Source organism: Pseudomonas sp. NFACC43, from assembly GCF_900119645.1.
Taxonomy (GTDB): Bacteria; Pseudomonadota; Gammaproteobacteria; order Pseudomonadales; family Pseudomonadaceae; genus Aquipseudomonas.
On sequence record NZ_FPKK01000008.1, the window covers coordinates 229,692 to 322,960 of the forward strand.

The 93,269-nt window shown below is 62.5% G+C and carries 82 protein-coding genes (1 of these 82 only partly in view); 29 read left to right on the forward strand and 53 right to left on the reverse strand.

Annotation, left to right across the window (positions count from 1 at the left end):
• Positions 1-796: the 5' portion of a LysR substrate-binding domain-containing protein gene (locus BT179_RS16070; protein ID WP_072391908.1), read on the reverse strand. Its footprint begins 137 nt before the window's first position; only the first 796 of its 933 coding nucleotides appear in the window; the start codon lies at positions 794-796; the stop codon falls past the left edge of the window.
• 453 nt (positions 797-1,249) lie between these two features.
• On the opposite strand from BT179_RS16070, the gene BT179_RS16075 reads away from it, so the two are divergent.
• Positions 1,250-2,170, forward strand: a complete 921-nt coding sequence (locus BT179_RS16075) for an MBL fold metallo-hydrolase (protein ID WP_072391905.1) — start codon at positions 1,250-1,252, stop codon at positions 2,168-2,170.
• 54 nt (positions 2,171-2,224) lie between these two features.
• Here BT179_RS16075 and BT179_RS16080 read toward each other — a convergent pair whose 3' ends face one another.
• A complete protein-coding gene (locus BT179_RS16080) occupies positions 2,225-3,013 on the reverse strand; it encodes an EAL domain-containing protein (RefSeq protein ID WP_092180856.1) in 789 nt (262 codons plus the stop codon).
• A gap of 173 nt (positions 3,014-3,186) precedes the next feature.
• On the opposite strand from BT179_RS16080, the gene BT179_RS16085 reads away from it, so the two are divergent.
• Positions 3,187-3,648 carry a YqaA family protein gene (locus tag BT179_RS16085; RefSeq protein ID WP_177305123.1) on the forward strand — a complete coding sequence of 154 codons (462 nt, stop codon included), beginning with the start codon at positions 3,187-3,189 and terminating at the stop codon, positions 3,646-3,648.
• 330 nt (positions 3,649-3,978) lie between these two features.
• On the forward strand, positions 3,979-8,166 hold the full coding sequence (locus tag BT179_RS16090; protein ID WP_371264400.1) for a DUF5801 repeats-in-toxin domain-containing protein: 4,188 nt from the start codon (positions 3,979-3,981) through the stop codon (positions 8,164-8,166).
• A 61-nt stretch (positions 8,167-8,227) separates the two neighbouring features.
• Here the strand turns inward: BT179_RS16090 and BT179_RS16095 are convergent, their stop codons facing one another.
• From BT179_RS16095 to BT179_RS16135, 9 genes are all read right to left on the reverse strand, one after another.
• A complete protein-coding gene (locus tag BT179_RS16095; RefSeq protein WP_072391894.1) occupies positions 8,228-8,947 on the reverse strand; it encodes a response regulator transcription factor in 720 nt (239 codons plus the stop codon).
• A 432-nt stretch (positions 8,948-9,379) separates the two neighbouring features.
• Positions 9,380-10,765: a TolC family protein gene (locus BT179_RS16100; RefSeq protein WP_072391891.1), complete on the reverse strand. Its 1,386-nt coding sequence runs from the start codon at positions 10,763-10,765 to the stop codon at positions 9,380-9,382.
• Between the two features lie 3 nt (positions 10,766-10,768).
• Positions 10,769-12,094, reverse strand: coding sequence for an HlyD family type I secretion periplasmic adaptor subunit (locus BT179_RS16105; RefSeq protein ID WP_072391888.1), 1,326 nt, complete (start codon positions 12,092-12,094; stop codon positions 10,769-10,771).
• Positions 12,063-13,847 (reverse strand): type I secretion system permease/ATPase, encoded by a 1,785-nt coding sequence (locus BT179_RS16110; protein ID WP_072431241.1) that lies wholly within the window; start codon positions 13,845-13,847, stop codon positions 12,063-12,065. The genes BT179_RS16105 and BT179_RS16110 overlap by 32 nt, the downstream gene beginning before the upstream one ends.
• A gap of 252 nt (positions 13,848-14,099) precedes the next feature.
• Positions 14,100-16,541 carry an efflux RND transporter permease subunit gene (locus BT179_RS16115; protein WP_072431242.1) on the reverse strand — a complete coding sequence of 814 codons (2,442 nt, stop codon included), beginning with the start codon at positions 16,539-16,541 and terminating at the stop codon, positions 14,100-14,102.
• A gap of 43 nt (positions 16,542-16,584) precedes the next feature.
• The gene (locus BT179_RS16120; RefSeq protein ID WP_083568897.1) at positions 16,585-17,622 is read right to left on the reverse strand and encodes a WD40/YVTN/BNR-like repeat-containing protein; all 1,038 of its coding nucleotides are present in this window, start codon (positions 17,620-17,622) and stop codon (positions 16,585-16,587) included.
• Between the two features lie 136 nt (positions 17,623-17,758).
• Positions 17,759-19,120: a DUF1329 domain-containing protein gene (locus BT179_RS16125; RefSeq protein ID WP_072431244.1), complete on the reverse strand. Its 1,362-nt coding sequence runs from the start codon at positions 19,118-19,120 to the stop codon at positions 17,759-17,761.
• An 18-nt stretch (positions 19,121-19,138) separates the two neighbouring features.
• Entirely contained in the window at positions 19,139-20,797 is a 1,659-nt protein-coding gene (locus BT179_RS16130; RefSeq protein WP_072391874.1) for a DUF1302 domain-containing protein, read from the reverse strand.
• Positions 20,798-20,902: 105 nt separating this feature from the next.
• Positions 20,903-21,670 (reverse strand): coniferyl-alcohol dehydrogenase, encoded by a 768-nt coding sequence (locus tag BT179_RS16135; protein ID WP_072431245.1) that lies wholly within the window; start codon positions 21,668-21,670, stop codon positions 20,903-20,905.
• A gap of 272 nt (positions 21,671-21,942) precedes the next feature.
• On the opposite strand from BT179_RS16135, the gene BT179_RS16140 reads away from it, so the two are divergent.
• Positions 21,943-23,778, forward strand: a complete 1,836-nt coding sequence (locus BT179_RS16140) for a sigma-54-dependent Fis family transcriptional regulator (protein WP_072391868.1) — start codon at positions 21,943-21,945, stop codon at positions 23,776-23,778.
• 18 nt (positions 23,779-23,796) lie between these two features.
• Here BT179_RS16140 and BT179_RS16145 read toward each other — a convergent pair whose 3' ends face one another.
• From BT179_RS16145 to BT179_RS16165, 5 genes are all read right to left on the reverse strand, one after another.
• On the reverse strand, positions 23,797-24,468 hold the full coding sequence (locus BT179_RS16145; RefSeq protein ID WP_072431246.1) for a TetR/AcrR family transcriptional regulator: 672 nt from the start codon (positions 24,466-24,468) through the stop codon (positions 23,797-23,799).
• A complete protein-coding gene (locus tag BT179_RS16150; RefSeq protein WP_072392014.1) occupies positions 24,461-25,390 on the reverse strand; it encodes an alpha/beta hydrolase in 930 nt (309 codons plus the stop codon). The genes BT179_RS16145 and BT179_RS16150 overlap by 8 nt, the downstream gene beginning before the upstream one ends.
• Before the next feature lie 20 nt (positions 25,391-25,410).
• On the reverse strand, positions 25,411-26,853 hold the full coding sequence (locus BT179_RS16155; RefSeq protein ID WP_072431247.1) for a coniferyl aldehyde dehydrogenase: 1,443 nt from the start codon (positions 26,851-26,853) through the stop codon (positions 25,411-25,413).
• A gap of 308 nt (positions 26,854-27,161) precedes the next feature.
• Entirely contained in the window at positions 27,162-27,893 is a 732-nt protein-coding gene (locus BT179_RS16160; protein ID WP_083526349.1) for a tRNA (adenine(22)-N(1))-methyltransferase, read from the reverse strand.
• Between the two features lie 212 nt (positions 27,894-28,105).
• A complete protein-coding gene (locus tag BT179_RS16165) occupies positions 28,106-28,447 on the reverse strand; it encodes a YajG family lipoprotein (RefSeq protein WP_072431248.1) in 342 nt (113 codons plus the stop codon).
• Between the two features lie 247 nt (positions 28,448-28,694).
• On the opposite strand from BT179_RS16165, the gene yghU reads away from it, so the two are divergent.
• Positions 28,695-29,534 carry a glutathione-dependent disulfide-bond oxidoreductase gene (gene yghU / locus BT179_RS16170; protein WP_072391854.1) on the forward strand — a complete coding sequence of 280 codons (840 nt, stop codon included), beginning with the start codon at positions 28,695-28,697 and terminating at the stop codon, positions 29,532-29,534.
• Between the two features lie 112 nt (positions 29,535-29,646).
• On the opposite strand, the gene BT179_RS16175 is transcribed toward yghU, so the two are convergent.
• The 5 genes from BT179_RS16175 to BT179_RS16195 all read right to left on the reverse strand — a co-directional run bounded on the left by BT179_RS16175 (position 29,647) and on the right by BT179_RS16195 (position 32,703).
• Positions 29,647-30,054: a VOC family protein gene (locus BT179_RS16175; protein ID WP_072431249.1), complete on the reverse strand. Its 408-nt coding sequence runs from the start codon at positions 30,052-30,054 to the stop codon at positions 29,647-29,649.
• 23 nt (positions 30,055-30,077) lie between these two features.
• Positions 30,078-30,503: a YciI family protein gene (locus BT179_RS16180; protein WP_072391848.1), complete on the reverse strand. Its 426-nt coding sequence runs from the start codon at positions 30,501-30,503 to the stop codon at positions 30,078-30,080.
• Between the two features lie 188 nt (positions 30,504-30,691).
• Positions 30,692-31,132: an HIT family protein gene (locus BT179_RS16185; protein ID WP_072391845.1), complete on the reverse strand. Its 441-nt coding sequence runs from the start codon at positions 31,130-31,132 to the stop codon at positions 30,692-30,694.
• Positions 31,133-31,384: 252 nt separating this feature from the next.
• Complete coding sequence (locus BT179_RS16190) at positions 31,385-31,882, reverse strand: lipocalin-like domain-containing protein (RefSeq protein ID WP_072391842.1); 498 nt, start codon at positions 31,880-31,882, stop codon at positions 31,385-31,387.
• Positions 31,879-32,703, reverse strand: coding sequence for an SDR family oxidoreductase (locus BT179_RS16195; protein WP_072391838.1), 825 nt, complete (start codon positions 32,701-32,703; stop codon positions 31,879-31,881). Before BT179_RS16195 ends, BT179_RS16190 begins: the two co-directional genes overlap by 4 nt.
• Positions 32,704-32,799: 96 nt before the next feature.
• On the opposite strand from BT179_RS16195, the gene BT179_RS16200 reads away from it, so the two are divergent.
• The 8 genes from BT179_RS16200 to BT179_RS16240 all read left to right on the forward strand — a co-directional run bounded on the left by BT179_RS16200 (position 32,800) and on the right by BT179_RS16240 (position 42,090).
• A complete protein-coding gene (locus BT179_RS16200; protein ID WP_072431250.1) occupies positions 32,800-33,696 on the forward strand; it encodes a LysR family transcriptional regulator in 897 nt (298 codons plus the stop codon).
• Between the two features lie 260 nt (positions 33,697-33,956).
• Positions 33,957-36,134, forward strand: coding sequence for a type VI secretion system Vgr family protein (locus BT179_RS16205; protein ID WP_072431251.1), 2,178 nt, complete (start codon positions 33,957-33,959; stop codon positions 36,132-36,134).
• Between the two features lie 16 nt (positions 36,135-36,150).
• Positions 36,151-36,609 carry a DUF6484 domain-containing protein gene (locus BT179_RS16210; protein ID WP_072391829.1) on the forward strand — a complete coding sequence of 153 codons (459 nt, stop codon included), beginning with the start codon at positions 36,151-36,153 and terminating at the stop codon, positions 36,607-36,609.
• A 12-nt stretch (positions 36,610-36,621) separates the two neighbouring features.
• The gene (locus tag BT179_RS16215) at positions 36,622-37,737 is read left to right on the forward strand and encodes a DUF2169 family type VI secretion system accessory protein (RefSeq protein WP_072431252.1); all 1,116 of its coding nucleotides are present in this window, start codon (positions 36,622-36,624) and stop codon (positions 37,735-37,737) included.
• Entirely contained in the window at positions 37,734-38,771 is a 1,038-nt protein-coding gene (locus tag BT179_RS16220) for a beta-ketoacyl synthase N-terminal-like domain-containing protein (RefSeq protein WP_072431253.1), read from the forward strand. Before BT179_RS16215 ends, BT179_RS16220 begins: the two co-directional genes overlap by 4 nt.
• A complete protein-coding gene (locus BT179_RS26310) occupies positions 38,771-39,853 on the forward strand; it encodes a PAAR-like domain-containing protein (protein WP_083526348.1) in 1,083 nt (360 codons plus the stop codon). The genes BT179_RS16220 and BT179_RS26310 overlap by 1 nt, the downstream gene beginning before the upstream one ends.
• A gap of 10 nt (positions 39,854-39,863) precedes the next feature.
• On the forward strand, positions 39,864-40,772 hold the full coding sequence (locus BT179_RS16235) for a WD40/YVTN/BNR-like repeat-containing protein (protein WP_072431254.1): 909 nt from the start codon (positions 39,864-39,866) through the stop codon (positions 40,770-40,772).
• Between the two features lie 34 nt (positions 40,773-40,806).
• A complete protein-coding gene (locus BT179_RS16240; protein WP_072431255.1) occupies positions 40,807-42,090 on the forward strand; it encodes a TIGR02270 family protein in 1,284 nt (427 codons plus the stop codon).
• Here BT179_RS16240 and BT179_RS16245 read toward each other — a convergent pair.
• The 3 genes from BT179_RS16245 to BT179_RS16255 all read right to left on the reverse strand — a co-directional run bounded on the left by BT179_RS16245 (position 42,085) and on the right by BT179_RS16255 (position 44,539).
• Complete coding sequence (locus BT179_RS16245; RefSeq protein ID WP_072431256.1) at positions 42,085-43,083, reverse strand: saccharopine dehydrogenase; 999 nt, start codon at positions 43,081-43,083, stop codon at positions 42,085-42,087. The two genes, BT179_RS16240 and BT179_RS16245, sit on opposite strands and share 6 nt — an antisense overlap.
• Positions 43,084-43,104: 21 nt before the next feature.
• On the reverse strand, positions 43,105-43,530 hold the full coding sequence (locus BT179_RS16250) for a DUF1810 domain-containing protein (protein WP_072391811.1): 426 nt from the start codon (positions 43,528-43,530) through the stop codon (positions 43,105-43,107).
• 94 nt (positions 43,531-43,624) lie between these two features.
• Complete coding sequence (locus tag BT179_RS16255) at positions 43,625-44,539, reverse strand: LysR substrate-binding domain-containing protein (RefSeq protein ID WP_072391807.1); 915 nt, start codon at positions 44,537-44,539, stop codon at positions 43,625-43,627.
• Positions 44,540-44,676: 137 nt separating this feature from the next.
• Between BT179_RS16255 and BT179_RS16260 the strand changes: the two genes are divergently transcribed.
• Entirely contained in the window at positions 44,677-45,243 is a 567-nt protein-coding gene (locus tag BT179_RS16260; protein WP_072391804.1) for a type 1 glutamine amidotransferase domain-containing protein, read from the forward strand.
• Positions 45,244-45,305: 62 nt separating this feature from the next.
• Positions 45,306-46,061 (forward strand): SDR family NAD(P)-dependent oxidoreductase, encoded by a 756-nt coding sequence (locus tag BT179_RS16265; protein ID WP_072391801.1) that lies wholly within the window; start codon positions 45,306-45,308, stop codon positions 46,059-46,061.
• A 109-nt stretch (positions 46,062-46,170) separates the two neighbouring features.
• Here the strand turns inward: BT179_RS16265 and BT179_RS16270 are convergent, their stop codons facing one another.
• From BT179_RS16270 to BT179_RS16285, 4 genes are all read right to left on the reverse strand, one after another.
• Complete coding sequence (locus tag BT179_RS16270; protein ID WP_072431257.1) at positions 46,171-46,863, reverse strand: type 1 glutamine amidotransferase domain-containing protein; 693 nt, start codon at positions 46,861-46,863, stop codon at positions 46,171-46,173.
• Positions 46,864-46,984: 121 nt separating this feature from the next.
• A complete protein-coding gene (locus tag BT179_RS16275; RefSeq protein ID WP_072431258.1) occupies positions 46,985-48,238 on the reverse strand; it encodes an OprD family porin in 1,254 nt (417 codons plus the stop codon).
• 93 nt (positions 48,239-48,331) lie between these two features.
• Positions 48,332-49,636: a CitMHS family transporter gene (locus tag BT179_RS16280; RefSeq protein ID WP_072431259.1), complete on the reverse strand. Its 1,305-nt coding sequence runs from the start codon at positions 49,634-49,636 to the stop codon at positions 48,332-48,334.
• A 212-nt stretch (positions 49,637-49,848) separates the two neighbouring features.
• Positions 49,849-50,931 (reverse strand): 4-oxalomesaconate tautomerase, encoded by a 1,083-nt coding sequence (locus BT179_RS16285; protein ID WP_072431260.1) that lies wholly within the window; start codon positions 50,929-50,931, stop codon positions 49,849-49,851.
• Positions 50,932-51,098: 167 nt separating this feature from the next.
• Between BT179_RS16285 and BT179_RS16290 the strand changes: the two genes are divergently transcribed.
• Positions 51,099-51,989: a LysR family transcriptional regulator gene (locus BT179_RS16290; protein WP_072391787.1), complete on the forward strand. Its 891-nt coding sequence runs from the start codon at positions 51,099-51,101 to the stop codon at positions 51,987-51,989.
• 40 nt (positions 51,990-52,029) lie between these two features.
• Here the strand turns inward: BT179_RS16290 and BT179_RS16295 are convergent, their stop codons facing one another.
• From BT179_RS16295 to BT179_RS16335, 9 genes are all read right to left on the reverse strand, one after another.
• Positions 52,030-53,181, reverse strand: a complete 1,152-nt coding sequence (locus BT179_RS16295; protein ID WP_072431261.1) for a TIGR03364 family FAD-dependent oxidoreductase — start codon at positions 53,179-53,181, stop codon at positions 52,030-52,032.
• 78 nt (positions 53,182-53,259) lie between these two features.
• Positions 53,260-54,279, reverse strand: coding sequence for a putative 2-aminoethylphosphonate ABC transporter substrate-binding protein (locus BT179_RS16300; RefSeq protein WP_072391781.1), 1,020 nt, complete (start codon positions 54,277-54,279; stop codon positions 53,260-53,262).
• Between the two features lie 50 nt (positions 54,280-54,329).
• Positions 54,330-55,157, reverse strand: a complete 828-nt coding sequence (phnX, locus tag BT179_RS16305; protein WP_072431262.1) for a phosphonoacetaldehyde hydrolase — start codon at positions 55,155-55,157, stop codon at positions 54,330-54,332.
• A 17-nt stretch (positions 55,158-55,174) separates the two neighbouring features.
• Positions 55,175-56,884 (reverse strand): putative 2-aminoethylphosphonate ABC transporter permease subunit, encoded by a 1,710-nt coding sequence (locus BT179_RS16310; RefSeq protein ID WP_083526347.1) that lies wholly within the window; start codon positions 56,882-56,884, stop codon positions 55,175-55,177.
• On the reverse strand, positions 56,884-57,924 hold the full coding sequence (locus BT179_RS16315) for a putative 2-aminoethylphosphonate ABC transporter ATP-binding protein (RefSeq protein ID WP_072391776.1): 1,041 nt from the start codon (positions 57,922-57,924) through the stop codon (positions 56,884-56,886). Before BT179_RS16315 ends, BT179_RS16310 begins: the two co-directional genes overlap by 1 nt.
• Before the next feature lie 120 nt (positions 57,925-58,044).
• Positions 58,045-58,908 carry a LysR family transcriptional regulator gene (locus BT179_RS16320; protein WP_072391773.1) on the reverse strand — a complete coding sequence of 288 codons (864 nt, stop codon included), beginning with the start codon at positions 58,906-58,908 and terminating at the stop codon, positions 58,045-58,047.
• A gap of 147 nt (positions 58,909-59,055) precedes the next feature.
• Entirely contained in the window at positions 59,056-60,498 is a 1,443-nt protein-coding gene (locus BT179_RS16325) for an aldehyde dehydrogenase family protein (RefSeq protein ID WP_072431263.1), read from the reverse strand.
• 6 nt (positions 60,499-60,504) lie between these two features.
• Entirely contained in the window at positions 60,505-61,278 is a 774-nt protein-coding gene (locus BT179_RS16330; RefSeq protein WP_072391769.1) for a creatininase family protein, read from the reverse strand.
• A 50-nt stretch (positions 61,279-61,328) separates the two neighbouring features.
• Positions 61,329-62,654 (reverse strand): MFS transporter, encoded by a 1,326-nt coding sequence (locus tag BT179_RS16335; RefSeq protein ID WP_072391766.1) that lies wholly within the window; start codon positions 62,652-62,654, stop codon positions 61,329-61,331.
• 128 nt (positions 62,655-62,782) lie between these two features.
• Here BT179_RS16335 and BT179_RS16340 point away from each other — a divergent pair, with 128 nt between their 5' ends.
• Entirely contained in the window at positions 62,783-63,718 is a 936-nt protein-coding gene (locus BT179_RS16340) for a LysR family transcriptional regulator (protein ID WP_072391763.1), read from the forward strand.
• A gap of 8 nt (positions 63,719-63,726) precedes the next feature.
• Here the strand turns inward: BT179_RS16340 and BT179_RS16345 are convergent, their stop codons facing one another.
• From BT179_RS16345 to BT179_RS16360, 4 genes are all read right to left on the reverse strand, one after another.
• Positions 63,727-64,401: a GntR family transcriptional regulator gene (locus BT179_RS16345; RefSeq protein WP_072391760.1), complete on the reverse strand. Its 675-nt coding sequence runs from the start codon at positions 64,399-64,401 to the stop codon at positions 63,727-63,729.
• A gap of 159 nt (positions 64,402-64,560) precedes the next feature.
• Positions 64,561-65,844 (reverse strand): aspartate aminotransferase family protein, encoded by a 1,284-nt coding sequence (locus tag BT179_RS16350; RefSeq protein WP_072391757.1) that lies wholly within the window; start codon positions 65,842-65,844, stop codon positions 64,561-64,563.
• Positions 65,834-66,844, reverse strand: a complete 1,011-nt coding sequence (locus BT179_RS16355) for a transketolase family protein (RefSeq protein WP_072431264.1) — start codon at positions 66,842-66,844, stop codon at positions 65,834-65,836. The genes BT179_RS16350 and BT179_RS16355 overlap by 11 nt, the downstream gene beginning before the upstream one ends.
• Positions 66,841-67,725: a transketolase gene (locus tag BT179_RS16360; protein ID WP_072391751.1), complete on the reverse strand. Its 885-nt coding sequence runs from the start codon at positions 67,723-67,725 to the stop codon at positions 66,841-66,843. Before BT179_RS16360 ends, BT179_RS16355 begins: the two co-directional genes overlap by 4 nt.
• 187 nt (positions 67,726-67,912) lie before the next feature.
• On the opposite strand from BT179_RS16360, the gene BT179_RS16365 reads away from it, so the two are divergent.
• The 6 genes from BT179_RS16365 to BT179_RS16390 all read left to right on the forward strand — a co-directional run bounded on the left by BT179_RS16365 (position 67,913) and on the right by BT179_RS16390 (position 74,568).
• On the forward strand, positions 67,913-69,304 hold the full coding sequence (locus tag BT179_RS16365) for an aminotransferase (RefSeq protein WP_072431265.1): 1,392 nt from the start codon (positions 67,913-67,915) through the stop codon (positions 69,302-69,304).
• Positions 69,304-70,410, forward strand: coding sequence for an ABC transporter ATP-binding protein (locus BT179_RS16370; protein ID WP_072431266.1), 1,107 nt, complete (start codon positions 69,304-69,306; stop codon positions 70,408-70,410). Before BT179_RS16365 ends, BT179_RS16370 begins: the two co-directional genes overlap by 1 nt.
• Positions 70,411-70,560: 150 nt before the next feature.
• A complete protein-coding gene (locus BT179_RS16375; protein WP_072431267.1) occupies positions 70,561-71,610 on the forward strand; it encodes an ABC transporter substrate-binding protein in 1,050 nt (349 codons plus the stop codon).
• Positions 71,611-71,750: 140 nt separating this feature from the next.
• Positions 71,751-72,929 (forward strand): ABC transporter permease, encoded by a 1,179-nt coding sequence (locus tag BT179_RS16380; protein WP_256343847.1) that lies wholly within the window; start codon positions 71,751-71,753, stop codon positions 72,927-72,929.
• Positions 72,930-72,942: 13 nt separating this feature from the next.
• A complete protein-coding gene (locus BT179_RS16385) occupies positions 72,943-73,761 on the forward strand; it encodes an ABC transporter permease (protein WP_072391739.1) in 819 nt (272 codons plus the stop codon).
• A 72-nt stretch (positions 73,762-73,833) separates the two neighbouring features.
• Positions 73,834-74,568, forward strand: coding sequence for an SDR family NAD(P)-dependent oxidoreductase (locus BT179_RS16390; RefSeq protein WP_072391736.1), 735 nt, complete (start codon positions 73,834-73,836; stop codon positions 74,566-74,568).
• A 24-nt stretch (positions 74,569-74,592) separates the two neighbouring features.
• Here the strand turns inward: BT179_RS16390 and BT179_RS16395 are convergent, their stop codons facing one another.
• Positions 74,593-75,489 carry a LysR substrate-binding domain-containing protein gene (locus tag BT179_RS16395; protein ID WP_072391733.1) on the reverse strand — a complete coding sequence of 299 codons (897 nt, stop codon included), beginning with the start codon at positions 75,487-75,489 and terminating at the stop codon, positions 74,593-74,595.
• Positions 75,490-75,717: 228 nt separating this feature from the next.
• On the opposite strand from BT179_RS16395, the gene BT179_RS16400 reads away from it, so the two are divergent.
• Positions 75,718-76,344 (forward strand): hydrolase, encoded by a 627-nt coding sequence (locus tag BT179_RS16400; protein WP_072391730.1) that lies wholly within the window; start codon positions 75,718-75,720, stop codon positions 76,342-76,344.
• A gap of 151 nt (positions 76,345-76,495) precedes the next feature.
• Here the strand turns inward: BT179_RS16400 and BT179_RS16405 are convergent, their stop codons facing one another.
• The 7 genes from BT179_RS16405 to BT179_RS16435 form a co-directional block, all read right to left on the reverse strand.
• Positions 76,496-78,106 (reverse strand): gamma-glutamyltransferase family protein, encoded by a 1,611-nt coding sequence (locus BT179_RS16405; protein WP_072431268.1) that lies wholly within the window; start codon positions 78,104-78,106, stop codon positions 76,496-76,498.
• A gap of 78 nt (positions 78,107-78,184) precedes the next feature.
• Positions 78,185-78,964: an amino acid ABC transporter ATP-binding protein gene (locus BT179_RS16410; protein WP_072391724.1), complete on the reverse strand. Its 780-nt coding sequence runs from the start codon at positions 78,962-78,964 to the stop codon at positions 78,185-78,187.
• Between the two features lie 2 nt (positions 78,965-78,966).
• On the reverse strand, positions 78,967-79,743 hold the full coding sequence (locus tag BT179_RS16415; protein WP_072391721.1) for an amino acid ABC transporter permease: 777 nt from the start codon (positions 79,741-79,743) through the stop codon (positions 78,967-78,969).
• An 11-nt stretch (positions 79,744-79,754) separates the two neighbouring features.
• Positions 79,755-80,561 (reverse strand): ABC transporter substrate-binding protein, encoded by an 807-nt coding sequence (locus BT179_RS16420; protein ID WP_072391717.1) that lies wholly within the window; start codon positions 80,559-80,561, stop codon positions 79,755-79,757.
• A 76-nt stretch (positions 80,562-80,637) separates the two neighbouring features.
• A complete protein-coding gene (locus tag BT179_RS16425; RefSeq protein WP_072391714.1) occupies positions 80,638-81,306 on the reverse strand; it encodes a GntR family transcriptional regulator in 669 nt (222 codons plus the stop codon).
• A 221-nt stretch (positions 81,307-81,527) separates the two neighbouring features.
• Entirely contained in the window at positions 81,528-81,980 is a 453-nt protein-coding gene (locus tag BT179_RS16430) for a DNA methylase (RefSeq protein ID WP_143148713.1), read from the reverse strand.
• A gap of 126 nt (positions 81,981-82,106) precedes the next feature.
• Complete coding sequence (locus tag BT179_RS16435) at positions 82,107-83,216, reverse strand: L-dopachrome tautomerase-related protein (protein WP_083568899.1); 1,110 nt, start codon at positions 83,214-83,216, stop codon at positions 82,107-82,109.
• A 228-nt stretch (positions 83,217-83,444) separates the two neighbouring features.
• Here BT179_RS16435 and BT179_RS16440 point away from each other — a divergent pair, with 228 nt between their 5' ends.
• Positions 83,445-84,350: a LysR family transcriptional regulator gene (locus BT179_RS16440; RefSeq protein ID WP_072431271.1), complete on the forward strand. Its 906-nt coding sequence runs from the start codon at positions 83,445-83,447 to the stop codon at positions 84,348-84,350.
• Between the two features lie 14 nt (positions 84,351-84,364).
• Here BT179_RS16440 and BT179_RS16445 read toward each other — a convergent pair whose 3' ends face one another.
• On the reverse strand, positions 84,365-85,309 hold the full coding sequence (locus BT179_RS16445; RefSeq protein WP_072431272.1) for a GlxA family transcriptional regulator: 945 nt from the start codon (positions 85,307-85,309) through the stop codon (positions 84,365-84,367).
• A gap of 110 nt (positions 85,310-85,419) precedes the next feature.
• Here BT179_RS16445 and BT179_RS16450 point away from each other — a divergent pair, with 110 nt between their 5' ends.
• Both BT179_RS16450 and BT179_RS16455 read left to right on the forward strand, forming a co-directional pair.
• Positions 85,420-86,220, forward strand: a complete 801-nt coding sequence (locus BT179_RS16450) for an SDR family NAD(P)-dependent oxidoreductase (RefSeq protein WP_072431273.1) — start codon at positions 85,420-85,422, stop codon at positions 86,218-86,220.
• A gap of 28 nt (positions 86,221-86,248) precedes the next feature.
• Complete coding sequence (locus BT179_RS16455) at positions 86,249-87,013, forward strand: SDR family oxidoreductase (RefSeq protein WP_072431274.1); 765 nt, start codon at positions 86,249-86,251, stop codon at positions 87,011-87,013.
• A 428-nt stretch (positions 87,014-87,441) separates the two neighbouring features.
• Here BT179_RS16455 and BT179_RS16460 read toward each other — a convergent pair whose 3' ends face one another.
• The 3 genes from BT179_RS16460 to BT179_RS16470 form a co-directional block, all read right to left on the reverse strand.
• Positions 87,442-87,972 carry a hypothetical protein gene (locus BT179_RS16460; RefSeq protein ID WP_072391691.1) on the reverse strand — a complete coding sequence of 177 codons (531 nt, stop codon included), beginning with the start codon at positions 87,970-87,972 and terminating at the stop codon, positions 87,442-87,444.
• 216 nt (positions 87,973-88,188) lie between these two features.
• Complete coding sequence (locus BT179_RS16465; RefSeq protein ID WP_072431275.1) at positions 88,189-89,235, reverse strand: class I SAM-dependent methyltransferase; 1,047 nt, start codon at positions 89,233-89,235, stop codon at positions 88,189-88,191.
• 288 nt (positions 89,236-89,523) lie between these two features.
• Positions 89,524-89,685: a DUF2986 domain-containing protein gene (locus BT179_RS16470; protein ID WP_072391685.1), complete on the reverse strand. Its 162-nt coding sequence runs from the start codon at positions 89,683-89,685 to the stop codon at positions 89,524-89,526.
• A gap of 87 nt (positions 89,686-89,772) precedes the next feature.
• On the opposite strand from BT179_RS16470, the gene BT179_RS16475 reads away from it, so the two are divergent.
• Together BT179_RS16475 and BT179_RS16480 are read left to right on the forward strand one after the other, a co-directional pair.
• Positions 89,773-90,555 (forward strand): SDR family NAD(P)-dependent oxidoreductase, encoded by a 783-nt coding sequence (locus BT179_RS16475; RefSeq protein ID WP_072431276.1) that lies wholly within the window; start codon positions 89,773-89,775, stop codon positions 90,553-90,555.
• 469 nt (positions 90,556-91,024) lie between these two features.
• Positions 91,025-93,269: non-ribosomal peptide synthetase (locus BT179_RS16480; protein WP_143148711.1), on the forward strand; the 2,245-nt coding region annotated here is incomplete at its 3' end.

A 93,269-nucleotide genomic window follows, 5' to 3' on the forward strand; every position in this document is an offset into this window, starting at 1 on the left:
GCAGCGGCGGGTATTCAGCGCGCAGTCCATGGATCCGGGCCATCGCCTGAGCCGCGTAGTCGGGTACGACCGCAAGCATGTCGCTATCGACCAGCAGCGCGGGCAAGGCGCTGAACTGCGGGACCGCCAGCACGACACGGCGCCGACGGCCATGGCAAGCCAGGGCACGGTCCACATGATCGGTTACCTTTCCCAGGGCAGATACTGTCACATGGGGGCGCCGGCAGAACTCATCGAGGCTCATGGGACCTGCCGAGTCGGCGCATAGCAGCATCGGCTGCACCGGGCGCAGACTCCGGCAGTGAGCCCGGGCCGGTAGTTCCTGGGCTTGGCCGACACCCAGGGAAATGTCCCCGGCAATCAGCAACTGCGGCAATTGCCACGAATCCACCCGGCGTACCACCAGGGTAATGTTGGGGGCCTCAGCTCGAAGATGCTGCATCAACTGAGGCAGCAGTGCGTACTCCACTTCGTCACACAGCCCGACGTGAAAAGTCTCCTCGCTGGTGCGCGGATCGAAGGTCTGCGCGCAGCTCAGGGCCAGGGCAACACTCTCCAGCGCGGGCCCCAGATGGACATGAATTTCCTCGGCCCGCGCGGTGGGCTCCATCAGCCGTCCGGTCCGGATGAACAACGGGTCATCGAACATTGTCCGGAGCCGGTTCAGCGCGCTGCTGACAGTGGCCTGGCCGAGGAAAAGACGCTCTCCTGTCCGGGTGACATTGCGTTCGCGCATCATGGTTTCGAAGATCACCAATAAGTTGATATCGGCATGTCGCAGGTCATATCTGTTCATCTTATCCGCCGCCTGAGGAAGTTGATGTTCAACAGCCCTTATTTCGTCCCTCTATCGATGGGACTTTCGAGACGACCTGAGTATTTCAAGCGAGTACCTGCCAGTCACTTGTACATGGGTTCAACGGGGTCGTCCGTTGGGTATCCAGAATAATACTTGTGTATTGCCTCGCTCGTTTCCAGCCGAGGGCTCGGGCTCCGTCTGAGCCGAAGCAGTTCGGCGCCTGACACTTCTGCGGACGATACTTTCGTATGGTTCTGTCCAACGCATGAGTGATCGCCCTACACCCATGTAGAACTGTGCCTGGAAGTTTTCCTATCTAGCATTCACTCACGGCAGCCCACTGCAACTCCATAACGCATATCGCGGTTAACGGTGAGCAGCCTGTCGTGCCGAAATGCTCGAAAGGATCAATAGCCCTATCCCTCTAGATGAACTAACAGGAGAACGACCATGAGCACTTACCTGAACAGTTTCGCCCCCGACAGTGCCTTGCCGACTCAGGAGTTGGTGCCCTCGCGCTATGCCCTGCGCCTGGGTGAGATCGATGTGCTGGTGGTCAGCGATGGCGTGCTGCCGCTGCCGACCGAAACCATGTCCACCAATGCCGATCCGAGCGAGCGTGAAGCCTGGTTCAAAGAAATGTACCTGGGGCCGGACATGTTCGATTGGGCGCTGAACGTGCTGGTTGTGCGTAGCGGCGAACAACTCATCCTGGTCGATGCCGGCCTGGGCAACCAGTTCCCCGGTTTTCCCCGCGCGGGACAGTTTCCCAAACGCTTGAAGGATGCCGGCATCGAGCTGTCTGCCATCACCGATATCGTGATCACCCATATGCACATGGACCATATCGGTGGGCTGCTGGTCGATACGGTGAAGCAAGGCTTGAGCCCGAATGTGCGTATTCATGTCACGGCCACGGAAGTCGATTTCTGGAAGATTCCCGACTTCAGCCTGACCGAAATGCCTCAACCGGTGCCGGACGTCCTGCGCCGGACTGCCAACCAGTTCATTGCGCACTATCAGGATCGCCTGCAGACCTTCGAAGACGAGCACGAAATAGCCCCGGGCGTGGTCGCGAAACTCACCGGCGGACACACGCCAGGCCATTGCATCGTCTATGTGAATTCCGGCGGCGAACGCCTGACCTTTGCCGGCGACGCCCTATTCCCGGTGGCTTTCGATCATCCTGAATGGCACAACGGTTTCGAGCACGATCCGCAGGAGTCGGTCCACGTGCGTGTACGTCTGTTGCGAGAGGCTGCGGCAAGCGGAGAGCTGTTCGTTGCGACTCACCTGCCCTTCCCCTCGGTTGGCCGTGTGGCGCTGGACGGCACTGCATTCCGTTGGATTGCAGCCTACTGGGACTACTGAGAATCGACAGGTAGCTGACATTTGATCCTGTCGAACTGGCTCCCACTCACCTTTTCAATCGAAGACGCAGGTGGGAAGCCGCCCTACTTCAGGCCGCGCATACAGGTAGCCTTGCATCAGCTCGACCCCCAGGTTCAGGAGCTCGGCACTTTCTCCACGGGTCTCGATACCTTCAGCTATCACGGTGATCCCCAAGCGTTTCGCCACCAGGATGATGCCCTCGACGATGGCTTGCTTAACCGGGTCCTGATCGATGGTGCGGGTCAAGGCCATGTCGATCTTCATGACGTTGGGCTGGAACATGGCCAACAGATTGAGACCTGAATAGCCGGAACCGAAATCGTCGATCGCCGTGGTGAAACCCTGGCGTTCGTATTCCGTGAAGATGGACCTGAGGTGTTCCGGGTCGTCCACCCTTTCGCCTTCGGTCACTTCGAACATGAGCCGTTCGGGCGGGAAACTGGCCTGGCGGGCGGCTTCCAGCGTAGCGCGTATACAAGTCTCGGCCCGATACACCGCATTGGGCAGGAAGTTGATGCTCAACAGGCAGTCGGGAATATCGAGGATACCCAGCCTGGCCGCTTCCTCGATGGCCTTGACCCTGCACGCCTGGTCGAACCGATAGCGGTTACCGTCATTGACCAATCCCAGGATATGTGACGCCGATTCGCCATTGATGCCCCTCACCAAGGCTTCATAGGCAAACGTGGTGCCTGTGCGGACATTGAAGATAGGCTGGAAAGCCATGGTGAAATCAAACCCGAGTGCCACGTGGTCGCGGCATTCAGCACAACCGATGGATTTGAAGGGTCGAGAGGAAAATTGCTCGGTCATGATCATCATCCGTCGCGGTCACGGGACGTCCCTGCAGTTGCAAAGAACACTAGCCAACGCTTAGTGAATCGGCAAAGACCGGGTATTCTGAAATTTTGATCAGGATATGTGCCCAGTGTTCCAGCAATCGTGCCCATCCCCCTCCAACAGCGTCCATGGCAGGATCGGGCTCAATGCCTGAGCTGATGGCGTTATCCGGTTACTTCGGGCTGTTCTTCGCCGGCATGGGAGCCGCCACGCTGTTGCCCATGCAGTCGGAAGCGGTACTGGTCGGGTTGCTGTTGACCGGTCAATACGCGACCTGGGCACTGCTGGTGGTGGCCATCACCGGCAACGTGTTCGGTTCGGTGCTCAATTGGCTGTTGGGCCGCTCTATCGAGCATTACCGGCATAAACGCTGGTTCCCGGTCAGCGAAGCCAGGCTGGAGAAAGCCCAGCGTGCCTATCAGCGCTACGGGCGCTGGTCGCTGTTGCTCAGCTGGGTACCGATCATCGGTGATCCAATTACCATGATTGCTGGAGTCCTGCGCGAACCCTTCTGGAGCTTCGTATTGATCGTTACGCTGGCCAAGGCCAGCCGCTATCTTCTGCTCGCTGCGTTGACGCTTGGCTGGCTCGGGGTGGGTTACTCGATAAGTGTCTGACTCGGCTGCACAAAAATACGGGTTGAGGGGTGGCCAGGGCAGGCGTTTCATGTCGCTGCGCAAGGGCGCAATCCATAACGGCTCATCGGTATACAACCGCAAATGTATCAATGTGAGATGAGGCTAGCGTTTTCAAACCATCCCTGGCCGACCCAGCCGAGACTGATCGCTCCCCTCGGGGTACAGGCGCTTCTCTCCATCTGTCGCTCCCACCACGCGGGTTGTGCGCCTGAATAGTCCGAAACTCCCAGTCGGGCTGGGAGTATCGGTCGATGCGCAATCCGCGGCGCTTTCCCATAGTGACGAGCAATGGTCAACGGTCAGGCCTCGATGACCGCACTAGCTCTGGAGCACATCATGACTATTGGCGAGCAGAAATCCTTGTTCACCCCCACGGCAGCCACCGACCTGGAAGTCGTGGCCACCGGTGCCGACGTTACCCTGGACGAAACGGCCGGCCTGCAGAACGGCACCGCGACACCAGGCACTGCGGGCGATGCCGACGACAACGACATCCTGCTGACGTCCCTGCCCTCTGCCTTTGCCAGTCGCCTGACCGCCCTCGGTGCCGGCACCGCTACGGGCGCAGCGCTGAGTGGCTATACCGGCGCAGCCGGCAATAGCGGCAGCAATGCGTTCACGCTTTCCGCCGACCCTGGTGCGATCATTACCGATATCGGCTTCGTCGACAGTTCCGGGGTACCCCTGGACGGTGTCGACAGCGGTCTGTTCACCCTGGATGGCATCAGCATCCTGCTCTACACGGACACTGACAACAACATCGTCCTCGGCCGCGCCGGAGGCTCGGACGGTGCGATTGTATTTGCCGCCTACATCGAGGAAACCGGCTCGCCTGTCTCTGGTGGCAAGATCTGGACCGTGGAATACGCCGCGTTGAGCCATCCGGACACCACCAACCCCGATGACCCGCTCAGCCTGCAGGACAAAGTCTTCATCGGCGCCAGCCAGGACCTTGAGTTCAGCCTGGCCAATGCACCTTCCGGGCAGAATCTGTTCCTGATGTTCACCGCTGCGAACCCGACGACGGAGGTGGTCGACGGTGTTACCCGTATCACCGAGCCCACCATCATTGCCACCGGGAAGAACCCCGCCGACCAGTCCAGCGGCGTCAACATCACCACCGGCGACACCGTCAATACAAGCCAGGCCGGCGGACCGACCACCTTCGGTACCAACAACCAGATGATCGTGGAACAGGAAGGCATTCGATTTACCTTTGTCACCGGGGCCAGGCAGGATGTGACCATACCCAACCTGGACCAGAACGAAGCGGACCTTGAATCCAACATCGATTTCACCGAGATGTTCGATGCCAAGACCGCGAGCTTTGACGTGGTGCAATTGCAAAGCGGCAAAAGTGCCGTGATCACCGTCAGCGCTTTCGACACTGCTGTCGAAGCGGGCGCGGACTTTATCAACGGCTATGCGGGGGATGACCCCGTTGCGATCACCAACGTGCGCGTCATCAATATCAGTACCGGTCTGGTGATCGCAGATTCGGACGGCTCGGTGACTGATCCAACCCTCCTGATCAGCTTCGTGGATGGCGTTGCGACCATCAGCGGTGTGAAGGCCGGTTATCAGATCGAATACAGCACCACAGCGGATCACAACCGTGTGCTGATCGAAAATGGCGCGGCCGTGGATGCCAAAGGCAATAACCACGCCGATTTCGATATTGGCGGCTTCACCCTGCTCCAGGCCTCTGTCGCCAAGGCCGAGATAGGCTCGCAGATCATTTTCGAAGACGACGGTCCAAGCATCACTACCACCGGCACGGAACCTACGTTGACCGTAGACGAGACGGTGCTGGCGACTGACGCGACCCAGAGCTTCGCCGCCAACTTCACCTCGGCGTTCGGTGCCGATGGCGCTGGCACGAAGGCCTATTCACTGGGAGTGGTCGCCGGTGCCTGCGGATTGACCGACACGGCCACGGGTGAAGCGGTGAACCTGTCGCTCAACGGTACAGTGGTGGAAGGCCGTACCGCCGGCACCAACCTGCTGGTATTCACCGTCAGCGTGGATGCCGATGGCAGCGTTACCCTGGATCAGCTTCGAGCAGTGGTCCATCCGGATGCCACCGATCCGAATGATTCAACGAGCCTGACTTCGGACGAGCTGGTCACACTGACGGCAACCACAATCGACAGGGACGGCGACAGTGTCCAGGCAACGCTGAACATCGGGCAGAACCTGGTATTCAGGGATGATGGTCCCAGCATCAGCACCACCGGTACGGAACCTGCACTGACAGTGGACGAAACGGACCTGACCAGTGGCGCGACCCAAGGCTTTGCCGCCAATTTCACCTCTGCTTTCGGGGCTGACGGCGCCGGCACCCTCACCTACGCGCTGGGAGTGGTCGCCGGCGCTTCGGGGCTGACCGACACCGCCACGGGCGAAGCGGTGAACCTGTCGCTCAATGGCACGGTGGTGGAGGGTCGTACGGCCGGCACCAACCTGCTGGTATTCACCGCCAGCGTGGATACCAATGGCAGCGTTACCCTGGATCAGCTTCGTGCAGTGGTTCACCCGGATGCCACCAATCCCGACGATTCGACGAGCCTGGCATCGGACAATCTGGTCACCCTGACGGCAACCGTGACCGACAAGGAAGGCGACACGGCCCAGGCGATCCTGGATATCGGCCATGACCTGGTGTTCAAGGACGACGGCCCCAGCATCAGCACCACCGGTACGGAACCCACCCTGACGGTGGACGAGACCGACCTGACGAGCGACGCGACCGAGGGTTTCGCGGCCAACTTCACCTCAGCGTTCGGCGCCGATGGCGCCGGCACCCTGAGCTATGCGCTGGGCGTGGTCGCCGGCGCCTCGGGGCTGACCGACAGCGCCTCGGGCGAAGCGGTGAACCTATCGCTCAACGGCACGGTGGTGGAAGGTCGTACGGCTGGCACCAACCTGCTGGTCTTTACCGTCAGTGTGGCCAGCAACGGCAACGTTACGCTGGATCAGCTCCGGGCGATCATTCATCCGGATGCAACCAATCCTGATGACTCGACGAGCCTGAGCGCGGATAACCTGGTGACGTTGACCGCGACCAAGACAGACAAGGATGGGGACATGGCCCAGGCGACGCTCAATATCGGGCAGAACCTGATATTCAAGGACGACGGCCCATCGCTCGCCTTCGGCAACCTGATCGGGACCGGCAGCGTACTGCCGCAATACGGTTACTGGGACCGGTCCGCCGGGGCCGATGGACTGGGCGCGGCCGGGTTGGATATTTCCCTGCTCAACGACCAGTTCACCCTGGTCCGGCCAGACAACACGACCACCACCGGAACCGGGACACTGACGGAACAGGCGCCCTCGCCGGACATCGACGGTGCGTATCATTTTTCCGGCACCCTGACCGGTGACTTCGACAACAACGCCGACACAGCGCACACCAGCGTCGATTACACGCTGACGGCTTATGCCAATGGCAGCTACGCACTCGATCTGGTGCAAGGCTTCAGTTCGACCATCGTGCGCAGCAGCGCCGACGGCTCCCTCGATGCCGGCGGCCCGGACCCCGTGCGCACATTGTTGATCCCGGAAACCAACGACCCGACCATTCCTTCGGCCTCGGAGGAAATCGTGTTCTTCTCCGCGAAGGCGCTTGCCTCCACCACAGACATCCTGGCGGGTATCGGCCTTGGCGCTCCCGACCCCACCGAGGCGGCCCTGCAGACCAATCCCCTGCCCTCGTACATCGACCCGACGGCGATGAACGTCAGCACCTCCGGGATCGGCGTGGGCAACAATCTCCTCCAGGGCGATAACCTGGCGGCGATCGGCGCCGCCGATGAAAGCTTCGTCATCAACCCGGAAAGCCTGCTGACCGGCATGAAGATCTTCATCGACAACTCCGTGGCGGGCTATAACACGGCCACCGAAGACCTGTACTTCAGGATCTTCTACGAGGATGGCACTTTCTCCAATCTCACGGAGGTGAACACCCTGACTGCGGAAGCCGGCGGCCAGGTGTCTTTCCTGGTCGAACGTGAAGGCACGGCGATGATCGATGCCGTCCAGCTCACCATGGCCCGGGGCGCGATCAAGATTCCAGTGATCCAGTTCATCCAGGAATCCGAGAGCCTGGCCAGCGACATCCAGCTGACGTTCAACGCAACGTTGACCGACAAGGATGGGGATAGCGCCACCAGCACCTTCGACGCCAACCTGTTCGCCGACGAAGCGGACGACGCCACGTTCGATTACCTGCTGGCAGGCACGGGCGGTGAGCGAGATGCCTTCAACGTCGACCTGACATTCACCGAAAACCTGTACCAGCTCACCGGCTTCGATACCGCAGGCCAGCGAGACAGCCTGGTACTCAACGGTGACCAGGGCGCGGTGGTACAACTGATCGACAACACGGGAGCCGACAGCATCGTGACGGTGGCCGAGTCGGGCGGACAGGTGACTACCATTACCCTGGTGGGCGTCGACCTGCTGAGTACCGACATCGTGCTTGGCAGTGCCTGATAACCGAAGGTGCTTGACCCGATGCGAGGGCGGCCTGGAAGCCACCCTCGCACGATGAGCATCAATCCAGCTCCACCCAGGTCGACTCGGGTGGTGCCTGGTTGCTGGTGAGCCCGTGTTTGAGGGCATACATCAGCAGGTCGATGCGATTGATGAGATTGAGCTTCTGATAGATGTTGCTCAGATGATTGTGCACGGTGTGTTCGCTGATGCCCAAACGCTCGGCGATGCTGATGTATTTGGCGGAAGGATCACCCACGATGGCGAGAATCAGCTCTCTTTCGCGCAGGGTCAGCCGCGCCTGCTTGGCCTGCTCCAGGTTGCACTTCAACGGTATGTGCCCACTGGCGGCATAACCTGAAAGCCCATCGGCCCACGCCCGGTCCATACCGACATCGCGGTGATGAACCTGGATGATGGCCCGGATGATGGATTCCGTCGGATCCTCCGCCAATACAATCCCGCGGGCCCCTGCCTCGATCGCCTGGGCAGCGGGCACCGCCTCGTAAAGTCCCTTGAGCACCAGGACTTTCATTTCGGCGCTGCGAGTGAGCTCCGCGACGACCTCCAGCGGATCCAGGGCGTCCGGAAAGAAGCTGAAGAAGATCACGTTGGGTCGCAATTGATCGGCCAGGTCCAGCGCATTGGTGTAGGTGGAGGCCTGGCCGCTCACTTCCATCTGGGGCTTCCTGGCATTGATCAGATCGTGAAGCCCCATCAGTACCAGGGGACGACAGTCGATCAGCATCACACGAATCGGTTTCTTATGGTCCGACGTCATATTCCTGGCCCCCCTGAAGCACCGACGAGAGCCTCCATCCTTGACACTTGTTGTGAGGGTGGATAATCCATGAAGCCGGATAAACCCACTGAGGCGGAATAAACAGGAATAATTATCAACAGCTTACACATGATAATGTGCTCCCTCGAGCCTGTTTGCTGAGTCTAGGCCAGCTGGCGCCCTGTCAGTCGCAACTGGCAGGGCCGCTGCATCGAGCGCAGATCCGCCGTTTCGCTGCGCATGGCCAGTCAATAAAAAATATCCATTGAAATCATCCAGCTACCTCTTTTTCCTGTGACGATATCGCTGATCTGGAAAAGCGCACTCCGTCAATTAACCGACCAGCGGCGCGAAATTGGAAGTGACAGCCGCAGGCTCGTCAATTTGCCGTCGACTCCGCGCAGCGCGGCACGCTGCTGAACGCCGGCGCCTTCACCTGGCGGCATCGATACGTTTCTCGCCCGGACCGTTACCGGGGCCCAGCCAGACATTGACGTTTGCGATGCTGTCGGCTGGTGGTTTTCCTGCCCAGCGATTGAGGATCAGCACATTGCTGAGAAAATCGTATTGCGTCTTGAGCAGGTCGCGTCGAGCGCGGAACTCGTTGCGCACGCTGGCCAGCACATCGACGGAATTGATCATCCCGTAGCTCAGCGCTTTTTCCGCCGCGACCCGGGACAGCTGGGCGGAACTCAGGGCCAGGCGATTCGCGGCGATTTTCTCGCCATTGGAGCTGGCCGTCAGATAGGCACTGGTGATTTCCTTGACCACCCGGCGCCGGACGGCTTCCAGTTCCTGTTCGGCAACCTGCTGGTCCTGATAGAGCCCACGGACCCTCGCCGAAGTCGAACCACCGCTGTACAGCGGCACCTGGATGCCGATTCCAGCGACATAGCTGTCAGTACGCGGAGCGAGGGAATTGTTGTAGCCCTCGTTGGTCTGCAGGGCGCTCAGGTTCAGGCTCAGGGTCGGGTAATGCCCGCCCTTGCCGCTGCGCAAGGCAGCGCCGGCGGCTTCGACACCGCTCTCGTTGGCCTTGAGGGCCGGGTTGAGCGCGATGCCGTCGCGGACCCAGGCTTCCAGGCTCTGGGTCGAAACCTGCAAATCAATGTCGTCGCGGATCCGGTTGAGCCTTTCCTTCACGGGGCGCCCGACGATTTCCGCCAATGCCTCGCGGCTGATGCTGGCCTGGTTGCGGGCATCGAGCTCCTGAGCTGCCAACAAGTCCACCCTGGCCTTGAGATCAAGCTGGTCGGTGACCAGGGCCAACTGCTTCTCGTACAGGGCATTGACCCGATCCAGGCTGCTCTGGGTGGTTCGACGTTCCGCCCGCACCAACTCCAGCTCATCTTCGGCCGCCAGCGCCAGGAAATAACGCCGCGCCAGCTCCACCGCCGCCTCGGCCTGGGTATCCAGCGCCTGGGATTCGGACTGTCGCGCCAGGCTCTGGAATTTGCGGTAGTTCTCCCACGCCGTTTTGTTGTAGAGGTACTGACGCAGCACCAGGTTGTAGCTTTCACTGTCGTAGCTGCGCTGCACCAGGTCGCTGTCCTGATGGATTCGATTGGTCCCGGCGTTGAACGAAAGTTGCGGCAACAGCGCTCCCATGGCTTCGCGCTGGTGTTCCTGGCCTGCCTGTGCTCGTGCATGGGAAGCCAGTATCTGCGGATCTTCCAGGCGCGCTTCGCGATACAGCTGCATCAGGTCGGTGGAAAATGTCGAGGCACTGACCCCGGTCGAGATGGTCTCGGAGGCCTGTGCCAGGACGGCATTCGTGGCGAGCATCAACCCGCCCAAAAAAACGGCTGCACGGTCCATGCCTCACTCCTCGATCATCGATTGAGACAAGGCCGCCCGGGCTGGCTGCATCAAGTACTGCAGCAGCGTGCGTTCGCCGGTGATGATCAATACATCCGCCGGCATCCCCGGCAGCAGCTTGCGTTCCCCCAGGGTCCGAGCGCCGTTGGCAGTCACCCGCACGCGTGCCAGGTAATAGGCAGTGCCGGTCTTTTCCTGGGTCAGTCGGTCAGCCGATACGCTGCTGACCTCTCCTTCGATGACGGGCGTCGTTGCACTGTCGAACGCGCCAAAACGGATGTCTGCACGTTTGCCGATGGCAATGCGATCGATGTCCACCGGCGCGACCTGGGCCTCGATCACCAGCTCGGAAACCGAAGGCACGATGTCCAGCAACGGCGTGGCCGGACTCACCACCCCACCAATGGTGTGCACCGTCATGCCGATCACCATGCCCGCATCGGGGGCGCGGATGACGACACGGCTGAGGCGGTCTTCCAGGGCCGAGGTCTTTTCCTGCAGGTCGTACATGCGCCCCTGGACTTCGGCCAACTGCTTGACCACATCGGCGTTGAAATCCTTGTCGATCTGCAGGATCTGCAACTGGGTTTCGTTGATCTGCAGGCGGGTCCTGTTGATGCTGGAACGGTGATCGGCGAGCTCCGACCTGAGCAGCCCCAGCTTGCGCTCCTGCTCGACCAGGCGCTGCTTGTCGACGAACCCTTGCTTGAGCAGGTCGCCCAGCTCGGTGATTTCACCGCCATAGGAGCGTTCCAGATGCGCCTTGGCGGCGATCATCGATTCCAGGCCCTTGACCTGTTGCTGCAGCTGGCCGATACGCTCACGCAATACCGCGACCTGCCCCGCCCGTGCTCCTCGGCGGGCATTGAACACCTGGGTCTCGCCTTGGCGTGCCTCCTCAGCACGCAGGCTGGCCGGGCCGGAAGCCCCGCCAAAGTCGATGGTCGCGAGTTCGTCGCGTTCGGCTCTGAGCCTTGCCTCCATGGCCTTGGTCGCGACCAGTTGGTTTCGGCTGATCTCGTATTCGAAGCGCAACTGGGCGTCGTCGAGAATGATCAAGGGGTCGTCACGCTGGACGATGTCACCGTCATGGGCCAGCAGCGTCTTGACGATGCCACCTTCCAGGTGCTGGACCGTCTTGCGGTAGGACTGCACGGTGACCACCCCCGGCGCGTAAGCGGCGCCATCGATAGGCGCGACTGCCGCCCAGGTGCCGAACAGGCCAAAGGTCACGCCGACAATCGCAATGCCCAGGCGGCGGATCTTTCGATCGGAGGTCGGTAGTTCGGTAGGGCTTTCAATTCGACGGTCTGGCGTCGCAGGGTTCATCGGTATCACCCCTGCCGGTATCGACACACGTGATGCCGGCGCTGGCGGGCATGGCGGGCTTCTGTGCCCGCTGTTGCTGCGCTTTGAGTTCGGCCAGCACATCCTCGCGTGCCCCATACAGACTGATCGTTCCGGCGTTCATCACCAGGAGCCGGTTGAGTTGCGACACGATACTGGTGCGGTGCGTGATGACGAACAGCGTCGCGCCGGTCTGCTTGAGCTGCTGCAAGGCAGCCGCCAGGGCACGGTCACCGACGTCATCCAGGTTGGAATTGGGCTCGTCGAGCACGATCAGGCGCGGGCGGCCATAGAGCGCTCGGGCCAGACCGATGCGCTGGCGCTGCCCTGCCGACAGCATCACACCTTCACTGCCGATGACGGTGTCGTAGCCATCGGGCAGTTGCAGGATCATCTCGTGGACACCGGCGGTCCTGGCGGCCAGGATGACCTCCGCCGGATCCACCGCGGAGAAGCGTGCGATGTTCTCCGCGATACTGCCCTCGAACAATTCGATGTCCTGGGGCAAGTAGCCGATATGGGGGCCGAGATCATGCTTGTTCCAGGCACTGATGTCCGCGCCATCGAGCCGGACCACCCCATGTTGGGCGACCCACACCCCGATGAGCGCCCGGGCCAGGGTCGACTTGCCCGCGGCACTGGGGCCGATGATGCCGACCATGCAACCGGCCGGCACGCTGAAGCTGATGTTCTTGATGATCGGGGTCCTGGAGCCGGGCGCTGTCACCACCAGGTTCTCCACCTGCACATGTCCCTGGGGCGCCGGCAAGGGCATGCATTCGGGTTGGGCTTGTTGTTTGCGCAGGATGTCGTTCAGGCGACCATACTGCGACCGCGCGGCGGTGAAACCCTTCCAGCTGCCGATGATCAGGTCGATGGGAGCCAGGGCCCGCCCCAGCAGCACGGAGCCGGCGAACACCATGCCGGCACCCACCTGGTGATCCACCGCCAGGTACGCACCCACTCCCAGTACCAGCGATTGCACCAGCAGCCGGAAGGTCCGGGACAGCGTGCTGATGGCCGCGCCTCGATTGCTCGCCAGCGCCTGCAGCAACAGCACGCTCCGTTGCCGACGCCCCCATCGGTCCATCAGGGTTTCAAGCATGCCCATGGACTCGATGACTTCGGCGTTACGCAGGTTCTTCGTGGTGTCGAGCGTGGCGCCGATGTGCTCCTTGTTGGCCTGGGCCAGCACCGGCCCGGTGAGTTTTTCGTTGATGAACGCGAGCATCAGCAACAACAGGGCACTGCCCGTGGCGACCCAGCCAAACCAGGGATGGAAGACAAACATCACGGCGATATAGATCGGTAGCCAGGGCGTGTCGAAGAAAGCGAACAGGCCATTGCCGGAAAGAAACTGCCGCAAGCCTGTCAGGTCGTTGAGGGACTGAGCCGAGGCGTCCATGCCACCGCTGTCCAGCGCCCGTCTGAAGCTGGCCTTGTAGACCTGGCGACTGAGCAGTACATCCAGCCGGGTACTGACGTGGACCATGATGCGCGAACGTATCCACTCCAAAGACCCCAGGGTCACCACCAGCCCGGTCATGATCAGCGTCAGCATGGCCAGGGTGGTGAGACTGCCGCTGGTCATCACTCGACCGTAGACCTGGAGCATGTAGAAGGTCGGAACGAGCATGAGTGCATTGATGAAAAGGCTGAAGAAGCCTACAGAAATGAAGCTGTCCCTGCAGGCCTCCAACGCTTTCCCGAGACTGTTTTCAGATGCGCTTCGCATTGGACCCCCCTGCTCGGGGCGACTCTTTTCTGGAGCTTAGATCAAGCCAGGCGAAGCCGTGGTTTTCCTTTTGCAATTCAATGAAAAAGCTCATCTGAAAAGCGGTCTGCCAAAAATATGGCAGCGAAATCCCGGCGTCCGAAGTACGTCCGCAAGCTGCCAATGACCATCCCCTCAGGAGGCGTGGTGACGGTCGGGCGTCGCGAAGGCGAGCATCGACAATCCATCAGGATCAGGACCCGCCCCTGGATGTCAGTTGCCCCCCTCCCCGATCGGCTGCAGCGCCCCGGAGGGCTCAGGCTTTTTTGCGAAGAGTCGCTGGGGCAACAGGAAGTAAGCCAGCGCCGGCAGCAGGATCAGGGCGCCGAGCATGTTCACCAGGAACATGAACGCCAGCAGGATGCCCATGTCGGCCTGGAACTTGATCGGCGACCAGGCCCAGGTTGCCACGGCGATGGCCAGGGTGATGCCGGTCAGCAGCACCACCTTGCCGGTGAACAGCAATGCCCGGTAGTACGCCTCGGACAACGAGGCGCCGGCGCGCATGTGCACCAGGATGATGCTCAGCACGTAGAGTGCGTAGTCGACGCCAATCCCCACGCCCAGGGCGATCACCGGCAAGGTGGCCACCTTGACGCCCATGCCGAGTCCGACCATCAGCGCCTCGCAGAGAATCGACGTGAGCACCAATGGCAGCACCGCGGCGAGTACCGCGCGCCAGGAGCGGAAGGTTACCCAGCAAAGCAGGACAACGGCGCCATAGACCCAGAACAGCATCTCGCGCATGGCCTTCTTGACCACGATGTTGGTGGCGGCTTCGATCCCGGCGCTGCCGGCGGCGAGCATGAACTTGACGTCCGGCAACTGCTGCCGGGCGATGAAGGCTTCGCTGGTTTCCACCACCCGTTGCAAGGTGTCGGCCTTATGGTCGGCCAGGTACACGTAGAGCGAGAGCAGCGAACAGCCCTGGTTGAACAGTTCTCGGGGCGCCCGGGTCTGTACCGCGCCAAGGGCGCCGTCGTTGGGAATCAACTCGTACCACTTGAAGTTGCCCTCGTTATAGCCGGCGGCGGCGATCTTGCTCAGGGCGGCCATGGAGTTGGTGGACTCCACGCCCGACAGTTGTTCCAGTTGCCAGGCCAGGGAATCGACGGCAGCCAGGGTCGGATAGCGGGTGCACTGGTCTTCCGGAGTTTTCACCATCACCACGAAAATGTCCGAACTGGCCGCATAGTTTTGCGTCATGAAGGCCGCATCGCGGTTATAGCGTGAGTCCGGCCGCAGTTCCGGCGCGCCGGGATCCAGGTCGCCCACCTTCAATTGCAGGCTGACGGCGAACCCGCCCATTGCCAGCGCCAGGCCAACCAGGCAGGCCGCGCACGCCCAGGAACGCTGGGTGAACAGATCGAGAAAGCGCCAGAACGGATGCCTGACGCTCGCAGCCAACTCGGCCGTTTCCGTGCGCAGGCTGCGTGCCGCCGCCTTGGCACCGACCCCGACATAACTGAGCAGAATCGGCAGCAGGATCAGGTTGGTGAAGATCAGCACCGCCACACCGATACTGGCGGTGATCGCCAGGTCCTGGATCACCTGGATCTTGATCACGATCAGCACGGCGAAGCCCACGGCATCGCAGAGCAACGCGGTCATGCCAGCGGCGAACAGACGACGGAAGGTGTAGCGCGCGGCAATCACCCGGTGGGTGCCACGACCGATGTCCTGCATGATGCCATTCATTTTCTGCGCGCCATGGCTCATGCCGATGGCGAATACCAGGAAGGGAACCAGCGCCGAATAGGGATCCAGGTCGTAACCGAGGCTGGCGAGCAGGCCGATCTGCCAAAGCACAGCCACCAGCGAGCAGAGCACCACCAATGCCGTGCTGCGCGCACAACGGGTGTACCAATAGAGCACCGCCACCGTCACCAGCACCGCCACCACGAAGAACAGCAGCACCTGGGTCAGGCCGGCGATCAGGTCGCCGATGATCTTGGTGAACCCTGTTATATGGATCTGGATCCGCGCGCTCTGGTACTTGTCGCGCAACGCTTCCAACTGCCGGGAGAACTCGCCGGCGTCCAGCGCCTTGCCGGTCGCCGGGTTGATCTCCAGCAACGGCACGAAGATCACGCTGGACTGAAAGTTGGCCGCCACCAGTTGGCCGATCTCGCCGGAACGGGCGACGTTGGTGCGCACCTCGTCCAGGCTGGCCGGCGAGCCGTCGTAGCTGTCCGGGATCACCGTGCCGCCATCCAGTCCCTCTTCGGTCACGGCGGTCCAGCGGGTGGTCGGTGTCCACAATGACTTCATATAGGGCTTGTCGACACCGGGCAGCAGATAGATTTCGTCGTTGAGCCGGGCCAGGGTGTCGAGGTAGTCCTTGTCGAAGATACTGCCGTCCTTGACCTCCACGGCGATGCGGATCGAATTGCCCAGACCGCTCAGTTCGCTGCGTTGTTCGAGGAAATGGGCGACATAGGGATGGGACGTCGGGATGGTCTTCTCGAAACTGGCATTCAACCCGATCTTGCTGGCCTGGTAACCCAGTACCAGGGTCGCCAGCAGGCAAAGCAGGATGACCCAGGGCCGGTGATTGAAGATCGCCCGCTCGCCCAGGTTGCCGGAGCGCGGGTCGAAGTCCTCCAGGCGGGCGGTCACCACTTGCTGTTCGAGGGCGGGATTATGGTCGTTCACGTCAGGCTCCGAATACGGCCACGAGGGCTCAGGCAAGTTGTGTTCAGCGTTGCGCCGGGGAAAGGTCGGGATCGAGGCGGGTCACGCCGCCCAGGCCGACGCAGATCAGGCTGCCGTCCGGAGCCGCCACCAGACCGGCGACTGAAGTGCCGGCCGCAGCGGCCAGGGGCCGGAAACGACTGCCGCCACCGGGGCTGAGCAGCAGGTCACCGCCCTGGCTCGCCAGGACCGATGCGCCATCACCCAGGCGGGTCGAGGCGGACAAGGCCGACTCCAGGCCGGTGTCCATGCGTCGCCAGCTAGCCCCCTGGTCGCCCGACCAATACGCATTGCCTCGCAGCCCGAATGCCAGCAACTCGCCGCTGGCGCTGCCCTGCACGCCGAAGAAACTGCCGGGGTAAGGTGACTCCAGGGAGTGGAAGCTGGCCCCGTCGTCCGTAGAACGCAGCAGCAGGCCTCGCTCACCGACAATGAACAACGCGCGACCGGCCGCCCGGATGCCGTACAGGTTCAGCCCTTCGGGGTTGTCGACCTGTTGCATCCAGGGCTGCCAGTTCTGCCCTCCGTCCTGGGTCCGCAGGATGAGGCCATAGGCACCCACCACATAGCCATTGCGCGCGTCGCTGAAGTACAGGTCGAGGAACGGCTTGTCCGGACCGTCCGCCACCAGCCGTTCGGCGTCCTTCAACCGCTGGACGTCTTGCCGTTGGCGGGCCAGAAACAGCGCTTGCTGCGCGGCTTCGATGCCGTCCAACTGCCTGGTCCAGGTTTCACCGCCGTCGCGGCTGTGCAGCACCACCCCCATGTGGCCGACCGCCCAGCCCTGCTGCGGATCGACGAACTGCACCGCCGTCAGGCTGACGCTGACCGGCACCTCGGCCTGGCGCCAGCGCTTGCCGGAGTCGTCGGAGAGCAGGACGATCCCCCGCTCCCCCACCGCCACCAATCGTTCGCCCGCGCGGGTCACCGCCAGGAGCACGGCACGGGGTGCTTTGGCGCTACGCATGGCCGGTTGATCCAGCAACACGGGTGTGGGACTGGCCAGCGTCCAGCCCGATACCAACAGCAAGGTCAGCATCATGCTCAACAACCGGGCCGCCGACCGCCCTCGCCTCAGTGAAAATGTCCCGATCATGTCCGCTCCCGTCACTGCATGAAAATTATCCAGCCCCCAGCCAGGCGCACCGCTGCCCAGGCAGTGGCGCGCCTTGCAATGCCTAGCGCGAACTGTCGTTGGCCATGGCATCGGGGGTGAAGAACGAAGCCGACGGACGCGGATAACTCTGGTACTGCACATCCAGGTCGTTGGCCGAGGAGTTCAGGAAGTAGGCGCCGGTTTCCAGGTTGTAACTGCCCCATTGCATCTGCGCGGTCAGTGCCGGCATCTCGGGGGCCAGCAGGGTCAGCGAGTAGTTATGCCGTCCCAGCTTGCCCTGGGCGTCGTAACCGTCGACCAGCAGCACTTGCCAGGAGTCCTCATCCACGTAGTAGGTACGCTTGGGCACGACGTGACGCTTGCCTTCGCGCAGGGTGGCGCTCACGACCCAGACCCGATGTTTCTCCCAGCGCACCAGGTCGGGATTGAGGAAGCCCGGCTTGACCAGGTCGTCACTCCTGGCCGCTGCGCAGCGGTTGTTGTTGTACGGCACCAGCAGTTCTTTCTTGCCTTCCAGCTTCAGGTCGTAACGGTCGGTCGGGCCGAAGATCATGAAGGCTTCGTCGAAGAAACCGACGCCGGAGGTGACGAAGTCCGGAGTGTCATAGGCGATGTTCGGCGCGCGCCGTACCCGGCGCTGGCCGACCAGGTATTGCCAGGCAGCACGTTTTCCAGGATCCATGTCCCAGTGGGTCATCAGGCCTTCGCCCGCCTTTGAAGAGGGCAATTCCGTGGACAGCTTGCCGATCCGGAATTTGCCGGCGAACGTTTCGAGGCTGCCTTCCTTGAAGTAGTACGGATCCTGGTACCAGAAACGGGCCCGGGTAGCCTGGATCTTCTTGCCGCCGGCGGTCATCAGCCAGGTGTCGAACGGCGCATAGAAGGTGTCGGCGCCCTGCCAGGACAATCGATAGTTCCACAGGGCCTCGGTACCGTTCTGCGGCAGCGGGAACGGAATCCCGCCGTAGGCACCGCTGACTTTCTCGGTTTCCACATCAACGGTGGCCCGGGTCGCGTTCTGCAGGGTGTTGTCATATACCCACTGCGGGGCGGCGACACTGCGGTGGGTCGGATAGACGTCCAGGCGATAGCCCGGGTATTTCTGCATCAGGGCCTTGGTGCCCTCGGCCAACAGGTCGGAGTATTGCGCCATGTTCGCGGCGCTGACCGAATACAGCGGTTTCTCGGAGGCAAATGGATCGGCGCGTTTGTCGCCGTTCTTGTAACCGGCGGGCACCTGGGTGTAGCCGCCTGTCCACGCCGGGATGCTGCCGTCCTTGTTGCCTGCACGCTCGGCGCCCATGGGGGTGAGGTCTTTGTTCAGTCGTGCCGCCTGCTCGGGGGACACCGCCGCGTGCACGAAACCAGTGCTCGACAAGGCAATGACCAGGGCCGCAATACGCAAGGAAAATAGGCTTTGCATGGAAAATGAAACCTCTTATTAGAATGTGGTTTTCACGTACACGGACACGAAATCGCGGTCGGCCAGGGACTGCGCGTAGCTGAAGTTGCCGTCCTCGCGCAGCCCGGCGCCGGTCTTGCCGAAGAAGTTCACGTAGTTGACGCCGAAGTCCCAGCGCTGCAGGTAGGTGGCCTTCAGCCCGATACTCCAGTCACCGGCGTGGGTATTGCCGAAGCCGGACTTGCTCACTGCCGATGAACGTCCATCGAGCACCACGCCAAAGCCCATGGGAACGCTCACGTCCAGCGCATCCGCCACCTGGAAGTAGGCAGGTTCGGCCAGCACCCGCAGCGCGGTGGCATCGCGGGTGGTGTTGGAGTCCAGGGCCGCGCGGTTTTCAGTGACACTGAGGGTGCGGTTCCAGGCCAGCTCGGCGAGGACCGAGCCTCCGTCCCACAGCGCGTTGGGTGGCAGCAGGTAGATGGTCGACAGGTTGACGTGGGCGGTCTTGCCCTTGGCGTAAAGCGCATCGCCACTGTTGTCCGCCGCAGTCCCGGGCGTCACCACTTGCAGGTTGCTGACCAGGGGCGCGTCCCAACGCACCGAGGTCTCGCCGGCGAAGTTGAACGGGCCATACGCGGTCGAGAAGCTGACGCCCACGGTCTTGATGTCTTCGGCATAGACCTGGCGATAGGCGCCCAGGATCGGCAGCCCGGTGGCAGCCGCCGCCGCGCCGTCGAGGTAGGCATAGAGCGCGCTCGGGGCCTTGTCATGATACTGGGCGGCATAGAAACCCAGTTCCAGTTCGGTGCCGTCGGGCTTGTAGCGCAGTTGCATGCCGCCCTGCCCCGAGTTCCGCGCCTCGATATCGGACGCATGCACGGTGGTATTGCCGAACACCTGGGTCCAGTCCCCGGAGCCTTCGCCGATACCGTCGTTGTCGCTCAGATAGCTGCCGGCACCCGGCAGATTGGAACGCTCCCACTCGAACTGGTAGTACGCCCCCACCGACAACTGCGGATTGATCTGCAATTGCCCGGACATCTGGTTGACCGGGCGCAGGATTTCCTTGAACTGGGTTCCCGGAACACTGAGCAACTTGACGACGTCGGTGGGGCCCTGGGCGGCGGCGATACCGTTGCCACCGTAGAACAGGCTCTCGCCGTAGATCAGGCTATGGCGCCCCAGGCGCAGGGTTCCCTGGCTCGAATCGCCGACATTGCCTCGCAGGAATACAAAGGCATCGAGCAACTCGGCGTCGCGCCCGTGCAGTTCGCGGGTATCGTCGAGAAAATGCGGGTTGGCGCTGTCGTCGGTGTCCTGGTTATAGATGTCGTCGTACCAGGCCGCCCCACTGATCCGCAGGCCATAGTTTTCCCGGCTCAGGTCCATTTCACTGAACAGGTCCAGGCGATTGGAGACCAGGCCACGGCTGAAATTGCGATCGCCCTGGCTCTGGATCGAAGGATACAGGCCGCCCGCCGTCGGTGCGTTGATCAGCTTGTCGTCGGCACCGTGCAGGCGCCAGGCCTGGCTGTACTTGATGGTGTTGTCCCAACGCAGGCGCCATTCACTGTCGCCCAGATCTATCTGCGCCGCCTGGGACTGGGAAGCCAGGCTGGCCAGGCAGGCCGACAGCGCCAGGGCGGAACGCTTGAAACCCGGGTTGTAACGAAAGTTGCTCCGAGAGTTGCGCATGGTGTTCCTCATTGTTCTTGTTGTGGGAAACAGGTTCTTGGATCGACCTCTGGCCGGCACCACCGGCAAGGGCTGCACGTCAAAACGCGGCAAGCGGTACCTCGTTCAGATGTAGGTGGAGGCCAGCCCGCCATCGACAGGCAGGTTGACGCCGTTGATCCAGCGCGACTCATCGGCGCACAGGAAGGCGATGACGGCCGCCACCTCATCGGCGTAGGCCGGACGTTTCATGCGGTGGGCATCGGCCGCGACGCGCTCCTGGCCGAGCATGCTGACGAAGTCACCGAGGATCGGCGTGAACACCGGGCCGGGGGCCACGCTGTTCATGCGCACCGAGGTCTGCATGAACCAGGGCTGGGCCTGCAGGTAGGTCCAGACGATCAGGGCTTCCTTGAAATACTGGTAGCAGCTGTCAACCGGCACCGGATGTCGAGCCAGCCAGGCCTCGCCTTCGCCATACCCCTCGGTGCGCGCCAGGGCCCTGTGCAGTTCCAGCCGTTGTGGCCACTGGGCGCCGAGGATCGAGGCGACGTTGACGATGCTGCCCCCGGCACCGATGCGTGGCAGCATCGCCGTGCACAGATAACGCAGGCCCAGATAATTGACCTGGGCGACCAGATGCGGATCGGCAGTTCCCGGCACCCCGGCGATATTGCACAGGCCATCGAGAGCCTGCGGCAATTGGCGCACGGCGGCATCGATGGCTGTGGGATGGCTGAGATCGGCCTGGATGAAACCGTCCAGGCTCAGGTTGGGCTCATTGCGATCCATGCCGATCACAATGGCTCCGTGGGCACGCAGGGTTCGGGCTGTTTCGGCGCCTATGCCGGAGGAGACTCCGGTCACGACGATCCTCTTGTTGGTCAGCTTCATACGGGTTTCCCGATTCGCGCTTGTGCTGTGCCAGGGGGGCGCCAACCAAGCCATGTTGTTATTGCCGAATTAGTTAAACTCGGTAACTAGTTGTAGCAAGCGATATGCCATCTAACGGAAATGACACAGCGACCGCTCAAGCACGGGACATTCAGCGAATCAGGGGAATGACAGCGGAGAAACCGAAGCGGAACAGGACCAGGAAAAGTGATGATTTCATCAAATTCATGCTGCACTATGCAGATTATGATTATTCCTATTAAGGATTGGCGATGGCAGACAAGCTGATTTCCCTGGCGGAACTTTCTCGCGGAGCCCAGCAAAAACCGGTGCGCGGGGCCAGCGAGCAACTGCCCCCCGGCGCCGCGCCTACCCTGCAGGACCTGACGGAGTGCCTGCTGTTCAGCCCCGGCGATGGCCGCATCTGGCTCAATGGTGCACGCATGCTGTTGATGCACAACAGCGGCATCGGTGCATTGCGCCGGGAACTGATCGAAAGCATGGGCCTGGCCCGGGCCCGCGGCATCATGCTGCGCACCGGCTACCATTGCGGCGCCCGGGACGCAGCGCTGATCAAGGAGCGTTTCCCCGAAGCCGATACCCTCGCCCTGTTCGCCGCCGGCCCGGTGATCCACGCCATCGAAGGGGCCGTCAAGGTCGAACCGGTACACTTCGAATTCGACATGAACCTGGGGACCTATTACGGCGAGTTCCTCTGGCATCATTCCAGCGAGGACGATGAACACATCGCCCAATACGGCATCGGCACCGAGCCGGCCTGCTGGATGCAGACCGGCTACGCCACGGGCTACACCTCGGCGATGGTGGGCCGGTTGATCGTCTACCGCGAGGTCGAATGCCGTTCCACCGGCTCGAATATCTGCCGCCTGATCGGCAAGCCCGCCGAAGAATGGGAAGACGCGGAACAGGACCTGGCCGATCTCAGCGCCGAACCCTTCGTCAGCAGCAGCGGACGCAGCACGACACCCCGCGGCGCTGCCGGCAGCGGCACCCTGCCGGCGAACCCGCAAGCCGATTCGGGGCCGGCCCAGGACGGCGACATGGTGGGCATCTCCTCTTCCTTCAATGCCGCCTGTCACATGCTGCGCCGGGTCGCGCCTACCCAGGCGACCGTGCTGTTCACCGGTGAGTCCGGGGTCGGCAAGGAAATGTTCGCGCGGATGCTGCACCGCATCAGTCCGCGCCATGACGCCCCGTTCGTGGCCATCAACTGCGCGGCCATTCCGGAAAACCTGATGGAGTCGGAACTGTTCGGAGTCGAGCGCGGCGCCTTCACCGGTGCGACCCAGTCACGCGCCGGCCGCTTCGAGCGCGCCAACGGCGGCACGCTGTTCCTCGACGAAATCGGTACCCTCAGCCTGGTGGCCCAGGGCAAGTTATTGCGCGCCCTGCAGGAAGGCGAAGTCGAGCGGGTCGGCGGCAGCCGCACCCTCAAGGTCGATGTGCGAGTGGTGGCCGCTACCAACGTCGATCTGCGTGCCGCGGCGCAGCGAGGGGAATTTCGCGAGGACCTGTTCTTTCGCCTGAATGTGTTTCCCATCCACTTGCCGCCACTACGCGAGCGCAAGGAAGACATCCCGTTGCTGATGACGCACTTCCTGCATCGTTTCACGCGCCTGCATGGTCGCCAGATCAGTGGTTTCACGCCGCGCACCGCCGACACCCTGCTGGCCTACGACTTTCCAGGCAACATCCGGGAATTGCAAAACCTGGTCGAGCGCGGTGTGATCAGTGCGCCGGATGGCGGTGCGATCGACCTGGCCCACCTGTTCACCAGCGGTGAACGCCTGGCCCAGCCGATGTTTTCCATCGGCACCCGCGGCCAGTTGGCAGCGGCGCCGAACGACTCGCCCTCGTCTCAGCGCCCTATCCCAGCGCCCGTGCCTGCCGACGCAGGTATTGAGGCGATCCAGGCCTTGTTCGGTGGCAAGGACCTTAGCCGACTGTCATTGCAGGAAATCGAAGACACGATGATCGACCATTGCCTGAAAGAGGTGAAAGGCAACGTCTCGGAAGCGGCCCGCCGCCTCGGCCTGACCCGAGCCCAACTGTCTTATCGTCTGTCCCGGCGCCCAGGCGGCAATTGAGCTTGCCGCGGGATTGGCCTACGCCTTCGATAAGGGTGAGTGCTGGATGAAACAACGGCCGAACATGTCGAGGGCGACGTCGACCCGCTGGCTGATCTGCTCGTCGCTCCAGTGCTGCTGGATGCCCAGGGTGAACAGCTTGAGGGGCTGTGAAATCAACAAGGCGTCGATCAATTCGATCGCAGGTTCCACATCACGGGCCGCCAGCAGTCCCTTGCCGGCGGCCTTGCCCAACCAGCCCCGCAACAGGCTCAGGCAGCGCTCGGCGCCCTCCTGGTACCAGATCCTGGCGATACCTGGCGCGTTCTCACGTCCCTGGGCCGCCATCAGATAAAGGCCCAGCGCCAACGGCGACAACGTCAGGCGTGCCCACAGCGTCAGGTACATGCGCAACTCACTGAGCAGGTCCTCGGCGCAATCGATGCCGCTTTCCAGCAGCAGTTCGAGGGTCGACAAATCCCGGGCCACCAGTTGCGACAACAGCGCTTCCTTGCTTTCCACCAGCAGGTAGACGGTCTTTTTCGAGACTCCGGCGGCACGGGCGATGGCGTCCATGGTGACATTGGCGAAATTGCCATTGCCGACCGCCTCCGCCGCCGCATCCAGCAGCAGGCTCATCTGCTCCTGGCGACTGCGAACAGGCGGTCGGCCTCGACCGCGCCTGACGGTCTGCAAGGTGCTTTCAGGCATAAGCGCTCTCGTTCTCCTGCACTGCCCTGCCGTGAAACGCCTCGCGCAGGGCATCCTCTATCGACTGCCAGGCCTCATGGGCCGAAGCGTCCGGTCCCAGATGGGTGAACATATGGTCGCAACCTTGGAACATCTTCGCGTTCACCGAGACACCGGCCTGACGCAACTTTTGCGCATAGGCGTCACCCTCGGCGCGCAGGATATCGTACTCGGCCGTGATCAGGGTCGTGGCGGGCATGCCCTTCAACGCCTCGACCGTCGCCAGCAATGGCGACGCCAGAGGGTCCTGGGCCTGGGCTGGATCGCTCAGGTAGCAGCTGTTGAAGAAACGCACCAGGCCCGCGCCAAGCAGCGGCTTGTCCAGGGGCGAATGCTTGAGTGACGGGTCCTGGAGCAAATCCAGGACCGGATAATCGATGATTTGATGCACCACCCGCAGCCCTTGGTGCCCCCGCGCCAGATTGGCCACGCCGGTGGCCAGGTTGCCGCCAGCGCTGTGCCCGCCGACAGCGATACGCTGGGGGTCGATGCCCAGGTCCGCAGCCTGTTCGGCCAGCCATTCGAGCACCCTGAAACTCTGGCGCAGGCCGGCGGGAAACGGATGTTCGGGCGCCAGGACGTAATCCAGGTTCACCACCAGGCACCCAAGGTTATGGGCCAGTCGGCGGCAGTAACTGTCGTCATGTTCGGGCACGCCGGCCACGAAACCGCCGCCGTGCAGGTTCAGATACACCGGTAAAGGGCTTGTGTACGTAACAACCGGCCAATAGAACAATGCCCGTGCCGGCCCCCAGGCCGTCGGGATATCGACTTCGTCCACGCTGCGCAGCGGATGCTGCGCCGGATCGTACGTGAACCTGGCTTTCATGCGCTTGGCCAGGGCACGCAGCAGCTTGGCCTTGAAGCTTTTCAATACGCTCATGATCAGGCTCCCTTCGCGGCTCACTCGGCCGTCAGCAATTGATCCAGCAATCCGTGAATCATTGCGCCGTAGGGTGCGCGCATCGCCAGGTTCGACTCACCGATCGGGCTCTGTACCACCACCGCCTTGGCATGGCTGAAGGTACGGAATCCGTAGACGCCATGATAGGCGCCCATGCCGGAATGGCCGACACCACCGAAAGGCAGCGCCTCGAACAGCACATGGCTCATGACATCATTGATCACCACCGCGCCTGATGTGGTGCGCTTGAGCACCTGCTGGCGCTCGTCGGCATCCTCGCCGAAGTAATACGCCGCCAGGGGGCGTGGACGACTATTGACGTAGTCGATTGCGCTGGCGAAGTCGCGGTAGGTCTTGATCGGCAATAACGGCCCGAAAATCTCGTCGTGCAGGACCTGCATGTGCTCGCTGGGATCGAGTACCAAAGTCGGGGCAATCTTGCGAATCTCGCGATCGGCCAGGTCTTCCTGGGCCGGATTCATCTCGATCAGCCGAGCCCCCTTGGCCCTGGCGTCGGCGAGATAACCGTGCAAGCGGTCGAAGTTGCGCGGGTTGATGATAGAGGTGTAGTCCGGATTGTCCCGCAACGTCGGGTACAGGGTGGCTACAAATCGCAGCGCCTCTTCGACGAAGTCTTCGAGCCACTCTTGCGGCAACAGCACATAGTCCGGCGCCAGGCAGATCTGGCCGGCGTTGAAGGTCTTCACCGTCAGCACTCGCTGGACCGCCATAGCCAGATCGGCGCTGCGCGAGACCAGCACGGGCGATTTGCCGCCCAGCTCCAGGGTCACCGGCACCAGGTTCTCCGAGGCGGCCCGCATGATGTGCCGAGCCACTGACGTACCGCCGGTGAAGATCAGGTGATCGAACGGTTGTGCACTGAACAGCGCCCCGACCTCAGCGTCGCCCAGTACCGTGCTCAATTCGTTCTCGTGGAAATAGCGGCCCACCAGCTCACCGATCAGCGCCGAGGTGCGCGGGGTCAGCTCCGAGGGCTTGAGCATGGCGCGGTTGCCGGCGGCGAAAATGCTCGCCAACGGCCCGAAGGCCAGCACGATGGGGAAATTCCACGGACTGATCACCCCGACCACGCCCAGTGGCTGGTACTCGACCCGGGCCTGGCATCCGGGAAACGGGGCCGGATGGGATTGCGGCTGCATCCATTGAGCCAGGTATTCACGGCAGTGCTTGAGGCTGGCCACCGAACCGGCGATATCGGACAACAGGGTTTGCTCGCGGCTGCGATTGCCGAAGTCCGCAGACACCGCAGCGACGATGGCCTCACGGTTGTCCAGCAACAAGGCAATCGCCCGGTCGAGGCGATCACGGCGCAATTCCAGGCTCGCCGGCCCCTCGTCCAGGTGAGCTTGCTTCATTCGTGCGAGTGCTGCCGACAGTTGTTCGGCACAAGACGTCGTGGCGGATTGGCTGGTGATGCTCATGGTGTGGGTGCCTGCTGATTGATTGTTATTAGACAGTACTAAATACCGGGCAAGCGGACGCCGCTGTCGGCTCGCGGGCCGAGTATGACAAAAAAATCAACAAAGGAAACCCTTCAGTTTCTTTATTTGATGACACCTGTGAACGTGCCTTATAGCCAATGAAAACAGGAATATCGAGAAGAAATGACAGGTACGTTGCCCGTTCTGGCGACGCACCTGATATGAAATAGAAGCAAGGAGAAAAGCTGCACGGTCAATGCATCTAATTAATTTAGATAACTATTTTTTCTTGCATCAAACGGGCGGTCTCAACCGGTGAAATGCCCAGGATGAGCCTTCTCGCAAGCGTTCAAAAGCACGCTGATCCAGCGGATCTGCCGGGTGAGGTCCTGGACCTTCTCCTCGGGCATGGTTTGTCGCGCGCGGGTGAAACCCGCCAGGGTGCGCTGCTTGCGGCGCAGCGCGCGCTGCCACTTGTCCAGGAATGCCGGCGTACGCGCCTGCATCAGCAAGGGGCCAAAATACAATTCTTCATCGGTATAGATCACCGGTCCGGTACGATCGGCGACGATGATTTCGTAGTCGAAACGATTTTCCCGCAAGGCTTCCTCACACAGGATCCGGTAGTCGTTTCGCATCAGCCACTGGCGCAGCGGTTGTTCGCCGCCGTTGGGTTGCAGGATCAGCCGCTCCTGGCCGTTAAGGCGTGCCTTGCCGTCCTCGAGAATGTCGCGGATGGTCTCGCCGCCCATGCCGCAGAGGCTGATCGCGCTGATCCCGTCCTGCGCTTCGATGGCTGCCAGGCCATCGGCCAGGCGCACGCAGATTCGCGTCTGCAGGTCATTCTCGTGCACGGTGCGCATGGCCGCGCGATACGGCGTCAGTGCCACTTCACCGGCCACCGCCGCGACGATAGCGCCACGACGCATCAACGCTACCGGCAGGTAGCCGTGGTCCGAGCCGATATCGGCCAGGCGTGCGCCGGCCGGCACATGCGCGGCCACCCGTTCCAGGCGCGTGGACAATGTCTGCTCGTTCAACCCACCGCTCCTTTGCGTGATCGTCGGCCCGGTTGACCGGATCGGGGGGCGCAATTGTGTCGGGCAATGCAGCGCATTTCAAATCCAACTGACGGAGTCGGGCTACCGGCCCGAGCAGGCAAAAAAAACCCCGTTACCGAGGCCGGTACGGGGCTAAGGGAATTGGTTGGTTGCGGCCAACCAAAGGAGCACAGACAAAACGTTCGGGCCGGTCAGATGCAATCCTGTGCGGCGCGTTCAAAACTCGATGGCAGCAGGCTCGAAGCCAGCAGCCGGCGTTCGTAGATGAATACCTTGCCGCCATTTCCAGCCTTGTAGGCTTCCAGCACGTTGTCCGCCGCGACCTTGCTCGGCACTACGATCCGGTAGCTGCGCTGGGTTTGCGAAACGGTCGGGTTCAAGGTGCTGCTCTGCAGCTTGGGCACGACGCAATCTGCGTATTCGGCCGGTGTCTTCTCGGTCGTCAAGGTCAGGGACGGATCGTTCGGTGCGGACGCACAACCGGCGAGCAACAGTGAGGCCATCGCCATGGCGGGCATGAATAAAGGGCGCATCGGGCTTTCCTGGAAATGAAGTCTGGTTCGTTATGCGATGGAGGCGATTGTCCTTGGATCGACAACGAAGCAGAACTTGCTTTTCTTGATGGTCACTATCACTTCAAGCAATAGTTATGGCGTAGACCTTCCCGGCCGACTGCTATTCAATCGTGACGTTGGCTCGGGCACGGTCATGGACTGTGGCTGAGTCGTCCATATTTGCGGCCTGCCGTGATCGCCGCTAGCAAACGATGAGGTCCGTCCCATGAATGAAACGTCCTACACACCTCCGAAAGTCTGGACACACGAAGCCCCCTCAGGCGGTCACTTCGCCAATATCAATCGACCCGTCGCAGGGCCCACCCATGAGAAGACCCTGCCCGTCGGCAAGCATCCGTTGCAGCTTTATTCCCTGGCCACGCCCAACGGCGTGAAAGTGACCATCCTGCTGGAGGAGCTGCTGGCACTTGGGCATACCGGCGCGGAGTACGACGCCTGGCTGATTCGCATCAACGAGGGCGACCAGTTCTCCAGCGGCTTCGTCCAGATCAACCCCAACTCGAAGATCCCGGCCCTGCTGGACCGTAGCGTCGAGCCGTCGATCCGTGTCTTCGAATCGGGCTCGATCCTTCTTTACCTGGCGCAGAAGTTCTCGGCGTTCCTGCCCACCGACCTGGCCGGGCGCACCGAAACCCTGAACTGGCTGTTCTGGCAAATGGGCTCGGCGCCCTACCTGGGCGGAGGCTTCGGCCATTTCTATGCCTATGCACCGGAGAAACTCGAGTACCCCATCAACCGCTTCACCATGGAAGCCAAGCGCCAACTGGATGTGCTGGATCGTCGCCTTGCCGAAAGTCGTTACCTGGCCGGCAATGATTACACCATCGCCGATATCGCGGTCTGGCCGTGGTATGGCCAACTGGTGCGCAACAATGTTTATTCGGCTGCCGAGTTCCTCAGTGCCCACGAATACACCCATGTGCAGCGCTGGGCGGAAGAGATCGCCAAGCGGCCGGCGGTGATCCGGGGACAACGGGTCAACAGGACCTGGGGCGATGAGGCGAGCCAGGTGCCGGAGCGGCATGACGCACGGGATCTGGGCTGACCTGCCTCGCAGGTCCGGGGGCATGTCCCCCGGACCGAGAGCGGTCAACGCTTAGGCTGTACGAAAACTCTTGAGACGAAGGTCAGGCAAGGCTGTGTTCAACGCAGCGTTTTCAGCTCTGCCCCTCGCAGTTGACCATCCAGGCAATCCCGAAACGATCTTCGAACATGGCGAAACGCTCCGCCCAGAAGGTCTTCGCCAACGGCATCTGTACGTTGCCACCCGCGCTCAAGCCATGGAACAGGCGCTCGGCCTCGGCAACGCTGTCGACATTGAGGGATATCGTTACACCCTGGGGTTTTTGAAAGGGCTGGCCCGGTGGGCAATCGGAAGCCATGATGCTGAAATCGCCCACCGTCAGGCAGGCATGCAGGATCATGTCCGGGTCCTTGGGCACGCCCGCCTCCTGCGGCGCGTCGGCGAAAGACATGGAAAACACCTCGCCGCCCAGCACCTCCTTGTACAAGGCAAAAGCTTCCTTACAGTGACCATTGAAACCCAGGTAGGGAATGATTTTCATGGTGTAACTCCTGTTGTCGGTTTTCACGATTGACGGGACACCCGGGCTCGCAAGCGTTCTTCCTGCTCGCGCAACTCAGGTGTAAAGGTCTCGCCAAAATCCTCGGCTTCGAAGATCTGGCGTATTTCGATTTCGCTGTCGCTGATCATTGGGTTCGGGCAACGCTTGACCCAATCGATCGCCTCTTGCAACGACTGGACCTGGAAAATCCAGAAGCCGGCAATCAGCTCCCCGGTGTGGGCAAAGGGTCCGTCGACCACCGTCCGGTCCTGCCCGGAAAACCGCACGCGCACCCCCTTGGCGCTGGGGTGCAGACCTTCGGCGGCGAGCAGGACGCCTGCCTTGACCAGTTCCTCATTGTAGGCCCCCATGGCCGTCAGCAAGGCTTCGCTGGGCAGTTGCCCGGCTTCCGATTCCGGGCTGGCTTTTACGATCACCATGAATCGCATGGTCTTATCTCCTGGTGGCAGATAAGCCGTCCTTGTGGCGGCTCCATGGATAATCGAACGGCAACGGATGGAATCGACAGCGATGAAGTTTATTTTTCTGGCAATCGCTGCGATGGGCGATCGTGGCAGCCCGGACCTCGAGGGATCCGGAGCATGTTCCATTGATGGCAGCCATGGGGCCAGAGCTGTCAGGCCTTGCGAATCCGCTCCACCAGCCGCGCCTGGAGCGCCCTGAGTTCTTCGGCCTCGGCCTTGCCCCTGCCGTGTTCGCCCGCCTGCAGGCCTTCCCAGCGAGGGATGATGTGCATGTGAATGTGATAGACCGTCTGCCCGGCCACCGCACCGTTGAATTGCGCGATCTGGACGCCATCGGGCTGCAGCTCGTCGACGATGATTCGCGTCAGGTACTGCACGGCCGACATCATCGCGCTCAGCACGGTGGGTTCGACCTCCAGGATGTTGCGGGCCCGGGACGCCTTGGGAATGACCAGGACGTGGCCGGTGGACTGGGGAAAGATGTCCAGGAAAGCCAGGACCTGGTCGTCTTCGTAGATTTTGTAGCACGGCGCGTCGCCGCGAAGGATCAGGGCAAAGATGTTCTGTGGATCGTATTGACCGTGGAGGCTCATGCTCGCTCCTTCAATGAGCTGGGGGGTGGCATCGGCATCGGCCGACCGGAAAATGGCTGGGCTGCCCGAGGCTTCGGCGCAGGGGCAACGTCCTACTGTAGTTCGATATCCCGGCGATAGTCGGATTACCGCAGAGGCCCGTTGACTATAACCGAGAAACAGCAGATCCAGCCCCCATGACCGCCTCGGCCGATCCATGCCCGCAGTGGCCTGTGTGGCCAATTCGAGTACTCGGATTAACCGTACAGGCCTCTAGCGAACCCGCACGAACTCGGCGCTCACCCGCCCGCCGTCCGGGCGTGTAAAGCTTTCGAACATCCGCTCGCCTTCCACCTTGAGTTGCAGCTCCTGTTTCGTGCGAACGCTGCCGACCCAATTCGGGAACGTGGAGCCCTCCACACGGTTGCCCGAAAAATGCCCCTGGGCGTCCACGGTATAGGTGCCGAAGAAACCGATGCTCGAGGCCATGGCGCGCCGGTTCTCCTCATCCTTGCCATTGCCGCGTACGTCTGATTCAAAGCGTGGGGCCTGGCCATTGGTGAGCACCTCGACAAAGTGCATGTCGGCGGTGAAGACCAGCATGCCCTGGGGATGCTCGCCATAGGGCCGTTCGATGCGACCGTCGCGTTCCAGCGTGGCGGACACCATGCGCCACGTGCCGGCGATTTCGTTGGGGCCAGCCGGCCACAGGCGTTCACTGGCACCAACGGCCCCGGCCGCGACGAGCAGAAGCGCAGGCAGCCACTTCATGGCTTGTCCGCCGTCAGGGTCAGGGCTCTTTGCGCCATCAGGTCGTCCAGCCGAGCGGTCAGTGCCTGATGGATGTGCTCGAATGCCGTGCTGCCCAGCGCAATGCGGCGCCTGGGCCGGGCCGAATCCGCCACCTGGATGATCGCCTCGACCGTGCGCTCGACGTCTCCCTTCACTTCGAACGTTCCGCCGGACAAGGCCCGGCGCATCTCGCCAGCCGGCGTCGCATCGTAGACAGGGAGCGGCGTCGCGTGATCCAGGCCCTGGCCGAAGCCGGTCTCGGTCGGCCCCGGTTCGGCAATGACGACGTCGATGCCAAACGGGGCGACCTCTTGCGCGACCGCATCAAGAAAGCCTTCGATGCCCCACTTGGTGGCGTGGTACAGGCTGAAGTTGGGATAGGCCACCTGACCGCCCTCGGAGGACACCTGCACGATCCGCCCGCCGCCTTGGGCCCGCAGATGAGGCAGCGCCGCGCGCACCAGCTGGATCGAGGCGCTCAGGTTGGTGGCGATCTGGCGCTCGATCTGCGCATCACTGGCCTCCTCCGCGGCGCCGAACAACCCGTAGCCCGCGTTGCTGACCACCGTGTCGATGCGCCCGAAAGCCTGGAAGGCGTCGTCCAGCGCTCGACGCAAGGCGTGCGTGTCGGTGATATCGAAAAGCGCGACACGCAGCCGGTCTGCCGCCATCCGCTGGAGCGCTTCGAAGGCAGTGGCCCGTCGCCCGCAAGCCACCACCCGGTCGCCTCGCTCCAGCAGCTTGCGGGTCATGGCCCAGCCAATCCCGGACGACGCACCTGTGATCAACCATGTCTTCATCGGTAGCTCCTCTTGGGGTTTGTCCCGAGTATATGAAGCCGGATCGCCTACAATAAGCCTCACCAATACGAACGAGCTGGTTAGGAATATTCACCAATGGCCGATATCAGTCTTTCCGATCTCAAGGTTTTCGCTCACGTGGCGCACCATCGCGGTTTTCAGAAGGCCGCCGACGCGCTGGGCGTATCCCGGTCCTCCCTCAGTCATGCCATCAAGGGACTCGAGCGGCGTCTTGGCGTACGCCTTCTGCATCGCACCACCCGCAGCGTGGCTGTGACCGAGGCAGGCGAACAATTGCTGTTGCGCTTGAACCCGCTGTTGCGGGAACTGGACGACGTGCTGGATGCGGTCAGCCATGGTCAGGACGAACTGGTCGGCACCCTGCGTATCAACGCCAGCAAGGGCGGCGCGCGATGGTTGCTCAAGCACGTGGTCCCGTCGTTCCAGCAGCGTTACCCTCGTGTCGCGCTTGACCTGGTGGCCGAAGGGCAACTGGTGGATATCGTGGCCGAAGGTTTCGACGCCGGCGTGCGCCTGGCTGAATCCGTTCCCAAGGACATGATCGCGGTCCCCTTCGGCGGCGACGTCCGGTTCGTGGCGGTCGCTGCGCCGGGTTATATCCAGGCGTTTGGCCTGCCCGTGACGCCGAACGACTTGATGGCCCACCGTTGCATTCGCCAACGCCTGCCCAGCGGGAAGCGCTATCGCTGGGAGTTTGAACAGGGCAATCGGCAACTCGCGCTGGACGTTCCCGGCACGCTGTGCCTGGACGACAACGACCTGATGGTCGAGGCGGCTTGCGCTGGCTTGGGGATCGCCTTCGTTCCGGAGCCCTTCGCCCGCCCGGCCTTGAATGACGGCGCGCTGGTCCTGCTCCTGGACGACTGGACGCCTGCCTCACCCGGCCTGTGTCTCTATTACGCCGATTTCCGCCATGTGCCCGCGCCACTGCGAGCATTCATCGAAGTGGTACGCGAGGCAACGCAGCATTAGCCATGCGCCGATACCCATGCACGCTATGAACCGGGAGCATGCCAGGCATGCTGCCATCTGGATTCATTCCAATTCGAAATAACCCCTATAACTAAAGAAACTGATCAATAACCGCCTGTCGCCTATCTTGAAACACACTTCAGTGCTGTCGCCTTGGTCAGGAACATTGGAACCAGGCCAGGTGATCGCGGACGAGCGCTATCCGCAGGATACGGATCGAGCCTTACGTCCACGCTGATTGGGGTGAATGACGAGGCGATATGGAGATCACGCAAAACAACCGGCTGGTGCAGGTCGACAGTCCCCTCGGCGGCGATGTCCTGCTGCTCAGGAGCATGGAAGGCAGTGAAGAGTTGGGGCGTTGTTTCCACTATGAGCTGGATCTGACGTCCGATGATCGGGCGATCACGTTCGATCAGTTACTGGGCAAGCCCATGGGCCTGACCCTGGAACTGTATGACGGGGCCAAGCGCTACTTCCATGGCATTGTCTGCAGCTGCCGCCAACTGGCCGGCCATGGCCAGTTCGCCGGTTACCGGGTCAGCCTGCGACCCTGGTTCTGGTTGCTCACGCGCACCTCGGACTGTCGGATCTTCCAGAACAAGACGGTGCCGGACATCATCAAGCAGGTGTTGCGCGACCTCGGTTTCTCCGACTTCGAAGACAGCCTCAGCGGCAGCTATCGTGAGTGGGAATACTGCGTTCAGTACCGCGAGACCAGCTTCGATTTCGTCAGTCGACTGATGGAACAGGAGGGTATCTATTACTACTTCCGCCATGAGAAGGCCCGTCACGTCCTGGTGATGGCCGATGCCTATGGCGCCCACTCCACGGTGCCGGATTACGCGTCGGTGCCCTTCTACCCGCCTGACCGGCAGATGCGCGAGCGCGACCATTTCTACGATTGGCAACTGGCGCGGCAAGTGCAACCCGGCTCCCTGGCGCTGAACGACTACGACTTCTCGCGGCCCCGCGCCAGCCTCGAGGTGCGTTCAAGCGTGCCGCGCAGCCATAGCAACAGCGACTACCCGCTCTACGACTATCCCGGTGAATACCTGCAGAGCAACGACGGCGAGCACTACGCTCGTACCCGTATCGAGGCCATTCACAGCCAGTTCGAGCGGGTGCAGCTGCGTGGCCGCGCCCGCGGGCTCGGCGCCGGTCACTTGTTCAAGCTGAGCGGCTATGAACGAACGGACCAGAATCGCGAGTACCTGGTGGTGGTCGCCCGTTATCAGATCCGCCAGGAACCTTATGAAAGCGGCCAGGCTGACCTGGGCGAACAGTTCACCAGCGAACTGGATTGCATGGACGCCAGCCAGGCCTTCCGCCCTCTTCCCCTGACACCGATGCCCATCGTCCGCGGACCGCAGACGGCCGTGGTGGTCGGTCCCGGTGGCGAGGAGATCTGGACCGACCAGTATGGTCGGGTCAAGGTGCATTTCCATTGGGATCGCCATGACCAGTCCAACGAAAACAGCTCCTGCTGGATCCGGGTGTCCCAGGCCTGGGCCGGCAAGAACTGGGGATCGGTGCAGATTCCGCGGATTGGCCAGGAGGTGATCGTCAGCTTCCTCGAAGGCGACCCGGATCGGCCGATCATCACCGGTCGGGTCTACAACGCCGAGCAGACCGTACCTTACAAGTTGCCGGCCAACGCGACCCAGAGCGGCGTGAAGAGTCGCTCAAGCAAGGAAGGCTCGCCGGCCAACTTCAATGAAATCCGCATGGAAGACAAGAAAGGCGCGGAGCAACTGTTCATCCATGCCGAGAAAGACCAGGACATCGAGGTAGAAAACGACGAAACCCACTGGGTCGGTCATGACCGCAGCAAGACCATCGACAACGACGAAACCGTTCACGTCAAGCACGACCGCACCGAAACGGTGGACAACCACGAAACCATCACCATCGGCGTGGACCGGACCGAGAAGGTCGGCAACAACGAAAAGATCAGCATCGGCGTCAATCGTACCGAGGATGTCGGCAGCAACGAGACCATCACCATTGGCGCGGACCGCACGGAAAGAGTCGGTGCCAACGAAAAGATCTCCATCGCCAGCAATCGCACCGAGGACGTGGGTGGCAACGAGACCATCGGCATCGGCGGCAACCGCAACGAGACAGTCCAGGGCAATGAAGGCATCGAGATCAACGGAAACCAGAGTACCCGGATCGGCCAGAACGAATCACGGGACGTCGACCAGAACCGCAACAGCAATGTCCGGCAGAACGACAGCCTGGACGTCGGCAAGCATTTTTCCCTCACTGCCGGCGATTCCATCACCCTGACCACCGGGGCAGCCAGCATCACCATGAAGAAGGACGGCACCATCCTGATCAAGGGCAAGAACATTACCCTGGATGGCTCCGGCGCCATCAATATCAAGGCCAACAAGAATGTGGTCGTCAAAGGCCAGAAGATTTTGCAGAACTAGCCACGGAGTGGGCGCCATGACCGTCGAATACCACCTCCCCGTTTCCTCGACATCCACCCCGACCCGGGTGGACGGCGTCGTGATTGGCGTGCTGCTGGATGTGCCCATGGCGGACGCTCCGGTGGTGGCCTTCGCCGGCTGCCCCGTTGACACAGGCCTTGCCGCACGCACCACCACCCCACTCACTCGCGATGACATCGGCGCCCAGGTCGCGCTGATGTTCGAAGCCGGGGACGTGGCCCGTCCGCTGGTGGTCGGGCGCATCCAGCGCTTGCAGGAAACCGTGACGCCGGCGATCGCCCATCTGGACGGAGAGCGCCTGGAGTTCAGCGCAGAACGGGAAATCGTCCTGCGCTGCGGCAAGGCCAGCATCACCCTGACCCGCGCGGGCAAAGTGATCATCCGCGGCACCTACCTTTCCAGCCGCTCCAGTGGGGCCAACCGCATCAAGGGCGGCTCGGTGCAGATCAACTAGAGGCCGCAGCCCATGGAATTGCTCAACGCCAGCAAACTGGCTGCTGCCTATACCCTGGGCATGGGGAGCGACGGTCGCGAATCCCTGGTCGTGGTGGCCAAGGGCACTTTCAACCTGCCACTGGATGGCCGCGTCGCGTCCCTGGCGGATGCCCAGCAGCCGCTGTTGATGGCCGATACCTTCCTGGGCGAGCCGGGGCTCAGCGCGCCGCTGCAGGAGATGGACTTCGCCCCGGTCAAGCCATGCTGCGATGTGCTGGTGCGCGGCAAGGCCTATGCACCCGCAGGCCGGCCCGTGACACAGTTGACCGCAGGCATTCGCATCGGCCGGGTCAGCAAGGCTTTTTCCGTGCTCGGTCCTCGGCAATGGCAGCAGGGAATAATGGGCGTTGCCCCAGGCGCGCCGCAGCCCTTTGTCGAGCAGGACATCTCCTACGCCCAGGCCTTCGGTGGTGCCCACCCCACGCTGAACGCCCCCGAAATGCTGCGTTGCTATCCGCACAACCCGAGCGGTTGCGGTTGGTACCCCAGCGATATCGACAGTACTGGTATCGTCGCAAGACCGATGCCGAACACCGAGGAACTGGGCAAGCCGATCGACAGCCCCTCGGGGGACTTCCGGCCCATGGCCCTCGGCCCCATCGGGCGTAGCTGGCCGCAGCGGGTCCGTTTCGCCGGTACCTATGACGACGCCTGGTTGGCGGACTGCTTTCCGTTCCTGCCAGAGGATTTCGACAATCGCTACTTCCAGGCCGCCCCCGAGGACCAGCAGGCCGACTATCTGCGTGGCGGCGAAGATGTGCTGCTGCTCAATCTCACGCCTCAGGAACGCGCAGGCTTTCGCATTCCCGAGATGGATGTGCCGGTCACCTTCTTCCTGAAAAAAGGCGGTCACGAGACGGTGCGCGGGGTGATCGATACCCTGCTGATCGACACGAACGCTCGCCAGGTGCAGTTGACCTGGCGTGTATCCCGGCCCCTGCGGCGCAATCTGTTCGAGATCGCCCAGGTGCTGGTCGGAACGATGCCTGCGGGCTGGTGGCGCGCCCGGGAGCTGGGCAAGGATTATTACCCATCGCTCCGCTCCCTGGTCAAAACCAGGCGGGCTTTCGAGGAGACAGACGGATGAGCGCGCTGTGCATCATCGGTTCGGGCATGGTCAGCGCGGTCGGCCTCAGCGCACCGGCGAGCTGCGCGGCGATCCGTTGCGCCATCGACAACTTCCAGGAGACCCGCTTTATCGACCGTGGTGGCGAGTGGCTGATCGCCGCCGGCGTGATGTTGGAGCAGCCCTGGCGGGGTCGCGCCAAGCTGATCAAGATGGCCGCCCGCGCCATCGCCGAGGCATTGCAGAGCGCTCCCGGCATCGATCCGCAGCAGACGCCCCTGCTACTGGGCCTGGCGGAAGCCGAGCGCCCGGGTCGCCTCGATGGCCTGGACAACAGCTTGCTGCAAGCCATCGAGGCCGAGCTGGGCCTGCGCTTTCATCCTGACTCCTGCATCATCGCCCGTGGCCGGGTCAGCGGTGCCGTGGCCCTGCTCGATGCGCGCACGCTGATCTACCAGGGGGGGCATCGCTATGTACTCGTCGCCGGGGTGGATTCTTTTCTCGCCGCACCGACCCTGGACGCCTTCGAAGACCGCCAGCGCCTGCTCACCAGCCAGAACTCCAATGGTTTCATCCCTGGTGAAGGCGCCGCCGCTGTGGTGTTGACACGCCCTGTCGCCAGCACAGAGCCGCAATTGACTTGCATCGGCCTGGGGTTCGGGATGGAAAAGGCCACGGTGGAGGCCGAAGACATGCCCCTGCGCGCCGAAGGCCTGAGTCAAGCCATACGCGCGGCCCTGGGCGAAGCCGGCTGTGGGCTGGAACAGATGGATTATCGGCTCACCGACATCTCCGGAGAACAGTACTACTTCAAGGAGGCCTCTCTTGCCTTGGGCCGTACCCTGCGGGTGCGCAAGGAGCACTTCCATCTCTGGCATCCGGCCGACTGCATCGGCGAAGTCGGCGCCGCCATCGGCCCGGCCATGCTCGCCGTGGCCCTGGCCGCCAGCCGCAAGGGATACGGCGATGGCCCGAATATCTTCTGCCATCTGGGCAACGACGCCGGCGAACGTGCTGTCGCCCTGCTCAGTTACCAGACAACGAGGGCTGCCTGATGGCGAACGAGGTCTACGCCAACAATATGGAAATATCCTGCAAGGCGGCGGACGGCAAGTCGGTGGCCTGCTTCCCGGACGTCTGTTTCACCCCGCCGCAAACCGCCGCCACTCCACTGGGGGTGCCTATCCCCTACCCCAACACCGGCTTGGCCAAGGACACCACCCGGGGCTCGCGAACGGTGAAGATCAGCGGCAAGGAAGTCATGCTCAAGGACAAGAGCTACTTCAAGACCAGTTACGGGGACGAGGCTGGAAATGCGCCGAAGAAAGGCATCATCACCAATAAAATCAAGGGAAAGGTGTATTTCACTGCCTGGTCGATGAATGTGAAGTTCGAGGGCGAGAACGTCGTCCGGAACATGGACCTGACCACCCATAACCACGGCTCGACGGCCAACACGCTGGCGTGGCCGTACCTGGACGCGGTAGCCATGGCGGACCCCGAGAATCCGTGCGTCAAGTCCGGCACCGTGAAGAAAATCAAGGCGGCCTGCCCTCCGCCGGCCAAGTCATTGTCGCGCGGTGCCATCCCCGGCCCAGCCGACAACACAAGCCCGGAATGCTGTGAAGCACGCAAGTGCATGCTGGTGCCAAACTCGCCAAAGACCCGTTGTTCGAAATGTGGCGGGAAGACACCCCACCACCCGGTGCCGGTGGCAGACCTGTCGACTCCCCGGCCGATCAACCCCAAGACCGGCAAACTGAAAGTGCGCGGGGACGCCTTCGTTCCTACCTACGATCACAACAAAGCTCCCTGCGTCTGCGTGGAAGGCGCCGACCACAACTCCCGTGAGGGGCCGACCGAAAAGCTCATGCAACATGGTCGTATCGGTCGCGGCTACGTGGTCAAGCGCGATGCGATGTTGGGCGGGGCCGATGACTTCACCTACGCACAGATCAGCGACCTCGCAGCCCAGGCGGTCGCCGATGAGACTGGCTGCGACAAAGACTGCCTGAAGGCCCAGATCGACAAGGGGCACCAGGATCTGGGCGTAGGCCCGGAATCAGGCATGCGCAGGGGCGAAGTTCGCGCACCAGCCCTCGAGAAGAAGCCGAAGAATCCGGCCCCAATGATATAGAGAGCCCATCATGGATAATGAAGACTCGCTGTTTTTTACCTGCGGCCTGGTCATCAAGGCGGGCACGATCGTCGTGCCTGGGCAGTACAACTCCCTGCCGGACGAGCAAATGTCCAGGGTCGCCTTCTGCTTCGATGGAAACTGGGTCTACAACGACGTGGACGACGACGTCATAGGCGCCATCTGTTTCAGGCACAGTGACAGCAGCCTCTGGATGCTCGGACGCAAGGGCCACCTGCGTCATGTGAAAACCGGCTCGGCGGACTTCACACTCGCCAATGTCCGAGGGAAATTCGAAAACCAGCGGATCGAAACGGGCCGGCTTGGCGAACTGCTGTGCATCCGGGAAATCGCCAATGAGCTGTATATCTGCGGTCAGTCGTCCCAGGTCTACCGTCATTCGAACGGTGGCTGGGTCGGCATCAGCCCGCCGGGAGCGAAGATAGCCTCCCCCACCCTGGAAAGCCTGGATGGCCTGTCGTCCGATGATATTTATGCCGTCGGCGAAAAGGGCCTCATCATGCATTACGACGGGGCACGCTGGAGCACCCTGGACTCTGCGACCAATCGCCCGCTGTCACGGGTCCTGTGCAAGAGCGCAGAGGAGGTTTACGCCTGCGGGAACGATGGCGTGCTGCTGGTGGGCAACCGAAATCAGTGGCAGGTACTCGATACGGAACGAACCATGAATTTCTGGGACATGGCGCTGTACGACGGGCAGTTGTACATCGCCCACGTGCATGGCCTCGTTCGATATGACGGAAAAGACTTCTTCGATGTCGACACCGGCCTCCTCCCCGCGCCCGGCGCCCACAAGCTCGATGTCGGTGACGGGCTGCTTTACTCCTTTGGAGTCGACGACATTCTCAAGTTCGATGGCAGCCGGTGGGAGCGCGTGATATGCCCGCACAACACCTGAGTTCGCCTGCGGCCATCGCGGCGATGCAGTGTTCATGAGCGACTCGCTGTCTCTGGTGATCGAGCAACATGCTGAAGAAGCCAGCTTCCTTGCTGTCCTGCGCGACGATGCCTCGCGCGCGCCGCACTACGATCTGGATCACCTTGGCAAACTCGACAGCCGCCTTGACGCCCACCTCGATGGCTTGCGCATCGCAGGGCCACCTGGGCTGGAAACGCTGCTGATGCAACTCGGCCCAGACACCCTCGGCGAGATGTTCGCCAGTGTGGTGCTGGCCTTCGAGTCGGCCAATGGCAAAATGTTGTCACGGCTCAGCGAACACCTGCGCAATGCCGCAGAAACGGAGCGCGGTTATCTGATGGCCCTGGGGTGGCTCGATTGGCAGCGGCTCTCACCCTGGATCGACCGCATGCTCGCTGCGCCTGAGCCGCTGTTTCGTCGACTCGGCCTGGCGGCCTGCGGCATGCATCGTCAGGACCCTGGCCCTGCGCTGCTGGGCGGCCTTCGCGACCCTGACCCAAGCGTGATGGCCCGGGCTGCCCGCTCCGCCGGCGAGCTGCGCCGGCGTGACCTGCTGGCCGAGATCCGCGCCCATTGCCGACACCCGGATGCGACCACGGGTTTCTGGGCCTGCTGGGCCGCCGCCCAGATGGGTGATCGGCAGGCCCTGGAGCCGCTGCGCCAGTTCGCCGAGCAACCGAGCTTTTTTCAGTACCGCGCCCTCTGCGTGTTGTTGGCGTGGCAAGAACGCGAGTCCAGCATCGCCGGGATACGCCAGTGGGTGCAGGATCCCCGGCTTCGACGTGTCGGCATCCAGGCCCTTGGGCTGCTGGGCGATCCGGTCTGCATCCCCTGGCTGATGGAACAGATGCGCGATTTGCCGTTCGCCCGTGTCGCCGGCGAAGCCTTCAGCCTGATCACTGGAGCCGACCTGGCATTGCTCGATCTGGAATTGAAGGACCTGCCGGATTTCGATGCCGGTCCGAACGATAATCCACAGGATCCGAACGTCGCCATGGACCCAGATGAAAATCTGCCCTGGCCCGATCCGCGGTCAATCGAACGCTGGTGGCAGACCCACGGCGGACAGTTCCAGTCGGGAACTCGCTACATGCTCGGACTGGTCCACAGCGAAGCCGCCTTCGGGCAGGTGCTGGTCAGGGGCCAACAGCGCCAGCGCATCGCCGCCGCCTGTGGTCTGGCACGCTTTCGGCCGGATGAAGCGCTTTTTCCCACCAGCGCCCCGGCCTGGCGGCAAAAGCGCTTGCTGGGCATGAAGCAGGCATCCGGCCCGCAGGTTTGGCCCGGTCACCTATAGTTTGCGCAACTCGCCGCCCTCCTTCTCCAAACGGGCCAGGTACGCGTCGGCATCCAGCAACTGATAGGGAAAGTAGAGCCCTGGCGGCGTTGGCGGTTGGCCGTCCAAGCCGAGCAGCCGCTCCAGGGTCATTGCGACGCTGAGGCCGGTCAGCGGTGCTGCGCCTGCCGGGTGCACGACGGCATGACGGGTGCGCAGTGGTTTACCCACCAGGTCCTCGCCAGACAGTTCGATGATGATCTCGGTGGACTTCGGCCGGCCCTGGCGTCGAGTCGAGCTCACCCCGGTGCCCATGTTGAACTGCACATTGGGGGCGCCCGTGGCCGCCCCCAGGCCGACGACATCGATGGACGAGAAACCGGAGGCCTGGATTGGCGTACCATCCACCGCGTGAAAGCTGACCCTGGCGTCCTCGCCTTCGCGCCAGACATAGACGCCATCGCGCCGTGTCAGCGCGGCCGGCAGCATTTTATTCAGGTGCTCGAAGTCGGTGGCGACAGTCGGGCCTCCGGTGTCCTGCTCATCCACCAGCGCGTGGAGGCTGATGTCCTGGACCCGGCTGAAGGCCCGGGCAATGCGCAGCGTCGCCACCGTCGTCGCCCCTGCCATCCATTCGTAGCCGAGGACAATGGGCGAGGCCTCGGGTGTGTGCATGTACGTCGCGATTTCCGGCGCGATCTCGAAGACACCGGAAGAAATGCTGAGGTGCGGCACCCGGCATTTCTGCGCATAACGCAGTCCCGCCAGGGCGTGGTCCATGTAGAAGATCACGACGGCGCTGACCTGGCGCTCACCGAGGCCCAGGTCCTGGGCGCGGGAATCGATCACCACTCCCTGCGCCCCGCCAATTTCCTCTGCGGTGCGCTGGGCCTTGGCAAGATCGCGGCCGCCAATCAGCAGCGGCACGTCCGGGTAAGCGGCGCGCAGCGCCCGGGCAGTCTGATGACCAATGGCGCCAGAGCCGCCCATGAACAAGATTGGATCAAGTGACATCGTATGCTCTCCTTTTCGGGGTCAGTCACCCAATAGCAGAAGCGTCTTGGGGTCGGGTTCGCCGCAATAGAACTGATCGAGGGCTCGCTGGTACACAGGGGAATCGGGCTGGGCATGGACGAACAGTGTGAGGCAGGAGCGAAACTTCAGGTCGTCGGGCGAGCCGAACAGCTGCCCGGCGCTTATATCACGGTGCTCCAGGACAGTGTTCACACACTGCTCCAGCCGGGGGCCTAGTACCTCGTGCTGCAGATATGCGCGTGCTTCGGCAAGGCCGGAGATGGCGAACCGAGCTGCCATCGCGGAACGACCCAGGCCTTGCAGTTGAGGAAAGATGAACCACATCCAGTGACTCGTTTTGCGCCCGGCGCGCAGTTCATCCATGACACGACTGAACACAGGGCGCTGGGCTTCGACGAACCGGGACAGGTCAAAGGTGTCGTGCATGCTCGTTGTGCCTCCATCGGTGAACGCGCCTGATCGGCTTCTTGACACCAGGCGCTGTCTGAACGACCTGCGCGGTTGGCCAGGCGAGCAGCGCCTAGCCGTCGGACCGACGCCGACTGCCGCCCGGTCCCGCGTTCTTTATTTGTTCGATATTTTCCAGAAAGGTTTTAAGGATGGGCGATGGATTATCGGTCCGGTACCCCACCGCCAGATCAATGGTCGGTCGGGTGCCCTTGAGCTGTCGGCTCACGATGGTCCAGGGAAGCAGCGGCTCGACGTACGCCGGCAGGATGGCGACGCCCCGGGTGGAGCTGATCAATGAAATGCCGGTGCCATAGTCATCCAGCCAGTAGGAAGAGCTGACCTGCACGTTGCAACTGGCGAAATATTGCGCGATGACGTCGCGCAGTACATGGGGGATCTCGGAACAGCCGATGAACGTCTCCCTGGCCAGCTCGGCAGGGTCGATATCGCCCACACTGGCCAGGCGATGGTCGTTCGGCATGATGACCAGCAGCGGCTCCTTGGCGACCACCTCGTAACGCACATCCGGGCGAGGCTCCACGCGCAGGAAACCCAGATCGACGTCGCCTCGCTGAATGGCGTCGGCCAATGAGGGCGACTGCAGGCTGATGACCTTGAATTCGATGTTGGGCAGTTCGTGGCGAAGCAAGCCGGTCACACTGGGCAACCAGTCCGCCTCCTGCCCCGTAAGGAAACCCACCGAAAACACTTTCTTCGCTGGCCGCGCCGCCCGTCGTGCAGCCGCCACCGCCTCTTGCGCATGGCTGAGGGCGAGCCTGGCCTGATCCAGGAACGCGGCGCCCGCCGGCGTCAGCTCGACCCCCCTGGCCTTGCGGACAAACAGCTCCGCGCCGACCTCCAGCTCCAGATCGCGCAATTGCCGGCTCAGGGACGGCTGCGCGGTGTGAAGGCGCTTGGTTGCCGCGGACGTCAGGTTGCCCTCCTCGGCAACGGCCACGAAATAACGAAGATGACGCAGTTCCATTCAGCGATGCCTCCGGGGCATGGGTGAGGACAGACAAAGTCTTTCTAAAAAACACTGTCGTTCTCTAAAGTCTGGGCAACGGAGCGAGATCCCTCGCCCGTCGAAAAAAACGCCAGTCACGCAAGGGGAAGAAGATCATGACACCCACTCATCCACCCCGGGTCCTGATGATTGCAGCCAAGGGCTTCGAAGATTCGGAGCTTTTCGATGTCCGTACCGCGCTCGCTGACGCCGGCGCGCAAGTCTACCTTGCCTCGATCGATAAAGAGCCGATCAAGGGTGTGGTCTGGGACGCCGCCACCGGTGTGTCCGCGCCCTCTGCTCAATCGATCACGCCTGACAAGACCTTGGAACAGGTCTCGGTGGACGACTATGAAGCGCTGGTGCTTCCAGGTGGCCTGGTCAACCCGGACATTTTGCGGACGATCCCGGCGGCCGTGGAAATCGTGCAGCAATTCATGGGGCGAAACAAGGTCGTTGCGGCCCTCTGCCATGCTCCCTGGCTATTGGTGGAGGCTGACGTCCTGCGGGGCCGGACGTTGACCGGCTGGCGATCCATCCGGCGCGACCTGCTCAACGCTGGCGCAACGGTGGTGGATCAGGAGGTGGTGGTGGACGGCAACCTGATTTCCAGTCGCATGCCGTCCGACATCCCGGCGTTCTCCAATGCCATCAAGCACGCGCTGGGCCTTGTCGCCGCATGACTGACGGTGACTGGCTCAACGTTCTCTCTACGATTGATTCAACAGCCCAAGAGGATAACTCCATGAACAAGATCGCACTGGTGACCGGAGCCAGCCGTGGCCTGGGGCGCAATGCCGCGCTTGCCATCGCCCGAAAGGGACATGACGTGGTCGTCACCTACCGCACCGGCGAGGCCGAAGCTCGCCAGGTCGTCGCAGAAATCGAACGCCTCGGGCAGGCGGCCATTGCGCTGAAACTCGACGTCGGTGACGTGTCCAGCTTTGCTGCGTTCGCCACCGCGCTGTCCAGTGCACTGCATGAAGTCTGGGGTCGAGCCGATTTCGACTTTCTCATCAATAATGCGGGGCACGGCGCCATGGCGGCGTTTGCAGAAACCACCGAACAACAGTTCGACGATCTCTTCAACGTTCATGTCAAAGGCGTGTTCTTCCTGACCCAGGCGCTCTTGCCGCTGATCAGGGACGGCGGGCGTATCGTCAACTATTCATCGGGCCTGACGCGAGTGTCCTTTCCAGGCTTTTCAGCCTATGCCGCGGCCAAGGGGGCGGTCGAAATCCTCACTGTGTACCTGGCCAGGGAACTGGGCAGCCGAGGGATCGCCGTGAACACCGTCGCCCCTGGCGCTATCGCCACCGACTTCCTCGGCGGCGCCGTGCGCGACATGCCCGATCTCAATGCGCAGTTCGCCGGGATGACGGCGCTCGGTCGGGTAGGTGTCCCGGACGACATCGGCCCGATGGTCGCCAGCCTGCTGGCCGAGGATAACCGTTGGGTCACGGGGCAGCGTATCGAGGTGTCCGGCGGGCAGGTCATCTGATACCAGGCGTGGGCAGCGTGTCCTGCTGGCCATACTGCCCTCACCTACGATCGCGGCCGGCCGCGTGAGTCGCAACCGGCGGTGCCCGTTTTCGTCCGGCAGTCCTGGCTCAGGCCGTCTGTTCCTGCGTCAAGCGCTTGAGCAGCGCCTGGGCCGCGGCTTCGGAGGACGCGGGGTTCTGGCCGGTGATCAGGTGCCCATCCTCGACGATATGGCTGGCCCAATCCGCAGCCTTGATATAGTCCCCTCCCTTGGCCTTGAGCATGTCTTCCACCAGGAACGGCACCACCTGTGTCAGCCCCACCGCCTCCTCTTCGGAGTTGGTGAACCCGGTGACTTTCTTACCCTCCACTACAGGCCGGCCGTCCGGTGCGTTGACGTTCTTGAATACCCCAGGCGCGTGGCAGACCGCCGCGATGGGTTTGTTCGATGCATAGAACGCTTCGAGGAGGGTCTTGGAGTCGCTGTCCTCGGCCAGGTCCCACAGCGGTCCATGGCCTCCTGGATAGAACACCGCGTCGAAGTCGTAAGGGTCCACCTCCCCCAACGGCACCGTGTTGGCCAAGGCCGCCTGGGCCTTGGTATCCGCATCGAAGCGACGGGTGGCATCGGTTTGGGCATCCTCTTCATTGCTCTTGGGGTCCAGCGGCGGCTGCCCGCCCTTGGGAGAAGCAAGCGTGACCGCAGCGTTGGCATCGACGAACACGTAGTACGGAGCGGCGAACTCTTCCAGCCAGAAGCCGGTCTTCTTGCCGGTGTCGCCCAACTGATCGTGAGATGTGAGGACCATCAGAATGTTCATGTGAATCCAGCCTCCGGGTCTGAACGGGCGAACGGTGTCCACCCTGCATTACTCTCAGAGGCTGTGTCGCGGCAGACGTTCAAGCGGATGTAGCGAACGCCCCTTCGCTTGCGTCACCGTCCTACCAGAGCGCGACGTCATAGGTGAAGTAGATGCGGTTGCTGTCCCGCCCCCGTGAAAAATCCGAACGGTAGACATAATTGCGCAGCTTCAGGCCCAACCCCTTGAAGCTGCCTTGCTGGACGACATAAGCGATTTCGGCATCCCGTTCCCATTCCCTTACGGCACTGCCGGACTTGCCGTCGCTGCCGCTGAGGTAGCGGCTGGAAAATGTCAGGCCAGGCACGCCAAGACGGGCAAAGTCATAGCCATAGCCGGCCATCCAGGTCTTCTCGTCTTCTTCGATGAACTTGCCAATGCCGACATTGCTGAAGGAATAGACTGTGGCGCCGCTGATATATGGCAAGCCGGCTTCGCCGCTGAGCTTCTGGTAGCCGGCGCTGAACGTATGACCGACCACGGCGTAGGACAGCTGGCCGCTGAACATATCGTTGTCGATCCTGCCGCTGTAGGCCGAACCTGAGTCGACGCTGTTGAAATAGCGCAGGTCGCTGGTCAGCACCCCGGCGCCCAGTGCCAGGTCATGCTGGATACCGGCGTAGTTCTGTCGATAGAAGTTCTCGAGCTCACCGAAGAAATAGCTCAAGCGGATAGCCTTGCCCAGCTTGTAATCGGCGCCGGCATAGCTGAAGTCGCCAGCCTCGTTGCCGCTGTAGCCGTCAGGCACGATCGGCATGCTGTTGGCGGAGTCCCGCAGCTTGAAACGCTCAAGATGGCCGGCAGTGAGCGCAAGATTGTCGATGTCGGTGCTGTTGATCTGCGTGCCCTGGTAAGTCTGGGGCAACAGTCGTGCATCGTTGTAGACCAGTACCGGGGTCTTGGGCAGCAAGGTGCCGTACTTGATCGTGGTCCTGGCAATCCGGGCCTTGGCGGTCATGCCCGCGCTGGCGAACTCATCGGCGGCACGACCATCGTCATGCACCGGCAGCAGGCCGCTGCCACTGCGCCCGCGTCCCGAGTCGAGCCTGACCCCGAGCAGCCCCAGGGCATCGACGCCAAAACCGACGAAACCCGGCGTGAACCCGGACTGGTAATCCAGCAGGAAGCCTTGGGCCCACTCGGTGCGCTCGCTCTTGGCCGTGCGCGCCGCTCGCGGACTCAGGCCCTGCTCGTCGCGAAAATTCTCGTTGAAATAGACGTTGCGCAGCTGCAGCTTCAGCTTGCTGTCGTCGATGAAACCTTCGGCGTTGGCCGCGGCCAACGGCATCAGGCCGAGCATGGGAAGCAAAGCCCCACGGGTGGCAAAAATGGTCATATCAAGCTTCTCGTTGTTGTTATTGGACGTGCAGCCCGGCGCACACCTCGACGGCGAGGTGTGCCAGGCAGGAAGGCGCAAGGGTCGGGTCGATCAGGAAAACAGTGTCAACGCCCCGGTCAGCAGGGCCAGCGCGGTAATCACCAGGGAAGTCAGCACGGCCCACTTGACGGTGGCTTTCTGGAAATCCCCCAGGTCGCGATCGACCATGCCCACCAACAACAGGGTCGAAGCCACCAGCGGACTCATCAGGTGCACCGGCTGACCGAGGATGGAGGCCCGTGCGATTTCCACCGGATCGATCCCGTAGGCCGCCGCGGCGTTGGCCAGGATCGGCACCACGCCGAAGTAATAGGCATCGTTGGACAGGACGAAGGTCAGCGGCATGCTGGTGATCGCAACCACCAGCGGGAACAGATGTCCCAAGGATGGCGGGATCCAGTCGACCAGGGTCTGCGCCAGCGCGTCGACCATTTTTGTCCCGGAAAAAATCCCGGCGAAGATGCCTGCGGCAAACACCAGCAGCACCACCGTCATGGCATTGCCCGAGTGGGCAAGAATGCGTTCTTTCTGAATATCCAGTTGCGGATAGTTGATCATCAGCGCCAGGACGAAACCGATCAGGAACAGGATCGCCGAATGCATGAGCCCCATCACCAGGGCGACCATCACCGCGATCACCAGCAGCAGGTTGACGTAGGCCAGTTTCGGACGCTTGTGCGGGGTGTCTTCGATGATCGCCTTGATATAGCAATCCCCACCACCGCTCTGCAACTGGACGTTACCGATGCGCTTGCGCTCGGCGCGGCCCAGCACAAAGGCCGTGAACACCACCCACATGGCCCCGCCGATCATGGTCGGCAACAGCGGTACGAAATAGTCGCCGGCATCCAGGCCCAGGGCCGCGATCGCGCGGGTCGCCGGCCCGCCCCAGGGCGTCATGCCGCTCATGATGCTCAACGAAAGCATCGCCACGGTCGCCAGGATCATGGGGTTCATGCCGATACGCTTGTACAGGGGCAGCATGGCGGCGCAGGTAATCATGTAGGTCGTCGTGCCGTCACCGTCCAGTGCCACCACCAGCGACAGCAGTGCCGTACCCACGGCGATTTTCATCGGATCGCCATTGACGCGCTTGAGGATCTTGCGGATCAACGGATCGAACAGGCCGGCGTCGATCATCAGGCCAAAGAACAGGATCGCGAAAAGCAACAGCGCAGCCGAAGGAGCGACCATCTTCAAGCCGTCCAGCATCATCTTGCCGGTGGTCCCGCCAAAGCCGCCGATGACCGCAAAGACGATTGGCACCACCGTCAAGGCCACGATGGGCGACAGCCGTTTGGTCATTATCAGGAAGGTGAAGACCACCACCATGGCCAAGCCAAGTAAAGCGAGCATATGTCAGATCTCTTGTTGTTATTCAGTAGCCTTACCAACATCCGGGCGCACGGCTCCAACCTGCCAGGCAATAGGCTGAGTGTGCCTGGCAGAGGTCATTCATGTCGTCCCGCCCTGATATTGAATTTGCCGTGCCCGGCTAGGTGTGTTGCGCGACTTTCATGGCATCACCCATTCTTGCAATTGTGCTGATGCAACGACCCGGCAGCCGGCTAACCCGCCAGCCGGTGCGAAGCCTTGGCGTAGACGAAACCGGAAAAGAGCCGGCGTGCGGTACGCACCACCGAGGCGCGGATGGTCTCCCCGTGTTCGCCGACGTAGGACAGAACGACATCGATCGCACCGCTCGGGTGCTCGATGCGAACCCGCTGCAAGCGAGGCTCGCCTGGGCCGCCGGTCAGTCGTGCGGCGACGCTGCCTTCGGTTACACACGCGGTGGCAAGGCCGATGGAGCCTGTGATCGCCAGCGCCCGATGACAGTTGTGTGGCATGAAATAACGCACCTGCAGTGTCCCGCCGGAGCTGGCTGGCGACACCAGGACCGGCTTGGGAATCACCTTGTCGCTGACGTCCCCCAGGCCCATGGCCAGGCCGGCCTTGAGCCGCAGGGATTCAAGGCGCTGCAGGAAGTCGTGGTCGGCATCCAGTTCGGCGGGGCTTTCGTCGCCGCGCTTGCCGAGCTGGCTGGCCTCGACGATCACCATGGGCATCGCCATATCGATGCAGGTCACCGGGATGCCGTCGATCAGGTCCAGCACCTGGCCGGTGGGAAACAGTTTGCCCGTCTTGCTGCCGGCCGCATCCAGGAATGTCAGTTGCACTGGCGCGGCGGTGCCCGGTACGCCATCGATGGCCGTGTCGCCTTCATAGCTGACCTTGCCCCCAGGGGTCTGCACCTCGGAAACGACGAAAGTCCCGGTATTGAGGTTGCGAATGCGCACCCGAGTCAGGTCGCCACCGGCCTTGACCAACCCTTGTTCGATGGCAAAGGGACCCACCGCACAGAGCATGTTGCCGCAGTTGGGCGCGGTGTCGACCCGACGCTGGGAAACCATCACCTGGACGAACAGGTAATCGACGTCCGCCTCGGGGTGCAGCGAGGGGCTGACGATCGCCACCTTGCTGGTTTGCGGGCTGCCCCCCCCGATGCCGTCGATCTCCAGTTCATGGCCGGAACCCATCAGGTCGAGCAGCAGCTCGTCACGCTCGGTGACGGAGGCCGGCAGATCCCAGGCGAGAAAGACCGGTCCTTTGGAGGTACCGCCGCGCATGAGCACACAAGGAATACGTTGCATGAACACTAACTCTTGTTGATCAATCTGGATAATTGATGTTCTGGAGGCAAGAGTGGCAGGGTTTAAAAAGTGTTTCCAATGCAAAGATCGGCGCGTTTATTGCGTTTTACAGATGAATAGCCGTAGGATGATTTGCACGACACGTCGCGAGCTTGAGTGGAACCTGCATGGAATATGAACTTCAGGACATACGATCTTTCGTCAAGATCGCCGAACTTGGCAGCTTTCACGAAGCAGCCGATGCACTGCACCTGTCACAGCCGGCGCTGAGCCGACGGATGAAAAAACTCGAGGAAGGGTTGGGGACGGCTTTGCTGGATCGCACCACCCGCAAGGTCAGCCTGACCAGTGTCGGCCGTGATTTCCTGCCCAAGGCGCGGCGCCTGCTGGACGATTTCGACGATTCGATCCTCAACATCCGCGAGTTGGCGCAGCGGCAGATCGGCCGGGTGACCCTGGCGTGCATCCCAACGGCCGCCTTCTACTTCCTGCCCTCGGTGATCCGCCTGTACAACGAGCGTTATCCGAAGATCCGCATACGCCTGCTGGACCTGAGTGCCAACGAAGGTTTGGAGGCGGTCCTGCGCGGCGAAGCCGACTTCGGCATCAACATGATGAGCGGCCAGCACCCGGACATCGAATTCGTGTCGCTGGTCAACGAACCCTTCGTCCTGGCGTGCCGCCGCGATCATGAACTGGCAGGACGCAACGCCGTCACCTGGTCGGAACTGAGCGACTACCGACTGATCGGCGTGGGACGACTGAGCGGTAACCGGATGCTGCTCGATCATGCCTTGTCGGGCCTGAGCTGGCGCCCCCAGTGGTTTTACGAAGTACAACACCTGTCCACGTCGCTGGGGTTGGTCGAGGCTGGCCTTGGCGTGTCGGCGATGCCCAGCCTGGCGATGCCGGCCGGAGACCACCCGACACTGGTCAGCGTACCGCTGGTGGAGCCGGTGGTGAACCGCTCACTGGGGCTGGTCTATCGACGCGGCGCGTCACTGTCCCCTGCCGCCGAGAAATTCGTCTCGATTCTGCTCGAGCAGTGGCCACAGTGAGCCTCGTGCGGGGCGCTGATGCGCCCCGCCGGAACCGCATTCAGCTGGATACGGGCCACGCCCCCTCCCCCAGCAACGCCGCAACGGTCCGCTCGCCCAGGCCGAGCCCCACGCTCATGCCCAGGCCGGTGTGCATCAACACGGCGGTTACACCGTCGGCGGCAGGCAACACACTGAACGGGCCTGGGCCGCGAGCACCATAGACGCCCTGCCAGCGCTCCAATACTTGCAGGCGTCCACCCAGGGTGTGCTCCGCCAGGTCGATCAGCAGGTTATCCACGTCCTCTTGGTTGAATGGCGCGGCATCTGTGCCGTAGTCGTGAGAATCGCCGATGATCAACTCGCCATGGGGTGTAGGGCTGATCAACAGATGGATGCCATGCTTTTCCAGTTGCGGGTAATCACGCTGGATTTCCCGGCGGATCGCATCGGCCTCGGGCAGGTCGCTGAAGGCGCCGTAGTGCACGCAACTCAGTCCCGTGAGCACCGCGTGGCGCAGATCCAGAGGCTGCGCCAGGCGCGCCCGCAACATCTGCAAACGACAGACTGACGGTCTCAACGCAGCCATCTGCTCGGCCAGTAGCGTCTGATAATCGTGACCGGAGCAGACGATGATCTGGCCTGCCGAAAAGCGGCCTGCCGTGGTCAAGGCGCTGCCAGGTCCGACGTCCCGTACCAGCGTCGAGAAGTGGAATTCGACGCCCTGCCCAGCCAGGTAGTCGATGATTTGTGGCAGCGCCTGCCGGGAGAACAACTGCTGATCGTCGAGCCCATGCAGAGCCGCGCGGTGATGGACGAAGCGGCCTTGGTAGAGGTTGTCCAGGGCCGGGCCGCGCAGCAGCTCAGTGCGGTAGCCCAGTTCCTCGGCACGGCCAAGGCAGAACGCGTCCAGCATGGCCTCCTCGGCCTCGGTGCGAGCGAACACCAGTGAACCCTGTTGTCTGATCGCCAGCCCGGCCGCCCTGCCCAGCTCGGCCCAGAGCCCGTGGGACTGACGCGCGAGGTCGAGCATGGGCCCGGGAGCCTGGCCCGTGACCAGTGCCTGGCCAAAATTGCGGATGGATGCACCCAGCGGTGTATGGCTGCGTTCGAATACCCGGACCTTGAGGCCGCGACGCATGCCTGCCCAGGCATGGGCGAGGCCCAGGATGCCGGCGCCTACGATCAGCAGGTCACAGTCGTGCTGATGCATGGAAATCTCCTTGATGGGGGAAGTGGCCGCCGGGGCGGCCAGGTGAGTCACGATGGAAGGCGCGGATGAGTGCGCCGCTTACTGGCTGACCGGCTCGGACTTGCCGTCATAGCGCTTGCGCCATTCGGTCAGGATGCGATCGCGGTTCTGGGAGGCCCAGTTGAAGTCGTTCTTGATCAGGCGCTGTTCGTAGTCGGCCGGCAGTTCCTGGAACCGTTCGGCGATACCTGGCTGGGCCAGTACGGCAAAGTTGGCCTTGTACAGGTCCATGGCTTCGCGGCTGGCAGCAAAGTCCGCGAGTTTCCTCGCGGCGTCCAGATGCCGGGTGCCCTTGATGATCGCGCTTGCCTCGATCTCCCAACCCAGGCCTTCCTTGGGCAGTACGATGGCCAGCGGCGCCCCCTTGCGCTTGAGCTGCACCGCCGGATACTCGAAGGAAATACCGATGGGAAACTCCCCCGCCGCGGCCTGCTTGCAAGGCTTGGAACCGGAATGAGTGTATTGGCCGATGTTCTGGTGCAACCGGTCCATGTAGGCCCATCCACCGTCTTCGCCAAAGGTCTGCAGCCAGGCGCTGACGTCCAGGTAGCCGGTACCTGAGGACGCCGGGTTGGGCATGACGATCTTGCCCTTGTAGACCGGGTCGGTCAGGTCTTCCCATCTGGTCGGCTTCGGCAGCCCCTGTTTTTCGGCTTCGATGGTGTTGAAGCAGATGCTCGCGGCCCACACATCCATGCCCACCCAGGACGGTGGATTGTCGCTGTCACGATAATGGGCACCGATCTTGTCCAGGCTGGCCGGTGCGTAGGCTTCGAGCATGCCCTGCTGCTTGAGGATGGCCAGGCTGGAGCCCGCCAGTCCCCAGACGGCATCCGCCTGGGGACGGTCTTTTTCGGCCAGCAGCTTGGCGGTGACGACCCCGGTGGAGTCACGTACCCACTTGATGCGGATATCCGGGTGCTGTTTCTCGAATGCCTGCTGGTAGGGCTTGAGTTGTTCGACTTCCAGCGCGCTGTAGACCGTCAGCTCGGTGGCGGCCTGTGCATGCAGGGCGCCGGCGGCGAGCAGGCCGGCGGCAAGGGCGATGCGCTTGAACATGGTGTGGTTCCTGTGGGTGAAGGATGGGCGAGCGAACAGGGAAAACAGCTTCAGCAGCCTTGCGGACTTTCACCGCGAGCCAAGCGCGCGTTGATGGCGTCGACGACCGGTGGCAGGTCGGCCAGAGTGTCGATCAGGTAATGGGGGCGGCTGCTGGCGAACAAGTCATCGATCCGTTGACGCTCGGCCTCCAGCCGCTCATTGGGCAACGCCTGGTATTGCGCCCAGGTGAGGCCCAGGAAGTTACCGGAGAAACGCAGTGCCACCGTCCACATGCCGGCGCAGCGCCCTTCGAGAATGCCAGGTTCGGTGTCGTCGACCTTGACGCAGGCGGCCACGTCGTCGAGCCCCAGGGCAATCACATTGGCCAGCGCCTGGGCCGGACTCGGGCGGCCCTTGGGCACTTCGTCGGTGGCGACGACGTGGTCCGGTCGATAGCCGGCCGCAGCCGCCAGTTCGACCACCTGCTGCATGACCCCCTTGGGATAGCCAGAACAACTGCCTATCTTCAGGCCGCGTTCACGCAGGCTCGCTACGGTCGCCAGGGCGCCGGGAATCGGCGCGCTGTGCTCGGCGACCCTGGCGATCTGCAGGGGCATGAAGCGCTCGTAGATGGCCGTCACGTCGGCATCGCTCGGCCGGCGCCCGAAACGCTTCTCGAAGCGCTCGGCCACAGCAGGCTGGTCGCACAGGGTGCGGATGTGATCCCACTTGCCCATGCCCATGGGACCACGGGCTTCAGCCAGGCTGACGGCGATGTCGAATTCGGCGAATGCCTCGACGAAAATCCGCGTCGGAGCGAAGGAGCCGAAATCGACCACGGTTCCCGCCCAGTCGAGAATGACGGCCTGGAGACGATCAGGGTGTTGGTAGTGCATGGCAGTACTCCGCGAGATCAGAGGCCCGGCGCCGCGCGCCAGGCCTGGGAGCGGCGCGACAGACCACGCGAAGCCCAGGCCAGCAGGAGCGACACGCTGGCACAGGTGAGAAGAATGAGGGTCGACATGGCGGCGGCACCGCCGACGTTGCCAGCATCGTCCATGTTCAGCACGGCGACGGATGCCACCATGCTGTCCGGGCTATAGAGGAAGATCACCGCCGATACGGTGGTCATCGCCGAAACGAACAGATAGCGGACGATGTCCAGCAGCGCCGGCAGGCAGATGGGCACCGTCACGCGCAGGAAATGTCGCAGCAGCGGTACCTTGAGCGACAGCGCGGCGGACTCGAATTCAGCATCGAGCTGACGCAACGCGGTGGCGGCAGTCATCTGCGCCGTGGTCAGGAAATGCGCCACGGTGCATACCACCAGCAACCCCAGGTTGCCGTAGAGCCCATGCAAGGGATTGGCCGGCAGGTTGAAAAAGAATACATAACCCAGCCCGAGCACCAGGCCGGGTACGGCCATGGGAATGAAGCACAGCAGGCGCAGCACTTGCGTCAACGGATTCTGCCGAGTCTTTTCCAGGAGGTAGCTGCCGGTGAAAATCGCCACGCTGCCGAACAACGCTGTCGCGGTGGCCAGCACCAGGCTGTTGCGATAGGCCAGCCAACCGCCGGGAAGATCGGAGAACACGTAATTGTCCAGCGATAGCGACAGGTCGTAAGGCCAGAATTTCACCAGCGACGAATACACCGCCATGCCGAACACACCGAGCAGCAGCGTGCCGACCAGCGCGACCAGCAGCAGAAAGGCGCCATCGCGTCCACTGCGCGGTTGCGGATGATAAACCTGGGCGCGACCACTCATGGCGTCGCGCTGGCGGCGGCGCAGCCAGGAGTCGACGGCGAAGCTGAACAGCGCCGGCAGGAGCAGGAACAACCCAATCAGGGCGCCGCGGCCGAATTGCTGTTGACCCAGTACCGCCTTGTAGGCTTCCAACGCCAGCACCTGGTAATCGCCACCGACCACCACGGGCACGCCGAAGTCGGTGATGCACAGGGTGAACACCAGGCATCCTGCGGCGAATGCCCCCTGGCGGCTGCCGGGCCAGGTGATGCTGCGAAAGGCCCGCCACGGCGACGCCCCCATGCTGGACGCTGCGTCGAACAGTCGTGCGTCCGCCAGCGCGAGGGCGCTGAGCAACACCATCAGGGCATGGGGGAACGTGTAGATGACCTGCCCCAGCACGATGCCCCAGAAACCGTAGAGACTGCCCGGCATCCAGTCACGGAGCATGCCCTGGTTGCCGAACAGGTAGATCAGCGCGATCCCTGGCAACATCGAAGGCGCCAGGAGTGGAAGCAACGATAGGCCGCGCCACAGTTTCTTGCCCGGCAGGCAGGTACGCAGCAAGCCATAGGCGAAACCATAGGCCAGCGGCAACACGATCATCACCACGGTCAGCGCGCTGGTCAGGCTGTTGCCCAGCAACCAGCGAAAGTGGGCGCTGCGATACAGTTGCGCCGCAGCCGCAAGGCCACCGCCTTGCGTCGGGTCGCCCGCCAGGCCTCGCCAAAGAATGGCCAGCAGCGGCAGCAATACGGCCAGCACCAGCAGCGCCAGCATCACCCATCGGCCACCCAGCACGAATAGCCGGTCGGCCAGGTCCGTCGAACGCCGCGGGGATTTCACCCCCTGCTCCATCATCGCCACCTGTTCCATCAGGCGAACACCTGCAGGCTGCTCGGCGGCAAGGCCACGCGTATCTGCTGGCCGTGCAAATGCGGCAGCGCTTCAGGAGACATTTCCGCCAGCAAGGCGTGGCCCGGCAGGTCCTCCAGCTCGAAGCTCAGGCGACAGCGATTGCCCAGGAAGGTGAGTTCGCGCATGCGCGCCGGGAACAGGTTGTCCTGCTCGAATCGAGGGTTGACCCGTATCGCCTCGGGCCGGCAGAACAGGCGTCCGTCTCCACCGGGCCCGGTATCCGGCAAACGCATGCTCAGGCCACCGACACGGGCATGCTGGCCGTCACGCTGGAACGGCAACCAGTTGCCCTGGCCGACGAATTCGGCCACGAAAGGCGTCGCGGGCGTGTTGTAGACGGCCTGGGGAGTGGCGTACTGCTCGATCCGCCCCTGGTTCATCACCGCGATGCGGTCGGCCATCAGCATGGCCTCTTCCTGATTGTGGGTGACCATCAGGGTGGTGATGCCAAGCCGGCGTTGCAGGGCACGCAGCTCGCCGCACAGATGCTCGCGCACCTGGGCATCGAGGGCCGACATCGGCTCATCGAGCAGCAGCAGCGAGGGACCCGGCGCCAGTGCGCGGGCCAATGCCACGCGTTGCTGCTGTCCGCCTGAAAGTTGTGCGGGGTATTTGTGCCCACTGCCCCCCAGGCTGACCAACTCGAGCATTTCATCGACCCGGCGGCGCACCTCATCGCGCCCACGGCCAGACAGGCCATAAGCGATGTTCTGAATGACCGTCAGGTTGGGGAACAGCGCGTAGGACTGGAACAGAATGCCGTAGTCACGCGCCTGTGGCGGTAGCGTCGAGACGTCTCGCGCGGCGAAATGCAGGCTGCCCTGCCCCTGGCGCTCCAGGCCGGCGATACAGCGCAGCAGTGTGGTCTTGCCGCAGCCGGACGGCCCGAGCAGACAGACCAGTTCGCCGGCCTTGACCTCCAGCGATACGCCGTCCAGCGCCTTGAAAGTGCCGAAGCCCTTGTGAATGTCGCGCAGTTGCAAGTCGACGGTAGCCATGCCAGGAATCTCGTTTGGAATCGAACGAGGGTCATCTTGGGTCCGGCTTGCGAAGGCTTTATGGCAGTTGGGCAAAAGTTGCCGATAGTGATATCGGCGTTTTTTGTGACGACGCCCTGGTCAGGCCTCGGTCGACTCCCGGGCGATGGCCAGGAAAGCCGCCGGCAGGCGTGCTTGGCGGCGTTCTCGCAGGCAATAGAGATACTCAGGAATGAGAGGCGCGTCATCCAGGGCAATCACCCGCAGCTCCTGATTGTCCGGAACCTCATGGCGGGCGATGACACTGATGCCGATATTGCGCAGCACCGCCTCGCGTATCGACTCGCGGCTGCCGATTTCCAGCAGCGGCCCCTGCGCGACTGCGGCCTTGCGCAGCATCTGCTCGGTGAGCTGGCGGGTGGTCGAGCCCACTTCGCGCATCAACAGGCAGTGCCCGGCCAGGGCCGAGGGCGGCAATCGTGTGTGCTTGGCCAGCGGATGGCTGCGGTGCACGGCCAGCACCAGAGGGTCCTCGCCCAGCAACAGACGGGTGAAGCGCGGGTCTTCCTCCAACTGCGAGGATGCGGCCACGTCAACGCGATACTCTTCCAGCGCCTCGATCACCTGGAGCGAGTTGCCTATGTCCATGGTCACCTGGATCTGCGGCATGCGCTCGCGAAAGCGCCTGACCAGATCAAGCATGTAGTAAGGCGCGGTCGCGGCGATGCGCAAGGTACCCTGCAGCTGGCCGCAGTTATGCAGGTAGAACTCGATATCGGCTTCCTGCTGCAGCAGCGCCTGGACCATGGGCAACAGGCGCGCGCCATCCTCGCTCAGGGTGAACCGTCGGCCGCCGCGGTAGAACAGCTCGACCCCATACTGTGCTTCCAGGTTGCGAATCTGGGTGGTGACGGTGGGCTGGCTGAGGCCGAGCTTTTTCGCTGCATGGGTAATGCTGCCCAGGCGGGCGACCATATGGAAGGACTTGAGCTCGGCAGAAAGCATCCGTTGACAGCTCCTTGGGCCAGGCAGGCATTTGGGTGACTTGAGGCACGAAGGCGAATGGTAGGCTGCCGACGTAGCGAAGGCCACCTGAGTTTTGCCCGCGAGATTGAAGGGTCATCCCGTCGCCATCAACCGAACCGGACCCGATCACATGGTCGCGCCAGGCCCGGGCTGATCCGATACGATGCTTTTGGCCTCGAGAAACGCCTCCAGGCCAAAGACCCCGAACTCCCGACCTACACCGGACTGCTTGACCCCGCCGAACGGGGCAAGCAATTCCGGTGCGATTCTGTTGATCAACACTGAGCCGGCCTGCAGTCCGGCCGCCACGTGGCGTGCGCGTTCCGGTCGCCGGGAAAACACGTAGGCCTGCAAGCCGTAGAGGCTGGCATTGGCGATTTCCACCGCCTGCTCTTGCAAGTCATAGGCGATGATCGATATCACGGGGCCAAAAATCTCCTGTTGGGCGATATCCATGTCGTTGCTGACCTCAGCAAACACCGTAGGCCTGACGAAATAGCCCCTGTCCAGGCCGACCGGCCTGCCCTCCCCGCCGATGACCAGCTTCGCCCCCTGGGCCAACCCACGGCGGATGAAACCTTGCACGCGGTCATATTGCGTCTGGCTGACCAGGGGGCCGATGAGGGTGGATGGATCCTGCGGATTGCCGACGACCATCGCTTCTACCAGGTTCTTCACCCGGTCGATGATGAGCTTGGCCTGCCTGCGCGGCACCAGTAGCCGCGTGCCGGCGACACACGCCTGGCCGTTGTTCATGAACGCGGCATTCAGTGCCAGGGGAATGGCGATGTCGAGATCGGCATCATCCAGGATGATGGACGCTGACTTCCCCGAGAGCGAGAGGCTGACGCGCTTCATCGTCTCGATGCCGGCGCGAGCGATCAGTTTGCCGGTGGCGGTGGAGCCCGTGAATGAAATTTTTGCGACCTCCGGGTTCGTGCTGATTTCTTCACCGACATCGCTGCCACGTCCCAGCAGAATGTTGAAGACGCCCTCAGGCAAACCCGCACCGTGCAACGCTTGGGCAAGCACATCGGTCTGCAGCGGGCTCAGCTCACTGGGCTTGATGACCGAAGCACAGCCAGCGGCGATGGCCGATGCCAGCTTGCTGCAAATCGTCCCTGCCGTGCTGTTCCAGGGAGCGATCAACGCCGATACGCCCACCGGCTCCATCACGACGGTGGCGTCGCCGACCGTGCGACGCAGCGCATGGTTCTCCAGCACCTGCGCCGCATTGGCGAAAGACTGGGACGCGTAACGGCTGACCCATTGGGCACGGGCAAACGGCGCGCCGTATTCCTCGATGGCCGTGTCGCGAATTTCATCCGTCTTGGCCAGCACAGCGGCCTGTAGCTGTCTGAGCATGTCGATACGCTCGGCCTTGGAGCTGCCGCGCATCGCGACCTGCGCACGGGAGGCCGCGGCGATGGCCTGCCTGGCATCATCACGATTCGCCAAGGTGACCGTACCGATGACCGCCTCGGTCGCCGGGTTGATGCATTCCACCGTTTCGTTGCCCTGGACGGGAACGAATACTCCATCAATGTAACTGTGATCGATCTCCCACATCGTGGCTTACCTGGCTGATTGCAGTGTTTGCGGGTCCGGCATGGCCTCTCGGCTGAAGGCTTGCACCTCCTGCACCAGGCCTTGGGCGGCCATCATCACCAGTTGCCGACCTTTTTCCGGGGAGGCTTGCGCCGGGTCCGACCCCATGCGGCCATCCGGATGACGGGCACGGAAATCGGCAGCCTCCCGGATCGGGCCCCAGTTGGCGATCTGTGGCGAGTAGTCCGCCGTCTTGATGGCGTGGGGATAGGCCCATTGGGTCACGGCAATTTCCGACGGTGTCGCATGGATACCGTGGCCAGACGGGAACTGCTCCCGCGCCAGGTCATTGACCCCTTCCAGGTCCCACCAGTTGCACAATTTCAAGGCGAAGCCCGCCGGGCGACGGGCGAAACTCGCCTCGGCATAAAGCTCCGAAAACGCCGCTTCGATTGACGCGATATTGCCGCCATGTCCATTGAGGAAGAATATTTTTTCGAACCCGTGGGCAGCCAGGGAGCGTGTCCAGTCGCCGATGGCGGCGATGAACGTAGAAGGCCTGAGCGAGATCGTCCCCGGAAAACCGAGATGATGCTGGGCCATGCCGATGTTGAAGGTCGGAGCCACCAGGATATCGGCTGTCTGTTGTGCCTGATGGGCGATGATTTCCGGGCACATCCAGTCCGTGCCCAACAGCCCGGTGGGACCGTGCTGCTCGTTGGAGCCGATCGGAATGACGACGGTACGGCTGCGCTGGAGGAAATGCTCGATTTCGGCCCAGGTCGATAAATGCAGAAGCATGTGCGTTCTCTCTCTTGAATGGGTTCCTTGCGGAACACGTGGGTTGACGTTCAAAGCGCCTGTTCGATTCGCCCTGTACCCAGGGTCCGGTCGCGGTGCGCCAACGGTTTGCTCGCGATGATGACGAACGCTGTACACAGAAACACGCAACCGACCGCGACGATGCCGGGGGTCATACTGGCCGTCGATGTCTTTGCCCACCCGATCACCGCGGGGCCCCAGAAGCCGCCGCACAGACCGATGGTATTGATCAGTGCGATGCCGCCCGCTGCCGCCTCGCCCTTGATCAGTTCAGAGGGCATTGCCCACAGGACCGTATAGGCCATGAACATCATGGCAACCGCCAGCGTCAGCAGGACCAGGGAGAACAGCAGGCTCCCATCGGCATAGGGGTACAGGAGCAACGACATTGCCCCGATGCCTGCCGGCACCGCGCAGTGATAGCGGCGCTCTGCGAAGCGATCGGAGCGACGCCCGATCCAGTACATGCCCGCTGCTGCGGCTACATAGGGAATGGCGACATACCAACCCAATTGCATCATGCTCTGGATACCCTGGGCCTTGAGAATTGCCGGCAGCCAGAAACTCATGGCGTAGATCGAAAAAATGATGCAGAAATAGGCGCACGCCAGAATGTAGATCCTGCGATCGCGCAACACGGCCCCGAACGAGTGGCCCCCCTCCGGCCCTGCACCCAGCTCACGCTGCAATAGCTGTTTTTCGCCTGTGCTCAGCCAGCGAGCTTCGGCAGGATGGTTGCAAAGGCAGCAATAGGCGACCACACCCAGCAGGACGCAGGGCAAGCCTTCGATCAGGAACATCCATTGCCATCCGACGAGCCCACCCACGCCTTCGAACGTGGTGATCAGCCATGCCGACAGCGGACCGCCGGCAATGCCGCCCACCGGACCGGCAATGAATACGATCGCAATGGCCCGGGCCATCCGCTTGGGGCCGTACCAGCAAGACAGGTAATAGATCATTCCCGGGGCGAAACCGGCTTCGAAGACACCCAGCAGAAATCGCATGGCGTAGAACATCGGCACATTGCGTACGAACAGCATGCAGGCCGAGGTGATGCCCCATAGCACCAGGATGCGACTGAAGGTCTTTCTGGCCCCCACCTTGGGCAACATCAGGTTGCTGGGCACCTCGAACAGCACATAGCCCAGAAAGAACACACCTGCACCGACACCATATGCAGCGTCGGATAACCCAAGGTCGTTCTGCATCTGCAATTTGGCAAAGCCGACGTTGATCCGGTCCAGATACGCGAAGACGTAGCAGACGAACAGGAGCGGCAACAGGCGCCAGTTGAGTTTGCGGTACAGGGTTGCAAGGGCCGCGGCGGAAGCCGGCGTCACGACGGTCGACATGGGGAGTCTCCAGTTTCTTGTTGCTCTGACGTGCCGAGGATGTTGCGCCGACAACGCAGACAGCAGCAAGAGCAACTATGTTCGTGTATTGTTGCCCTATGAGCAACGCACAAACTGAGGGAGAACCCATGCGCGAGATCAACCAGCAACGCTTGCGGTACTTCCATGAAGTGCTGACCCACGGATCGATCCGTGGCGCGGCGGACAGCATCAACACCTCGCCGTCGGTGATCACCCGTCAGATCAAACTGCTGGAAGAGGAACTGGGCACCCGACTGTTCGAACGCCAGGCCCGCGGCGTCCAGCCCACCGAGGCTGCCGCGCACCTGCTGGAGTTCTGGCGCGGCTATCGATCACACCAGGAGAAGCTCGAAGACCAGCTCCAGGCCATCAAGGGGCTGCAATTGGGACAGGTGCGGGTCGTCATCAGCGAGGGCTATGTCGATACCCTGGTGGACCATGTGCTCGCGCCGTTCTGCAAGCAGTACCCCAAGCTCGACATCCGGTTGGACATATTGCCGGTGGACGACGTGCTGAACGAGATTGCCGAGAATCGTGCGCATATCGGCCTGGCCTACAACCCTCCTGCGCACCCGCATATCGATTACCGAGCGACGTCCCGGCAGCCCGTCATGCTGCTGGTTCGCCCGGACCATGCGCTGGCGTTGCGCGGAGCAATGGCCACCGTCGCCGACCTGCTCGAATGCCGGTTGGTGCTGACACCGACGACCTTCGGGATCGGCCATGCGTTGAAGATGCTCGAGTATGCCGAGAAGATCCAGATCCGCCCGGCGCTGGTCAGCAATTCGTTGGCCGCCCTCAAGCGCCTTGTCGCCTCCGGTGAGTTTGCCTCGCTGTTGGGCGAAGTGGCGGCCTACCGAGAGATTGCCCAGGGCAACCTCGCGGCCGTGGCCATCGACCATCCCTTGTTCCTGGGCGTGGAGGCGAAACTGTTGGTGAAGGCCGGACGCCCGCTGGCGGCACCGGCCCAGGAACTGCTCGACTGGATGCTGCGGCGTTTGCCGATGTTCGCCAGCGGCGACCCTGGCCAGCCAGGTGCTTGAACTGCAGGCTAAGCCGTCTTGCCCTCGGTTTCGTCGATGAATTTCAGGATGCTGATACCGCCACGCAGGATATCGTCGGCGATGGCCTTGCGAGCCTTTGCCGGTTTCCTGTCTCTCAGAGCGTCGATCAACACCAGGTGTTCGTCGGCGCCGATGTAGGAGTTGTGGCCGAAGGTATAGAACAGATTCAGGATCGGGCCCATGGACACCCAGAGGCTCTCGATTTGCGCGGTAAGCATGTCCATGCCCGACAGCCGGTAGAGGGTGAAGTGGAACTCGCGATTGTGATGCATCGCAGCGAGGCCGTCGTTCTGTCGATCGGCTTGTTCGAAGGCATTGTGCAGTTCCAGCAGCTTCGCCAGGTCGGCATCGGTCACATGGTGCGTCGCCAGTTCCGCAGCCAGCCCTTCCAGGGCAATGCGGATGGTACGGACCTCCAGATAGCGCGCCCGGGTCAATGCAGGCACGGTCGCAAACCGGCCGGATCGAAGCTCCAGGCCGCGCTCGCTCACCAGCCGAAGGCATGCTTCACGCACCGGCGTCACACTGGTTCCCAGTCGCTCTGCCAGATCCTGCATGACCAACCGTTCCCCCGGCTTGAAATTGCCGGCGATCAGTCCTTCGCGAATCGAATAGTACGCCCGGGCCGAAAGGTTGCCTTGTTCCAAGGGTTGAATCTGCACAGTTCACTCCTAATGATGACCGTCCCGTGCCATGACAGGACTTTCCCATACCCATACGCGATAAGCCGCCACTTATAACATATAGGCAGCCGAGTTCCGACAAGCGCCCGCACCGAAGGCAGCGGTCAGGCTGCCTCCGGTGCCTGGCGCCAGGAACGATCAGACCAGGGTCTTCAACACGTCCTCCATCACCCCGAGGGACTCATCCAGGATCTCCCGAGTATGAGCGGTGCAGAGGTATAGCCGCTTGAGCTGCATCGGCTGGAAGATAAGCCGCTTCTCGATCAAACGCTGACGAAAGGCCACATCGAGTGCGTCATCGTTGCGCAGCAGGTCCGTGTACTGGCTGTACGGTCCCTCGAAGAAATACAGCAGCCAGGCCGAGCCATAACCGGCGCTCTGTGCGGGAATCCCGAGGCGCTGGACGATGAGGTCCAGCTGGGCACGCATATAGTCGCCCAACTCGAACAGCTTCTCGTAGGTCCCGGGGCGCGCCAACTCTTCAAGAGTCGCCTGCACGGCCGCCAACGTCGAAGGTGTGCCATTGCAGGTGCCGCCCATGAACACGCCCTTGGGCCCGGTCAAACCGATCAAGTGCATCAGTTCCCGTTTACCGGCGATGAACCCTACGGGATAGCCGGATGAGGCGGCCTTGCCGAAGGTGGCCAGGTCCGGGGTCACCCCGACGATGGACTGATAGCCTCCCAATGCATGCCGGAAGCCAGTGATCACCTCATCGAAGATCAGCACGACGCCATGGGCGCTGGTCAGGCTGCGCAGGTCTTTGAGGAATGCATCCGTAGCAGCCACCGCCCCCATGTTGTGAGCGATGGGTTCGACGATGATCGCAGCCACCTCGCCCGGGTGAGCCTTGAGGTACCGCTCCACCGAGTCGGCATCGTTATAGGGCAGGATGATCGTGTATTCGGCGGCGGCGCGCAGGATTCCGTCGGACATCGGATCGAATTGACCGATGCGCTCCCGGGTCGTCTGCCCGTTCATGGCGACATAATCGTGCCAGCCGTGGTAACCGCCCTGGAACTTGATGATCCGTTTGCGTCCCGTCGCCGCGCGGGCCAGTCGCAAGGCGTGATAGGTGGCCTCCGATCCGCTGTTGCAGAATGCGATCTGCTCGGCGCAGGGAATGTACTGGACCAGTGTCTCCGCCACTTCGACTTCCAGGTCGGTGATGCCGGCCCCCATCAGGTCCATGCGCTGGGCGACTTCGAAAACCCGGTCCCGTATCGCCGGATGCCCATGGCCCAGTACATGGGCACCGAATCCACAGTGGAAGTCAGTGTGGCGTTGCCCGTCCGCGTCGAAGAGATAGGCCCCTTGCGCACGTACGAATGCGTAGGGTTGCCCGAGCCTGCGACTGGGGCTCAGGTGTCCACCGGGCAGTACCTTTTGTGCGCGTGCATACCACGCCTGGTTAGCCGACATGACGCTGCTCCTTGCCGGAGAACCGGGCCAGCGCCTGGCGGGTGACGGCTTCGATACCCGCCGCGTCCAGCCGATAGTGACGGTACAGGTGGGTGGGCGGTGCGATCAGGCTGTACTCGTCATGGATACCATGACGGACCAGGCGCACGCCGATGCCCTCATCCGCCAGCACTTCGGCCACAGCGCCTCCCAGGCCGCCGAGTACGTTGTGCTCCTCCACGGTGATGAGCAGGTTCGTTGCGGCGGCAGCCTTCAGGATGGCTTCGCGGTCGATGGGCTTGAGGGTGTGCATGTCGATGACCCCCACCGTCAGGCCGCTATCGGCAAGGGCGTTGGCCGCCTCCAGGGTCGGGTGCAGCATGCTGCCGGTGGCGATCAGGGTCACGTCGGCACCGACGCGATGGACGATGGCCTTGCCGAACTCGAAAGTGACGTTTTGCGGATAGACGTTGGGCTCCTGGCCACGCCCGATGCGGAAATAGATCGGCTGCGGATGATGAATCGATGCGCGGATGGCAGCCGCCAGCTGTGGGCCGTCCGCCGGGGCGACCACCGTGAGGTCGGCGATGCTGCGCATGATCGCGATGTCCTCGGTGGCATGGTGGGAAGTGCCGTAGAACCCCAGGCTGATGCCGGTGTGATGACCGATCAGCCGGACCGGCAGCGCCGAGTACGCCACGTCCATGCGGATCTGCTCGCAGCACAGCAACGCCAGGAACGAAGCGAACGTGGCGACGTAAGGTGTGGTCCCGGTGGTGGCGATGCCCGCGGCGGCACTCACCATGTTCTGCTCGGCGATACCGAACTGGATGAACAGCTCCGGGTGCTTGTCGGCGAAACGGTTGAGGCCGTTGGAGTACTGCAGGTCGGCCGTCCCGACGGCAATCGAGTGGCCGTCGGCAACCAGGTCCAGGAGGCCTTCCGAGAGATAGTCGAGCCCGGGATTGATCGCGTTCAGCTGGCGATACTGCCAGCTGGCCGGCTTGACTGGCGCACTCATTGAACACCTCCATTGACCTTGATTTCTTCGATCGCCAGCGCTTCGTCTTCTGGCGCGAGCCAGCCCAGGTGCCATCCCGGTTCGGTCTCCATGTACCCCACCCCCTTGCCCTTGGCCGTCAGTGCGATCACGCAGACCGGGCGCTCGCGCGCGGGCTGCGCTTTCAACTCACGAAACAGCGTCGCGAGCGCCGCCACGTCATGGCCGTCCACCTCCCTGACATCCCAGCCAAAGGCACGCCATTTATCGGCCAGGGGCTCGATACCCACCACATCGTCGACCTTGCCGTCGAGCTGGTAGCCGTTGCGATCGACGATGGCAATGAGGTTGCCGGTCTTGTGGTGCGCCGCCGCCAGCGCGGCTTCCCAGACCTGCCCCTCCTGCATCTCTCCGTCACCCAGCAATACGTAGACATCGAATGCCTGCCCCCGCAGGCGCGCACCCAGGGCCATGCCCAAACCGCCCGACAAGGCATGACCGATGGACCCCGAGCTGAAATCGATGCCCGGCACCTTGCGCATATCCGGGTGATCGCCCAAGGGGCTGCCCAGTCGGGTGTAATCATCGAGCCAGGCCTTGTCGAAGAAGTCCCAGTCGGCGAGCAACGGGTATAGCCCGACAGCGGCGTGCCCCTTGCCCATCAGGAAGCGGTCGCGCTGCGGCCACTTCGGTTCGCCGCGCTTGAGGCGCATGGCGTCGTAATACAGCGCCGAAAATATTTCGGCGCAGGAAAACACCGAGGTGTAGTGGCCGACCTTGGCGATGGAAATCAGTCGCACCGTTTCGAGACGCACGAACAGCGCGCGTTCTTTCAAACGTGCGACCTGCTCGGGCGTCAACGGCATTACGGGGTCACGAACCGCAGGGTTTGCAGCGGGCATGAGGGCACTCCTGAGTGGGTTGATCGAGGCCTGACGCGGCCTTCTTCTTACAACTTATAAGTTATATTTTGTAGAATCAACCACCGATCGACGGTTTATTTTTTTCTCGTCGAGGGCTTGCGTGACGTTGAATTCAGTGCCAATCATATAAGTTATAAGTGATCAGCAGCCCTCAACGAGGTTTTTCATGATGCAGGAAACGCCCCTTCCCTTAACCGAACTGGCCCGCACAGACGTGCGTTTTCATCTGCATTCGCAGACCAATCTGCGGGCGCATCAACAACATGGCCCGCTGGTCATCGAACGTGGATCGGGGATTCATGTGACGGATGAACATGGTCGCGACTACATCGAGGGGATGTCGGGCCTCTGGTGTGCGGGGCTTGGCTTTTCCAATGCGAGGCTGGTGCAGGCCGCACAGCGCCAGATGTCGGTCTTGCCCTACTACCACACCTTCAACCATCGTGTGCCGAGCGTGGTCGCGCAGTTGGCCGAACGCATTGCCTGCCTGGTGCCGTTCGATAGGCCAAAGGTGTTTTTCGCCTGTTCGGGCTCGGAAGCCAACGACTCGATGATCAAGCTCGCCTGGGCCTATCATCGTGCTCGTGGCCATGGCGACAAGCGCAGGATCATCGCCCACCAGAAAGGTTTCCATGGTTCGACGGTAATGGGCGCCAGCCTGTCGGGGCTGCCCAACATGCACGCGGCGTTCGGCCTGCCCCTGCAAGACAGCGTCCTGCATGTGCAATGTCCGCATTTCTATCGCTACGGTGCCGAAGGAGAAAATGAAGCGCAGTTCACCGAGCGCCTGCTACGGGACCTCGAGCAACGCATCGAGGCCGTGGGCGCGGACTCCATCGCTGCCTTCATCTCCGAACCGGTGATGGGAGCCGGTGGCGTGATCGTGCCGCCGCCAGGTTACTTCGCCGGTGTGCAGGCGATCCTGAAGAAGCACGACATCCTGTTCCTTGCCGACGAGATCATCTGCGGCTTCGGCCGCACCGGCCAATGGTTCGGCCATCAGACCCTGGGTTTTGCGCCTGACATGATGGCCTGTGCCAAGAGCTTGTCATCGGGTTATCAACCGATTTCCTGCGTGGTGGTCGCCGGAGATATCTACACGGCCATCGAAGAACAAAGCCAGCAACTGGGCGGCTTTGGCCACGGCTTTACTTATTCCGGGCACCCGGTGGCGGCCGCCGTTGCCCTTGAAACCCTGACCATCTACGAAGAAATGCGTTTGCCGCAACTCACGCGAGAACTGGGGAGCTTCCTGCACCAGCAACTCGAACCGCTGCTCGACCATCCGCTGATCGGGGAGATTCGGGGGGTGGGCCTGGTGGCCGGACTGGAACTGGTTGCGGACAAACGAACCCGCGCCTCCTTCCCCGTCGACCGCACCATCGGTGTTCAGGTCGAACGGGCCTGTCGGGCGAACGGCCTGATCGTGCGCAACATGGGGGACTCCATTGCCCTGGCCCCGCCTTTCATCATCACCGCCGAAGAGATCGTCGAGCTGGTAGCCCGCCTGAAGCGCGCGCTCGATACCGTCGCCTTGGCCAACGGGTTGTCACTGTGATGAACGCCAAGGTCTCTATCTCCCAAAGCACCCAGCCCCTGATCGAGTTCAATGGGGTCCAGAAAAGCTATGACGGCAAGACCCTGGTCATCAAGGATCTGAACCTGGGCATCAGTCGTGGCGAATTCCTGACCCTGTTGGGCGCCTCGGGCTCCGGCAAGACCACCACGCTGATGATGCTGGCCGGTTTCGAGACGCCAACCCGGGGCGAAATCCGCATGGGCGGCACGCCGATCCAGAAAAAGCCGGCGCATCAGCGTGGCATGGGCATGGTGTTCCAGAACTACGCCTTGTTTCCCCACATGAGCGTCGAGGAAAACCTCGCCTACCCGTTGAAGATGCGTGGCCTCAAGCGCGCCGATCTGCAAGCCAAGGTCAAGCGCGCCATCGACATGGTGCAATTGCATGGCATGCAACAGCGGCGCATCACCGAGCTTTCCGGTGGGCAGCAGCAACGCGTGGCCCTTGCCAGGGCGATGGTCTTCGAGCCCGAGATCATTCTGATGGACGAGCCTCTGGGAGCCCTGGACAAGAATCTTCGCGAACACATGCAGTACGAGATCAAGCAACTGCACAAGTCCCTCGGCGTCACCGTGGTCTACGTGACTCACGACCAGAGCGAAGCCCTGACGATGTCGGACCGGATCGCGGTCTTCCACCAGGGCGATATCGCCCAGATCGGCTCGCCGGCGGCGCTGTACGAACATCCGGAAAACGCCTACGTCGCCAACTTCATTGGCGAGAACAACGTGCTGGTCGGTACCGGCCGACGGCGCGACGAACAGAGTTGCGAAGTGATCCTGGAAAACGGCCTGCAGCTCACCGGGTCCGCCAAGGCGCTGAAAAACCCTCGACCGGAGCGGGTGGAACTGGTCATCCGCCCGGAGAACATTCGCCTGGGCCCTAGCGAGACCATGCCCTGGCAGGCCACGGTGACCGACACCGTCTACCTCGGCGACCACTTGCGGGTGCACCTGCGCCTGGGCAACGAACAACCCCTGGTGGTGAAAGTGGCCAATAACGCGCTCTTCAAGCAACTGCGGCCCGGTCAGGTGACCGGCTTCGACTGGAGTACCGACGACGCCCATCTATTCGAACTGAACTGATCCACCGTCGCACCCTGAACCATAAGTCTCGACAACAATAATGATCCGAGAGGCAACCATGCACACCCTTTCCGACACCGTCTAGTTCGTTACTGCCCGTTTGTGAACCTTGTATTTCCCTTACATCCTCAAACAGCAGGAGGGACACCCATGTCCTCGATATTGCGCCGCACCGCACTGACTACCATCTGCGCCGTCACCTTGTTCTCCAGCCAGGCGCTCCTGGCGAGGGACCTCACCGTCGTCGGTTTCGGTGGCGCCACCCAGGAAGCCTTCGACAAGGCTTACTTCAAGCCATACGCCGCGCAAAGCGGCAAGCCAGTCGTGCAGGACACCTACGACGGCGGCATCGCCAAGCAAAAGGCCATGGTCCAGGCCGGCAACCCGACCTGGGACGTGGTCCAGATGGATGAGAACGAGATGGCGCTGGCCTGCGAGCAAGGCCTGCTGGAGCCCCTCGACCGCAGCAGGTTGAACAGTGCCGCGGACATCGCCCCCGACAAGTTCGCGCCTTGCGGCGTAGGCGCCATTGTCTGGTCGGAAGTCATGACCTACGACCACAGGAAATTCCCCAGCGAGGGTCCGCAGACCTGGGCCGACTTCTGGAACGTCAAGAAATGGCCTGGCAAGCGTGGCCTGCGCAAGCAGGCTCGCATGACCCTGGAAATCGCCCTCATGGCCGATGGTGTAAAGCCTGCCGATGTCTACACGGTGCTGGCGACCAAGGCCGGACAGGACCGAGCCTTCGCCAAGCTCGATGAAATCAAGCCGCATATCCAATGGTGGGAAACCGGCGCCCAGCCCCTGGAATGGTTGTCTTCGGGCAGCATCGCCGTCACGGCGGCCTACAACGGACGCATCGCCATCGCCAACCAGCAGGGCGCGCATTTTCCGCTGATCTGGAACCAGCAGCTCTACAGCATGGATTACTGGACCATCATCAAAGGCACGCCGAACCTCAAGGAAAGCTATGCCCTGCTCGACTACATGCTCAGCCCGAAAGCCCAGGGTGCCTTCGTCCAGGCCATCCCTTACGGCATCGTCAACGGCAAGGCCCAGGCGGCACTGGACAAGCAAACCCTGAACAACCTGCCCACCGCGCCGGCGAACCTGGAAAACGCCTTGCTGCTCGATACACCGTTCTGGGTCAACTACGAGGAAGACCTCATGGCTCGCTTCACCAACTGGGCGGCGAAGTAGATCCATCCCTTTGAATGGCGGCTTCGTTATCGAAGCCGCTGACATCCCATTCCGAGGTCATCGATATGTTCGCCCCTGCATTGGATTCACTCGCCAGCGCCCACCAGAGATCCAGCCGGCACAAACGGCTCGTTTCTGTCTTGCTGCTTTTGCCGCTGCTGGCCTACACCGCCGTATTCTTCGTTCTGCCCATCGGCATGATGCTCTATCGTGCCGTCAGCAATCCGGAGCTGGTCCAGGCATTCCCCCGCACCGTCCAGGCATTGGAACAGGAAATACGCCGTGACGCCTCGAGCCTGCCCGGCGACGCGGTGTTCGAAGCGATCGAGCAGGATTTCATCCACGCCGGGAACATGGGCGTCATGGGTGAAGCCGCGCGGCGCATGAACTATGAAAACAGCGGCTACCGTTTCCTCATCACGGCCACCGCCCGCCGCTACCAGTGGCCTGCCAACCAGCAACCCGTCAACGGTGAGACACCCCGGGCGCGCCTGGTGACCATTGATCCGCGCTGGGCAACCCCCGAGCTTTGGAATGCGTTCGAGCGTGCATCACCGGCGTATACATCCTATTACCTGCTCAGCGCCCTAGACCTGGAGCGTACGGCTGACGGCATCCAGCGCGTGCCCGCGGAGAAACGGGTCTACCTGGACCTCACTTTCAAGACCCTGAAGATCGCCTTCGTTGTCTCGGTGCTGTGCCTGCTGCTGGGCTTTCCCTTCGCCGTCCTGCTGGTCAAGGCGTCGCGGCCGTTCCAGATGCTGCTGATCCTGGCGGTGATGCTGCCCTTCTGGACCTCATTGCTGGCCCGCACCACGGCCTGGATCGTGGTGCTTCAAGAGAAGGGCATCGTCAATACCCTGCTGCTCAAGCTCGGCCTGATCGACCATCCGTTGCCCATGATCTTCGATGCCCTGGGGGTCTACATCGTCATGGTGCACATCCTGCTGCCGTTCACCGTCCTGCCGTTGTACAGCGTGATGAAAGGCATCGAGGCCCATTACATGCGCGCCTCGGGGTCCCTCGGCGCGCACCCGGTTCGCGGTTTCCTGCACGTCTACTTGCCCATGACCCTGACCGGCATCGGTTCCGGCACGCTGCTGACGTTCATTGTCGCGGCAGGCTACTACGTCACCCCAACCCTGGTGGGCAGCGCACGAGAGCAGATGCTTGGCTACTTCATCGCGTTCTACACCAACACCACGGTGAACTGGGGCATGGCTTCGGCACTGGGCCTGGTGCTGATCCTCTGTGTCATGGCGATCTACCTGGTCGCTGCCCGACTGGTGGGCATCCGCCAGATCGCCGGACTCAAGTAATCGGGAAAATCCTATGAATCATTTCACCCTGTGTTTCATCAGCCGCAACCTTTTGCGCCTGTTCGGGCTCCTCATGATCGTCTTCATGATCGCGCCCTTGCTGGCGGTGGTGCCCATCTCCTTCAGCAGCGGCACCTTCCTGTCCTATCCGCTGCCGGGATTGTCATTGCGCTGGTACGAGAAAGTGTTCAGCGCCGGCCCCTGGCTGCAGTCGCTGCGCAACAGCCTGCTGGTGGGCTGCGCCTCGACGGCGCTGGCGACATTGCTGGGCACCCTGGCGGCCCTGGCCTTCGCCCGACGCAACCTGCCCGGCGCCACCCATGTGTTGGCCTTGCTGATTTCGCCCATGATCATTCCACCGGTGATTTCGGGGCTGGGCATGTATTTTCTGTTCGGCCAACTGGGGCTCACAGGCACCCTGACCGGAATGATCCTGGCTCATACCGTGCTGGCGACCCCCTTCGTCCTCATCAACGTTGCCGCCAGCCTGCAAGGCCTGGACATGAGCCTGCTGAGGGCCGCGGCAATGGCCGGGGCCTCACCGGTACGGGCGTTCATCGATGTCGCCTTGCCCATCATCGCGCCTGGGGTGATATCGGGGGCGCTGTTTGCCTTCATGACGTCGTTCGACGAGATTGTCGTCGTACTGTTCATCGGCGGCCCCGGCCAGCGCACGCTGCCGCGGCAGATGTTCGACGGTATTCGTGACACCATCGATCCGTCGATTGTCGCCATGTCATCGTTCCTGCTGGTGGTGGGCCTGTTGGGCCTGCTGGCCACGACCTGGCTTTCCCTGCGTTCGAACAGGTCCCTGAACCAACCGGCAGCGTGACCCGCGACTGCCCCCATTCCCTCACCGACGCCGTCCGGTCAAGAGGCGGCAAGACCTTCAGGAGCAACACCCATGTATATCGTGACAGGCGGCACCCAGGGCATCGGCGCCGCAACCGTGGAAAAACTCGCCAGCCTCGGCCATCCGGTGGTGTTCACCGGGCGCGATCCATCTGCAGGTAGCCAATTGGCCGAGCGCTTGCCCGACTGCACCTTTGTGCCGGGCGACGTACTGAACGAAGACGATTGCCGTCACGTCGTGGCGACGGCGCTGCAATTGGGCGACGGCAAGCTGGCGGGCCTGGTGAACAATGCCGGCATGTCAGGACGCAAGACCTTTACCGACACCACGCAGCAGGAATGGGACCTGCTGTTCGCCGTCAATACTCGCTCGGTCTTCTTCTACACCAAGCACGCGCTGCCAGGCCTGATCGCAGGTCGCGGCGCCGTGGTGAACGTTTCGTCCATCGCGGGCAAGACCGGCGAGCAGGGGCTTGCCACCTACTGCGCCAGCAAGGCCGCCCTCCTCGGCCTGACCCAGGCCCTGGCGCTGGAATACGGCGGCCAGGTGCGCTTCAACGCCGTCTGCCCGGGGCAAATCGCCACGCGAATGATGGATGCCATCGTCAACGACGAAAAACGGCTCGCCGCGCTGACAGCCAGGATTCCCGAGGGCCGCCTGGCCAGCGCAGCAGAAGTTGCCCAGGCCATCTGCTGGTTGCTTTCGCCAGAATCCAGCTATGTGAACGGCACCACCCTGACAGTCGATGGCGGTGAAACCGCCGGCCTGCTCACGCCAAGGTCCTAGCGATCGGCACGCCCGTCAGGTCGATCAGACACGGGCAGGTCCGGCAAAGTGCGGCGACTGCCCGAACGATTCGATCAAGAGCTCGGTGAGTATGCGTATCTTGCGCGCGGGATGCTGGCCTGGCGGGCGCACGACATAGGCACCCGCCGGTGGCGGCGGATACCGCGTCATGATCGGTACCAGCGCCCCCGAAACCCTGTCTTCGTGGGTGAGGCAATCCGGCAGGTACGCAACCCCGAGCCCTGCGACGGCGGCCGCCACCAGTGCGGTGCCATTGTCGGCCTTGAAGCGCCCGTGGGGACGTACCGTGACGATCTGGTCGCCATCCATGAATTGCCAGGTCTCGGTGCTTTGCATGAGGGCCTCATGGTGGATGAGCTCGTCCGGCGACTCGGGTGCGCCATGGGCCTGAATGTAGGCCGGGCTGGCCACCAGCTTCGTGTAGATCGGCCCGATGCACCTTGCGATCAGGTTCGAATCCGGAAGGTAGCCAACCCGAATCGCACAATCGAAACCCTCGGCAATGAGGTCGACGAAGCGGTCGCTGTAGCAGGTCTGGATATGGAGCTGGGGATGACGCCGCGCCAGTTCAGCAAGCATCGGGGCAAAGTGGGTCGGTCCAAAGGACAGCGGCGCGGCCACCCGCAGTCGGCCACGCAGGGCGCCGGCGGGCAGGATGGTTTCCTTGGCGATCTCTATTTCGGCGCAGACCCTGGCGGCGTAGTCCCGGAATGTCGCCCCGGCTTCCGTCAGCGCTGCCCCGCGGGTAGTGCGCGCAAGCAACTGGATACCCAGTTCCGCCTCAAGCCTGGCAAGCCTGCGGCTGACGATCGACTTGGACACCCCCAGCCGCACCGCCGCAGCGGACACCCCTGCGGCATCGGCGACTTCCACGAAGGTCTGCAGCTCTTCGATATCCAAATCAGCGTTCCTCGTTCTGCAACACAGCAAGCCTCGGGATGCTACTACTGCAGCGGTCGAGGGAACAGCACAATCCTGCTTCCTGGCGATGTCGCCGCTGGCGCGTTTCCGGGAGAACCAAACCACTCACAACATCAGTAGAGGCGTCGTCACGGCGGTGGTTATCCACCTGGCCGTGTCCCGCTCCTCCTACCTGCGTGTAGTACAACTGAGAAAAGGATCCGCAAAATGACAAGCGAGATTATCCGCAACCCCCATACCGACCAGCTCTTGTCGCCTGAAAACTCGATGTTGATCATCATCGACTACCAGCCGATCCAGGTATCCTCGATCCGCTCGATGCCCCGTGACGAACTGGTCTTCAACATCACGAGCGTCGCCAAGGCGGCCGTCAACTACCACCTTCCCATCGTCCATTCGACCGTCAACGTCGCGACCGGCCGCAACAAGCCACCGATCCAGGAACTGCAGGACGTGCTTGGCCATTTGCCGACCTACGACCGCACCTCGATCAACAGCTGGGAAGACACCGAGTTCAAGCAGGCGGTCAAGGCGATGGGCCGGCGCAAGCTCATCATGACCGCGCTCTGGACCGAAGCCTGTCTCACGTTCCCGGTGCTGGACGCCCTCCAGGAGGGTTACGAGGTCTATGTACCGGTGGATGCGGTCGGCGGTACATCGCCCGCCGCCCATGAGGCGGCTCTGCGCCGCATCGAACAGGCAGGTGCGAAACTCATCAGCCGGGTGCAGATGTACTGCGAGCTCCAGCGCGACTGGGCACGTGAATCAACCCTACCGGGCTTCATGGGGGTATTCGAAAACGCGGATGGCTTCAACGCTGAAAAAGCGCGCTAGGAAACGACGCGAGACGCTCCAGGCTGTTGAAACGTGAACAAGATGGGCCCGCGAATGCGGGCGCCATCCTTGTTGCTTCCTCGGCTGTTTTCGCCTTGCCTGACCTTCGTCTCAAGACTCTTCGTACAGAGCCTAGAGGGCCAGAGGCAATCTACAGGACCGCGATGTGGGAGTCCGCCCTGGGCTCCGTGCCGCCACACAGTACGCCGCTGACCGGATCGCGCAGGATGATCTGGCCGCGCCCGTAGTCGGTCAGGTCGCTGGCGAGCTGCACCTGATGGCCGCGCCGGGCCAGGGCATTGGCCAGGTCGCGGGAGGCGCCGTGTTCGATGCCGACCTTCATGTCCCCTAGCCATTGCCAGCGCGGCGCATCCAGGGCTGCCTGCGGATTGAGGCCGAAGTCCACCAGGTTCATGACCATCTGCACATGCCCCTGGGGCTGCATGTAGCCGCCCATCACCCCGAAGGGACCGAGGGCCTGACCATTATGGCTGAGGAACCCGGGAATGATGGTGTGGAAGGTTTTCTTGCCGGGTACCAGGCTGTTGGCATGGGTTGGATCGAGGCTGAACTCCTGCCCCCGGTTCTGCAGCGCGATGCCACTGTCAGGCAGCACCACCCCGGAACCGAAGCCGTGGTAGTTGCTCTGGATGAACGAGACCATGTTGCCTTGCGCATCCGCGGTGGCCAGGTAGACCGTGCCACTGGCATGAGGGTCCCCCGGGGCCGGGGGCTGGGCCCGCTCGCCGATCTGGCTGCGCCGCCGGCTGCTGTAGTCGTCGCTGAGCAGGTCGGCTACGGCCACGCGCATGTGCGCCGGGTCGGTGATGTAGTGCAGGCCGTCGCTGTAGGCCAGCTTCATGGCTTCCAACTGGCGATGCCAGGTCTGCTGGCTGTCGCGATGATCGAAGCTGAACCCTTCGAGGATCTTCAGGGCCATCAACGCCACCAGCCCCTGCCCGCTCGGCGGGATCTCCCAGACATCGACGCCGCGATAATTGATGTGGATCGGCTCCACCCACCGGGCCCGGTAATCCTTCAGGTCCGAGGCCCGCAGATAGCCCCCGGTGGCGCGAGAGTGGGCATCCAGGCGTTGGGCCAGCGCGCCGCGATACAGGCTCTCGCATCGAGTGGCGGCCAGTTCCTCCAGGGTGCGGGCCTGGGCCGGGTTGCGGAATATCTCCCCCGCCCGTGGCGCACGCCCCTCGATCAGAAATGTGTCGAACCAGGCCTGCAGGACCCCGTCGCGATGGGGCGTGAATTCGTCCACCGCGATCTGCCATTGATGGGCGACTACCGGGGACAAGGCGAAGCCATCCCGCGCCAGGCTGATCGCCGGTTGCAGCAAGTGGGCGAAGGGCAACTTGCCGAAGCGTTGCGACAGCTCGGCCCAGGCCGATGGGCAACCCGGGACGGTCACGGGCGTCCAGCCGTAGAGCGGCATCCGGTCATGGCCGGCCGATTTGACCGCATCGATGCTCAAGGCCGCCGGGGCATGGCCGTTGCCGTTGAGACCGTGCAACTGGCCGTTGCACCAGACCAGGGCGAAGGCATCACCGCCGAGGCCGCAGCCCGTCGGCTCCACCACCGTCAGCGCCGCTGCCGTGGCGATGGCCGCATCGATGGCATTGCCGCCCTTTTGAATCATCTCGATACCCGCCTGGGCCGCCAGGGGCTGGGACGCGGCGACCATGCCACGGCGGGCGAAAACGCTCTGGCGCTGGGACGGATAAGGGTACTCGTGAGCAGAAAATTTCAACATGGCAGAGGCTCTTCGACACAAGGTTTCAATGGCCGGGTCCGACGCCGATGGCGCCCCAGGACATCAGGCAGCAACAGGTCATAGCACCCGGCTCAGGAAAGCCCGGGTACGCGGATGGACGGGATGGCTGAAGATCTGCTCCGGCGGCCCCTGTTCGATGAGTTCGCCCTGGTCCAGGACCACCACGCGGTCGGCCACTTCTCGCGCGAACCCCATCTCGTGGGTGACCACCACCATGGTCATGCCCTCCTCGGCCAGCTCCTTCATCACCTGCAGCACCTCGCCAACGGTTTCCGGATCGAGGGCACTGGTGGGTTCATCGAACAGCATGGCCTGGGGCTTCATGGCCAGGGCCCGGGCAATCGCTACCCGTTGCTGCTGGCCGCCGGAGAGCATCGAGGGGTAATGGTTGGCCTTGTCCGCCAGGCCCACCCGCTCCAGCAGGCCGCGCGCCTGCTCCAGCGCCTCCGCACGCGGCACGCCGAGCACCTGGGTCGGTGCCTCGATGATGTTTTCCAGGGCGGTCATGTGGGGGAACAGGTTGAAACGCTGGAACACCATGCCGATGTCGCGACGCTGGCGAGCGATGTTGCGTTCCGAATCCCGCACCAGGCTACCGTCGGCCCGCTCGCGATACCCCATGGCCCGGCCGTTGACCCGGATGCGTCCACCCTGGATGTCTTCCAGCAGATTGATGCAACGGATGAAGGTGGTCTTGCCGGAACCGGAGGCGCCGATCAGCACCACTACCTCCCCACGTCGAACCTGCAAGCAAATGCCCTTGAGGATCTGCAGGTCGCCGAAGGACTTATGGACATCCAGTGCCTCGATGATCAGCTCTTCGCTTTTGTGCGCCATGCTCAACGCTCCCTCAGCAGTTTGAGTGTGCTACGACCGAACATCCGGGTGGCGGCCGGTGGTGGCGAGGACGGCCGGTCCGATTGGCCGAAGCGCGCTTCCAGCCAGCGCTGGAAAAAGCCCCAGAGGGTGGTCAGCAGCAAGAAATAGATCGCCACCACCAGGTACAGCTCGAATACCCGGAACGTTGCCGACGTGACCATCTGGGTACTGAGCAACAATTCCTGTACGCCGATCACACTGACCAGCGTAGTGTTCTTGAGCATCACGTTGAACTCGTTGCCCAGCGGCGGCACGATGACCCGGAACGCCTGGGGCAGCACGATGCGGCGCATCAGCCTGGCGAACGTCATGCCCAGGGACCGCCCGGCTTCGTACTGGCCCTTGTCCACCGCACCGATACCGGCACGGATGATCTCGGCCATATAGGCGCCTTCGTTGAGCCCCAGGGCGATGATTGCCGCCTGGATATTGCCCGGGATCACCAGGCCGAACAGATCGATGTCTTCGAAACGGAAAATCCCACCGGCCGCCAATGCCGTGTAGAGAAAGACGATCTGCACCAGCAACGGCGTGCCGCGCATCAACCACACATAAAAGCGCACTGGCAGATGCAGCAACGGATTGCTCGACAGCCGCAACAGCGCCGCGGCCAGCCCCAGCGCGCAGCCCAGCAACATGGCCAGCACGCTGATCAGGCAGGTCAACCACAGACCGGTGAGATAGACCCCGCTGGGTTGCAGCAGGTACTGCCAGAACACATCCCAATTGAAATTCATCAAGGCTTACCTCAATCGAGCGTGTCACTGGCCACATGCCATTTGCTCAGCAACTGGCTGTAGCTGCCGTCGCTGCGCATGTCGCTGATCACCTGCTGCACCGCCGCCGTCAGCTGCGGATCGTCCTTGCGAATGCCCAGACCGGTGAGAATCCGGCTAAAGGCCGGCACGCCTTCCTCGAACAGATCGGGCGCCATCGCCGCGTAATAGCCGGCGGTTTCCACAGTGGTGCCGTAGGCATCCACCTGGCTGATGCGCAGGGCCTGAAAGGCATCGGTATCCGTGTTGTAGACCACCAGCTTCATCGCCGGCTTGCCGGCCTTGGCCAGGGTTTCGTTCTCGGCGTCGAGCAGGGTCTTGATGGTGGAGCCGTTGAGCACCGCGACCTTGTGACCGGACAGGTCCGCCAGGCTCTTGAGGCCTTTCGGGTTGCCCTTGGGCACGACGACGGCCTGGCTGGAGTACATGTAGTTGACGATGTCGATCACCTCGCGGCGCTCGGGCTTGTCGAACAGCTGGTCGACGATCATGTCGCATTGCTTGGCCAGCAAGGCGGGAAGCAGTCCGGAAAATGGAATGACTCGCCATTCGACCTGCTTGCCGCCCAGCCGCTTGGCCACTTCCAGGCCCAGGTCCACGGTCAGCCCCCTGGGCTTTTGCGTTTCATCGAAGGACACCAGTGGCGGCGAATCCATGCCCGAGCAATAGACGAGCCTGTCGACCTTTTGCAGGCGTTCCGGAACCACGGGCGCAGCCATCGCCCCCTGTGCAAGCAATCCCAATGACAGTACGGCAAACAACAGGCGAGGCGTATGCATGACCAGACACTCCAGTTCAGTGGGTAACGGGCAGTACTCAAAGTCAGAACACGGACAGGCTCGCGGCCTGTTCTCGTTATTTTTTCGCTTGCAGGAACGTGATGAGCTCCACAACGGTGCCCTCGATATGGGCACGCAACACCGCTTCGGCCTTATCGGCGTCGCCAGAGCGAATGGCCTCGAGAATCACCGCATGCTCCTGGCGTGCGCTCAAGGGCTTCTCAACGTGTTGCAGCCATAGGCGCATGGGCGCCTCGACCAGGGCGTAGAGGGCACTGATCTGCTTCAGCAACCGCGGACGGCCACTGAGGCTGCACAGGTATTCATGGAAAGCGCGGTGCCGGCTGACCCACTCGGCGCTTTCGTCGCGATAGTCGTCCATCTCGTCCAACAGACGTTCCAGCGCAGCCAACTGACGGTCACCGATGCGCCCCACCGCCACTCGGATGGCCAGGCCTTCAAGGGCACTGCGCATCTCGAACACCTCCTGCAGTTCCTCGATGTCCAGGCCACTGACGATGGCGCCGCGATTGGGCCGCAGTGTCACCAGGCCTTGTGCGTCGAGACGGCGGAAAGCCTCGCGCACCGGCATCCGACTCATCCCGATTTCGCCGGCGATGTCTTCGGCGATCAACCGATCACCCTTGCGCAACCTGCCGCCACAGATGGCATCCAGCAGATAGCTGTAGGCCTCTTCCTCGGCAGTCATCGGCGGACGTTCAGCGAATGTAGGAACGAACTGCATGGCGACACCCTTTGAATTTTTGTATCCAATTATCCATGGATTCAAAAAAGCAGAATGCATGCCACTTTTGATGGGCATTGCACAAGCGATTGATTCCTAAGGACAGAGCCGACCCAAGAGGCTTCTTGAGCGGGATGGAAACGCAGGACGGCCGCAGAGAAGTGCTACCAAATGGCACAACCCCTGCTCATTTCCGTGCAGGGGGTAGCCAGGTAACGACCTCAACCCGGGCGTTTCGTGACGAGGGTCTCCAGGACGGGCGCGGCTTCACGCATGAAGATTTCCAATGTCTTGGGCCCGATACCCTCGAAGGTCAATAGCCAGAGTCCGATCCCCTGGAGTCCGTCCCGCCCTTCTTCGAGTGCTTCGAGCCGGGCCGGCATTTCATCATCCAGGCGAGCCCCCAGCAGCCGGAGGCGTCGCGCAGTGGATTCGTCATAGCGGGCATAACCTGCCTGGCCCAGCCACCGGACCAGTTCACGGTGAGGGCATTGCCGGAGCTTGGCGGGTGTATCGAGACCATGGTGGTGGACGAGGATCCGATAGGCCCGCAGGGCCACCGAGGCGCGTATGCGTTTGCCCAGGAGAAAGCTTGCGAGCAGCCAACGGTACAGGCCCGGGCCAGGCGGATGAATCATGTCGATCTCAAGATCCGCCGCACTGACGGGATTCAACTTCATGCACCTCCAGTCCTTGATGAGCGACTCACGCCGCCGGATCAGCATTGTCGGGCGCCAAGCCCCCGACAGTGTCCTGCCCTGGGGCTCTTTCCGGTCAAGGATGTCGCAGGGCCAAGGGAATCAACGGGTCGGCGCCGGTGCCGCATCGATTTTGACACGCAGCAGGCTGTAGGGTTTGACACGCTGGTCGACCCCGTTGCGAAAACCGGCCTGGCGATGGAGCTGGTTGGCCGTGAAATACAGATAGCCGTCCGGACCGATAGAGAGGGTGTCAGGCCACAATACCCGCGGGTCCTGGACAATGGTTTTCCAAGCACCGTCGGCCAGGCGCTTGCGAATCGCGTTGTGTTCATAATCGGTCGCATAGACTGCACCCTCGGCGTCCGCTTCCAGACCATCGGAAGCACCCTTTTCGCCCAGGTCTACCACCGCCGCTTCCAGGCGTTTGTCGCTGATGCCGGCATCACGCAGCAACGCCGTTGGCACCGAATACAGATGGCGACTTGATAACGGGCTGAAATACAACGTCTTGCCATCCGCCGAGAGGGCGATGCCGTCGCTAGCCACCCCCAAAGGCTTGGGTTTGCCATCGGCCCCTCGGGACATGACCGGCTGTCCTTCCACCATCGGAATGAACGACGGATCCACGGAAGTGGACCTTGCTCCACTCAAGCGCCGCATCGCCTTGCCGCTTTCGATGTCCATGACAATGATTGCCCCCGGGCCGCTGACCGACGAGTCAGTGACGTACACGGTCCCCTGATTGCCGTGGCGAAAATCGAAGCGCATGTCGTTCACATAGGTACTGGGCAATATGACGTGCGGCGGGAACCCCAGCGTCTTTACCACCTGGTTGCTCGCCAGGTCCACCGCCACCAGTTTTGCGCCTCCGGCCCTGGGCGCAGCGAAACCGGGAGCCGCCGTATCCAGCAGCCAGACCCGCCCCTGCCCGTCGGCCACCACGCTCTGCACGCTGATCAGGCCCTTGGCCGGGTCGACGCTGTTCTCATGGTTGATCCGGTCATTGGGGTAAGGCCGCAATTTTCCTTCGCTGATCTCAGCCACCGTGAACGGTACATCATCCCCCCAGCGCGGGAAATTGACGAAGATCCGCCCCGTCTCGCTCACCGTGACGCCGGTCGGCATGGCGTCCTGGAAAGCGAACACCTGCTGCAAGGGGCCGATGGACCGATCAGCCGGCGCATCACTGGGAAAGTCCGTGGCCGCCATGGTCGATGTCGCTTGGACAGCCGACGCAAGAGCGAGGGCAATGGCAGATGTTGCGAATCTGTTTGTCTTGATCATGTTCATGCTCCGGGAGGCCGACGGCTGTAGGCCTGGCTGTCTGCCAAGGGTTGGAAGGAAGTCCGCAAGGACAACCGGTGGGGCCATACTCGCCTTCTCTCCCGGGAAGAAAAATACGTAGAATGCGCCAACACTTTCACAGCTGGAGTGAAAATGATCCGCATCGACGACCTTGCGCTGTTCGTACGGACCGCAGCCCTCGGCAGTTTTTCCAACGCCGCTCGGGAAGTCGACCTGCTGCCTGGGCAGGTGGCCGCCGCTATCAAGCGCCTGGAGCGTGAGCTGGATGTTCGTCTCTTCGCCCGCTCGACACGCAGCCTGCGCTTGACCGCCGAAGGCGAACAGTACCTGCCCAATGCGCAGACCGTGCTCGATACGCTTAGAGAAGGCCGGGAAAAGATCAGGCGCGAAAGCGCCGAACTGCGTGGCGTGCTTCAGGTAGCGGCACCCTCGGATCTGGGACGCAATGTCCTGCTGCCATGGCTATCGGAATTCCGGCACCGCCATCCGCAATTGTCGTTGCGCTATTTCCTGTCCGATCAAGTGGCGGACATGTTCCGCGATCCAGTCGACGTCGCCATCCGCTACGGCCAGCTGGACGATGCCAATTACATCGCCCTGCCCCTGGCCCCCTGGAACCGCCGTGTACTGGTGGCATCCCCGGACTATCTGCACAAACACGGGCGCCCGCGCACGCCGGATGACTTGCTGCACCACGATTGTCTGCTCTACACCCTCCACGGTCGGGTCTACGACAAATGGCGGCTGGGGGCCCGGGTCGTCTCGGTGTCCGGTCCGCTGTTTTCCGACGACGCCGATGTGGTGCGGCGCTGGGCCCTCGCTGGCGACGGGATCACCTATAGATCCTGGCTGGACCTGAACGACGATATCGGTGCGGGTCGACTGGAGGTACTGCTGCCGGATCACCCAGGCGAACCCCTGCCATTGAGCTTCGTTTGCCCACACCGCAAGCAGTTTTCGGCGGCGGTGCAACAATTGCATTCGTTGTTGCGCAGCCGGTTTGCCGAACTGGAGGAGCGATCGCCCAAGCTGGTTTGAGCCTGCGGTGGCCATCAACTCCCACGAGCATCCCGTCGCACCGCCAAGGGGGTGACACCGAAGCCCCGCAGGAACACCTCGCGCAGATGGCGGCGATCACGAAAGCCGGTTTCCCGGGCGACGGTCTCCAGGCTGTGGCGGCTCTGTTCGATCATCAGCCGTGCCGCTTCCAGGCGCAGGTTTTCGATGGCCTTGGCCGGCGACTGGCCGGTCTCCGCAGTGAACACCCGGGTGAACTGGCGCGGGCTCAGGTGCACGTGCTCGGCCAATGCCTCGACGCTCAACGGGCCGGCCAGGTTGAGCCGCGCATAATCCAGCGCGCTCTGGATCCGGTCCGATTTCGGCGCCAGGGCCAGCAGCTCGGAATGCTGGGACTGACCTCCTGTACGTCGTTGGTGCATCACCAGCTTGCGCGCCACCGAGCGGGCGACTTCGGCTCCCAGGTCCTTTTCCAGCATGCCCATCGCCAGGTCGAGGCCGGCGGTCATGCCGGCCGAGGTCCAGATCGGGCCGTCGATGATATAGATACGATCGTCTTCCACCTGCACGTCCGGGAACCGCCGCTGCAACTCGCTGGCGTAGGCCCAGTGGGTGGTCGCTCGGCGATCGGCCAGCAAGCCGGCCTCGGCCAGGACGAAACCACCGGTGCAGATGCCTGCCGTACGCCGGGCCTGTCCCCCGGCCAGGCGGGCGAATGCCAGCAGTTCGGCCGAAGGTGCAACAGTGAGCGGGTCGTTCACGCCGGTGAAGATCCAGGTCTGTGCATGCCCGGGCGCGCCCAACGGCGCGGTTTCAATGAGCATGCCCAGGGAAGAACGGACAAGACCGCCGGTCACGGAGTAATTCTCTATGGCATAGAACGGCTCGCCGGCGACGACATTCGCGTACTCGAACACCGTCTGAGAGGCCAACGACATCACCTGGAAGCCGTCCGCGACAACATAGCCGATACGGTGCATGCCGAGTTTCCTTCTTGAATGTCCTGAAAAACGACCATAAACGTCATTTAAGACATCGTCAAATCCCCGCACTATTTCTCCAACGCAACCCACCGCTCTGGAGAATGAAAATGACTCACGCACATCCGGGTACTGCCTTGATCACCGGCGCCTCATCCGGCATCGGTGCCGTCTATGCCGACCGCCTCGCCCGCCGTGGCTACAACCTGATCCTGGTGGCACGCAACCGCGACCGCCTCAACGCACTGGCCAGGCGCATCGCCGATGAGACCGGGCGCATTGTCGAGGTGCTCGACGCAGACCTCAACGAGCGCACTTCCCTGGCCAGGGTCGAAGCCAAGCTCAGGGAAGATGCCAGCATCACCCTGTTGGTCAACAACGCCGGGATTGGCACCCACACCGCCTTGCTCGACAGCGACGTGGAACAGATGACGCGGATGATCGAACTGAACGTCACCGCCCCGACCCGGCTGACGTATGCCGCCGCGCCCGGCTTCGTCGCCAGGGGCACAGGCGCAATCATCAACATTTCCTCCATCGTCAGCGTCGCTCCGGAAATCCTCAACGGCGTCTATGGCGGCAGCAAAGCCTTCGTCACGGCACTGAGCCAATCGCTGCACCGTGAATTGGCCGACAAAGGCGTGCGCATCCAGGCCGTCCTGCCAGGCGCCACGGCCACCGACTTCTGGGCCATTGGCGGGCTGCCCGTGGAAAACCTGGACCCGGGCATCGTGATGTCCGCCAGCGACCTGGTCGACTCGGCACTGTTGGATTTCGATCGAGGTGAGCTGATTTCCATCCCTTCGCTGCACGCCCTTGAAACCTGGCAGGCCTACGAAGCGGCGCGCCAGCACCTCTCGACCCAGCTATCGAGCAACGTCCCGGCGCCCCGTTACAAAGCCGCCCATTGATCACCGAATTCATCCAGGAGAATGTCCCATGAAGCTGACCCAGAACACCGTATTCATCACCGGCGGCACCTCCGGCATCGGTCGAGCCCTGGCCGAAGCCTTCCACCAACGTGGCAACCAGGTGATTATCGCTGGCCGGCGTAAAGCCCTGCTGGATGAGATCACCCAAGCCAACCCCGGCATGGACAGCGTCGAGCTCGATATTGGCAACCCGGCCCAGATCAAGGCCGTCGCCGAGCAGGTGATCGCCCGTTATCCAGCCCTCAACGTGGTCATCAACAACGCCGGGATCATGCCGTTCGACAACGCAGGATCGGGTGAACACGACGACGCCGCGGCGGTGCAGTTGATCGATACCAACCTGCTCGGACCTGTTCGGGTCAGTGCGGCGTTCGTCGAACATCTCAAGACACAGCCCGAGGCGTACATCATCAACAACAGCTCGGTGCTCGCCTTCATTCCGCTGGCCGTCACGGCGCTGTATTCGGCCACCAAGGCCGCCATCCACTCCTACACTCTGTCGCAGCGCTTCATGCTGCGCGAGACCTCGGTGAAGGTGCTGGAGATCTCGCCGCCCTGGGTCGATACCGACCTGATTCACCGCAGTGGCGACGAACGCGCCATGCCTCTCGACGAGTTCATCGCCGAAACCATGGACAAGCTCGAAGGCTCCCGCCATGAAATCATCGTCGACCGCATCGCGGCACTGCGCTCGAACCCCGGGCCGGACGAATACGCCCTGATCGAGCAGTTCAACCTGTCGATGGTGGAGAACCCCCTCCCGGTCGCATGACCCAAACGGCCCGACGTCATCCGACGCCGGGCCGTTTCCCATCGGGCTTGGATAAAAAGGGTGGAGCCGGAGCGTTGAATGCCCGACCTGGCTTTCAGACGGAGCCTAGTTTTCGAATGACATCCGGATGTCATCCAGGGCACTCCACGGGCTCATGCCCGGGCGCATCGCCGTGCATTGCGGGTGGTGAACGAAGTCCCTGTCCTTGTCCTGCTCCGGTTGCTCTGCACCGCAGCCCTTGCATTTAACGGTCTGTTTGGAAAGAGCCCAGTTCGAATGCCATAAAAGAAGCTTTTCTTGAGGAGTCATGCCAGCAGTCCCATACGTAACGCCAAAACCTGTACAAATAATAGTTTCTGTATAGAAAACTGTCACCTAGCGAAACCAATCCCACCGCTTGCGTCGCACCTTCCCCTTTCGGACATACGTCACTTGCACCCCAGCCTGCTGGCAATTTCCCGCCGATAGGGTGTATCGATCTGTCGGGGAACCTGCCTGATGTAGTCCCGGGCATGGGCCAGCGTTTCCCCCGTCAGGCCAGACAGATAAGCCAGCACATCGTCCAGGGAAGGTACCCGGCCCTCGTTGTCCTCGAACCTGGGCTCAAGCGCCGTCCAGACCACCGCATCGAGCTGACGCTGCGCAGCCCATCGCGCCATCGTGCCCACCGGCGAACGGCCGGCCTTGAACAGGCCGATACCGCCTTGTCGATCCGCCGGAATCTGTTCGCGTTGGCGCAGCGCTTCACAGGCCTGCTCCAGCGATTCGACGGCCAACACCGACCACAGAACCTTGACGGGCGGCGCGTCCGGGCAGATCGCCGTGGCGAGTTCACCGCCGTCACCGACCCGTGAAAACTCTATCGGCAACAGCGGGCCGTCCAGGAACCACTCGCTGGCCAATGGCAAGGATTCAGGTTTCCAGATCAACGAACCCCATCCCAGGCAGGCAATCATCATCGTTCACATCCTTGACCGTTGGCCTTGGTTCCCTGCCCCCTTCGGGCCGCCTTCGCGCAGCGCTTCGCGGCGGGCGGTGGGTTTGCGCTGCGCCACGCTTCAAGACGTAGACCATGGGCTGTCGAGGGCTGTTCAATCTTTACGCCGCCGGCGTTGCATCGCCAGCGGATTGAGCCGTGCACGGATTCCTTGCGCACACGGCGTACCCACCATCGGTTACTTGCGAGCCTCGAGGATCAGGTTGAAAGGCGTCTGGGCCGCGCGGCGCAGTTGTCTGAAGCCCGCCGCCTCGAATATCTCCCGCAACCGGGTCTCCCCGGCCTGGGCGCCCAGGCCCAGGCCCACTTCCTGGGAGAGTGAGTTGGGTGTGCAGATAAAGGTGGAAGCGGCGTAGAACAGCCGTCCGACAGGGGTGATGTTCTCGTCCAGCGTGTCGTTGGCGAACGGTTCGACCAGCAGGACCGTACCGTCATCCTTCAGCGACCGATAGGCATGTTGCGCCGCGCCGACCGGGTCGCCCATGTCATGCAGACAATCGAAATAGCAGATCAGGTCGTAAGCCTCCCCGGGATAGTCCTTGGCAGTGCTTTGGGCGAAACTGACGCGGTCCTCGACGCCGGCCTCTCTGGCGCGCTGTGTTGCAGTGGCGATGGAGGGGGCGTGATAGTCGAACCCCATGAAGCGGGACGCCGCGAAGGCCCGTGCCATGACAATGGTGGAGGCGCCGTGGCCACAGCCGATATCGGCGACACGCGCGCCGGCGGTGAGTTTTTCCACCACACCTTCCAATGCCGGCAACCATTGCGACACCAGATACGTCTTGTACCCCGGTCGGAAAAAGCGCTCGGTACCGCTGAACATGCAGGGATGGTGATCGCCCCAGGCGAGCCCGCCATCACCGCGCATGGCGGCCACCAGTTTGTCCTTGTCGTGGAACATGGAAGCGACCACCATGACCCCGCCCGCCACATACACCGGCGAATCCTCGATGGCCAGGGCCAGGGCCTGCTCTTCGGGCAATACGAACTGCCCTTCGTGATGCTCCATGTACCCGGACGCCACGTGGGCGCTGAGCCATTCCCGGATCAACCGTGGGTTGCAGCCGGTCCTGGAGGCAAGCGCCTCGCAGGTCACCGGTCGGCTATCGGCCATTGCCTTGTACAGCCCGAGTTCGTCCCCCAGTATCACGTTGGCGAGCATGGCCGAGGCGCCCATATCGGACACCAGCTTACCCATGAACTCGTTCAGTTTTGCCTCGTCCATTACGTACCCTCCTGCAAGAAGGCCACCGTCGACACGGGCGCAAGAAACCTGAAGACTGTTTGCGGTGGTCGGATGGATAAACGCGCGGGCACGTGTCGCCGTTCGTCCGGCACGCAATCACCCGGCAAACCGGACGCCAGCCCGGCTACCCGCGGCCCTGATTCACCGCAGGGATACCCAGTCTATGCCTTGCAAGGCAACGGCGTGGCATGACGCGACGCCCGGCGAAGCGGCGATCGAAGGTGGCCCGAACGAGGCAGGATGGATCAGGACAGGGACGGCCCTGGGTCAGCTTTCAGTGGCGTCGCTCGATGCCTGGTCGGCTTCGGCCGCCAGTTTCAATCGGTCGGCTTTACTGATGTACTTGGGCTTGTTGCGCGGCGCCAGCTTGGCGCTGGCCTTCTTGGCATTGGCCTGAAGTAGCTGCTTGATCTTTTTGCGACGATTCATGTGGCTCTGCCCGGCGTGTACGTGCGGGCATGATGCCAGATAAAAATAATGAGCCAACCATAATCACTACCCTTGCGGAGTAAGACGATGATGACGGATTGGAAAGGACAGGTGGCGTTGATCAGCGGCGCCGGCAGCGGGCAAGGCATCGGGATCGCCATCGCCCGGCACCTGGGGGCCGCCGGGGCCAGGCTGGTGATCACCGCCAGCAGCGCCCGCATCGACGAGCGCGTCGCCGAACTGCGTGCCGAAGGTTTCGACGTCGAAGGGCGCGCCGCAGACCTGACCGACGAAGCCCAGGTCCGACCGTTCACGGCCTGGGCCGAGTCGCTATGGGGTCGCATCGATATCCTGGTGAACAACGCCGGCATGGCTGTCCAGGGCGCGCCCGAAGCGGCCACCGAAGTGGCCGGCATGAGCCTGGAGACCTGGAACGGCTCGATCGCGCGCAACCTGACCAGCGCGTTCCTGCTCACCCGCGGCGTACTGCCAGGCATGCAGGCGCGCCGTTATGGCCGCATCGTCCAGATCAGCTCCACCACCGGCACCCGTGCCAGCTACCCCAGCGGCGCAGCCTACAGCGCCGCGAAAGCCGGGATGGTCGGCATGAACATGAGCCTGGCACTGGAAGTCGCCTCCTACGGCATCACGGTGAACTCGGTCGCGCCGGGCTGGATCGCCACCGGTTCAAGCTTGCCTGAGGAAGTGCACGCCGCCCGCCATACCCCGCTCGGACGTGCCGGCCGCCCGGAAGAAGTGGCGGCCGCCGTCGCATTTCTCGCCTCTCCCGAAGCCAGCTATATCACCGGGGAACTGCTGGTGGTGGACGGTGGGAACTGCCTGGTTGAAAACAAGGCGCCGGGCCTTTGAATCCATGGCCAGCGCCTCCGTGGCCTGGCTTGGCAAAGCGCGGCTGTAGCGACCGACACAACATGCCGATGTCGATAGAGTCGCGACCGATCTGGCCTTCTGCTGCATTCGGTCACCCTCGCGATGCCTGCTGGCTTGTGACGGCTTCTTCGCTGCCGATGCCGCGATGAACCAAGTCCACCCGCACCTCCAGGACGAATAATCGTTTCGTCAGAAACAAAATAAAAAAAACTTTCCATTTGCCAAACCACTGCTATGTTTATCCGCTTGGACGGATCTGGCAGGCGCCGCAGGGAGTTTTCCGTGGTCGCTGGCAAACGTTTGGCCCCTCGATAAACCCTGAATCAGGCCCCTAGCCAGGCTTTGCCGATCCCGTCGCCCGTGTCTAAACAGGATATGCCCGTCCGGGCGTGCCGATCCCACCCCTTGGGGTCGCCGCCAGGTCGGCGCCAGCACATATGGACGTGTCATGATCGAACCGCGATGCTTTTCGTTGAGCTCCACGCAACAATCCGTCTGGTTCGACCAATTGCTCTCGCCCGATACACCCTCCTACAACATCGGCGTCACGGTGCAGATCGACGGCGCCGTGGACCCGGCGATCTTCGCGGCCGCGCTCAAGTGGGTCATCACCCAGTACGATGCGTTGCGACTAATCTTCAGCGAAAGCGAAGGACAGGCCCAACAACAGGTCGTCGCCGCGCTGGAGTCGCCGTTCACCTTCCATGATTTGCGCGCTGCGCCCGATGCGCCCGCCCAGGCACTGGCTACCCTCACGCAACTGAACCGCACTCCGTTCGCACTTTATGGCCGTCCGCTGTGGAGCATGGAATGGTTCCAGCTCTCCGATACCCAGGCGCTGTGGAACGCCCGTTATCACCACCTGATTTGCGATGGCACGTCCGTGGGGCTGATCGGCCAGGCCGTCAGCGCGACGTACAACCAGATGCTGCGCGGTGAGCAGCCAGTGATCGACCCGGAACTGGCGCAGGGTTACCAGGCTTTCGTGGCAAAGGATCGGGCGTACTTGGGGTCGGCCCGCTACGCCAAGGCCCGCGATTATTGGCTGGAGCAGTTTTCGACGCTGCCGGCGCCGTTGTTCCAATCCCCGGTGTCGCCGGCCACCCAGGGCCAGGCGCAACCCAACCTTACCGCTCCGGTGCCCAGCGCCCAGGCGGTCTGGACCCTGGGGGCGAGCCGCCTGGAGCGCTTGAGCCAGTGGGCAAAGACCCAGGGGGCGACCCTCAGCCACTGCTTGAGCGCGTTACTGGCCGGCTATTTCAGCCGCATGACCGATGGCCGTGAACAGCTGGTGATCGGCTTGCCGGTGCACAACCGCGGCGATGCCCTGCAGAAACGGACCGTGGGGATGTTTTCGTCGGTGCTGCCACTGGCGGTCCGGGTCGACGGACAAGCCAGCTTCGCCGAGGCGGTGCAGCGAGTCGCCCATCAGACTCCGCGCAGCTATCGGCACCAGCGCTATCCATTGCAGGACCTGCACCGTGAGCTGCGGGCACGCGCCGGCCATCCCGGCCAGTTGTTCGAGTTGATGCTTTCGGTGGAACAGTACCCCGGCGATGTGAACCTGGGCCGAGCGCGCTGCACGTTGCGCACCTGGCACAACGGCTACGAACGCTACCCGCTGGCGATCTACCTGCGCGACTACGAAGTGCAGACCGAACCGTTCCTGGAATTCAACTACGACCCGCGCCTCTTCAGCACCGAGCAGATGAGCGCGCACCTGAAGCGCCTCGAACACCTCACCGAACAGGTGCTCGCCGACCCGAGCCGGGCGCTGATGGACTACACCTTGCTCGATGCAACCGAGCAGCACCGGGTCATCCAAGACTTCAACGCCACCGCCTGGGAATATCCCGCCGAAACGTCGCTGTGCGCGCTCTTCGAGGCGCAGGTCCGACTTCGTCCCCAAGCCACGGCGCTGCAGGACGACAGGCAGTCGCTGAGCTATCGCCAGCTCGACCAGCGCGCCGAGTGGCTGGCCGGACACCTGGCGGCACAGGGAGTCAAGGCCGGTGACAAGGTCGCGTTATACCTGGGCCGAGGCGCGGGGCTGATCGTGTCGATACTGGCGATCCTGAAACGCGGCGCGGCCTATGTGCCGGTGGATCGCGACGCTCCCGCCGCGCATCTGGCAAGGGTACTGGCCGACAGCGGCAGCGCCTGGCTGCTGTGCGAACACGGGCCCGCATTGTCGGTGGCAGGCGTCCTGACCCTCGACCTCGACGAACTGCCCAGCGAAGCCCCCCCTGCTCCACCGCAGGCAAGCGGTGCGAACGATGTGGCCTGCGTCATGTACACCTCCGGCTCGACCGGCGTGCCCAAGGGGGTGCAGGTGCCCCACCGCGCCATCACCCGCTTGGTGCGCAACAACGGTTTCGCCGATTTCAACGCCCAGGATCGCATCGCCCTGGCCGCCAACCCGGCCTTCGACGCCAGCACCCTGGAAATCTGGGGCGCATTGCTCAACGGCGGCTGCCTGGTGGTCTGTCCCCGCGACACCCTGCTGGATGCGGCCCGGTTCAATGAACATCTGCTGCGCCATGAAGTCAGCGTCCTCTGGCTCACCGCCGGGCTGTTCCATCAGTTCGCCGAACCTCTGGCCCCGGCCTTCGCGGCCCTGCGCTACCTGATGGTGGGCGGCGATGTGCTCGATCCCCGGCGCATCGCCCAGGTGTTGCGCCACTCGCCGCCCC

What these genes read in the sequence shown, in the direction of transcription:
- BT179_RS16075 (WP_072391905.1), top strand. Translation starts at nt 1,250, where the DNA reads ATGAGCACTTACCTGAACAGTTTCGCCCCCGACAGTGCCTTGCCGACT.
- BT179_RS16080 (WP_092180856.1), bottom strand. Translation starts at nt 3,013, where the DNA reads ATGATGATCATGACCGAGCAATTTTCCTCTCGACCCTTCAAATCCATC.
- BT179_RS16090 (WP_371264400.1), top strand. Translation starts at nt 3,979, where the DNA reads ATGACCGCACTAGCTCTGGAGCACATCATGACTATTGGCGAGCAGAAA.
- BT179_RS16095 (WP_072391894.1), bottom strand. Translation starts at nt 8,947, where the DNA reads ATGACGTCGGACCATAAGAAACCGATTCGTGTGATGCTGATCGACTGT.
- BT179_RS16100 (WP_072391891.1), bottom strand. Translation starts at nt 10,765, where the DNA reads ATGGACCGTGCAGCCGTTTTTTTGGGCGGGTTGATGCTCGCCACGAAT.
- BT179_RS16105 (WP_072391888.1), bottom strand. Translation starts at nt 12,094, where the DNA reads ATGAACCCTGCGACGCCAGACCGTCGAATTGAAAGCCCTACCGAACTA.
- BT179_RS16110 (WP_072431241.1), bottom strand. Translation starts at nt 13,847, where the DNA reads ATGCGAAGCGCATCTGAAAACAGTCTCGGGAAAGCGTTGGAGGCCTGC.
- BT179_RS16120 (WP_083568897.1), bottom strand. Translation starts at nt 17,622, where the DNA reads ATGATGCTGACCTTGCTGTTGGTATCGGGCTGGACGCTGGCCAGTCCC.
- BT179_RS16125 (WP_072431244.1), bottom strand. Translation starts at nt 19,120, where the DNA reads ATGCAAAGCCTATTTTCCTTGCGTATTGCGGCCCTGGTCATTGCCTTG.
- BT179_RS16130 (WP_072391874.1), bottom strand. Translation starts at nt 20,797, where the DNA reads ATGCGCAACTCTCGGAGCAACTTTCGTTACAACCCGGGTTTCAAGCGT.
- BT179_RS16135 (WP_072431245.1), bottom strand. Translation starts at nt 21,670, where the DNA reads ATGAAGCTGACCAACAAGAGGATCGTCGTGACCGGAGTCTCCTCCGGC.
- BT179_RS16140 (WP_072391868.1), top strand. Translation starts at nt 21,943, where the DNA reads ATGGCAGACAAGCTGATTTCCCTGGCGGAACTTTCTCGCGGAGCCCAG.
- BT179_RS16145 (WP_072431246.1), bottom strand. Translation starts at nt 24,468, where the DNA reads ATGCCTGAAAGCACCTTGCAGACCGTCAGGCGCGGTCGAGGCCGACCG.
- BT179_RS16150 (WP_072392014.1), bottom strand. Translation starts at nt 25,390, where the DNA reads ATGAGCGTATTGAAAAGCTTCAAGGCCAAGCTGCTGCGTGCCCTGGCC.
- BT179_RS16155 (WP_072431247.1), bottom strand. Translation starts at nt 26,853, where the DNA reads ATGAGCATCACCAGCCAATCCGCCACGACGTCTTGTGCCGAACAACTG.
- BT179_RS16165 (WP_072431248.1), bottom strand. Translation starts at nt 28,447, where the DNA reads ATGCGCCCTTTATTCATGCCCGCCATGGCGATGGCCTCACTGTTGCTC.
- yghU (WP_072391854.1), top strand. Translation starts at nt 28,695, where the DNA reads ATGAATGAAACGTCCTACACACCTCCGAAAGTCTGGACACACGAAGCC.
- BT179_RS16175 (WP_072431249.1), bottom strand. Translation starts at nt 30,054, where the DNA reads ATGAAAATCATTCCCTACCTGGGTTTCAATGGTCACTGTAAGGAAGCT.
- BT179_RS16180 (WP_072391848.1), bottom strand. Translation starts at nt 30,503, where the DNA reads ATGCGATTCATGGTGATCGTAAAAGCCAGCCCGGAATCGGAAGCCGGG.
- BT179_RS16185 (WP_072391845.1), bottom strand. Translation starts at nt 31,132, where the DNA reads ATGAGCCTCCACGGTCAATACGATCCACAGAACATCTTTGCCCTGATC.
- BT179_RS16190 (WP_072391842.1), bottom strand. Translation starts at nt 31,882, where the DNA reads ATGAAGTGGCTGCCTGCGCTTCTGCTCGTCGCGGCCGGGGCCGTTGGT.
- BT179_RS16195 (WP_072391838.1), bottom strand. Translation starts at nt 32,703, where the DNA reads ATGAAGACATGGTTGATCACAGGTGCGTCGTCCGGGATTGGCTGGGCC.
- BT179_RS16200 (WP_072431250.1), top strand. Translation starts at nt 32,800, where the DNA reads ATGGCCGATATCAGTCTTTCCGATCTCAAGGTTTTCGCTCACGTGGCG.
- BT179_RS16205 (WP_072431251.1), top strand. Translation starts at nt 33,957, where the DNA reads ATGGAGATCACGCAAAACAACCGGCTGGTGCAGGTCGACAGTCCCCTC.
- BT179_RS16210 (WP_072391829.1), top strand. Translation starts at nt 36,151, where the DNA reads ATGACCGTCGAATACCACCTCCCCGTTTCCTCGACATCCACCCCGACC.
- BT179_RS16215 (WP_072431252.1), top strand. Translation starts at nt 36,622, where the DNA reads ATGGAATTGCTCAACGCCAGCAAACTGGCTGCTGCCTATACCCTGGGC.
- BT179_RS16220 (WP_072431253.1), top strand. Translation starts at nt 37,734, where the DNA reads ATGAGCGCGCTGTGCATCATCGGTTCGGGCATGGTCAGCGCGGTCGGC.
- BT179_RS26310 (WP_083526348.1), top strand. Translation starts at nt 38,771, where the DNA reads ATGGCGAACGAGGTCTACGCCAACAATATGGAAATATCCTGCAAGGCG.
- BT179_RS16235 (WP_072431254.1), top strand. Translation starts at nt 39,864, where the DNA reads ATGGATAATGAAGACTCGCTGTTTTTTACCTGCGGCCTGGTCATCAAG.
- BT179_RS16240 (WP_072431255.1), top strand. Translation starts at nt 40,807, where the DNA reads ATGAGCGACTCGCTGTCTCTGGTGATCGAGCAACATGCTGAAGAAGCC.
- BT179_RS16245 (WP_072431256.1), bottom strand. Translation starts at nt 43,083, where the DNA reads ATGTCACTTGATCCAATCTTGTTCATGGGCGGCTCTGGCGCCATTGGT.
- BT179_RS16250 (WP_072391811.1), bottom strand. Translation starts at nt 43,530, where the DNA reads ATGCACGACACCTTTGACCTGTCCCGGTTCGTCGAAGCCCAGCGCCCT.
- BT179_RS16255 (WP_072391807.1), bottom strand. Translation starts at nt 44,539, where the DNA reads ATGGAACTGCGTCATCTTCGTTATTTCGTGGCCGTTGCCGAGGAGGGC.
- BT179_RS16260 (WP_072391804.1), top strand. Translation starts at nt 44,677, where the DNA reads ATGACACCCACTCATCCACCCCGGGTCCTGATGATTGCAGCCAAGGGC.
- BT179_RS16265 (WP_072391801.1), top strand. Translation starts at nt 45,306, where the DNA reads ATGAACAAGATCGCACTGGTGACCGGAGCCAGCCGTGGCCTGGGGCGC.
- BT179_RS16270 (WP_072431257.1), bottom strand. Translation starts at nt 46,863, where the DNA reads ATGAACATTCTGATGGTCCTCACATCTCACGATCAGTTGGGCGACACC.
- BT179_RS16275 (WP_072431258.1), bottom strand. Translation starts at nt 48,238, where the DNA reads ATGACCATTTTTGCCACCCGTGGGGCTTTGCTTCCCATGCTCGGCCTG.
- BT179_RS16280 (WP_072431259.1), bottom strand. Translation starts at nt 49,636, where the DNA reads ATGCTCGCTTTACTTGGCTTGGCCATGGTGGTGGTCTTCACCTTCCTG.
- BT179_RS16285 (WP_072431260.1), bottom strand. Translation starts at nt 50,931, where the DNA reads ATGCAACGTATTCCTTGTGTGCTCATGCGCGGCGGTACCTCCAAAGGA.
- BT179_RS16290 (WP_072391787.1), top strand. Translation starts at nt 51,099, where the DNA reads ATGGAATATGAACTTCAGGACATACGATCTTTCGTCAAGATCGCCGAA.
- BT179_RS16295 (WP_072431261.1), bottom strand. Translation starts at nt 53,181, where the DNA reads ATGCATCAGCACGACTGTGACCTGCTGATCGTAGGCGCCGGCATCCTG.
- BT179_RS16300 (WP_072391781.1), bottom strand. Translation starts at nt 54,279, where the DNA reads ATGTTCAAGCGCATCGCCCTTGCCGCCGGCCTGCTCGCCGCCGGCGCC.
- phnX (WP_072431262.1), bottom strand. Translation starts at nt 55,157, where the DNA reads ATGCACTACCAACACCCTGATCGTCTCCAGGCCGTCATTCTCGACTGG.
- BT179_RS16310 (WP_083526347.1), bottom strand. Translation starts at nt 56,884, where the DNA reads ATGGAACAGGTGGCGATGATGGAGCAGGGGGTGAAATCCCCGCGGCGT.
- BT179_RS16315 (WP_072391776.1), bottom strand. Translation starts at nt 57,924, where the DNA reads ATGGCTACCGTCGACTTGCAACTGCGCGACATTCACAAGGGCTTCGGC.
- BT179_RS16320 (WP_072391773.1), bottom strand. Translation starts at nt 58,908, where the DNA reads ATGCTTTCTGCCGAGCTCAAGTCCTTCCATATGGTCGCCCGCCTGGGC.
- BT179_RS16325 (WP_072431263.1), bottom strand. Translation starts at nt 60,498, where the DNA reads ATGTGGGAGATCGATCACAGTTACATTGATGGAGTATTCGTTCCCGTC.
- BT179_RS16330 (WP_072391769.1), bottom strand. Translation starts at nt 61,278, where the DNA reads ATGCTTCTGCATTTATCGACCTGGGCCGAAATCGAGCATTTCCTCCAG.
- BT179_RS16335 (WP_072391766.1), bottom strand. Translation starts at nt 62,654, where the DNA reads ATGTCGACCGTCGTGACGCCGGCTTCCGCCGCGGCCCTTGCAACCCTG.
- BT179_RS16340 (WP_072391763.1), top strand. Translation starts at nt 62,783, where the DNA reads ATGCGCGAGATCAACCAGCAACGCTTGCGGTACTTCCATGAAGTGCTG.
- BT179_RS16350 (WP_072391757.1), bottom strand. Translation starts at nt 65,844, where the DNA reads ATGTCGGCTAACCAGGCGTGGTATGCACGCGCACAAAAGGTACTGCCC.
- BT179_RS16355 (WP_072431264.1), bottom strand. Translation starts at nt 66,844, where the DNA reads ATGAGTGCGCCAGTCAAGCCGGCCAGCTGGCAGTATCGCCAGCTGAAC.
- BT179_RS16360 (WP_072391751.1), bottom strand. Translation starts at nt 67,725, where the DNA reads ATGCCCGCTGCAAACCCTGCGGTTCGTGACCCCGTAATGCCGTTGACG.
- BT179_RS16365 (WP_072431265.1), top strand. Translation starts at nt 67,913, where the DNA reads ATGATGCAGGAAACGCCCCTTCCCTTAACCGAACTGGCCCGCACAGAC.
- BT179_RS16370 (WP_072431266.1), top strand. Translation starts at nt 69,304, where the DNA reads ATGAACGCCAAGGTCTCTATCTCCCAAAGCACCCAGCCCCTGATCGAG.
- BT179_RS16375 (WP_072431267.1), top strand. Translation starts at nt 70,561, where the DNA reads ATGTCCTCGATATTGCGCCGCACCGCACTGACTACCATCTGCGCCGTC.
- BT179_RS16385 (WP_072391739.1), top strand. Translation starts at nt 72,943, where the DNA reads ATGAATCATTTCACCCTGTGTTTCATCAGCCGCAACCTTTTGCGCCTG.
- BT179_RS16390 (WP_072391736.1), top strand. Translation starts at nt 73,834, where the DNA reads ATGTATATCGTGACAGGCGGCACCCAGGGCATCGGCGCCGCAACCGTG.
- BT179_RS16400 (WP_072391730.1), top strand. Translation starts at nt 75,718, where the DNA reads ATGACAAGCGAGATTATCCGCAACCCCCATACCGACCAGCTCTTGTCG.
- BT179_RS16405 (WP_072431268.1), bottom strand. Translation starts at nt 78,106, where the DNA reads ATGTTGAAATTTTCTGCTCACGAGTACCCTTATCCGTCCCAGCGCCAG.
- BT179_RS16410 (WP_072391724.1), bottom strand. Translation starts at nt 78,964, where the DNA reads ATGGCGCACAAAAGCGAAGAGCTGATCATCGAGGCACTGGATGTCCAT.
- BT179_RS16415 (WP_072391721.1), bottom strand. Translation starts at nt 79,743, where the DNA reads ATGAATTTCAATTGGGATGTGTTCTGGCAGTACCTGCTGCAACCCAGC.
- BT179_RS16420 (WP_072391717.1), bottom strand. Translation starts at nt 80,561, where the DNA reads ATGCATACGCCTCGCCTGTTGTTTGCCGTACTGTCATTGGGATTGCTT.
- BT179_RS16425 (WP_072391714.1), bottom strand. Translation starts at nt 81,306, where the DNA reads ATGCAGTTCGTTCCTACATTCGCTGAACGTCCGCCGATGACTGCCGAG.
- BT179_RS16435 (WP_083568899.1), bottom strand. Translation starts at nt 83,216, where the DNA reads ATGGCGGCCACGGACTTTCCCAGTGATGCGCCGGCTGATCGGTCCATC.
- BT179_RS16440 (WP_072431271.1), top strand. Translation starts at nt 83,445, where the DNA reads ATGATCCGCATCGACGACCTTGCGCTGTTCGTACGGACCGCAGCCCTC.
- BT179_RS16445 (WP_072431272.1), bottom strand. Translation starts at nt 85,309, where the DNA reads ATGCACCGTATCGGCTATGTTGTCGCGGACGGCTTCCAGGTGATGTCG.
- BT179_RS16450 (WP_072431273.1), top strand. Translation starts at nt 85,420, where the DNA reads ATGACTCACGCACATCCGGGTACTGCCTTGATCACCGGCGCCTCATCC.
- BT179_RS16455 (WP_072431274.1), top strand. Translation starts at nt 86,249, where the DNA reads ATGAAGCTGACCCAGAACACCGTATTCATCACCGGCGGCACCTCCGGC.
- BT179_RS16460 (WP_072391691.1), bottom strand. Translation starts at nt 87,972, where the DNA reads ATGATGATTGCCTGCCTGGGATGGGGTTCGTTGATCTGGAAACCTGAA.
- BT179_RS16465 (WP_072431275.1), bottom strand. Translation starts at nt 89,235, where the DNA reads ATGGACGAGGCAAAACTGAACGAGTTCATGGGTAAGCTGGTGTCCGAT.
- BT179_RS16470 (WP_072391685.1), bottom strand. Translation starts at nt 89,685, where the DNA reads ATGAATCGTCGCAAAAAGATCAAGCAGCTACTTCAGGCCAATGCCAAG.
- BT179_RS16475 (WP_072431276.1), top strand. Translation starts at nt 89,773, where the DNA reads ATGATGACGGATTGGAAAGGACAGGTGGCGTTGATCAGCGGCGCCGGC.